Raw genomic sequence first — 115343 nt, 5'->3', positions numbered from 1 at the left:
CGCGGTCGTCGGCAGAAAGCGTAACATCCGGGTCGGCTTTCGCAAGCGGGTCGTACGCCACGCCGTTATCGATAAACGTCAGGCTAGCCGAAAGCACGTCTTCCACGACTTCCAGAACGAGCGTCATCTTCGACGAGCCGGAATAATGCACCACGTTGCTAAAAAGTTCATCGATTGCAACGTTAATCTGCATCTGGGCCTTCATCGAAGGTTCAAACGGTTCAAGTTCCTTCTCCACGAACGCCGTCAGGGCGTCGATGTTCTCAATCTTGGAATCAACAGTTATTTCTTTCTTCAAATTCTGCATAGCCAAATCCTAGCGAGAAAGAATTTAGAAAAATTTACCGGAAAGTCCATGCTAGCGCTTCGCCTTTTCCCTGTACAGCGCCTCGTCGGCACGTTCAAACAGGTCTTTCAGGGTTTCGCCCTTCCCGCAGCCAGAGGCATACCCGATGCTCAGGCACAGGCGGTACGGGAGAGTTTCGTCCCTGAGGGCGATTTCTTCATTGATAGCGTCTTTCAGGGCCTCCGCGGCAGAGGCATCGGGCAGTTCCGCCACCAGGTTGAACTCATCACCGCCAAAGCGCGAAATGAAGCAACCGCGGGGGCCGCAAACCTTCTTGAGCACGTCGGCAACCGTAATCAGCGCGCGGTCGCCTTCGTGATGCCCGAAGTTATCGTTTATGTCCTTGAACTTGTCCACATCGAGCACGAACAGGTACAGCGAGCCCTTCGCCGAATTCTGCCCCATCTTGGAATCAAGAAACACGTTCAGCTGGTTCCTGTTGTTAAGCTTGGTGAGCGGGTCCGTCGAAATCATGCGGGATTGCAGTTCGAGGAATACCCAAAGCACGGCAACCACCATCGAGTATACCGAGAAGGGATGCGTGCCCGTAAAGTACTCGAGAACAAAAAAGAATGCGGGCAACACGCCACACGACGCCAAGGCCAGGTACAAAAGCTTGTCGGAGTAGTAGCGCCTAATGAACACGCGACGGCCCGCAATGAAGCCCGTCCCCAGCATATAGAAGCAGCAAATGGCAATATAGACAAAGTAAGCGTTCCCGCGGATGGCGTGGTTGTCGGGGCTAATGCGGTAAATCCAGCCCTGCGATATGGAGCACGCGATAAGCAAGACGCCCACCATCAAGGGAATCAGTAAATAGAGCAAGGTCCGCTTATGGTGCCAAAAATGGAGCTGCAGGTTGTAGCCCACAAAGCGAAGCCACTGGAACGCGAGGAACAGGTTCAGCGAGAGGAACGCGATGCAGCAGACGTGGTTCACAGCTATGGCGGCCGGGGTAGCGTGCCCCTCGACCATCTCCGACGCGAGGTCGAAGACGAAAAGCATCATAATCATTACGAACACGTGCGTGAGGATGGTCTGGTCGGCAAGCCTGTTCAGGCTCGTGCGGAGCGCCCTGAGCATCACGGCGAGGACCGCAATGCAGAACAGGCTTATTTCGGCATATTCAAGCAAGTACTCGCTCATACCCGATCCACCTTCTTGCGCTTCTTGATTTCATAAAGGGATTCGTCCGCCCTGCGGCCAAGGGATTCCTCGGTTTCGCCCTTCCGGAGCCTTGCGTACCCGATGCTCATCTTGAGTGCGTACGGAAGCCCGATGGACTTCTTTTCCAGCTTTTCCTCGATGGCGGCGCAGAGTTCATTCGCGGCATCGTCGTCCGGGAGGTTCGCGAACACCACGAACTCGTCGCCCCCGTAGCGCGAAATAAAGTGCCCGCGCGGGCCACACACGAGTTTCAGCACCATCGAAACAATCATGAGCGCGTTATCGCCCTCCATGTGGCCGTAGGTATCGTTGATACCCTTGAACTTGTCGAGGTCCATCGCGAATTGGTAAAGCATCTTGCCCGGGATTTCTTGCTTGAACCGCGAACTCAGGTAGATGCTCGCCTGGTTGCGGTTGTTGAGGCGGGTCAACGGGTCGAGCGAAATCATCTCGCGCTGGATTTCGAGGAAAACCACCACGAGGCCGAGGGTCGCACCCACGCAGAAAACCGAAAGTCCGGGGTACTCAATCTGGACAATTTCTGCAAAAAACGGCAAGAAGCCGAGCGCCGAGATGGCATAAAGCTTGTTCTTGTTCACCAGTTCACGCTTGCGCTTGATGGCAAAGACCGCGACAAAGAAGGAATACAGCAGGTACGCGAAGATGAGGCTCACGTGCAAAATGAGGTATTCGCCACGCTGGTAGTGGTTCGTGGCATCCACGGTAAAGAACCACCCTGTCCAGATGGAGGCAATCGCCATGAAGGCAACCACAATCATGGGCAGCATGAACAGCACCCTGTAGAACTTCCACAACTTGAGCCTGTTCCCCGAAAGGAACAGAGAATAGCGGCTCCAGTAATAGCACACGACGCCACTTTGCGCAAAATAGGCGGCGTTTACAATCTTGTTTATCAGCGGGCCGTGGGAAAACGAAGTCCCGTCCAGCACTACCCAGAGAATGTCGAACGAAAAAAGGAGCAGCGAATGGAGGCAGAGGTTAAAAAACGTCTTCTGGTCGGACTCGTGCATCACGCCACGCTTAACCATGAACATGAGGATAATCATGATGACAGCGCAGAGTGTATTGACGGTTATATAGAGCGACATCGAGAAGCCTTTTGTATATGATAAAATAATAAAAAAAACACCCTTTTAGCATTAAATTTATGGCAATATTTCCCCTTATGCGTGACTAGACTCACATATGGTTGCCGATGTAAACACGAAATACACCTAAAAGCGTAAAAATGGCGAAATTTGAATATAGATTAAGAAAAGTGTATGAACGTTTTTACATTGCGCAAGCAGTGTATGGAGGTATTATGAGATTCTCAACGGCGGCATCCCTGGCTCTGGCGGCATCGCTGGCCACAACCGCATTCGCGCAAATCACCCCCACCCGCGTGGGCCCCGTGAGCCAGTACGGCCAGCTAATGACCGGCAAGAACTCGCAGGGCAAGGGGCAAATCTACGGCAGCTGCGAAGGCGTCAAGGACGGCGCCGAAGTGCAGGTGCGCGGAATGAGCCTCTACTGGAGCCTGATGCCCCAGGCTGTTGAATACTGGAGCGAAGAAGGCATCACCACCATGGTGAACGACATGAAGATCCAGATTGTGCGCGCCGCCATGGCTACCGGCAACGAAGACTGGCAGGGCGGCTACAAGGGTTACGCGAGCGACCCCAACACCCAGAAGAACCTGATGAAAACCGTCGTCGAGGCCGCCATCAAGAACGACATCTACGTGATTATCGACTGGCACTCACACGAGGCCCACAAGCAGACCGACGCCGCCAAGAACTTCTTCAAGGAAATGGCAGAAACCTACGGCCAGTACGACAACGTGATTTTCGAAGTCTATAACGAGCCGCAGCAGATTTCCTGGAGCGAAGTGAAGAACTATGCGAACCAGGTCATCCAGGTAATCCGCCAGTATTCCGACAACCTGGTGCTCGTGGGCAACCCCTCCTGGGACCAGAACCCCAGTGACGCCATTGGCAACGAGGTGAACGACAGCAAAAAGAATACGGCCTACACCCTGCACTACTATGCAAATTCCCATAACTGGAGCGGCAACTACGACTGGGGTGGAGAAAGTGAAGGTTCCAAGGGCGAAAAAGCCATGAATGCGGGCCTCTCCGTATTCGTCTCGGAATGGGGAACAGCAGACGCCAGCGGCGGCGGAGACCCCAACCAGAGCCGCAACAAGAGCTGGCAGGACTACGTCAACAAGCACAAGCTCTCCTGGGCGAACTGGTCGGCATCCTATATTTCCGAAGGAACGGCAGCTTTCCAGAACGGCTCCAGCAAGACCTCGCTGCAGTACACAACATCGGGCAACCTGGTGAAGGGCTACCTCGCCACGAACCCCACGAGCTACAAGGCCTGCAAGGCCGAAGAAGAAGTCGGGATCAAGGCCCCCGCAATTGCAGGCGGCTTCAACGTGAGCCTCGAGGGCAAGACCCTGAATATCGCCGGCGGCAACGCGAATGTTGAAATCTACAGCCTGCTGGGCAACAAGTTCATGGCTGTCGATAACGTGAGCGGTGCGCTTTCGCTCGCAAGCCTCCCCTCCGGTTCGTACGTCGTGCGCGTGAACGCGAAGGAAGGCGGCAAGACGATGCGCGTGCAGGTGCGATAAGCAAGAGTTACACCAAAAGAGAGAGAAGTCCCGGGGGCTGCGGCCCTCGGGATTTTTGTATGAGACTAGGGAGGGCGCGAAGCGGGCTTTTTGCGGGATGCGAGGTGCGGGATGCGAGGTGCGAGGTGCGGGGTGCGGGGGCGCGAAGCGGGCTTTTTGCGGGATGCGCGGTGCGGGGTGCACGAGGGATGCAAGGTGCGGGGTGCGGGGGCGCGAAGCGGGCTTGTTGCGGGCTCTTCGAAGGCAATTTGCGAATGATTCGCATTTTTACAGACCAAATAGCCTTCCAAGCGGCATTTGGTCTGCTGATTTTTAGTTTATTCGTACTTTTTCAGGCATTTTTCAGGACTTTTGCCCCCGAAAGCATCCTCAAAAGTTCATTTTCGGGAGCAAACAGCATATTTTTCGCCAAAAAATGTTTAATTTGTACAAAATCCTACAGACCTAACAGCGACAAAAGCCCCATTTAGTCTGCTATTTCACCCAAAAGCAGCATTCGCACCGCCCAAAAGCAACGTTTGCTCCGCCTGACGAACGAGCGGTTCCATGTGAGCCGCAAGCGCCTCGTCTTAACGAGGCGTGGCGGCGAGAGTGAGTGAGTAACCGGAGGTTCCAATCCCTAAACGTCGAACGAGCGGTTATAAAAAGAGAACCCCGCTCGATTGAGCGGGGCTTCTTGTAAAAGTTTCAAGCGGAGGCGCGGAAATCTTGATGCCCGAAGGCGGTTACGTCCGCGCCACTAGCGCTTTGCCGAAATCAATTACTTGGTGATGACGCGGGCCATTTCGCAAACCTTGTTGCTGTAGCCCCATTCGTTATCGTACCAGGCGCAAACCTTCACGAAGGTCGGGTCGAGCTGGATGCCAGCCTTGACGTCGAAGATAGAAGTGCGAGCGTCGTTGCGGAAGTCGGTAGAAACGAGAGCTTCGTCGGTGTAACCGAGGATGCCCTTGAGTTCGCCTTCAGAAGCTTCCTTCATGGCCTTGCAGATTTCTTCGTAGGTAGCCGGCTTTTCGAGTTCGGCAGTGAGGTCAACGAAGGAAACGTCGGAGGTCGGAACGCGGAGGCTCATACCGGTGAGCTTACCGTTGAGCTGCGGGAGAACCTTGCCCACGGCCTTAGCAGCACCCGTAGAAGACGGGATGATGTTTTCGAGGATGCCGCGGCCACCGCGCCAGTCCTTCTTGGACGGGCCGTCGACGGTCTTCTGCGTAGCAGTTGCAGCGTGAACGGTGGTCATGAGGCCACGCTTGATGCCGAACTTGTCGTTGAGGACCTTGGACATCGGGGCGAGGCAGTTGGTGGTGCAGGAAGCGTTGGAGATGATGTCCTGGCCGGCGTAGGTCTGGTGGTTCACACCGTAAACGAACATCGGGGTAGCGTCCTTGGAAGGAGCGGACATGATGACCTTCTTGGCACCGGCCTTGATGTGGGCGCGGGCGAGTTCGTCGGTCAGGAAGAAGCCAGTGGATTCCACAACGACGTCAACACCGAGGGCACCCCAAGTGATGTTGGAGGGATCCTTTTCGGCGAACACCTGAATCTTGTTGCCATCGACGATGAGGAAGTTGCCTTCGAAAGACACGTCGTGCTTGAAAGCGCCGTGCACGGAGTCGTACTTCAGCATGTAAGCGAGGTAGTCAACGTCGAGAAGGTCGTTGATACCGACAACCTGAATGTCCTTGGAGAAGTTTTCCACAGCAGCGCGGAAGACCATACGGCCGATGCGGCCGAAACCATTGATACCGAGTTTGAGAGCCATTATTGGATCCTTTTGTTTATTGTTGAAATTGCTAGCCACCTTTAGGGTGGTGCTTTGCTGGCGTCAAAGATACAAAAAATGGAGGTCTTTGTGTAGTTCTGGAGTAAAAAAAAGACAAAAGACCGATATTTAGTGATTAAGGGAGCACGGACTCCCCCGCTTGCCCCCTCCCCGACCGGCAGGGGCGGTTCGGGACTAGTTCCCGCTGAACCCGAGCGAATCCTCAAGCCACGTATCGGTGCGCTGTACCGAAAGCCTGCTCTGGTAAGCCTTTCTGCCCGCCCGATGCTGCGCCCAGCGCACCGAAAGGGCGGAAAAAGGCCCAAGGTGCCTGAACGCCACGGCAAGCGCGTTCGGCAGGTTACGGCGCAGCACATCGTCTTCGAACGAGGCGTAGTGGCTCACGCTCCCCGGGTCGCCCTGGCGCGCCGAACGGCCGAAAAGTTGGCGGTCAATGCGCGAAGAGGGGTTGCATTCCGTCGCAATAACGTGGAGCCCGCCGATTTTCTTGACCTTGTCCGGAATCTTGATATCGGTACCGCGGCCGGCCATGTTCGTTGCGACCGTAATGGCCCCGAACTTGCCCGCTTCGGCCACAATGGCGGCCTCTTCCTCGCAGCGAACCGCATTGATAATCCGGCAATGCAGGCCCTTCGATTCGATGGCCGAGGCAAGGTATTCGCTTTCGTCAATGTCCTTCGTGCCAATCAGGATGGGGCGGCCCTTCTCGTGCATGCGGATGACCTCCTTCACGATGGCGCGTCGCTTGGCGTCCTTGCTCGCAAAAGTCTTCAGGTGCGATACCTTGCGCTTGCTCTTGCGGTGATTCGGGATGCACACCACGGCAGCACCATAGATTGTCCAGAATTCGGCGGAGGCCTCCTTGCCCGTACCCGTCATGCCCGAGAAATTCCTGTAGAGCCTAAAGAAGCGCTGGAAGCTCATTCGCGCCTCCGTCTCCTTGAGGCCGCTCATTTCGAGCCCTTCCTTGATTTCTATCATCTGGTGCAGCCCGCCGTTCCACGAGCGCATGGGCATCTTGCGGCCTGTCGATTCGTCGACAATCACCACCTTGCCCTCTTCGACAACGTAATGGCGGCCACACTCGAACAGTTCGCGGGCCACAAGCGCCTGCCGCACCAAATCCTTCAAAAAACCGGCGCGGGCAAACGAAATCTCTTCGCCGATATCGTCCAGGCGGGATTCCATATCGACAACAAAGCGTATGGTGCGGTTCTTGTAGTCCACCTCGTAATCCGTACGGCGCTTCAGCTTTTCGGATACCTTGTATGCAAGGCGGCACGCCTCGTTGAACTCGTCGTTCTTCTTTTCGCGCGAAATAATCAGCGGGGTCACGGCCTCGTCAATCAGCACGTTGTCGGCCTCGTCGACTATGGCCGTATAAAGCCCGCGCTGCACCAGGTTCGACTTCAGGCGTTCCATATTCATGGTCGTGGCGCTAACGAGCCGCTTGCCAAAATCCTGAAAATCCCCCATCGCAATCCGGTCGCGCAAAAAATCTGCCAGCACTTCTTTCGCCGTAGAATAAGTCACGTCGGCCGAATAGCCCTCGCGCCGCTCCGCGGGCTTCATCGCACCCGTCACCGCCCCGACGCTCACCCCGCAATACGAATACAGCGGCTTCATGATTTCGGCATCGCGTGCAGCCAGGTAGTCGTTCGCCGTAATCACGTGGCACGGGCGCTTGCTCCAGCCCCGCACGGCGGCACACATGGCGGCCGTAACCGTCTTGCCCTCGCCAGTCGACATTTCGGCGACATACCCGCGGTATAGCGCAAGCGCTCCCGTCAACTGCTCGATATACGGCCGATACCCGAGAGTCCTCGACACGGCCTCCTGCACCAGGGCAAACGACTTCAGGAGAGCGCTCTTCGCGAAGGGGCGCTTGAGTTCGGCCTGCATGTCGGCCATGCGCTTTTTCAGGGAGGCATCGTCGAGCTGCGTAAACGAACGGCTCCACAGGTCGATACTCCGGGCATCTTTCAAAAGCCCGCGCAGCACTCCCCTGCGGCCCTTGAACTTTCCGACCATCCGCGACATCAGGGCATCGAGGCCCGTCGGGATCTTTTTCACTTGCTTGCAAGATGTCAGTCGGTAGTTATCGGTAAGGTTCATATTACATCTTGTAGTACTTCTGCAGGGCCTGGCGCGCCTTGCGGATTCCCTGCAGGGCTAGCGGGGTATCCTTCAAATGGAAACGGATCTTGCCCGAACGGCCGTGCGCCCAGTCAATGCCCGCCAGGGCCGCATCGTCCCTGTTGATTGTCGCACGCACCAGGTAGACGGGTTCCGCAGTACGTTCGCCATACCCATCCCCCGCGTCGCCCGAGGCACGCGTCTCGATTTCGCCACCGCCGAGCCACCCGAGCGCAGCGGAAGGCAAGCGGTCACGCGCCGCAGGAATAGCCGAAACGCTATCGACAGGGATTTCGGTAAAGGCGTCGCCACTGAGCCGCACCGAAACCTTGCGCGGCTTTTCCGTGAACAGGCGAGAGACCTCCTCCTGGCTCACCACCGCCAAAAAGTCGAATGCGGTCGTGTCGAGCACCATCCCCATCGAATCGCCACGCTGCATAAAGCGGCCCACGTACTCGTCCGGGTTCTTCACGTCCCAAATGCCGTCCATCGGGGCCACAAGCGTCAACTTGTCGCGGTAGCGCAGCAGGTCGCCCAGTTCCTGCCTCAGCACGCCCAGCCTCTTTTCGAGCGGCAGCATATTTTCGGGAGCGCGGTCCAGCGCCTGGTAGTACGCCTGCACGGCCTCCCTCACCTGAGCGCGCTTCTCCTCAATCGAAAAATCGAGTTCGCGGTTTTCGAGGACCATCAGCGTATCGCCCTTCTTGACCTTCGCCTTTTCGCCGCGGAACACGTCGGCAACAAGGCCGCCCTCGCCCACCGTCGTGTTTTCGTACCGCGACGCCTCTATAACGCCGGGAGCCTTGAACGTGTCGGGAACGGGCAGGTAGAACAGCAGCGATATGGCACTGCCGAGCACCAGAACCGTCACGAAAACGGCTCGGTTACGCACCAGCGCAAGCCCGGGGCTTGCGAAGATGTACTTGAGGAACTTGCCCACCGGCATAATCACCATCGTCAGGCAAAGGAGGGCCCCCATGATAAACGAAAGTATCAGGTAGTGCTGCGAGATGGTGACGATGAACCCCGTAAATAGGAAAATCCTGTAGATTGACGAAGCGACTCCGTAAACCGAATAAATCACGCGTTCGAGCCAGGTCTCGGCAACCGCCTCGGCATCGCGCTTGAAGAACACGTAACGCTCCAGCAGGTACTTGAGGTGGCGTACCGAATTCTGCTGCAGGTTGGGCATGTCCAGCAAATCGGTCAGGATATAGTAGCCGTCGAATCGCATGAGCGGGTTGATATTGAACAGCACGGTCGAGACCGAAGCCATTATAACAACGTTGTACGCAATGTTCTTGGCGAGTCCACCGCCAAGGTTCGCCCAGACAATCAAGGCGACCGAGGCGATAAAGAATTCCGTGAGCATGCCCGCGGCCCCCACCAGAGCGCGCCTCGACTTCTTGCGGAACGACCAGCTTGCCGTCGCATCCACGTACGGAAGAGGCACGAGCAGCATGAACATCACGCCCAGCGTGTGCACCTCGCCCCCGTAGCGCTTGACGACGCTCGCATGGCCGAATTCGTGCAAGAGCTTCACGAACACGGTACACACGTAGACCCAGCCGATATTCGATGGCGAAAGGAATCCCGAGCTCTGGTCCTTGAGGGCATCGAAGTTCTCGATTCCGTATTTCGCGGCAACGATAACCGTCGCGAGCCACACGAGCGCGAAAGGCTTGCTCAGCAAGAAGCGGATAAGCCAGCGCAGCTTGTTGAGCAGGGCATCGGGGTCGAACAGCGGCACCTTCAAGAAGAAGATGTTCAAGAGCGAGGCCTTGACCTTCTTCTGCTTCTGCTTTCGGTTGCGCTCGAACAGCTTTGCGCCATCGTCCACGCCCGTGTACATGAGCATGTTCGCCTGGTACAGCTGCGCAAGCATCTCGATGACTTCGCCCTGGCCGGGCATCTCGCCTTCGCTACCCTTGAGCATAGCGCTCCACACCTCACCCACCGTCTTGTCGGGCGAAAGGCGCGACACGAAGTCGTATGCCCCGCGAGGCAATCGGTAATACTGGTTCGTAAACGGTTCGTACAGTACGTACCAAAGTACACCGCGGTAGGTCTGCCTGTGGACGCGGACACTCGCCCTGAGGGAGATCTTGCTCCCCGCAAGGCGGTACCACGACTCATGGAATATCTTGCGCTGCTGATCGAGGACCATAGAACAGATTACCGATGAGCAACAGTTGCCATGAGCGAAATGGAGTCTCTAGAAGTGATTCTCAAGACAATCTTGTGTTCACCCACGACAGTTGCCACATCAGGAATGTCGAATTCTGCATAGTTCTGCAAATACACCGTCGGGTCAGTCTGCTGACCATCCCAGGTGACAGACAGCTTATGCCTCGTGTTGTCGGAGCAGTTCAACTGCAGGAATACGTTCGGATGGTAATACTGGTTGCCCTCGTCCCAATCCGTAATCACGATTTCCACAGTCTCGCCGGCAGCGATTTCAACCAAGGTCGAAGTTCCTTCCTGGTCAATCACCACCGTTCCGTCGTCTGGAGCCACAACCGGAGGCGTCGGCGTAGAGGCTTCTCCACTGCCCTCTTGCCCGTCGTCATCGACAATCACGGGTTTCGGCACTACAAGCTGCGCTGTGCTGTCGGAGCCCTGCGACGTGAGGTTCCTGCCTTCGCCAACATCGATGGTATCCTTGCGGTCGTTTTCGTTCGACACGGAAGTATCGATACCCTGGATGAGGTTCTGGTCGAGCCTGCTCTGGAACTGCCACACGTTCGCGTTGTCGTTGTCGAGGTAGTTCTGGTGCTGCGTCGTGTCGATGGTATGCTGGTCGAGCGCAATCTCGGTATTGGGAGTGAACACGCCCAGCGGGTTGTTGTGTTCGAGCACGAGGTTCGCGCTTCCACCGAGGGCGATATCGTCGCCTTCGCCCATCGTAATCGTGTCGGCACCTTCGCCACCCACGGCAACGTCGCGGTCCCTGCCCGTCGTGATCGTATCGTTGGTCGAAATCGAAGTCACCGCATCGTGTTCGATGGCTACAGACTTGGCCTCGATAACGCGGTTCTTGAACTTCGATACATCTGCGACATCGGCATCGTAAGGAACATCCATGTCGAATACGAGTTTCGCGTCGTCGCCATAGACGAGGTCCTTGTCGTGATCGCCGCCGAGGTCCGTTTCGCCGGCATAGCGGCCATCGCCCGATACAACCTGCACCGCCGAAATCATCGGGAGGTTCTTCGGATGCTGACCGGAGCTCGTGTAGATGTTCCTGATGCGGATATCGGCGACATCGCCCGACACGCCGCGGAACACCACGTAGTTGCCCACCAGTTCAAGGCGCGGAGCCGCCGAATCATGGGCCGAATCGTTCAAAGCCATCTGCAGCATGCGTTCGGCTTCGGTCTGCGACGAGCAGGTAGCCTCCTTGTAGTCGCCGTCGAACTTGTGGCCCGTCCAATCGTTCAGGTAACGGTATTGAGACACGCCATTGTGACCCGTAAACTTCACCTGGTACAGGTAGTTGTACGTATCGGTATCGTTGTTGTCGCCACCGAGGTAGATGTAGAGGTCATAGGTCGAGGAAACCGTATTGTTCGAATTGCTCACGAAGCTGTTCATGTTCTTGAGCTTCAGGACAATCTCTTCGCTCTGCTGTGCCGCAAGGTAGGTGTTGAACAGCTTCGAGTTCGAAGTGTCACCATCCAGTTCATCGTAGTTCTCGATTGTGAAGCTTGCGACGGTCTGGCGCTGCCCGTGGTTCTTGCCGTAAAGCTGAACCTCGACACCCTCCTCGACAGCATACGGATTGCTTGCCGTGGGGTTGTTCGAAAGGCTGTTCATCTTGTTGTTGTACTCGGGAGAGGATTCCTGACCGCGCACAGATTCCGATACAATGACGCCACGGTCGTTGCGGTAGAAGTTGTGCCAGTCGGTATCCACCACGACACCTGCCGCCTCACCCTGCGCAATCGCATCCGTAGAATCGGAATGCTCGCGGGTAAAGTTGATGGAGAGGACGTTGATGTCGTCCAGCATCGTGTCGGCGGCCGCAGTCGCCTCGGCATTGATCGTATCCGCCCCGACGCCGCCCACAACGGTATCGTTGCCGTTGCCGGTCTTGATGAGGTCATCGTAAATCGCATCGATGTTCGTGATGGCCACAGATTCCGCGGTCGAGATGGTCGAAGCCGTAGATTCGTCGCTGTCGCGGTCGGTAAGCAGAATCTTCGCGTTGTCGCCGAACACAACGTCGTTGTCGTGGATGCCGTAGCGTTCATCACCGAAGGTGGTGATATCGTCGCTACCGGTACCGCCCACCACGATATCATCGCCGAGGTCGGTACGGATGGTATCGTTACCGCCGAAATCGATATCGGTCGTCGCGGCGACATCCTGCTTGTGGAGCGTGCCCCTGACCTGGATAGCTGCGATACCCGGGAGGTTCTTTCCGTTCTGGGCATTGGGATCCGCCTCCTCGATAACCACGCGAATGCGGTCGGCAATTGCATCGGCAGGCACTTCGAATACCACGTAGTTCGCTTCCATCGCGGAAGCGGCCGTTTCGGCAGTCGAGCGTTCGTAGGAACCATGGAAGTTGTGGCCCGCATTGTCCTTCACATAGAAGGTCTTGATCGGATCTTCCGAATCGTTTGTATACAGGCTCACCTTGCGAACGCTGTTGTCTGCCGCAGAATGAGAATCCGGGATATCGAGATACACAACCACCCTGTAGCTCGTGAAGTACTGGGCAAGGCCGTCCATCTGGACATCGAGTTTATTTTCACACTGGGCATTCGGGGCAGTCGTCATCAGGCCCGAATTCATGAGCTTCGCGTTCTTGTCGTACTGCGCATTCCAGAGGCCAAGGTTGTAGGCCTGCAGGTTGATGCGGTTGTCCGTACTCGTGTTGCGATGGCTCTCGATGCCGCCGTAGCTCACGCTCACGCCGCTTGCGCGCACGCGGGTTTCGTCGGCAGACTTTTCGCCCGTCGCATCGAGGTTATCCATGTTCACGACTTCGCGGTCATCGTTGCCGTATGTACCTGCAAGCGAGCCCGAGATGTTGTTCCAGTTGCTGCTGCGGTAATCGTCGCCGTTTTCCTCGTTGTACGCGCCGACAAAGTCGCCCGCGTTGAGGCCCGTCTGCGAAGCACCCTGGAAGTTGAAGCTGAGGGTCGCCTCTTCGTAGACATCCGGGACGTTCTGGCGGTCGCCCACCTGTTCGAACACCTCGTTCGCGTTGCCGCGGAATGTCGCATAGGCGTTGTCGCCGAACACAACATCCTGCCCATTGCCCGTCGTGATATCGTCAGAATCGAGACCACCAAAGACAACGTTGTCACCATTGCCAGCGATAATCGTATCGGCTCCGGCCGTTCCGTCTTCGCGGACAACGACTTGCTCGTCCTTGTCAAGCGTTTCGATGTTGCGGCCTTCGTTGGTGACATATATCGCATTGAAGTCGCGATCGACCTTCGCGAAGCCACTGGATTTGTAGTTTTTTTAATAGTGGGTTCATGAACAACCATATTCATTACCGGTTAAGTTAAAATATATCCTTTTTTCTTGTTAAGTGGTATACCCTTGTGGTCTAGGCAGCCTGTTTTGACAGCCTATATTCCACCGGTGTCATGTAACCGAGCGAACTATGGAGCCGTTTCCGGTTGTAGAACAGCTCGATGTACCTGAAAACGGCCTCCCGCACGTCTTCGATGTCCTTGAAGTCTCGCCTGTAGGCCATCTCCTTCTTGAAGCTTGCGAAGAAGCTTTCCATGCAGGCGTTGTCGTAGGGGCAGCCCGGGGCGCTCATCGAGGGCGTTATCCCATTCTCCGAGAGCATCGTGCGGTAGCCCATGCTGCTGTACTGCACGCCACGGTCGGAATGGAAGATTAGTCCGTCGTGATGGCCGCGTTGCATGATGGCATTGGACAACGCGCGCTTGACAAGTTCCGTGTCGATGTTCTTGCTCACGGCATAACCCACCGCCTCCTTGTTGCATAGGTCAAGTACCACGGCAAGGTACACCCAGCCAAGCGTAGTCTTGACGTAGGTGATGTCGCCGGCCCAGACGGCGTTCAGACTGTCGGGATCGAACTTCCGCTGCACCAGGTTCTCGCTGTACATGGAGTCACATTTGCCCTTGCGGTAGGGTTTCCATTTCTTGAGCGTGACCGGATAGAGACCGTTCTCGCGCATGATGCGGCGCAGTTTCCACACCTTTACCTCGTCACCCTTGTCATGGAGTGCCGCCTGCATCTTCGGGCAACCGTACACGCGGTGGTTTTCTTCGAAGGTGTCGCGGACCTTCTGGACAAGCCGTTCTTCGCGGGCCTTCTTCTCGGCACGTTTTTCCTGCTGGCGCGACCACTGGTAGTAGGAACACTGCGGTATTCCTAGGGCTCTGCACATCTTCCTGACTGAGTATTTCTTGCGGTTCACGTGTATCGCCTCGCATTTCAGTCGTGTGGTCGCATAAAGATGTGCAGGGATTTTTTAGGATCTCTACCGTCTCCTTCTCGTCCGCAAGCTCCTTTTCACGCTTCTTCAGGAGTTTTTCCAGTTCCCTGTTCTTGGCGGCGAGTTCCTCGACGGACACCTTGCGGATTCGCCGTTCCTCGCGGTAGCTCGGCAGGTTGTGTTCCTTGCGGTACTCGTTTACCCACCGACCGACTGTATTGGGCCCGATTCCGAGTTCCTTGGCTATTTGGTTTGCTGACTTTTCGCCTTTCAGGACCAGCTTGATGACCTGTTCCCTTGTCTCGGAGCTATAGTTGATTTTTGCCATTGTTTTACCTTTTGGGGGTTGCGCAATGAATATAGTAGCTTATGCTACCCTCTTATTAAACTCCTGCATGGTCCAGCAAGCCTCGCGCTCGCGAGCGGGCTCTGCGACAAGTACGGCGCCGAACGCGTGAGCCTCGGCTGGGTCAAGCACGACTACGTTGTACTGAAGGCGCTCAGCCACACCGACCATTTCGAAAAGAAGATGCAGGTGGTGAGCGACCTCGAAGGCATCATGGAAGAGGCCTACGAGCAGGATGCCGCGGTAGTCTACCCCGCTCCCGAAAACAACGTTCTCTCGATACGCGAACACGAGCTCTACAGCGCCGCCTACCACACAAAATACATCCTGACGGTCCCCATCCGGAACGGCGAAGACATCGTGGGCGTAATCTGCTGCGAACGCAATTCCAGGCCGTTCAGCGACCTCGACAGCGAACAGGTGTACCTGACGTCCACGCTCTGCAGCGCACGCCTCCTGGAACTCTACACCAAAAGCAGCTGGTTCGGCCTGCGCATGGCAAGGGCAATACGCAAGGGGCTTTCCAAGGTTTTCGGAATCGAGCACACCTGGGCAAAGCTGCTCGGGCTCATCGCCATCGCGTTCATCCTTTTCGCGACGCTCTTTCCGCTTCCGTACAAAGTAAGCGCGCCGGCAATCCTCAAGACCGACAAGATAATCTACACCACGGCCCCGTTCGACGGCTACATCGACACCGTATTCGTAAAGCCGGGCGACGTGGTATACAGGGGTTCGCCCCTGCTGCGCCTCAACCAGACGGAACTCAGGCTCGAAGAGGCCGACCTCATGGCCCAAGAACAGGACAGCCGCCGCGAAATCCAGAAGGCGCAGGCCGCGCACGAGCTCGCCGAAATGCGCATACACCAGGCGCGCCTCGCCCAGACCCAGGCAAAGCTCAAGACCGTGCGCTACAAGCTCTCGATGGCAACAGTGGTCGTGAACGTCGACAGCGCCATCATCATCGAAGGCGACCTGCAAAAAAGGCTCGGCGCCCCCGTGAAGCAGGGTTCCGAACTGTTCCAGATGTCATCCATCGAGAACATCTACGTCGAAATAAACGTCCCCGAACAGGAACTCCGCAACGTGACCATCGGGAACCAGGGCCTGCTCGCCGTCAAGAGCCGTCCCGACTACGCCTACCGTTTCGAGACCAAGCGCGTAAGCCCCACCGCCGAAGTCAAGGAGCAGGAAAACACGTTCGCCGTGCGCGGCGAGTTCGTGTACGGCACTCCCGCATGGTTCCGCCCCGGCATGACGGGCATCGCGAAGATTTTCGCCGAAAAGCACACGCTCTGGTGGATCCTTTCGCACCAGGCCATCGACTACCTGCGCATAAAGCTCTGGTGGTAAAAAATTTATTTTCCCACTTTTTTGGGGAAAAATCTATATTAAAGGCATGGCTGAATCGTGCGAAAAACAGAATATCACTGCAAAGCTAGTCGAATATTTCGGGAATAAGCCCGAAATCGACTCGGCAATTCTGTTTGGCTCCCTGGCCAAGAACCAGTTCAACGAGCACAGCGACATCGACATCGCCGTCCATTCGCAGAACGCCCTCTCCTACGACAGCCTTGCCAAGATGCAGGTGGAACTCAGCCTGCTGTGCAAAAGGGAAGTCGACATCGCCGACCTCTCAAAGGCGGAAGGACTCTTTTTGCATCAGATCATGACGACAGGCGAACGCATCAAGTTCAACCACGACGTGTTCCACAAGTACATCATGAAGGCGCTGTATTTCTACGAGGACTTCCTGCCCATCCAGCGCGCCTGCCGCGCCGAAAGAATCAAGAGGTTTGTTAATGGATAAGGACCTGCTGCAAAAGAAACTAGAAATGCTAGCCAACTGCATCGAGCGAATCAAGTCACAAAATGTGACTTCTCTCGAAGATTTGGAAGCAAGCCTGGACAAGCAGGAAATCATCATCCTGAACCTGCAACGCGCGGTGCAGATTTGCATCGATATCGGCAACCATATTCTGCTGGACTTTTCTGTCGCCCCCACCACCATGGCCGACACTTTCAGGTTCCTGGCCGAGAAGAACGTCATCTCGAAGGAGAATGCAGACAACCTAGCAAAGGCAGTCGCATTCAGGAACATCGCGGTTCATCAATACGAAATCTTGGACAATAAGGTCATTTTCCAGATAATATCTGGGCACCTAGTCGATTTCACAAGCTTCGCCGCCAGCATTCTTAAATAATTTTTTTCAAACAAAATACCATATTCCACGCGGGAATAAAAAAAACAGGGCGGGAGCAATTCGTTTTTGTATCTTTGCTCTCATGATGATTCCTACGTCTAAAAGATTTACCCGTGTGGCCGGTTTTCGCGGCCGCCCCGCACAGCAGAGTGCGGGCCTGTTTGCGCTGTTCCTTTTCGCATCCCTGGTTTCTTGCGCCGGAAACGGCGACCCGCTGACCAACCCGGAACCGAAGGCCGACGAGAGCGGCGCCCCCGCTACCGTGGCCCAGAACTATTACGATTATAGCGACCAGGGCGCTTCGGCGGGCTCGGGCGCGAACGCAAGCGCGGTGCGCAACCCGGACGGCACCATCAGCAACGCGGGCTTCAGCTTCAAGTTCCCGGGCGGCGACTGGACGGTCATCGGCGGCGAGGACGGAGCCCCCTACGAGTTCTACAACGCAAATTCGGGCAGGCGCGCGGTGCTACGCGAGGTAGCGCTCGACGAAGGCGAGCCCATGAACCTCATGGACCGCGCCCGCATGGAAATGCAGAGCCTGGAATCTAGCGGCAAGAAGGCGACCTTGAGCGAGCTCAATCCCGAAGAGGCGTTCGGGACGACCGGCGCGTTCTTCGACATCGCGGGCAAGCGCTACGAGACCCCGTACGAGGCCGTGGGCATGGTAACGGGCAACGGACGCAGCGTCTACACCCTCACGCTTACCGCAACCGACAACGTACCCGCAAAGGACATGCTCAAGGAGGAATGGAAGGAATTCTTCAAGGGATTCACCCTCAACGAAATCGCCGAGGAACAGGGCCCGGAACTCTCTCCGGAACGTATCCAGAACCACACTTCCGCAGCCCTCGGCTACACCTGGAGCACGAAGGACACGCTTTGGCACTTCTGGAACGGCATCGCGAAGCAGAACAACGACCCCGACCTGGTGCTCACCGACAAGTCCGAGGAAGTCTCGCTATTCGTATATGGCGCAATCCTCCCACCCGACGTCATCGGCCAGCAGGACATGTTCAAGGTGCTCCTCACCCGCCTCGGCGTCGACCCGAACAATCGCACGCTCGATGCCCGCCGCGTGAAGGTCGGCGACCGCTACGCCCAGGAATTCACGCTCACCCACATGGTCGGCAAGTTCGACTTTAGCTACAAGGGACGGTTCTTCTACGAGAACGGACGCGGAATCCTGATTGCGGCCTGGACGCAGGGCGCGACGCAGAAGAAATACGCGAAGGCAATAGACAACGCCATCGAAGGGCTAAAGACCGGAGCCGTGCCCGAAATCAAGGACGACAGGAAGCAGAACAAATTCAACGCCGCCGTGATGAACCAGGTGGGCATCCTCCGCCTTGTGGAAGACCAGCCGCTCGTGGCGCTCAGCTACTTCGAGCGCGCGAACAAGATGGACCCCGAGGAACCGCTCTACCTCGTGAACTGCGGGTTTATCTACCAGATGAAAGAACTCTACGGCCCGGGCATCGCCTACTTTACAAGCCAGATGCCGCTGGTGCGCAAGAACGGGAAACTCCTCTCCATCCTCGGCGAAATGTACGAGGTGCTGTTCGACTACAGCCACGCCCGCGAATGTGCGGAAGCGGCGCTCCAGTTCACGCCGAACAACCCCGAATACGTCATCAACCTCTCCGACGCGCTCTGGGGACTCGGACAGCGCCACCAGTCGCTTGTTGTGGTGCAGCGCCTCTATGACACGCAGCCGAGCAGTCGCCTGGGCGTGTACCTCGCAAAGACCTACATGGGCCTCGACCAGTACGCCGAAGCCGTCGAAATATTATATGGGGTACGAGGCCGGTTCGGGATGAGCAAGGATTTGGGCGAAACCCTCATGGACGCCCTCATGTTCCTGGGCCGCTACGAGGAAGCCCGCGCCATCAGCGAAGAGACTCTCCAGAAGGAAAAGAACGATTACAAGCTGTGGACCATGCACGGTAAAATCCTCTTCTACAGCCACAACTACCGCGACGCCGAAAAAGCGCTCACCAAGGCGCTCTCGCTCAAGGCCGACAACGAAGACGCGAAGAGCTTCCTCAGCGCCACCAAGGCGTTCCTCGGGAAGGCCGACAACCGCACGCTGCAAAAACCTATCACGCCCGTGGAAGAACGTACCGCGAACATCAAGAGCCTGCTGAGCGCAAAAGCCAAGCAGGAAGCCGTCGAGGGCGACTTCCCCGCCGTGGTGCACTACCGCAAGGAATGCCTGAAGGCCGAAAAGAACCAGCCGTGGAGCAGGAGCGAGGAAATGCTCATGGAAATCCTCGACGTGCGAGGTGCCGCCATCTACCGCGAGTTCACCTTCGATTTTCTGCCGGGTTACGACCGCATATTCCTCAACGCGCTCGAAGTGTACGACAGCAACTGGAACCTAAAGCAGAAGGCTAGCCTCAACGGCGCCTACATCACCTACGCGACCGAAATCGGCGGCAAGAACGAAAGCCAGATGGCGCACTTCCCGCTCTCGGAACTCGCGCCGGGCGACTTCATTTATCTGCAGTTCAGCCGCACCGCCATCGAAGCGAAGGGCATGATTCCCTACACCGACTTCGTGAGCAGCAAGGACGTTCCCGTGGGCCAGTCCATATTCCGCGTGTACGCCGACACGAACGCGTTCACCACCGAGGAATACGGACCGCTTGAGCGCGAGAACATCAAGGGCGGGCGCGAATGGAAAATCGAGAGCCCGGTCGTGATGCGCAAGGAACTCTACATGCCCGTGTACCGCGATTTTGGCGCAGGCCTGATGCTCACCGGCAAGCAGCAGTGGAAGGAAGTCGGCGAAGACTACCAGAACCTCATCAAGCACCAGTTCAAACAGGCTGTGAGCGTGCGCGAGAAGGCATTCGAGGTGAAGGGCAACAAGATTGGGAACGAGGCCGTCAAGGCAATCGCGAACTTCGTGCGCCACGATATCCGCTACCGCGATATCCGCTTCGGCGGCCACAGCCTTATCCCGCAGACCGCCGAAGTGACGCTCAAGGAGCGTCGTGGCGACTGCAAGGACATGGCTCTATTGCTTAAAGAAATGCTCGCGACCATCGGCGTCAAGAGCTACCTCACCGCAATCCACCTCACGGAAGAGGGCTTCTCTCAGCTGCCGACCATCCAGCAGTTCAACCACATGATTCTCTACGTGCCCAAGCAGGACCGCATAAGCGAGATGTGGATCGACGCGACCGACAAGACGGGCAACGACCGCCCCGTCCCGCTCGACATGGAAGGGAAAGTCGCCCTCATCATCGACGGCGAGAACAGCCGCGTGACGCAGACGCCGATACTCGAAGACAACCAGGAACACAAGATTGCGATTGACCACAGGCTCTTTATCGGGAACGACGGCACCTGCGAGTTCCGCGATTCCGTGACGCTGGAAGGCAAGTTCGCAAGCGCCATCCGCAACAAGTTCTACGGGCGCGAAGTCAAGGAGCAGGAAAAGCTCATGGAAGACTTCATGGCGCAGGGCGTACCCGACGTGAACATCTCGAAGGTCGAAATCAAGAACCTCGACGAGTTCAACAAGCCTCTCGTTCTCGTTACCACCTACGGGTCCAAGGCGTACTTCGGGCAGGGCAGCGAAATGAAGGGGCGGTTCCCCAACGTTTGGGAGCGCAGCCTGTTCAAGATGCCCAAGGTCGCAAAGCGCCACCACCCCATCCGCATGCCGCACGAGACGCAGTTCCACTACAGCCTCACCGTAAAGGCTGCCGACGGCAAGAGCGTGAACGTGGTCGGCCCGAAGGCACTCGCCCGCGACGCTGACTACGTGAGCTTCGAGAAGGGAGTAAACGCCGGGGCGCAATCTTCCATCAAGTGGACGACGTTCGCGCTGTACGCCGACCCGAGCGAATACAACAAGATTCGCGAGGAATGGGACTACCTGCTGAGCGAAACGAGCCCGATGGTGCTTGTGAAATAGATGGCGGGAAGCCCGCAGAAAGCGCATTTAGGGAAAAATACAGACCAAACGGGTTTCCACGAGCCTTTTGGTCTGCTTTTTTAGAACAAATTAAGCACATTTTCATGTTCGGGAGGGCTATTTGGAGAAATTTCACCCTCTATTTTACAAGAAATTGCGATTTTTAGGATGTTTTACTACATATAAATTAACAAACAGCAGACTAAACAGGCGATCCAACAGCATTTAGTCTGCTTTTTATGCAAAAAGCAACATTATGGAATCAAAGTGTCCAGGATAACAATTAGGAGGGGTAATAGATGGTCAGAACGTCGGGACCGAGCATTGCCGACTCGCGGGCAACGGCACCCGAGGGAACTCCGGGAAATGCAACCGCAGTAAGCGCGGGCTTGCCATCCCCGCCTTCAAGAACTTCCTCGACACGCGGGTCCGTGGAGTGCCACAGGTCGAGGCGGTTCCAAAGGGGGGGATTTTCGGGCGCATCGCCAGCAACCCCATCAAAAAGGAGATGCGCAAGCGTCGCGCCGGGTTCGACCATCAGGCGGTGCATCCCGCGGCGGGAAAGTTCCGCAAGCATCTCGCGCCAGCAGGCAGCAAAGTCACCCGCGCCCAGGTGCACGACCTCAACATGCGGGAGCGATGCAACTGCAGGCTGTTCCACAAGGGAAAATACGAGTGTACGTTTATCGCCCGCGGCGCAATCAGCCGCATTGAAGAACTTCAACGCGCGAACATCCTCATCGCCAAAAACGCGGTGCCCCGCCCAGAGGACCTTCACAGGATTGTTCCCGCGGGCATACCTCACATCAAGCGAGGGATTGTCCGCAAGGAGCGTCCCGGCACCCACGAGAACCGCATCGCTCATCGCGCGCAGTTCATGGTTCCAGCAGTTCGCACCCTGGCCCGTTATGCAAAGCGGGGCATGCGAGCCATCGGGCCGTGCGACCCCCATGAATCCCGATTCCGACACGGCGCACTTTACTTCGACAAACGTCATCTTGTTGCGCACAAAGTAATCATACGCCTCGAAGTAGCGCTCGATTTCTGCAAATACGCTACGCCCCTCGATTTCTGCTTCTGAAGGCGCGCGCATCCCGCCACCCGAGATAGCCCCAACCCTCCCGGCACCGGAGATTGACCCAGCATACCCGACACCCGAAATAGAACCAACATTCCCAGCACCCGAAATAGGCACGGGATTGCCGGCAGCACGCCCGGAAGCATCGTACCCGAACACGCGGCAACCGCTCCCGCAATCGCCTTCATCCGCCTCCTCGAAAGAAGCGGCAATGCAGGCTTCAACACCCTCGAAAACGCGGACTCCCGCCTCCTCGAGAACCTTGCGGCTGTTGCCGCGCACAACCGGATTCGGGTCGGCGTGCGCGAAATAAACTTCCTCGATTCCGGCATCAATGATTGCCTTGGTGCAGGGGGGCGTGCGGCCATAATGGCAACAGGGCTCGAGCGTCACGTATATGGCCGCGCCGCGGGCGAGTTCGCCCGCGTCACGCAGCGCCATCACTTCGGCATGGGCGCTCCCGGGGCGCTGCGTACGCCCCTTCCCCACCACAATCCCGTCTTTAACGACAACAGCCCCCACAGCAGGATTAGGACGGCTAACCCCGATGGAGAAAAACGATTCTTCAAGTGCGAGCTGTAGGTAGTTCACTGTATTGCAAGACTGGATTTTCGACGCAGTTTACCCTGAGCCTGTCGAAGGGCTCAGGATGACAACTGACTAGTTCTTCGGGAAGGCCATGAAGCCGCCGACCACGTTGAACACGCGCTCGTACCCGTTCTGGATAAGGAAGTTCGAAACAGCCATGCTGCGCTTGCCGCTACGGCAGAAGATAAGCAGGTCCTTGTCCTTCGGGAACTCGCCCAGGCGCTGTTCGGCTTCCTGGAGCGGAATGTTGATGGAACCCGGGGCAGTACCCTCGGCAACCTCGCCCGGAGTGCGCACGTCAATCAGCACGCCACCGGCCTTCTGCATTTCGAGAGCCTTCGCCCAGTCGATGTTCGTAATCTGCGCCTTCGGGGCTTCCGGAGCCGGAGCAGGTTCTGCAGGCTTGGGCGCCGCGACCGCAGCCGCGGGCTGTGCGGCGGGGGCTCCCTTCGCAGTTGCTGACTTCTCGGCATTCGCTTCGTTGCAGGCACAAAGCATAAACGCAGAACAAATCACAAGACCGAATAACTTTTTCACAATATCTCCTTTTGATTAAACGTTTTCTTCGTCTTCTACAAAGTCGCTCTTGTCAAGCATTATGTACACGCCCAAAACGGAATGGAGCACATTGTCCTTCGACTTGAGCGGAACCGCGTTGAACATGAGCAGGCTGTTTTCCTTCATGAAGCCGCCCTTCCAGGCAACGCTCCTTCCGGTATCGAACACTTCCGAGAATATTTTCGACACGTACGGCAGGATTCTGCTCGTAAGGACCGTATCCAGGTTCTTCCCGTAGATATCTTTCGGGTTCACAATCTGGAAGTCGGTCGCAAAGGCCTGGTTGCAGCCCTGGATGGTAAAGTTCCTGTCGATCCACAGCACGCGCACATCGGGGAACGAGAGCGCCGCCGAAAGCATGGCTTCCTTGTCGTCATCGTCCGAAACAGGGTTGTCGAGTACCATATCCATGCGGCGTGCCGAGCCCTGCAGCACAAGGCGGTTGTCCTCGTCGTTTACGAGCCTGCAGCGGAAGCAGTACCACACCATAGCCCTGTCGGCACCATACAGACGCAGCTTGATTGTCTCGAACGGATCGCCCCTGGAACCGTAGGTATGGAAATCCTTGACGCGTGCATTCACCACGGAATCGAGAAGGTTGTAGTCGGATTCCGGCATCATCTTGCGGATATCCACATAACCCGTCGACTGCGGGATAACACGGTGTTCCTCGTCCATCAGCGGCGTGAGGAGCCTGAACCTTCGGTCATCGACCTCGAAATTCCAGAGGAAGTCGCCGGTATTCTGCAACAGGTTATCGAGCCGCACCTGGATGCGCTCGCGTTCCTTCCTGTTCTCGTTTTCGCGGGTAAAGTTCTTGATAAAGCAGATGTAGCGGTATTCCTGCACGGATACATAATCGAGCACCGTCTTCATTTCGTACCACTGCACACGGCTCTGGTCGGAGTTCGCATTTGTCGGGTCTATTTCCACGGAAAATACAAACGACATGTTCTGGTGTTTTTCCACCTCATCAAAGTACAGCTTCATTCGGGACCAGTCCTTCGAGCGAAGCAAGTCCTGGAAAATATTGCCCGAAGAGAGCCTCGCAAACAGCGGGTCGGACGTGTACATCGGAAGCCCGTACAGGAACTCGAGCCTGCGCGACAGCACAACAATAAACTCGTTGACACTGCCCTGGAACTTGTCGTAAAGCCTCTGCTTGTGAATGCCCTCGCGCAGCAGGAACACGAAAATGCAGCACGCCACCAAAAGGATGACGCACGTAAAGGCTAGCACAATGACCCAGTTTATTCCGAGTCCGGCAACGGAAATCGCAGAATCCATACCTACAAGATAAACAAAATATCGCGCCGGGAACATCTATTCCTGTAATTAAGTTCACTTTTTTAGCGATTTGGACACCCAGAGCCCTTCCCACGGGCCAAGAGCGCCGCTCGTACCATATTTTGCCCCGATTCCATACCCGGAAAAGGCGAACGAAATCCCGAACGCAAGCGAAAAGCCCGGAAAACTGTACGAGGTTTCGATACTCCCCCACGCAAAGCGGAGGCTTGTGCCGACGAAAACAGCCTGCATGTCCGTCGCGACATAGGCACGGAAGGATTGCGAGGCGTCCCAGAACACGCCCGCACGCGGGTACTCCCGCCATTCGTCAGTAAAGCCCTGCCACCAGGAAGCAAGCGTGAAGCCCCTCGCCTGCGCGGAGATTCCAAACTTGAGCCTGTAGCGGAGCCAAGCGGCATCGCCCGGAACCCACTGCGTTATACCGCCGAACCCGAGACCCGCCACAAGGAACCAGCGGGAAAAAGACGCCTCGATGGAAGCACTCGACTCTCGGAACAGGGAATCGAGCGCGTAGTAGCCGTAGAGAAACGCGACTCGGTAATGCGGGTTGCCCCACTCCCCCGCGGCAGAGAGCACCCATTCATCGGGAGAATCCGAACGCATGTACCCCGAGATGCCGAACGCGGGAACGGACTTGCGCGCAGGAGTGGAGTTCCAGCCCGGGAGACCCTCGGGAGCGCAACCGAAATCGCCCACAAAGGCGACAGGAGCATCGAAGCAGAAGGCCTGCGAGATGAAACCCGAAAGAAAGCCAGCAAGGAAGATGATGGCGGCAAGGCGACGCAGTTCAAGACAGGAGTTTTGACAGCACGGGATCAAGCCGCGCGCGATTAAACGGCCCTGAACTAAATGGCCCGCGATTTTAGACAAACTAAGGACGCAATACAATTCCCACCACCTTTTCATAATCGCCCTGCCTCGCCGCCACGTAGTTCACGCCGCGGCTCCCCAGGCTTTGCACGGGTACGTCCATCCACTGCGGGGAACCCGCCTGCGCAACGGCGTTCCACACCTCCCTGCTAGCCGAATCGAGCAGGCGAAGCTTCACCTCGCCCTCCCCCTCGACCCGAACCCGCAGGGGCACGCCGCGCGCACGCACCACCCGGCTGGAAAGCGTCAGCGTGAACGGGGCCTCGGTCTTTTTGCCCGCCTTGCGCACAAACCCGGGCGAATCGTCGGTAGCACCCGAAAGCGGGCTGAAACCTGCAGGGCAGACCGCAGTCCCCTTGCCCCAGCTAACCGAGTCTATAACCTGCCCTCCGTAACACAGGGCGACCGACCCGCCGGTGTTGTTCAGGTACCCGAGCGCCACCTGCACTATCCGCACGTCGGGGAACCCGACCTGCCTCCTCAACTCGAGCGAATCGCGCGTCACGAGAAGCGCCTGCAGGGGGTATAGGGAATCCCCGCTACCGCCCAGCACGCCGCCCCTGCCGCAGAAACCCACCTGCGACAGCGGCACCGCCGAACGCGACGCGTTGAACACCTCCACCCACTCGGGAACGGGCTCCTGCGGGCAGTGGTGCACCTCCGATATCACCAGCGGGGCCTTGCCCGGTACCACGAGAAGCGTATCGATTTTGTCATTCAGCGGGTACTCGTCTTCCGGGAGCGAGACCTGCAGCAGCACGCTCCCTCGGGCGGTAAACCCGAATCCGAACCGGCCCGAAACGGCGAGCGTATCGAGCCGTCCGGATTGCGGCGCACCCGCCATCAGGTCGAGCCAGCCCGCATGAACCTGCGCGCTGTCGCAACCATCAAGAACGCCCTCCACCCGGAAGTCAAACACGCCCGCGGAAACCTCCCCGGGCACGACCCGCAGTGCGCCAATCCCGCAGTCTGCAATCCCCTGCTCGTAACCTGCATTCGCGAAACCCGGCGTGGCGGCGGTAAACTCCCAGTCGTCGGTCTCGCTCCGCCGCTGGTATGCCTTCCCCGCCTTCGAGGCCGGCACCAGCACGGAATCCGTGCACGTGCCCGCCTCGAGTTTCCACAGACTTTCCCGCGAATTCGGGAGCGATTCCTTGAATACCGCGCAGGCGACATTCTCCCGCACGGGGCAAAACGCGCTGTCGTGTACCAGCACCAGGCGGTTCCCCTCCGGATACGGCACCCGGACAGCCGCCTTCCCGTCCATGAGCAGCGTTAACGTGTCCGCCCGGAACGTAGCATCCAGGCGCACCTCGACAAACTCCCCGTCCTGGTCAGGTACGTCCGTCGGGTCCGGAAACACCTCCACAAGCAATGGGCATGCGGGAATGGTTACCGCAAGCCAGGGCAATAATTTCATGTAGTCCCCCGAAGGGGTTTATCCCGCCCGCCGTCCCGAAGGAACGCCACCTAACTGGAGCAAGCCAGGATATCAGTCGACCGAGTAGTCGCCTGGAAGAATATAGGCAACGGGGTTTACAGGACGGTCGCCGACCCAGACCTCGTAGTGGAGGTGCGAGCCGGTAGACATGCCGGTAGAACCCATATAGCCGATGATCTCGTAGCGGTGGACCAGCTGTCCAGGCTTGACGAGGAGCATCTGCATGTGACCATAACGGGTACGAATCCCGTTTCCGTGGCTTATCGCCACAAAGTTACCGAACGACGGATTGTACATGGCGTTTTCCACCACGCCGTCCGCCGTCGCAAAAATCGGGGTCCAGCGCTCGTTCGCAATATCCACACCCTGGTGCATGCGGCCGACTTCGCCGGTTACCGGGTGGACGCGCGGGCCGAACCCGGAACCGAGCCTGCCTCGCGTGGGAGCGATAGAAGGTATGTAACGCCAGCGGGACTGCTGCTGCCCCACGTATTCGGAGAGCGAGGAGAACGCGGCGTTGTTCATGTCGAGCTTGTTCTGGATGCGCGCTGCATTCTCGCGGAGGAGCGCCATGCGTTCAAATACCGGGGAGGTTCCGCGCACCAGGAGCGACTCGGGGCCGATAAAGCCACCGGTTCCCAGTTCACGGGCCTGAGCATCGGGCGGGGTAAGCGCGAACTTGGAATGCACGCGCTGTTCGTCCTTGAAAAATACGCCGGAAGTCCCGTCCAGATAGTCGAGCGTACCCTCGATCTGCACCATCTGGCGGTCAAGGTACTGGCGCGACTTGATGACATGCTTCAGCACGGCATCGTGCACGAAGGTAGCGGAAAACTGGACTACGAGAAGGAGGAGGCCAACGACGACGAAGGCGCGGACCGCCCAGTGCCCGCGGAAAAGGAATTCCGGCAAGTTGAGGGTCACCGACTTCGATGAATTCTGGTAATGGATGTTGGCCTTTACGAATTTCACGGGCAAGAAGATAGAAAAACACCCCTAAAAAGAAAAGTAAAAACCTCTATTATATTGTAAATTCCGCATTTTTGCTCAAATTTCGCAAAAAACGGCATCAAAATAAGAAAAAAGTAAGAGGCCGCCACGCGGGCGGCACTGTTCACTAGACCGGGTTGTCAATATCCACGAACTTGGCGGGTATCTTGAGGTCGTTCTCGATTTTCCGGGCAAGGGCGCGCACGGCAAAAATCTCGGTGCGGTGGTGCCCCGCAGAAACCAGGTTGAACCCGAGTTCCTCCACGGCGATGGGCACGGCCTCCTTGATTTCGCCGGTAATAAACGTGTCGCAACCGAGGGACTTGGCCTCCTCGATGCCGCTTGCGCCGGAACCGCTGCAGATGGCGACCTTCCGGACAGTCTCGCTACCGTAAAGGAGGCTGTGCTGAACCCCGTGCTCGAAAACTCCGCAGGCAAGGTCCACAAAGCCCTCGCGCGAAACAGGCTCGGCAAACTCCCCCACGACGCCCACGGTGCGTTCGCCCTCACGCATAAACCCATCAATCTTCTCGAGGCCAAACGCTCGGGCAATCTGCACGTTGTTCCCGATTTCCATGTGGCCGTCGAGCGGCAGGTGGTAGCCGTACAGCGAGATGCCGTTTTGCATCAGGCGGCGCATGCGCTCGCCGAACTTGCCCACGAGCACGCGGTTCTCGCCCTGCCAGAACCCGTTCGGGTGGTGCACGATAATGCAGTCCGCATGCTCCTCGATGGCGGCATCGATAAGCCTGTCGCGGAAAGATACTCCCGTCACGATGCGGGTCACCTTGTCGGAAGCCTCAACGCAGAGACCATCCACACAGTAGTCCTTGAACATCTGCGGTTCAAGAAGGTCGTTCAGCCAGCCGGAAAAATCAGAAATTCGCATGATACCCTGCTAATCGTCCTTGTAAGCATCCACGACACACCGGACGGAGGCCTGAGCCGCGGGAGAAAATTTCTGGCCCAAGTCAATACAGCAGCCATCACCTAAATGATACATACCGACAGCACCATCTGTCAACGTGGAACTCCAGAAATAGGCCCCCGCACCCTTATCCTTGTACACGCCTTCCTCGTTCATGTAGCCTGCGGGCTTCGCCGCAAAGCGGAAAAAGTCATCGCGCGCGGAACTGGAATTTGACCAGAGGGAATCCCTGGAGCGGAGCCAGGATGCAACATAGCTTGAGTTTTCCTTGAGCTTTTCAAGATAATCGCGCATGGAGTTCCATTCATCAGAAGACGGCAGGTGCGTCCCTGGCGGGCAGACCGACTGAGCCGCCTCCCAGTCATAGAGTTTCCCGTAGATTTCACAATTCTCTGTACTGTCTCCGTAGCAGGAACTCTTGCCTACCTCGGGCTCAATATCGACATTGCGGGCAAGCCAGAACTGCGGCCCTACTGCAGTCACCCTGTATTCGGACGAATCACGCGGATCGACCAGTTTTGCGGCATTCTCGTCAAAATCGCTATAAGCGGAAGAATCCAGAGAATAGACTCTCCCCGGTTCCACGTCGCGCACGCAACGCAGGGAGTAACCGTTGTACTTGTCTTCGTAAAGGAGATTGACAACATCGTACTCGTAGAAGCGTACCGCATTTGCATACTCGAAATGCCTTTCGCTGGATGTCCAAAAATAGGTTTCGGACCCCTTGTCGAAATAATCCCACTTTATGTAGCCGTTAGGGTCGTCAGTATCGTCAAAGACCCTGCGCTGGATCCAGACTCCCGCAGGCATCACGGAGAATCCGTACAGGTTTGTCCCTTTGTCCCAGGAACGGATATCCTTGAAACTATTGCTAACCCCTTCGTAATCCATATATTCGCTATAGTTCGTCTTTACCTGGCTTGCGTAAAGTCCGAGCAGGCGCTGCCACTCTTCACGCGAGGGAACATGCCAGTGTTCCGGACAGATTCCCCGGAACGTCGTATGGACAAAGCAGAGAGTCCCCATGCCGCACTGGTAGCAACGGCGGTTCGCCGCACAGTTGAAGCACTCCGGGTCATCGCTGTCGCAGGTGACCCCGGTGGTATCCATGACGGCGCCCCAGGTGTAGAGGCGACCGTACTTCTTGCAGTTCTTCGGGTCATCGTCGTAACAGAAACTCCCTCCCTTAGGCGGGATATAGCGGAGGTTCTCTGCCATCCATTCCTGGTCACCTATAACGACGGTTGCATAGAATTCCCCGTCACGGTTATCGACAAAGGATCCAAATTCAACCCCTTCCGGCACACTTCCCGGAAGGTTATCGCGTACAACGGAATTGTCGTCACCACAGGCTGTAACAATCAACCCCGATGAAACCAATGCGGTAAGCGCAAAAATTCGAAAAAACATGAGTTACCCCAGACCTATTCAAAAAGGTAACAAAATAGACTCCCCAACAACGTCAAAAAAGGCCCTTTTGCACAAAAGGCCGATAAACCGCCAAAAATAATTCTAGAGATGACGACAAATTGAACCTCACCCGCCCGTCCGGAGTTGTCAAACCTTATGCGTTTTTGTACATTTATGCATAAAAAATGAACACGTTTTTTCAGCGCTTGGGAATGCTCAAAAATGCGACATTCTTTTCGGTGCTGGAAGCACAAAGGAGCCATAATGGCACATTATCTTTTTACCTCTGAATCTGTGTCCAAGGGACACCCGGACAAGGTCGCCGACCAGATTTCCGACTCCATCCTCGACGCCTGCCTCGCGCAGGACCCGAAGAGCCGCGTGGCCTGCGAAACGCTCGTGAACACGGGCCTCGTCGTGATTTCCGGCGAAATCACCACCAAGGCGAACGTCGATTTCCAGGAAGTCGCCCGCAACACCATCAAGAATATCGGCTACGTGAACCCCGACCTGCAGTTCGACTACAAGGGCTGCGCCGTGCTCGTCGCGATGGACAAGCAGTCCCCCGACATCGCGCAGGGCGTGGATGCCAAGGCTGCAGACGGCAAGAAGGATGACAAGCAGGGTGCCGGTGACCAGGGCATGATGTTCGGCTACGCCGTGAACGAGACGCCGGAACTGATGCCCCTCCCGATCAGCCTCGCCCACAAGCTCATGGAAAAGATTCAGGAACTCCGCGAAGAAGGCACCATCAAGTGGCTCCGTCCGGATGCCAAGTCCCAGGTGACGGTGGAATACGACGAGAACGACAAGCCCGTACGCGTGGACACTGTCGTGATTTCTACCCAGCACGACGAATTCGTGAAGGGCAAGGAACTCAAGCACGCCGTGATCGAAAAGGAAATCATCGAGAAACTCATCAAGAAGGTCATCCCGGCCAAACTCTTGGACAAGAATACCCGCTACCTCGTGAACCCGACCGGCAAGTTCGTCGTGGGCGGCCCGCACGGCGACTGCGGCCTCACCGGACGCAAGATTATCGTGGACACCTACGGCGGCATGGGCCGTCACGGTGGTGGCGCGTTCAGCGGAAAGGACCCTTCCAAGGTGGACCGCAGTGCAGCATACGCTGCCCGCTACGTAGCCAAGAACATCGTGGCTGCAGGCCTCGCCTACCGTTGCGAAGTCCAGCTCGCCTACGCCATCGGTTACAGCAAGCCCGTGTCCGTGCTCGTGAACACCTTCGGTACCGGCAAGATCGACGACCGCAAGATTGAAGAAATCGTCGCGAAGAACTTCGACCTCTCCCCGGCAGGCATCGAGAAGATGCTCGACCTGCGTAAGCCGGGCTACGTGGCTACCGCCGCGCTCGGCCATTTTGGCCGCACGGGTGCTCGCTTCACGTGGGAAAAGACGGACAAGGCCGCAGCGTTGAAGAAAGCCGCTAAGGTGTAAAGACTGCTCGTTTTAAACGGCGCAAGCCAAGCGCAAGATATGAAAACGGCCCCGAGATTTCGGGGCTATTTCTTTTACATACTGAAGCAACTCGCGTCTATTTCACTGCGGTAAAGTAGCTCCTGCTTGCGCCCGGTGCGGTAACGCGAACCAGGTACACACCTGCGGGGAGACCTGCGGTCAGTTCACGCGTGTTGCGGAGCGTCGCCTGGGGAACATTTTCCTCCTTGCGGATAAACCTGCCGTCGGTCGCATAGACGCTCACGCTGTATACACCCTGCTGGAGCGACAAGCCCGAAAGCACAGGGATGCCCGTCTTGGACGTATCGCCCGAGCTCGTGTCGCCGACAGCCGTATCCTTCTTCGAGGTATCCGGCGCGGCAATTTCCTTCACGAGCGTCACATCGAACTGGTCGATGTTCGGGCCGTCCTTGCCATCAAGCGTCGCAAACTTCACGCCGTTCTCGCCCGCCGTAAGCTTGAGCGAGACTTCCTGCGTTTTCCAGGTGCTCCACGCGCCCGTCTTCTCGAACACGCTTGTTGCCGTGTCTATTGCAGAAGAAATCACCAGGCTGCGGTCCTCGCTAGAACCGTTAGCGAAATCGATTTCGAACTTGTATTCGCCCGCCACGTCGACCTTCACGGGCACGACCACGCTTCCGCCCTTGTCAAAGTTCACGTAGGCATCGCCATGGTAACCCGCATTCGTAGTCTCGATAAAGCTGTTGGTCGCCGTGCCCTTGTCCGCCTGGTACTGCCTGTCAGGAGTCGGGGGTGGCGGCTCCACATAGTTTGCGTCGCATTCCGTGGGGCTCTTAAGTGTCGCACCCACATTCGCCTTCACGGCGGCCTCCACCTCGCTTGCCGGCAGCATGAATCCCGTGTAGTCGTAGAGCGGCGTAAACGACGTTCCCGTGCCCTTCGTGTTGCCCGAGCAGTTCGTAAAGATGTTGTCGATTACCTCGTTCACGCCGGTGCCGTTCGCGTTGCCGGTGTAAATCGGGTTAGCCTCGTTGATGAATACGTTACGCTCGGTACGCACCGTGCACATGTGGCCCGCCGAAACACCCAGCACGTCTGTACCACCCGTGACGCTTGCATCGCCAGTGAGGAGGTTATTCACCACATGCACGTTGCCGTAACGGCAGCGCGGCTTTCGCTGGTTCGCCGCCTTCCACCAGTTGAACATGTAGGTCACGTTCAGCTTGCCCTCGCTCACGGGCTCGTTGTCGGAACTGCCGATGAGGTTCGAGAGGTTATGCGTGCTCTTTTTCTTGTAGCCGAAGATGCACCACGTAAACGTTACGTTGTCTGCACCCTTCACCACGTCGGCGTTGCCGTCCTGGCCGTCCCAGAATTCGCAGTGGTCAATCCAGATGTTCTTGGAGCCGTCGTTTTCGATGGTGAGGTTGTCCCACGCCTGGTCGGCATTGCTGCCCGGGCCCTGGATGACGATGTTGCGGATAATGATGTTCGAGGCCTTGCTGATATGGATAGGAGCCTTGAGTACCGTTCCCGGCTTGAGGCCGATAATCGTCTTGTTCGAGGCCGTGATGTTCAGACGGTCGCCGGTCGTGCCACTCCAACCGTTGCCGAGCGTGCCGTCGATGTAGATGACCCGCGGCGAGGAATCCTTGGCGTACTTCTGCAGGTCGGCGAAAGTCGTTACCGTAATGGGGGTCGCGTTACCGCCACCCGTCACCTCGAAGGGGGTCGACGTACGGCCCGAACGGGTCGCCCAGCCGATGGGCTTGCACTGGTCCACCGCGGCGGACGCAAAAACCGCGAGCCCGCACAAGACGGCTATAACTTTGGAAGGAACTTCAAACATCCCGCATACTCCTTGCGTAACCAACTTTTTTATAAATCTATCCTTTTTTCGCGCAAAAAGGGCGTTTAATGCACAAAAAAGCTTTTACAAGTTGTCCATAGACAACGGCAAAGACGGCGCAAGGAGCCGCAAAACTAGCGCTGTTCGACGGTAAAGCCCTTGTCGCGCAGGAGCTTGAGGACGTTATCGCCCTTCCCCGCCATGTGGGCTGCACCCACGACGACAAAAACCTTCCGGTCCTGCGTAAGGAAAGATGCAACGGAATCCGCCATCGTCCTGTTACGGGCAATGTAGACGAGTTCCTCGATTTGCGCATCCAGCAGGGAATCCGTAGCGCTACCTTCAGGTTCCATGTACATAGCTTCGCGGAATAGCGAATCTTCGCCCTTTACCCAGGCGCCCATCATCAGCGTGATGGAGGAATCCATCACCTGCAATTGGCTTAACGTGCTCTTGAGGTAGTAAACGCCGAGCGAATCCGGGAGGCCCTCCCCCACAAGCACCGCAATCTGGTCTTCTGCAGACTCAAGAGAAACAACCTTCTTCCTGGATTCCTGCGCACTACGCAAGAAGTGGAAATCTATCCCGAGATTCGGGTCGAAACCGAGCCTCATGATGGCGACGGAACTGAGCGTCATTGCGGCAGACCAGGGCTTGTAGCCGTAGAGGAGCTCCGGAGCAAGAGACCACGAAGCGCAGACGCTATCGAGCTGCTTCTTGACATCCTTGGGCAAGACCTGCGCCAAAGATTGCCCCGCCGGCAGTTTGCCCCGCAGTTCCGACTGACGGGCAATCTCCATAAACACTGCAGTATCGGTCATGTCGAGTTCCACTGCAAGTTCATCGGAACGGTCGAACGCATTCGTAATCGCCGTATCTAGCGGGTAGAACGTGGAATCCGCAAAATGGACGCTCCCCAGCAGGTATACGCTGGAATTGGAATCCGAAACCTGCCATAGCATGTGCCTTGCGCGCTGGTATCTCGTCAAAAGCTCTTCTTCGGAAACTGCATCCTCAGAAACAGCATTCTCGTTCACTCCTTCCGCAGACGCATCCTTTTTAGAATGAGCCTTCTCGGATGAGGCACAACCCGCAAGCATAGCCAGCAAGGGCAAGCAAACCAGCGTAATCCTAGACAACATAGCAACCCCCTTTAAAGAACATACAAGGCAAGGAACACCGTAAACGCCGCAAAGAAGAGCACCACGGGAACCAGGAACCAGAAGCAATAAAAACCGATTTTCAAATCGTAGAAGAACATTTTCCACCATCCACGACGCGTCTTGCTTATTTCGGCGCGACACTCGGGGCAGATATTGCCCACCTTGTTGCGCACGCGGATAGCCATATTGCTCTGCAAGGGGGTCATACCCACCTTGTCGTTGAATTCCTTATTGCATTTAGAACAAATTGCCTGCATGCCTGTGAATATAGTAATTAGTTGGCAGTAGGCAGTGGGCAGAGGGCAAAAGGCCAGTTATTTCCGCTTGGCGGCGATAAGCACGGTGGACCCGAGAATCAGGAGAATGCCCGCAATGAGCCTGCCCGTAAGGATTTCCCCAAAGACAAGCACGCCTATCGTTACCGCAGTCACGGGTTCAAGCGCCCCGAGAATCGCCGTAGGCGTAGACCCGATAATCTTGACCGCCTTCACCATGAATATGAGCGAAAGCACCGTCGGCACGAGCCCGAGCATGAATCCCCACCCCCACGAACTTGCCTGCGTAAACACCGGCGGGAGGCCCGAACCGAGCGTCACCGCATAGAGCAGCAGGAAAACGAGGCAGAAGCAGATGGCGTAGAACGTCATCTTCACGGAGCCCATCTGCAACTTGATGCGGTTCGCCATCACCATGTATATCGCATAGGCAATCGACGAGGCGAAAACAAGCACAAGGCCCATGGTACTGAGCGGCACGCCATCGCCACCGCGATAGAGGAGAGCCACGCCAGCCATAGAGACCGCAATCGAAACGATGGTCCAGGTCTTGATTTTCTCCTTGAAGAACACCGCCATGAGCACCGAGACTTCTAGCGGATAAAGGAACAATAGCGTTGAAGCAAGCCCCGCGTCCATGTACTTGAACGAAGCATAATATGTAAGCGAACTCACCGCAAAGAGGAATCCGAACGCGACAAGCGCTCCGAATTCGCGGAATGAAATTTTAAAGTGCGAGCCCTTCGCAAGAATCACCACAAAAAGGAGAAGTGCTGCCGTGAAGAAACGGTAAAAGAGAACCGTCTCCGGCGAGTAATTTTGAGCGTACAAATGCAATGCGCCCAGCGGGTTCGTGCCATAGCAAATGGCAGAAAGGGCGGCGAAGGCAAAGCCTTTGAAAGCGAAGATCCCCGCCTTCGCGGGGATGACTGGACGAGGTGTACGAGGCATATTAAATCGCAAATTTGGTCGCATCAGCCAACTGCACGCTGGCGATGCGGGAAATACCCTTGATTTCCTGCGTCACGCCGTAGAGCATGTCGGCTTCGGCCATGGTACGCTTGTTGTGCGTCACCACGATGAACAAGGTCTGCTTGCTGAATTCGCGGAGCAGCGCCATGAAGCGGCCCACGTTAGCGTCATCCAACGGGCCGTCGACTTCGTCCAGCACGCAGTACGGCGAGGGTTTTTCCATGTAGATAGCAAACAGCAGAGCCGTTGCGGTCAGGGCATGTTCACCGCCGGAGAGCGCCTTGATACCGCGCATCTTCTTACCCGTGGGGCGCACGTTGATTTCGATATCCGCATCGAGGATATCGAGCGGCTTGCCGTTCTCGTCGAGCTTTTCCACGAGGCTCATCTTGGTTTCGCCATTCAGGAACAGCTTGCTGAACACGAACTGGAAATTCTTCTGGATGCGCTCGAACGTCTCGAGGTAGCGTTTGCGGGCAATATCGTCAAGCTTGGTGATGGTACGGTCGAGCGATGCGCGGGCGCGGTCCAGGTCGTCGAACTGCTTCTCGACTTCTTCCAGGCGCTTTTTCTCGTCCTCGTAATCTTCCATCACGTTCACGTTGATGGGGCCAAGTTCCTTGATTTTCACGCGCAGTTCACGGATTTCACGGTCCGCTTCGGGCTGGGAGTATTCCACACGTTCAATATCGCCGGGTTCTTCCAGGTTCACTTCCCAGTCGGTAAGGATACGTTCCTTGAGCCTGTCGACATTCGCCTGCAGGGCCTCGCGACGACGCACGATATCGTTCAGGTCGTGCATCTTCTCGATCATATCGTCACGGAGGCTGTTGACCTCCTTCTGCCATTCATCGATATCGCCCGAAACAAGCTCGTACTTTTCGCGGGCAAGGTCTCGCCTGCTCTCGATTTCACGCAGGGCGGAATCCTTCGCCTGAACCTGGTCGGCAATCCCTTCGGAATCGCTACGGAGCTTGTCCATCGCTTCTGCATTCTTCGCGATTTCGTCCTTGCGGTTGACAATCGTATTCCCGAGGAAGTCCATCTGGTCGGCAATGTCCTTGAGGCGGCTCGTGTTCTGCGCGAGTTTCGCATTCTTGTCGAGGACGCTCCTTTCAAGTTCGCGAACTTCCTCGTCCTTGTCGCGGAACAACTGTTCCTGCTCGCCGAGTTCATCGTTCACGCGGTCGTACTCGCCTTCGGCACGTTCCGCAGCCTGCGCGGCCTCGGCAAGTTCCGCATCGGAATTCTTGCGCTGAGCGGCTTCATCGATGCGGGCACGCGCGCTGTTGCAGTTGGCATCGAGCGTCGCCATGCGGGATTCGCAAGAGGCAACCGTATTCTTCTGGATTGCAATGGCGGCATCGCCCCCGTGGAGCGAGTTCTGCTTCTCGCGGATGTCATCCACCAGCGATTCGAGCATCTGGGTTTCCTCGGCGAGGGTATCCTGTACCCGCTCCTCGTCAGAAAGTTTCTGCGAGAGCTCGCCCTGCACGCAGGCAAGCGCCTGCTGGGCACTTTCAATCTCGTTCTTGCGGCTCAATGTACCCGCGGTCGGCGTTCCCGTAGAAACGAGCCCCGCCGTGCGAACTGTCGCATCCGGGGACACAAAACAGAGGTCGTCGTTACCGTAACGTTCGGCAAGTTCCAGCGCCGCATCGAGCGATTCCACTAGGATGTAGCGCGAAAGAATCCCGCGGAGCCATGCCATTGTGGGTTCATCCGCCGTCACGAAATTCGCCATCGGGCCAATCACGCCGTTACCCTCGATGTTGCCCGCAAAGGCAGGGCGCGGCTTTGCCGTGAGCGCCATCAGAGCCTGGCCCACGTTCTCGTTCTTGAGGGAGGCGACAATCTCGCCCAGGCTACCCGCATTGTCGACAATCACGGAATCAAGGATATCGCCCAGTGCGGTTTCTACCAGGTGGGCATATTCAGGTGTCGCGCTAATGCGTTCAGAAAGCAGGCCCTGCGTGAGGTTCGACTTGTTTTCGGCAAGCCAGCGGCTCGCATCGGAGCCCTCGCTAGCAACGCTCTCGAGCACGTCGATACGGGACTGCAGGCGAGCCTCCTCGTTCCTCAGTTCCGCAATGCGGGCAGTAAGTTCGGACTGTTCCGACCGAAGCGATTCAATGCGTTCCTCGCGAACGGATTTCTGCTCCTCGAGATTTTCAATTTCAGTGCGGGCCGTATCCATGCCCTGCTGGATATCTTCCACAGCACGCAAGGCTTCATCGCGCTGCGTACGGAGTGTTTCCAGTTCGCTATTCCAGCCGTCAAGGTTCGACTGGAGCATATCCGTTTCGGCATCGGCACGTTCAAAGCGGGAACGGAGCGCGTTCAGCGCATTCGCCGCCTGCAGGCGCTCGTTCGAGAGTTCCCTCGACCGGGTGCGCAGGTCATCGAGCTTGTCGCGCATCACCTGCAGGGTTTCGCGTTCGCGTTCCAGGATGGCACTCATCTCGTCCATCTCGGAATCGTTACCGAGCGCCTCGTTTTCCTTCTCGAGGCGTTCCTTCTCGGCAGTAAGCTCGCCCACCTTCTGCTCGCTGCGTTCAATCTCGTCCTGGGCCTTCGCGCTTGCCGCCTCGGTCGCAGAGATAGAATCCTTCAGGCGCACGATGTCGTTGTTCAGGTTGTTGAGTTCGATGGTCGCCGCCTGGACTTCGCGTTCCAGTTCACGATAGGCGTTTTCGTCCTCGCTGATATCGAGCTTCTTTTCCTCAATCTTGGTCTGCAGTTCGGTCGCACGCGTCTTTGCGGTCTCGACCTCGTGCTCCATGCGGCGGGACGACGTATCGAGCGTATTGAGCCCTTCCTTGTGGTCCTCGAACTTGTCGATACTCACGGAAAGGTCCAGTTCGCGCAGGCGCTTCGTCAGTTTCTTGTATTCATCGACCTTCTCCGCCTGGGTCTCGTACTGGCGTACGGAACGGCGGGTCGCACGCAGGTTGTCTTCCACGCGTGCCATGTCCATCTGCACGCGTTCCATCTGGCGTACGGCTTCCTTGCGCTGCTGGCGGTACTTGCTCACGCCGGCAGCCTCTTCAAACAATACACGACGGTCGTCCGCCTTGTCGCTCAACACCGCCTTGATCATGTCGGCGTTCATCTGCGAGTAGGTACTGGAACCCAGGCCCGAGTCAAAGAGCAGGGCATGCACGTCGCGCAACCTGCATTCCTGGTTATTTATCAGATATTCGCCCGAGCCGTCGCGATGGACGCGACGGGTAACAATCACTTCAGAATATTCAGAGGCAAGCGTACCATCGCTGTTATCGATAACGATGGAAACTTCGGCAAGGCTCATGGCGGCACGTTCCTCGGTACCGCTGAAAATCACGTCCTGCATCTTGCTCATGCGCAGGAGGGCGGCCTTCTGCTCACCAAGCACCCAACGGATAGCGTCAGTAATGTTCGACTTTCCGCACCCGTTCGGGCCCACCACGGCGGTAAGACCCTTCGTGGGGAAATTGATTTCTGTCCTTTGCGCAAAGGACTTGAATCCGAAAATCTTTAACTTTGTAATCTGCACTGAATATTAATGTAGTAAAAAAGTATCTACTTGAACTCGTAACGCAGTCCGTGACCTTCCTTGCTATCGGTGATGACCACGTACTCGCTACCGCCCTCAAATTTCACATCGCGGGCAATCAAGGCATCGGAACGGAGCACCGGGCAAACGCAAGATGCATACATCCCGTCCGGGACGTTATCGCATGCACAGCCAATCGTCGTCTTTTCGACAATCCTGAACCGGACATTGAACGTTCCGACCCAGTCCTCCTCGTAGACGCGGCTCTTTTCACCCGGGCGTATCGTATCCTGGATCCACGGCACATACTCGGAACCGTCCTCCGAAACGATATCGATGCCGACAATCGTCTTGCTCGACTTGTTCTCTACCTGGAGGCGCGTCGAAGAATCAATACACCAGTGGCTAAGGCAACCCGAAAGTACCGCACAGCAGGCAAGCAGGGCACACAGTACAGACAAACTCTTAAAAGTCTTCATTACTTGCCTCCTTCACTGCCCGATTTCTCGTAGCGGATGCCCTTCGCGGTTATCGTCTTCGGAGCGTTCGCCCCCTGGGAATTCTTCGAGTCAAGCGGAATCAGTTCGGATTTCTTTTCCGGCGTATTCTTCCTCTTGATTTCCTGCGTCTGGAGCGGAGTGGACTTGCGTCCGTTCTTGGCAAACAGGGCATCGCCGAGGGAACCCATGTTGAACTGGAGTTCCACGAACCAGGTTCCCTTCGCATGGAACAGGTGGTCGTACTCGTAGGCGGAATTGTAGCCCACGCGCACAAGCGGCATCTCGAATGCCCAGCCAAACATCAGGTCGTCCCAGTTGTCTGCCACGGCACGGCGGCGCAGGCAGGTAAACTCGACAGAAAATAGGCGCGAGGGTTCCGGGTAGAACTTCAGCGCGGCAGAATGGAAACCGTCATCCGGGAAATCGAACGAGACTTCCGCATAGAGCATCTGGTTGAACAGGTTCTGTTCCCAATTCACGCGGACAAAATCCTCGTCAAAGCCTTCCAGTTCACGCTTGTAGATGGTGGCATCGATGTTGGGCATGTACGTCCAGAGCCCGGAGGATGCCCCGCCGAACACTTCGCGATCCTCGAGATCGAGCGAAAGCCTGAGCATGCGGAAATGCGTACGGTGGAACTGCGTCTGGGCGCTGATGCGGCCAAAGCGCAGGTTCGCCCAGGTGTACAGGAGCGAATCGTTCTCTGCGGGGAAAACATCACCCACGAATTCAACGTTCTGGTGCTGCATACCGGCAGCAATCGAGTAGTCTACCGTCGTGTTGGTGTAGCCAAGGCCCCACGTAGTCACGGAGCGGATAAGCCCGAAATCCGTGTATTTCGGGAAGAACAGGAAGTCCTCGCCGTCCCAACCGGAACGTTCGAAGAACAGGAGCGCAGACAGGTAGTTATTCTGCGAAACCTGGTGCGACGCCATCAGGGATAAATGATGGCGCACGGCAAAACCCTCGTGCTCGCCGAACTTGCTCTTCAGCGGAATCTGGGTCGGGAGCGGAGCGTAGTTCATGCCGATATCGACAAACGACATCTTTCCGTACAGGAGCAGGTCGCCAATGTCGCGCAACTGCTCGTCGCGGGTCCAGTAGCCACCCGAAGCAACCGCTTCCACGTCAACAGCATCGGCCAGGGCCGACGTGAGCATAAGCGGAATCGCAACCAGGGCAATCTTTATGGAACGGAATAGGCTCATGGTTTTAAATATATAAAAGACAACCTAGAAAACAACCAGGTCGTTCTTGTGGATAAGTTCGTCGGGCACGTTTTCGCCGAGAATCTCGTGAACCTGCGCCGTTTTCTTGCGCAAGACAAGCTTCAGGGTTTCGCTGTCGAAACCCGCAACCCCGCGGGCCACCGGATTCTTCTGTTCGTCGAGCACCTCGATGAGGTCGCCCTTGTCGAAATGCTTGTGCACGGCGATTACCCCAACGGGCAACAGGCTCGAGTGCTTTTTCCGGAGGGCGTTCGCGCCACCCTCATCCACGACGACGCTCCCGCGCGGCGTGGTAATGAAGCTCAGCCAGCGCTGGCGACTGTTCAACTTCTTCTTGGAGCCCGCAAAAAGCGTGCCGTTCGCATTCTCGAAAATCACCTGGTGCGGCAAGACCTTCATGCCGTTTGCGAGGAAGGCGTTCGCCCCGCTCTTCGTGACGTTCCGGATGGCCTCGAGCTTGCTGCGCATCCCACCGGTACTTACCGCAGAACCCGCCTCGCCGGGCTTCCCCGCAAGCGCGAGCACCGCGGGCGTAATCTCGGGCACAAAGCGCAACAGGCGAGCATTGGGGTTCTTCTTCGGGTTGTCATCGAACAGGCCGTCCTCATCCGTGAAAATCAACAGCAGGTCGGCATCCAGGAAGAGCGCCACGTCGCTCGAAAGCTTATCGTTGTCGCCCACCTTGATTTCTGCAACCGCAAGCGAGTCGTTCTCGTTGATGATGGGGACAATCTTACGCGCGAGCATCGCCTTGATAGTGTTCTGCAAGTTCTTGTAGCGGGCGCGGTCACGGAAGTCGTCTGCCGAAAGGAGAATCTGGCCCACCGAGAGCTGCACCCAGCGGAACATCTCGCGGTAGGTGTACATGAGGTCGATCTGGCCCACGGCAGCGCAGGCCTGCTTCTCGGCAATCACGGTAGGCTTCTGCTTGTAGCCGAGTTCCGCCATGCCCGTACCCACGGCACCGCTTGTCACAATCACGACTTCCTTCCCCGCTTCCATGAGGCGGGCAACGGAGTCGGCGAGTTTCTGGATATAGCGGGTACGCACGCCGCCCTTGTCGGAATCCACCAAAATGCGCGAGCCAATCTTTACCACAATGCGGCGCGCTTCGTCTAGGATGTTCTTACGTAATTCACTCATATTCTTTTTTCATCAGCATGTGTCATTCTGAGCGAAGAACCGAAGGTTCGTAGTCGAAGAATCTACAAGCAAGGAGATCCTTCGACTTCGGGCTACGCCCTCCGCTCAGGATGACATTTTAATTCATTTCAAAACCACAACGTTCACCTTTACGATCTCTACCTGCAAACAAGCAGCCTGATTGCATCGAGGCGGAGCTGCGGGTTCGCGACAATCTTCTTGCGCTCGGCAACGTTCTTGCGGAGCTGTGCCAGTTCCGCATTGTTACCCGCCTTCCCACGCATGGTGAGCAGGTGGTTCATGCGCTGGTATTCCTGCTCGGAACGCGCCTCCACCGCAGCGGCGGCCTTGTCGGCGTATTCCTTCGCGACTCCAGAAACATTGCGCTTCGCAATGGCAAGCCCTTCCTTCGCGAAATAGCGCAAGGTGGCATCGACAGCCTTGTTGCCCTGCGGTACGTTCACGTCGCGGAGTTCCGCCTTCTCGACAGCCTTCAGGTGTTCGGAGAGGTCCTGTCCCGAGGCATCCACGAGCGTACACACGTAGCGCGGGCCAACGATATCGGACACGCCCCATTCCTCGGGCACGGGCAGTTCCACCACGAAGTTGTACTGCATAACAAGCCCGCGGAGTCCGGAACCGTTCCAGATACTGCAGGCGACAGTCCCGTGGTTCACACCCGTCTCGAAATCTATGGTTCCCTGTGCCAGCGGGTGCTCGAGGCTCAGGAAGTCCACCTCGTCATGGAGCATCGCTACCCCACGTTCGAACGTCGCCGTGAGGCAGATATTGTCGGTTCCCTGCTCGTCTTCCTCGCTCTGGGCGGCAATCATCCCGCGGGTCGGCATTCCGGCAACGGAACCTTCCTCGATCTGCGGGCCCTGCGTAATCACGCAGCAACCCTCGATGGCACTGTTGTCCACATCAAGCCCGCGAGCATGCAGCGATTCGAGAAGCAAATCCTTCAGTTCGTGCTGGGCATCGATACGCAGAATCTCGTCGGTAATCTCCTTCGCCTTCTCGGGGTTGCGGGAGTTGTATTCGAGCAGGCGGTCGCGCCCCTTCTCGATATTCTTGCGCATCGCCTCGCAGTCCTTTTTCACCTGCGGGATAACGTTCTTCACGAATTCGTCCAGGCAGCCGCGCGGGTTCGCAAGCGCCTCGATCAGGCTATCCGTATACTTGAGGAAGAGTTCACCACCGCTCATAAGGGGCGCGCCAAACGCGTTCAGGCCATCGTTGTACCAGCGGAACATCACTTCCTGGCCGGATCCCTTCACGTAGGGAACATGCACGATGATATCCTGCGTCTGGCCAATGCGGTCCAGTCGCCCGATGCGCTGTTCCACGAGGGCCGCATCGAGCGGCAGGTCGAACAGGATAAGGTGGTGCGAGAACTGGAAGTTACGGCCCTCGGACCCGATTTCGGATGCGATAAGCAGGTTCGCGCCGTTCTCCTTGCTGAAGTTCGCGGCGGCCTTGTCGCGCGCCATGATGGACATGTCCTCATGGAACATCGAGAAGGCTCCCTCGCCCAGGTAATCCGTGAGGATTGTCTCGAGCGCGAGCACAACCTCGATCGATTCGCAAATGAGGAGAATCTTGTCGTTCTTGTGCTCCTTGAGGAACTTCTTGAGCCAAACGATACGCTCGTCGAGTTCCCAACCGTCGGAATAGCGGGTGCAAAGCAGGCCATTTTCCTGAATGTCAGTCGAGGCATCCAGATCCTTCTCGGCGGCAAGTTCCACCATCTCGCGGTAACGCGGGTTCGGTTCCAGGCAAATTTCGTCGAGCTTACGCTTGGGGAAACCGCCCACGCCCTTGCGGGTATTGCGGAACACCACGGAGCCCGTTCCCATCGCATCCACGATGCGGCGCATCCATTCGCCTGCGGTCATGGACTTCGAGTTTTCCTGCTCGAGCCACGGGCGAATCTTCGAATTCTTGGGGACGCATTCGTAAAGGTCGTCCCAGCTCATGTGGTGGTTCGGGTCGGTCGGGAGTTTCGCAAGGTCGTTCACCAGCTTGCGGTATTCCTCCTGGTCCTTGATGAACGCGCCGTAGTCGGCAAAACGGGCCGGGTCAAGCATCTTGAGGCGGTTGAACTGGCTTTCGGGGTGCAGCTGCAAGGGAGTACCCGTCAACAGGAGAACGCCCTTCGAGCGGGCAAGCACCGCATTTGCGAGCATGTACTCGTGGCTCGTGAAGCCGTCCTCGCACACCAGGTGGTGAGCCTCGTCGATAATCGTCATATCCCACTGCGTCTTGAGCAGGTCCTCGATAAGCGCAGGCTGGCTCATCAAGAAGTCAATCGCCACGATGATGTTGTTGCTCTGCAAGAAGGGGTTCGGCTTCGGTGCGCCCTTCTCGACGCCAATAAACAATCCGCGGATATAGCCCTCGTCCACCAGCGTAAAGAGCTGGTTGAACCTGCGCTTCATCTCGATCATCCACTGGTGCTTGAGCGTCTCGGGAACAATGATGAGCGTACGGTTTACGCGGCCACGCGCATTCAGGGCATGCCAAATCATGCCCGCCTCGATAGTCTTGCCGAGGCCCACCTCGTCACTCAGCATGAGGCGCGGGAGCGTAGAAGAACTGCAGGCACGATGGCAAAGGTAGTACTGGTGCGGAATCATGTCGAGCCGCGGGCCAATCATGCCGCGAACCGGCGAAGATTTCCACATGCACGAAAGTTCCATCGCACGGCGGCGACGTTCAAAGGCCTTCGAGGAAACATCTTCCGAAAGAATGTCGGACTTGGACCCCGCACCGATTTTCGTAAGCGAACGGAAAAGGTCGCTCGGGCGCGCCATCTGCTTCGCCGTAAGGTCGGCTTCCTTGATTTCGCGACCACCACGGCCTACGTAAACGACAAGGTCGCCATCCTCGCGGACGCTCTCGACAGAGAACGAAAGCCCCTTCTCGTTTTTCGCCGTTTCACCCGGCTGCAAAATAAAGCGCTCCACAGGAGCATTGTCAACACGATAAAGACGAACCTGACCCACTAACGGGAACACAAACTTGACGGTACGGCCCTGAACCTCGGAGACGACCCCAAGACCCAATTCCGGTTCCGACTGGCTAACGTAACGTTGCCCCGGCTTAAACATTTTCATGCCTCCAAATTTAGTAATAATTGAGTTTTTCGACCAAATTTTTCTATCTTTTACCGCGTATGAAGTGGTATTTTATTGACGAAAGCATTACCGATGGCGAACGCCGGCAAGGCCCTTATTCTATCGATGAAATCCACGAATTTGTAAACCAGGGAAAAATAAGCGACAACACGCTCGTGTGGCACAGCGGCGAGAGCGACTGGAAAACATGGAAAGAGGCCTCGCAGGCGCTTAAGGAAGACCTGCCGCCCGTCCCGCCCACAGACGAGGAAATGCTCAAGGACACTATCGAGGCTCTCGAGCAGATTGTCAAGGAAAATAAGTTCAGGTCGCGCAAGTTCGCCGGGTTCTTCGTGCGGGCATTCGCATGCGTTGTCGACAACCTCATTCTCGGCTTCTTCGGCGGCATTACGCTGCTCGTACTTTCGAGCGCGGGGGTTCTCGACTTTGAAACCGTCCAGCAAGCGACAAGCGCCTACATAAACGACCCGATATCTGCCGAAAGCACGAACAAACTATTGAGCACGCCGGGCATAAGCACGTTTATTACCATCTGGAGCGTGGCGCAGGCCATATACTTCATCGCGTTCCAGGCCATCTTCTCGGCTACCCCCGGGAAGATGCTCGCCCGCATCCACATCGAAACCACAGACGGCGAGCGCCTCTCCTGGATTACCTCGGCAGCCCGCTACCTGGGCAGCATCCTCACGCAATTTACACTCGCCATATACGGCCTCGGCTACCTGATTGTATGCATTGACCCGAAGCGCAGGGCGCTCCACGACTGGATAGCAAGGACATACGTCGTTCACGACATGCCCAAGGGCAAGGACGACAACGCCAAGAAAAGCGAAGGCGACAAGGAGATTCAGTAATGTACCGTTTTGAAGTCCACCAGGTAAAGAAACCCCTCGAAGGCGAAGTCCAGATTTCGGGAGCGAAGAACGCAGTGCTCGCCGTGATGGCGGCGGCCCTCCTTGCCGAGGGTGTTTCCGAAATCACGAACGTGCCCCACCTGAAGGACATGAAGACGATGAGCGACGTGCTGCGCATTATCGGCTGCCGCATCAGCGGCGAAGCGCACCAGCTCAAGATAGACACCCGCGGGGCAGACCACCTGGAAGCACCCTACGAGCTGGTGAAGACCATGCGCGCAAGCTTCTACGTGCTGGGCCCGCTGGTAGCGCGTTTCGGACGTTGCCGCGTGTCGCTCCCCGGCGGTTGCGCCTGGGGCCCGCGCCCGGTCGACCTTCACCTGAAGGGGCTCGAGGCGCTCGGTGCAAAGATTAACCTTACCCGCGGCTACGTGGAGGCCACCTGCGAAGGCAGGCTCCCGGGCGGCACGTTCAACTTCCCGATATCCAGCGTGGGGGCAACGGTGAACGTGCTCATGGCGGCAACGCTTGCGAAGGGCACGAGCGTGCTGCAGAATGCGGCACTCGAACCCGAAATCGACAACCTCGTGGATTACCTCGTCTCGATGGGTGCAAAAATCCAGGGACGCGGGACACGCACACTTACCGTGCAGGGTGTCGAAAGCCTCCGCCCCGGCAAGGGCTACACCATTCCTGACCGTATCGAGGCGGGCACGTACCTCTGCGGCGCGGCAATTACCCGCGGCTGCGTGAAGGTCACGAAGATTATTCCCGAACACATCGCCTCTACCCTCGACGCCTTCCGCGAAATGGGCTGCAAGGTAGATGTCGGGAACGACTGGGCGCAGGTCGATGCCCGTGGCATGGAACTCAAGCCCATCAGCATTTCGACCCTCCCCTTCCCGGGATTCCCGACCGACATGCAGGCGCCCCTCATGGCGACGCTCGTCTCGGTGCCGGGCAACAGCCTCATCCAGGACACCGTCTATAACGACCGCTTCAAGCATGTCGCCGAATTGCAGCGCATGGGGGCGAACATCCAGGTGAACGGCAATACCGCGACTATCAAGGGCGGCACTAAACTCGAAGGCACCGAAATCATGGGTAGCGACCTGCGTGCAACCGCCGCTCTCGTGCTTGCGGCCCTCGTGGCCGAGGGCGAAAGCACCGTGAGCCGCGTTTACCACCTGGACCGCGGTTACGAGGACTTCGAAAACAAGATGGCAAAGATCGGCGGTGTCGTCATCCGTCACAGCGATGACGAAGACGACGATGCATTTTAAGAAATAAACTTCGGCAAACAACGTTTGCCTTGCGCTTACGCAAGCGTAAGCGTTTTAAGACGCGGGTTCACTTCGCCATTCTGGTGAGACTAGGGAGGGGGTCCACCCCCTCCCTAAGACCCTCCCGGCACTCGAAACAAGTTTCTTCGTGGGCGCCTTACGGCATAATAACGACAAGGGAGGGGGTCCACCCCCTCCCTAAGACCCTCCCGGCACTCGAAACAAGTTTCTTCGTGGGCGCCTTACGGCGCATAGACTCTAACATAAGCGGGTATAAAATGCTTCGGGTTTATGTGCCTCGGGTATAGAATACATAAAGCCCGCGCAGTGCGCGGGCTTCAACATTTACCAAAGAGTGTGCTTTTAACTAGTCCTTCTTGGCAGAAGGAATCTTCTTCTTTTTCGCGGGTTTCTTTTCGGCAGCCGGAGCTTCGGCCTTTTCAGCAGGCTTCGCTTCTGCAGCCGGGGCCTCTGCGGCGGGTGCTACGGGTGCTTCCGCAGCGGGTGCGGCCGGCGCGGTTTCAGTTGCCGGCGCTGCCGTCGAATCCGAAACAGGTTGCGGTTCCACGGCGTTCCCTTCCAGCAGTTCCTGCAGGATTTCTGCCGCCTGTTCAAACTCGCCAGATGTCGCGCAAGTCTTGCTCGAGAGAATCTTCTGCAGGTACTGCTTCTGCATATCGACATTCCCTTCGGCAGCATATATCGCCGAGAGCTTGAACATCGTCGTGCAAAGTTTCTGCCCTTCGGGGAAACTCTGTGCAAGCGCCTCGAACACCTTCTTGGCCTTTTCCACCTGGTTTACGTCCATAAGGCAAAGCCCCATCCAGTACAGGGAATTCTCGCCGAGTTCCCCCTCCTTCATTTGTTCGTAAACCTGCTTGAAGCCGGTGTAGGCAAGCTTGTATTCGCCGCGGTGGTAGTCAGAACGGGCCGTATTGAACATCGCTTCCGCTTCCACGAGGCGTTCGGCCTCGCGTTCTACGCTGTCCATTGAAACCTGCTGCTGCGGGGCTCCGCTCACCACGACCTTCTTCGCCAGAATCTTGTCACTCTTGCCGAGCAACATGTCGAGGCGGTAGATGATCTCTTCCTGGCGCGAATCGTTCCTTTCGGATTCATCGCTCATGCGGCGCGAAAGCATGGTCAGTTCGGCCATCATGCGCTTCTGCAGCAAGGCAGAGGCCTCCTGCTGGGCAAGGAGTTCCGCCTTCAGGGAGTCGACGCGCTTGCGGAGGTTCTTGTTATCGGCCCTAAGCTTATGCATGGCGGAATCGAGATTGCTGAGGACAGCAACCTGCACGTCCGTACCGACATTGCGCATTTCCTCGGTACGGAGCACCGTCATCTGGGAGCATCCGACTAGGGCGAATGCAATCGAGACAATACCTAAAGCAATTTTTTTCATTTTCTACGCTAGTTATTAGTTTAATTCAATTCGAGTCTAGATCCTTCGCCACGATGCCTCGCGGCATCTTGCTCGGGATTACGCATAAAAATTACTGTTGGATGTTCACGCGGAAGTTGGCACGGCGGTTCTGGGAGTAAGCCTCTTCGGTTTCACCCTGAGCCTTCGGGGCTTCCTTACCGTAACTCACGGATTCCATGCGCTTGCCTTCGATACCATAGGCGTTCAGGAATTCCTTCACCTTCATGGCGCGCTTTGCACCGAGAGTGAAGTTGTAGTCTTCGGTACCACGGGCGTCGGTGTGGCCCTCGATGGTAAGCGTGAAGCGGGTTTCCTTCAGGAGGAGTTCACCCACCTGTGCGAGCAGTTCCTTCGCCTTCTCGGTGAGTTCCGAACGGTCGAAATCGAAGTACACGTCTTCGCTCATAATCTGGTTGATGAGCGCTTCGAGGCGGGCGCGTTCCGCTTCAAGGCGTTCGGCCTCGAGGCGCGCGCGTTCGGCGGCAAGGGAATCCTCGTTCACCGCGGGTGCGGGTGCAGCCGCGGGCTGTGCTGCCGGTGCGGGTGCAGGTGCGGCAGCCGGGGCCGGGGCCGGCGCGGGCTGCGTCTGCGGGGGTTCGTTCTTCGCGCAGCCTACAATGGCGAGGCATGCGGCAAAAGTAAGAATGGAAAGTTTAGCGATGTTTTTCATTTAGCACCTTCTTTGGTTTTTTGTTGTTCACTATCTTCGTAGAACCAGGACCACGTAGGCGATGTGTTCTCGCCGCCCTGGGTAATGCGGGTCACGTTCGCGCCGTCAAACCGCATAATGTAAATCTGGTAAGTCCCGCTACGGTTGCTCGAAAAAGCAATCAGCTTGCCATCGGGCGACCAGGTCGGGTGTTCGTTGTTGCCCGCGTTGTTCGTGAGCTGCACGATGTCGCTCCCGTCGAGCGCGCAGGTATAGATGTTCATCTTGCCGTTGTCCATCGAGGTATAGACAATGCGGTCGCCGTTCGGGGACCAGCTCGCACGCTCGTTGTAACGGCCCATGAATGTCACGCGGCGCAGGTCAGAGCCGTCCTTCCCCATCACAAAAATCTGCGGGCCACCGCCACGGTCACTCGTGAACAGCACCTCGGTCGCATACGGGCTCCACGCCGGGCTCGTCTGGTTGCTCTTCAGGTAGGCGAACTTGCGCGCCTTACCTGTCTCCATGTTGCCGAGGAACAGGTCCGTCTTCCCGTCGACCGTCGAAGAGAAAAGGAGTTCGCCCGTACGCGGGTTTACCGCGGGGCTGTACGTCTGGTCGAACTGCGGGAAAATCACGCGTTCCGGCCCGCCGAAGTTCTTGGCATAAAGGTGCGGGCGGTTCGTCTTGAAGTTCACGTACACGAGCCCAGCATTCCCGCGCGTCCACACGGGCATCATGCTTATCGTAGAATCGCGGGTCACCTGGCTACGGTGAAAACCGTCGTAGTCAGATACCACCACCTGCTTCACGCCCTCGATTTTCGAGACATACGCAAGCTTGGTGCTCGCCACGCCGCGCTCGCCGGTAATGCGTTTCGTCACCTTGTCAAAGAACGCGTGTATCGCGCGGCGCAAGTCCTTCTGCTTCAGGGTGTACGATTCTCCGAGCAGCAGGTCCTTCGACTTCGAAACATACAGGAAGCATTCCACCTTCAGGGCGCCGTCCTTCTGGGGCGATACCTTCCCCGTCACGTAGTATTCCGCATGGCTACGGCTGAAAAGCGCAAGGTTGAACTTTTCGGAGGCAACCACGTCGAACCGGCCCGAAAGGTTCGCATCGCGGGTAACAATCTGGTGCGGGCGTTCCTCCATCCATTCGATACCAGGCTTCTCCTCGAACGGGACAACACCAAGCGGAATGGTCTTGAACACGGAAATACCCACGTCGACTGCAATCGTATCGATAGAGGCAAACGCATTCGGTACGGCAAGCATCAACAGGGCAAGAAACGCGATAATCTTCTTCATAAACATTCAACCTAGTTCGGCGTAAAGTTAAAGTGCAACACGAGGCTCGGGGCGCGGTAGTTCGGCGGTAGTTCGGGCACCTTCGAAATCTGGATGGCGCGCACGGACAGGTGGTCCCACGCCTTGTTGCCCGACGACTTCTTGAGTATCACGGCGGTAATCCCGCCGAAGCGGTCCACCTGGAACTGCACCGTAGTCTTCGCGTCGCGGCCCACCTTCAGGTCCTTGGGCGGCTTGAAGTTGCTCATGATAATCTTCTTCAACTGCTCGAGGTACACCTGCATCAGCGGGTCCATATCCACGGAACCCACCGGGTTCAGGCTCGGGGCCTCCACCGCAACAGGCAAGTCGAGGTCGTCGACCGGGAAATCCTCCTGCGGTTCCGGTTCGGGCTCCGGCTCCGGTTCCGGCGGAACCTCCTCGTGCACCTCCTCGGGCTTCTGCTCCGGCTCGGGCTTAATCTCCGGCGGCAATTCCTTGTTCACTTTGGGCTTGGGCGGCTCCTTGGGCTTAGGCGGCTCAGGAGGCTTAGGCTGTACCGGCTTGGGGGGCGGAGGCGGCTGGGCCACCTGCACCATCTCGAACACGGGAATCGGCTCCGGGTCCGGCTTCAGGTTCACGTAATGCAGCCCGATGAAGAACACGGCAACGGCAAAATGGAAGACGACCGCGACTACGATTATCTTCACGAGCGTGGAATCCACGTCCGAGCCGAAGTACTTTATCCTTTCTGCTTCCTTGCTCATTTACCCGGTTTTTCTTTAGGATTCATCGTAAGGAACCCGAGTTTTGTCACGCCCAATTTTTGTACCTGCGTAACGACCTTCATCACGAGCCCGTAATGGACATTCTCGTCGGAATTGATGACGACCGCCATCTCGCCGTTCCAGAGGGACTTGAACACGTTGTTGAAACTGCTGAAATCCACCTGCATGTCGGCGATGTAGATTTCCTCGTCCTTGGTGATGGACACCTTCAAAAGCTTTTCCTGCTCCATCGTCGGGGCTTCGGCCTTCGGGAGGTCGACCTTCACGCCCTGGCTCATGAGCGGCGCAGAAATGATGAACACGATAAGAATCGAGAACACGATGTCGATCATGTTCGTGAGGTTCATCTCCTGCTTGAGTTCTTTTCCGCGGCTACGCTTCACCTAGGCCTCCTAGCCGGCAACTTCTTCGAGGGCGAGCAGGTCGCCGCGCTTGAAGAGGCTCAACACCTGCGAACCGAAGTTGAAGTAAGAGATTTCATTCTGGCCGTTGCAGCTGGTGAAGTAGTTGTAGCCCGCAGAGGCGGGGATAGCGACCACGAGGCCGCCCACCGTGGTAATCAAGGCCATGGCGATACCCGGAGCGACAACGGAGAGGTCGGCGGAACCGTGCTGGCCAATCTGGAAGAACGCAATCATGATGCCCCACACCGTGCCCAAAAGGCCGAAGAACGGAGCCAGGTTCGAACTTGTGGCAAGGAAGCTCAGGTAGCGGTCTTCGGTAAGGCGCAGGCCCTCGATGGAGCGCTGGATGGTGTCTTCCAGGAGCGATGCGCGGTGCTGGATGGAGTCGTAACTCACGAAGTTACTGAACTTGGAGGCTTCCTTCAGCACCTCGGCCGTAAGGCGGCGGAGCGCACTGTCCTCGGCGGTCTCGCAAAGGCCCTGCAACTGCACGAACTGCGTAACCGTACTGAACTTGCGGAAGAACTCAGCATTCGCGTGCTTGCTCCTGCGGTAGGCAAAGAACTTCACGATGATAATGCCCCAGGAACCCAGCGACATGATGGCAAGGATGCAGAGGACCACGATGGTCGCGATATCGGACTGCAGCACCATTTGTACAAGAGGGATGGAATTGTTCAAAAGAACCTCCTCGAATAAATTCCGGGCGAAAACATACGCCCCGTGCACAATGTAGCAAAAAGATATGATTCAGACCAAGCAAAAGAAACTTTATTCGGGAAAAAAAGCGAACTTCAGAATCATACAGACCTAACACAAAAAAAAGCAGCATTTAGTCTGTAAAAATTGAAAATAGGCCCTACACAAGGCCTTCAAGTTCCTTGACGTGAAAGCTCCTGCGGTGCACCGGAGTAAACCCGAATTTACGAATGGCGGAGAGATGCACCGGCGAGGGGTAGCCCGCGTTCTTCTCGAATCCGTAAGCCGGATACTTTTCTGCTAGTTTGTCCATATAGCGGTCACGGAAGACCTTCGCAAGGATGGAGGCCGCAGAGATGCTCGCGATGCGCCCGTCGCCCTTCACGACAGGCATCTGCATCTCGGCAGGGACCCCGCGAATCTTGAGGTTGCCGTCAACCGCGATGAAAATATGCGGCACCCGCTTGTCACCCTGGAGGGAGTCCGCAGGACGACCTATAGGGTCCACCTCCGCGAAACTCCCCTTCACCTCCACGGGAATCTCGGGTGCGGGAGCGTCGAGCCCCTGCATTCCCAAAGCCTGCAGCGCTCGCCGCATCGCAAGGAAGTCGGCCTCGAGAATGTTCATCTCGTCGATTTCCTTCTCGCTCGCACTTGCAATCGCATAGCAGGCGCACGCGTCCTTCACCGCATCGAACATGGCCTCGCGCTTCTTTCGGGAAAGCTTCTTCGAGTCGTTCAGTTCGGGCATAATGTCGGGTGCCTTCAGCACGGCGGCGCAAGCCACCACGGGGCCGGCAAGCGGGCCGCGACCGACCTCGTCAATACCCACAACAATAACGCTCTTGCCCTCGCCCGCCGCGGCCGACGCAAACAGGTCGAGCGAACCGTCAACGCCGGCCCCGCCGACAGATGCCGGATCCGCGACAAACTTCCGCATGAGGGTTTCCCCCTCTACCGGAGTCTCGACGTTTTCGAGGAATGCGGGCAACTTAAACTTCATAGCTGGGCTGCGTAATCCCTAATGGTCTTCCAGTACAGGTTATGTTCCTGTTCGAGCACGCGGGCGGCGAGCACCTCCGGCGTATCGCCTTCCAGCACGGGCACCTTCACCTGCGCGAGAATCTTCCCCTGGTCGATTTCCTCGCTCACCAGGTGCACCGTCGGGCCCGATTCCTTCTCGTGCGCGGCAATTACGGCCTCGTGCACGTGAATACCCCAGAAGCCCTTGCCACCATACTTGGGCAAGAGCGACGGGTGAATGTTCAATATGCGATTTTCCATGCGCCGCACGATGCACACCGGCAGGGCCTTCATGTAACCCGCAAGAATCAGCAAATCCACGTCGTACTTGTCAAGAACCTCAAGCAACGCGGCCTCGTACGCCGCCTGCTCCGGATGCGTCTTTCCCGAAATGTGGTAAACCGGGATGCCGTATTCCTTCGCATGCTCCACGGCACCGCACGTTCCGTTGTTCGTAATTAAAAACTTGCACTGCGCCTCGAGGTCACCCTCGCCAATGCGCTCAATAATAGCCTTAAAGTTGCTCCCGCCACCGGAAGCCATCACGCCAATTTTAAACATGGCGCCAAATATAGAAAAGAGCCGCTTACTTGTGGTCGATTCCAGGGGGCGTGCGCAGGTAATAGATAACGCAGGGCACCACGACGCAGAGTACGGTAACCGCGACCGTCAGGTACACGAACCATTCCTGGACCGTCACCGTAGGCGGCAGGAAGAACGTCTTGACAATCGCGAAGACTGCAATGAGGAAAACGCCAGGCAGCAGGTAAGACATCAACTTGTTCATGACAAGAAAAATAGTATAAAAAATGTCGGCATTTCATTCGGCCCCGTTCTGTCATCCTCGCGAAGGCGGGGATCTATACCTTTTTCAAACTGAGTTCCGTTTTGTAAACACTTTTTTGTTTTTCGGCGAGTCCTTTCCTCCCATAATTTGTAACTTTTACCACGAAAATAAACCTTAATTCATGGAACCTACTATGAGCATCAAAGATTACCTCGCCGGCGCAAAACAGGCCGGTTCCGTCCAGAAGCTGATGACCCCGGGCCTCGCCGTGGAATTTATCCAGCCCTGGTACACCCCGCTTTCTACGACCCCTTCTACCACGGGTATTGCTGTCGGCGGTATCGGCTCCACATTCACCGCAACGCCTGCTGGCACCACCCCCGTGATGAACGTGATGCCGGGCGTGCAGGTCCGCACCGAAAAGCCCTCCGACCTCCGCTTCAACAACTTCTTCTTCCGCGAATCCGTCATTGACGCGAAGGCAGCACTTGAAATCGTCGACTTTGCCGGTTTCACGCAGATGCTCGCCAAGTACCCGCTCGTGGACGCGAAGGGCGAAGCCCTCTTTACCGCCGCTGAACTTGCCAACCAGAAGAAGGCCGAGGCCAAACTGAACAAGGCCATCGCCGAAAAGGATTTCTTTAAGAACAACAAGGCCGCGTTTGAACGCTGGCACATCGAATGGAGCGACCGCACCGCCGCCCTCCTCAAGAAGGCCGGAGCCGAACTCAACCGCAGTGCCGTCATCGACTTCTTCAACGGTGTCGTTGGGGAAAAGGCCGTACGCCAGGGCGCCCTCACCGCCGCCTGGGCAAACGACTCCGAGTTCCTCGGCCAGCCGGGTTATGACGCCGCCAAAATGAAGTACACCGCTCTCTATCCGGTGAGCGAAACCAAGTACGAAGGCAAGGGCGTGCAGATTACCAAGACCCAGTCCAGCTACGTGACTCCGGGTGACGAACGCCTCTCCAGCCTCCCCGTGAACGCCACCGTGTTCACTCTCGAAAATACCACCAAGGAAACCCGCGAAGTCACGATTGTGCAGGTGCAGGACTGCATCGCCGGTTACATGGCCAAGAAGGACCGCCAGGGCGTTCAGGACTCGAGCTTTGTGCTCGTGCCCGCCGCACGTTTCCCGAAGGGCGTCAAGTTCAGCAAGCAGGCCAAGGACGGTCGCGAAGTCCGCGGTCTCGAATTCTACAACGAAAAGCCGCTCGCCGAAAGCGACTTCAACGGCTGCATGGGCGTGTCTGTCGCCTGGAACAAGAAGGACAACCTGAACGTTTCCGTGAAGCCGATGTTCTACCAAGATGACGCCGCCTCTGTTTTGAAGGGCGCTCTCCGCAGCGGTCGCGTTTGCGAAGCCTGGGTCAAGAACGTTTACAGTGGCCGTGAAACGATGGCCGGTGCCGTTGCCGTGACTGCCGTCCTCAAGCCGAAGCAGAAGGTCAGCTTCCAGTTCAACCTGGTGCTCGACTTCCCCGAAATCAAGCTGAACAAGCTCACTTCCGCCAAGAAGTACACCGCATTCTTCCCCGAAGCCTATGGCCGCGTGGGCGCCATCCTTGACGAAGCGCTCGCCGCCGACAAGAACTTCGACGCCCGCCTCAAGGCTTTCGAAGCCCTCGTTCCGAAGAAGGCCGTGGCCAAGCTTTACAAGACTGCCGCCAAGCAGGACGAATTCAAGAGCCTCGCCCTCAACACGCTCAGCTTCCTCGCCGAAGCCACCGTGTGGGACAAGGATGACCGCTTCCTCGTCCGCGAATGCGCCGACTATCCGTTCTTCAACTCCCTCGACGTTTACTTCTACGGCAGCTTCAGCCTGATGGCCCTGATGCCGCGCCTCGACGGCGTGGTGATGAAGCGCTTCGGGGATGCGATTCTCGCCGTGAACGACAACCGTCGCCGTCACCACGAATACGTGAACCACCCGTTCGCCGACCTGCCCGACCCGAAGCTGGAAGGCCCCCGCGCCGTGCGTGGCGCCGTGATTCACGACCTCGGAAGCCCCTTCGATGCCGAACCCGATGCCTACGACTGGCACAACGTGAAGGAATGGAAGGATCTCGCTCCGAAGTATGTGCTGATGGTTCTCCGTCATTACGTGAAGACGCAGGACAAGCAGAACCTGCAGGATTGCAAGGAAGCCGTTTACGCCGCCATGCAGTACCTCGAAAAGATGGTGAACGAAGGCGAAAACTTCCCGCTCACCCACGGTACCGACGACACGTTCGACAACCTCTCCAGCCACGGCATTTCCGTGTACTGCGGTAGCCTCTGGATTGCAGGCCTCCGCGCCGCCGCCAAGATTGCCGAAATCCTCGGCGACAAGCAGCAGGCCGACACCTGGAACGCCAAGGCCGACGCCGCCAACAAGGAATTCGACGAAGCCTTGTGGGACGAAGCCGAAGGCTACTACCACTTCTTCGTGACCCCGATGGAAGCGAAGGACGTTGTGGCAGACAAGCTCCCGCAACTCGCCGACGCCATCAAGGACACGCTCGTCATCGACGGTTCCAACGTGAAGGCCGCCCTCAAGACCATCAATGAATGGCTGAACTCCGGCGCAATCCCGAGCGACGTGGAACTTTCGAAGAACGAACTCCGCGGACTCAAGAAGGCTTGGCTCACCGCCCAGTGCAAGGATGCCTTTACCGCCAGCTGGAACGCAAAGATTGCTAACGACTGCGATGACGTATTCGCCGACACGATGCTCGCCGACACTTACCTCCGCCTGCTCGGCCTCAAGCCCATCAGCGACGAGAAGAAGGCAAAGGCGAACCTGTTGCGCGTTTTCAACACGAACTACAAGGCCAACAGCCCGCTCATCGGCGCCGCCAACCTTGTGCGTAAGGACGGCTCCCCGCTCGACGAATTCAACTTCCAGGCTCACGACGTGTGGATCGGCATCCAGTACAGCATCATGTGCGCCATGATGCACCACGGCCTCGAAAAGCAGGCAGCCGACATGGGCGATTCCATGATCCGCAACCTCTACGAGGAAGCCCGCATCCCGTTCGCCGCACCGGAAGGATTCAACGGTTCTTGCCGCCTGCACCCGGAAGCGCTCGTGAAGGCATTCGGCCTGAGCGCCACCGCTGCCGACAAGATGCATAAGGAACTCCTGAAGAAGGGCGCCCTGCTTGCAGACTCCCGCATCAGCCCGAAGCTCCCCCGCAACCTGCCCGCCTTCACCAAGGCATTCGGCAGCATCGCGAAGGCGAACAAGGTTGAAGCAAGCGCGCTGTTCATGCTGCTCCACAGCACGGCACTCAAGTACACCGCCGGTAAGTACTTCCGCCCCGGCATGATCTTTGCGCTGTTGTACTAATAAGCTCCGTTTTTTCGGATATAAGAAAAAGAGGTGTCCCAAGCGGGGCACCTCTTTTTTGTCATTCCAAGGAGATTCTTTCGGGCTAGTTCGCCGGCGTGACGAGCCTTTGCTTCACAATTTGCATCACGTTGCTCGGATTGGTGTTCCAGCCGTAGTCGAACACGAGGATCGTCGCATTCCTAAAGGCCTCCTCCGCTTCGATATAGAAGTCGAGTTGCGTCGAGCAAATGCAATTGGCTTGCGGGGCAGATTCGTCAATGTTCGGCTTCACATAGAGGGTATCGCCCCCAACGGAAACATCGATGTTTTCAATTTGCACGGCACAATTCATCTCGACCGTCTCGATGACAATCTCCGCCTTGTTTCCCAATTCATACATGTAGGCTACCGGAGGCAGAGCCATGTCGCCGGCGCGGCCCCCATCATTTGAACCGCCGTCCACCAGCGGGTCATCCCCGTTGTTCGAGTCGCGGCACTGGGCCGTCGCATCCTCGACAATCTGGCGCGGGCGATCCTTTGCCGCATCAATAACTTGCACCGGACCGTTGTTGTCAAAGGCGGTATAACCGAAACCGACATATTGCGCGTCAAACAAGAACTCCACTCGGGCATTGCACCCGCACGTGTAATCCTCGCCCTTAGTGCGGTCGACGTTCACGTAGAGAGTGTCATCAACAAGGTTCGCGCCGTAACGAGAAATGGCGAACTTGGCTTCTTTCACCGCAGCGTTCACAACAGCGCTGTCGCCGCTGCAAGGCAAATCCAAGCGCGCATTGATGATGGTGAGTTTCGCGAGCCCGTCAAGCCTAGCGATGGAACTCATGTAGGGGTAAGGTTCCGCCTCGCACTGGGCCGAGTTCCCATCAAAATCATGGTTCGGCAAGCATTCAAGCGAGATATTGGTCACCGGCACCGCGACATTCCTACCAGCAACCGACGAGGAACTCGGCGACGTCACGCTGGACGACGAAGAGGCTACATAGGATTCCTTGTCGATGGTCGAGCGAATGACCCCTTCCACGACTATAAAGGTGGCGTTCGTAAAGGCGGGCTCATCCTTCATCACGAAATGGAATTCAGCCACGCACTTGGAGTCATCCTCCGCCTTGGCCTCGTCCACAACCTGCTTCACGTAGAGCGTATCACCCACCGCCATGACATCAACACTGTCGAGAAGCGCCGGATTCACAATCATCCCGGCAAACCCGCTAATCTTGTAAGCCGGCATCATCACATGGTCCACGGCAACAATCACCTTGTCGGAACCATCTTCCTGCCCCATGAGGGCGTGCGGCGGGAGCGCGAGGCCGTCTCCTCCCGGAATATCGGAACGCCCCGTGGATTGCATGCACGTGCCAAAAACCTTCACCTTCTGCACCGGGTTACCCGCAATGGACGAAGACGAATTATCGGAGCCCGAGGATGCAGGCTGCGAACCGGAAGACGAAGGCTGCGAGCCGGACGATTCCACGCCCGCGCTCGACGTCGGGTCTTCGGCACCCGAAGAAATCTCCGTCGCGGAGGAGCTTTCGTCCCCGCCAGTAACGGGAGCCGTAGACGACGAATCATCGCCGCAAGCCACCAGGGTAAACGAGAGCGCCATCGCTGCCGCAGCAGAGGCGGCCGTCGCAAAAATCGAATTCTTTTTCATGGATTCCTCCTTTTCATTTATTCTTACGCTCCTAAATATAAATCTAAAATTTTCAAAAATCAATAGTTTTATGCAACAAAAATTATACTTTTAGAGATTTTTTAGCATTTCCAATAAATTTTATCATAAATCACATCTATATGCAACACATTGTTCTATATACGAAAGGCCGGGAGCACAAAAGGCCAGCCAGCCTGAACAGGCAGGGCACCAACCTCCCCTTTATATATACCGTTTATTTCAACCGAATAGCACGGACCGCCGAAACGCCCGCGCCCGACACGCGTACAACACGCGCGCCATGCCCGAGGCGGGTCAGGTCAAGTTCCGCAGATTCACCCGCAAGGCGGTCCTGGAGAAGCAGGTTCCCCTGCAGGTCGAACACCTGGAGCAACTTCTCGCCCGCTACAAGCGCATCGACATGCAGGCGCGAACCCGCAACCCGCAGGCGGAACGTTCCAGCACCGTGCACAGGCGATGCAACCATCGTCGCAGAACTCGATTCGACAAGCTCGCTGCTGCTGGACACACTTGTCTCGCTGCTGCTCGACTGCGGTGTGACACTGGAAGAGGAATTCGCGGAGCTGCTGCTCGATTCTGCACTGCTGCTGGATTCCGCGCCGTAAGTGCAGTTGTCTACCCGCACGCCGCTCCGCGTCGCGAAGCAGACCACAGAATCCTTCTCGGTAATAGAGAACAGCCCGAAAGACACGGAGTTCTTCCACGTGGGGAACCGTTCCAGCTTGGTCACGTTCTGCGAGCCCGGGAACGGGTCGTCGACAAAGTTCTTCGCCCTGAATCCGCCGCGGACCACCCGGAGACATTCGTCTTCGATGGACTTTTCCATCTCGGGAGTAAATTCCGGTGGGAGGCAGGGCGAAAGGAGCCGCATGCCCAGAGGGCCGAAATCCTTGATTTCGCCGTTAGCATCCATGGATTTCATCAAGAGGTAGAGCAGGGTATCGTTCCTGACCAAGTGATTGAACGCACAGACACAGGTTTCTTTCGACTGTTTCGTTCCCAGCAGGCTATCCGCTTCGGCGGTGCACCTTTCCATAAAAGTAGGACCAAAACTTTCGTCGCTCAGGAGCATCTGGATAAGCATCCGCTCGGTAGAGGATATGGAAACGTTCCCGGAACTACCCTGGGGCGGTGCGGCAAAAACGCTTACCGCAAGGCTCAACAAAAACAAAAAGGGAACGGCAAATTTCATGAATTACCCTAAAATCACGTCAACAAGTGGCAAATTTAGATATTTCGGGCACATCTTTCATTACAAATACGTAAAAAACTCGTTTGTTTCAAAAATGCTTGACAAATCTGTTTTTTTTCTTATATTCCAAAACATCAATTTATTCAAGGAGAATCACCATGAAAAAGAGTCTCTACGCCGGCATTTCCGTCGTTTCCACTGCCCTCCTGATGAGCCTTGTTGCCTGCGGCGACGACAGCTCCAGCGGCTCTGACAGCAAGACCGCCACACCCGACTTCGAAGTCCAGACCTTCGAAGATTTAGGCACTTGCACGAAAACTGCAGAAGGGAACATCGGCTACGTGAAGGATGACAAGGCCAACTACACCTGCGAATCGGGCGAATGGGTCAAAGAAGGCGGAAAAGATTCCGGCAAGTCCGGCAATTCCGAAGATCCCTCCGGCGACAAAGACGGTAAGACCCCGTCCGGTGACGACATAGGTTCTTCGAATTCCTCCAGCGACGAAGGTGGTAAGACACCATCGGATAACGATGAAGGTTCTTCCAATTCCTCCAGTGACAACGGCGACGGGACACCATTCTCGTTTGGACCTGCCGGTGCCAGTCCCAGCTCTGAAATGTTTGAAAGCCTATCAGGCACGGCATGGGCAGATAATGAAGGTTCTATTCACGACAAATGGACGTTCTCGTCATTAAGCGATGGAAAAATTACCATCACGGCAACAATAATTAACGATGACGGAACCCCTTACGATGACACTTCGCTTGACTATAGTCTTGATGTAGAGCGAGGCGTTTTGATCGACGCTTTTGGCGACGACGAAGAATATATAATCTATGCAGATGGCCTACTTCTTAAAGTCTATCTTTTTGAAAGATTTGAAAGAGATGGTTTTTCAGAGGGTCTTGTAGGAAAATGGGTAACCGAAGATGGCGACTTTATAAATATAAGTGCCGACGGAAAACGGTCCATTAACAATGGTGTGACTTCCACTTCCATAGAAAAAATGTCAAACGGTGTTCTGTACTGTAAATTAGGCAACGTGCAGGAAAATCTTTATTACGACGGGACTTACCTTTACGAAGTAAACGAAGTGTATTACCCAGTAGAATAATCGTTTACTAGGATTACTTCTAACGATTCCTTACGAAATTACATTCAGCGTGTCCGTGACTACGGGCACGCTTTGTTCGTTTTAGGCAGCCAACCCCCTAGCCTTTTCCTATATTTGGACTCACTATGAGCTTAAAATTTGATACTCCCATTACCGAAGTTCCGCTGTTCCACCAGGGCAAGGTACGCGACATGTACGACCTGGGCGACAGCTTCCTGATGGTCGCTAGCGACCGTCTTTCCGCTTTTGACGTGGTGCTCCCCACCCCGATCCCTGGTAAGGGCAAAATCCTCAACCAGCTTTCGCTGTTCTGGTTCAAGCACCTCGGCATGAAGAACCACCTCATCACCGCCGACGTGAACGAATACCCGGAAGTGCTCAAGAAGCACGCCGACTACCTCCGCGGCCGTTCCATGATCGTGAAGAAGGCCCACCGCCATTCCGTGGAATGCATCGTGCGTGGTTACATCGTGGGTTCCGGCTGGAAGGACTACCAGAAGACCGGTAAGATTTGCGGTCATGTTCTCCCGGAAGGACTGCAGCTCTGCCAGAAGCTCGAAAAGCCGCTCTACACGCCGAGCACCAAGCCCGACGTTGGCCACGACGAAAACATCAGCTTCGAACAGACTTTCGATATCGTTGGCGAAAAGGTTGCCACCACACTCCGTGACATGTCACTGGACATCTACACGAAGGCTCGCGACTACGCCGCAAGCAAGGGCATCATCCTCGCCGACACCAAGTTCGAATTCGGTGAAATCGATGGCGAAACCATCCTGATTGACGAAGTGCTGACTCCGGACTCCAGCCGTTACTGGCCGGCAGACAAGTACCAGGTGGGCAAGAACCAGGAAAGCTTCGACAAGCAGTACGTTCGCGACTGGCTTGAAACTCTCGACTGGGGCAAGACCTATCCGGGTCCGGAAATTCCGCCTGAAGTCGTGAAGAACACGCTAGCCAAGTACGAAGAAATCTTCGTGCGCCTCACCGGCAAGCAGCCCGAACTGTAATGAGACCGTTCGCATGAACGATTTCCGTGAGCGACAAGCGCCTGGTATTAACTAGGCGCGGTCGCGAGAGCGAGGGCCAGCCCTAAACTTGTTGTTTAGCTTCTAGCCCGAGCGGTCGCTATTTGGTCGTCGGCTCCAGGGCCTGCGACCTTTTTAAAAGAACTTTCATCCGAAGGATATGAAAATGAAATCTGTACCTATTACGCTGCTCACCGGTTACCTCGGAGCCGGAAAGACGACCCTCCTGAACTTTGTCCTCAACAACCAGCAGGGTTACCACGTCGCCGTCATCGTGAACGACATCGGCGAAGTGAACATCGACCAGACGCTCATCGAGAAGGGCGGGAACATCACGAAGGAAGATTCCGGAAAGGTGGTGCCGCTTTCCAACGGATGCATCTGCTGCAGCCTCAAGACCGACCTCCTGGAACAGATTGCCGAACTCCTCGAGATGAACAAGTTCGACTACATCCTCATCGAAGCAAGCGGTATCTGCGAACCCGTGCCTATCGCGCAGACCATCTGCATGGCGGGCAGCCAGCTGCAGAGCCGCGACGGGCGCCCCCTCGCCTGCCACCTCGACAACATCGTATCGGTGGTAGACGTCGCACGCCTCGCCGACGAATTCGCGGGCGGCCAGAAGTTGCTTTCGAACGACCTCGAAGAAGAAGACATCGCGAACCTCCTTATCCAACAGATTGAGTTCTGCAACACCATCGTGATGAACAAGGTCGATTCCATCAGCAAGAACGACCTCGAGCACGTGAAGGCGGTTGTCCGCGCGCTCCAGCCCGAAGCCAAGATGATCGAGACGAACTACGGCAAGGTCGAGATGAAGGACATCCTCGACACCAAGCAGTTCGACTTCGAGAAGGTCGGGAATTCCGCTGCCTGGGCGAAGGAGCTCATGAAGGAGACGAAGCCCGAAGACGACGATGATGACCACGACGAACACGAGCATCACCACCATCACGATGATGATGACCACGACGAGCACGAGCATCACCACCATCACGACCATGACGATGAGCACGAACACGAAGACCATAGCGAATGCGACCACGAGCACGGCGTGTGCCATTGCGGCCACCACCACGACAAGGACCATCCGCACGGCGACGAGTACGGCATCAGCACGTTCGTGTACGAACACCGCCGTCCGCTTGTCCGCGACAAGTTCGAGACGTTCCTCGACAACTACCCCACGAGTATCATCCGCACCAAGGGCCTCGTGTGGTTCGAGGACGAACGCAACAACAGCTACCTGTTCGAGCAGGCCGGCAAGCAGGCTTCCGCACAGAATTTCGGTCCCTGGTTCGCCAGCGAGAGCGAAGAAGAACAGAAGCGCCTGCTGCGCGAGAACCCGGACCTCGTAAAGGTGTGGGACGAAAAGTACGGTGACCGCATCATCCGCCTCGTCTTCATCGGCCAGCACATGGACAAGAAGAAGATTATCGCCGCGATGGACAACTGCCTCGGAGAGTAAAAGGACAGTTCGGCCATCATTTTTTTATTTTTGTCTTCGTAAAATTCAGGCCTTTTCTCAAGGAGATCTATATGGGCGGCTTTTGTGGTGTTGTTTCTAAGGAAGATTGCGTAAGCGACCTCTTTTTCGGGACAGACTACCATTCACATCTAGGTACACACCGCGGCGGTATGGCTGTCTTGAACGGCAGTGGCAAGTTCCACCGTTCCATCCACAACATCCAGAACACGCCGTTCCGCAGCAAGTTCGAGCACGACCTCGCCGCGTTCTCCGGCAAGGTGGGCATCGGCGTCATTTCTGACACCGACCCGCAGCCGCTCGTCATGACCTCCAAGCTCGGGACATTCGCGATTGTCACCGTGGGCCTCCTCACCAACATCGAGGAACTGAAGGACGAACTCTTCAAGAACAACTGCATGCAGCTCCAGTACTCCACGACGAGCGGCATGGTTGGCCCGACCGAAGTCGTATCCGCGCTCATCGCGACCCGCGACTCGATTGTCGACGGCCTCAAGTACGTTCACGAGAAGGTGAAGGGCAGCTGCTCCATCTTGCTCATGGACAGCGACGGCAGGTTCTTCGCGAGCCGCGACCGCTGGGGACGCACGCCCATCGTTCTCGGTAAAAAAGAAGGCTCGATGATTGCCGTGCAAGAAAGCTGCGCGCTCCACAACCTCGGGTACGAACACGTCCGTGACATCGGCCCGGGCGAAATCGTGGAGCTCACGCCCGATGGCGACATCACGCTCGTTAAGCCCGGGAAGAAGATGGCAATCTGCTCGTTCCTCTGGGTCTACTACGGCTACCCCGCCTCGAGCTACGAAGGCCGCAACGTGGAAATGACGCGCTACCGCTGTGGCTCCGCGCTCGCAAAGCGTACCCCCACCGAAGCCGATGCCGCCTGCGGTATCCCGGATTCCGGCACGTCGCACGCCCTCGGTTACGCGCACGAGGCTGGCATCAAGTTCGCGCGCCCCTTCGTGAAGTACACGCCCACCTGGGCCCGCTCCTTCATGCCGCAAGACCAGAAGCAGCGCGAACGCGTCGCCTCCATGAAGCTCATTCCCATCCCGGGCCTCATCAAGGACCGCCGTCTCGTGTTCTGCGACGACTCCATCGTGCGCGGCACGCAGCTCGGCAAGCAGGCCTTGAAGCTTTATTCACTTGGTTGTAAAGAAACGCACATGCGTATCGCGTGCCCGCCGCTCGTTTACCCCTGCAAGTTCATCAACTTCTCGCGCTCCAAGAACGAGTACGACCTGATTACGCGCCGCTACATCCGTGACCAGGAAGGCGAGAATGCAGAAATCGAGAAGTACACCGATCCGGATGGCCAGCCCTACAAGGACATGGTCGAATACATCCGCAAGAAGCTGAACCTCACGACGCTTGCCTTCCAGCGCATCGACGACGTGATTCACGCCATCGGGCTCCCCGAAGACCAGCTCTGCACCTACTGCTGGAGCGGCAAGGACTACGCAGAAACTGGCGACTGCTATCACTGCCCCTGCGAGGAATGCGCCAGCAAGCGCGAAAAGAAAGACTAGTAACAGGTCTCAAAGCATTTAAAAGCACCCTGTCGTTTGACAGGGTGCTTTTTGCAAAAGAGATCCCCGCCTTCGCGGGGATGACAAAGCGTCCTACGATACCAACATCATGGAGAACACCATGACGAACAGTGCAACGGTTTCGCCGACGCCGAGCACCATCAGGTAGTTCACCAGGCCCTTGCCGGTTTCGCCGAGGGCGTTGCAGGCGTCCGCAGCGGACTTGCCCACGTACCAGGCGCTGGCCATCATGCCGATGCCACCGAAGATGCCCACACCCAGGTATGCAGCCCAGTTGGCCGGAGCCGCCTGGGACTTGTTCAGGATGTACATCATCAGCAACATGCCGTAGATTGTCTGCGCGATCGGCGCGCCCACGAAGATGAGCAGCGTAAACAGCGCGTTCTTACCCTTGAGATACGCCTTCTTCCAGGCCCCGATGGCCGCCATGCCGGCAGTCCCGCAGCCCAGCGCAGAACCCACCGCGGCAAGGCCCAGGGCCGCCACCGCGCCGAGTTTCGCGAGCGTTAAAAGTTGAGCTTGATCCATACGTGTTACCTCGCTGGATTAGAGCACCATCATGGAGAACACGAGAACGAACAGGGCCACGGTTTCCACGATACCGAGCACCATCAGGTAGTTCACCATGCCCTTGCCGGTTTCACCGAGAGCGTCGCAAGCCACAGCAGCGGACTTGCCCTGGTACCAGGCAGAAGCCATCATGCCAAGACCGCCGAAGATACCGGCACCGAGGCAGCCGCCCCAGTTGGTAAAGCCGTTTTCAGCAGCCTTGCTCAAGATGAAGTTCATGAGCAACATGCCATAAATCGTCTGGGAAATCGGGGCACCCACGAACACCAAGAGCGTGAAGAGGGCGGACTTGCCCTGGGCATAAGCCTTCTTCCACATCGTGATGGCGGACATACCGGCCGTTCCGCAACCAAGGGCAGAGCCCATAGCCGCAATGCCGAGAGCGGCAGCAGCACCCCTATAATGACCGAACAACCTTCGGTTGTTCTCTCGCCAGCACGACTCGCTCCCGCTGAGTCGCTTTCTGGCTCACGGTAGCGAGAGTAACCATTGTATTCGGTTCCATCGTCTTCTTTTGGGCGTTCCCCACACTATCGTGTGGGTCGGGCTATATTGCAAGGCCCCCGTGCGCACCTGCGGCACGCCCGCGCGGCTCTTGCAACGGCGCCACAGCGCCGCCCCAAGGGGTCACTATCCCTAACGCAAATGCGGCAGGAACCGCCTTTCATTCATATTTACAGAGATTCGAGCAACTTCTTGAAAAGTCGCTCGCCAATATGCCGGCCGCTGGAACGCAGGATTTCCACTGCCTCACGGATTTCATCGGCAGAAAGGAACCCTTCTTTGTAGGCAGCACTAAAAATGCCAATCGTTCCCATTATGTTGAAACCGATGGACTTTGCGACATGTCTCGCGCGTATTTCGTCCACGAGCAACAGGTCGGCTTTCAACCTGTCGGTAAGGACTAGCGCCTCGCTCTCGCCAAGGTCAAGCCCAGTTGTTCTCCTAAAAAGGGACACTTCTTGTGGGTTGACATCCTGAATCCTGATGAATTCGCATTCCTGGATTTCGGACGCCTCTTCCGCAAAATCAGGGTTGGCAGTCAGTTCGTCGAAAACGCCCTGCGGAATATGGACAGCCCCAAAAAGGCTTTCCAGCAAATCAAGGCGTCGAATTTTTAGGAGGGAAATTAGCGGCGTGGTATCGGAGACGACAATCATACCTGTGCGGCCTCTTTGGCTTTCAGGCGTTCATAAGTCGCCACATCCTCTTCCACCTCGCTCCAATCCATGTCGAAATAGGCAAAACCCTCTTTGGCGTAAAGTTCGATAAGTTGCCACTTCGTGATACCGAGGATTTCTGCGGCACGACCATGCGAAATGGTCTCGTTCTTCACGAACGGATGCAACAACAAGGCCAACTGGACAAGTTCGCCATCTGGCTTCGTAGCAATATACGGTTCCATAGCCACGGGAACCTTAAGCTGCACTGTTGTCATTTCCATAGGGGCCTCTACCATCAATATATAATTTTTTTACGGGAAAGGCAAGCCTAACTCATGGCACCTTGGCTATTGCAAAAAGTTTTATTTTGAATAAATACTTAATAAGAAATATTATTTCTGCTAAATAATTTCAGCATTTCAACCATGCTGTTAGAATGGTCTTTTGAGTATTAAACCTGGAATAACCGCAGAAAACCCCAAAATGTGGATTTGTAGTTTTTTTAATAGTGGGTTCATGAACAACCATATTCATTACCGGTTAAGTTAAAATATATCCTTTTTTCTTGTTAAGTGGTATACCCTTGTGGTCTAGGCAGCCTGTTTTGACAGCCTATATTCCACCGGTGTCATGTAACCGAGCGAACTATGGAGCCGTTTCCGGTTGTAGAACAGCTCGATGTACCTGAAAACGGCCTCCCGCACGTCTTCGATGTCCTTGAAGTCTCGCCTGTAGGCCATCTCCTTCTTGAAGCTTGCGAAGAAGCTTTCCATGCAGGCGTTGTCGTAGGGGCAGCCCGGGGCGCTCATCGAGGGCGTTATCCCATTCTCCGAGAGCATCGTGCGGTAGCCCATGCTGCTGTACTGCACGCCACGGTCGGAATGGAAGATTAGTCCGTCGTGATGGCCGCGTTGCATGATGGCATTGGACAACGCGCGCTTGACAAGTTCCGTGTCGATGTTCTTGCTCACGGCATAACCCACCGCCTCCTTGTTGCATAGGTCAAGTACCACGGCAAGGTACACCCAGCCAAGCGTAGTCTTGACGTAGGTGATGTCGCCGGCCCAGACGGCGTTCAGACTGTCGGGATCGAACTTCCGCTGCACCAGGTTCTCGCTGTACATGGAGTCACATTTGCCCTTGCGGTAGGGTTTCCATTTCTTGAGCGTGACCGGATAGAGACCGTTCTCGCGCATGATGCGGCGCAGTTTCCACACCTTTACCTCGTCACCCTTGTCATGGAGTGCCGCCTGCATCTTCGGGCAACCGTACACGCGGTGGTTTTCTTCGAAGGTGTCGCGGACCTTCTGGACAAGCCGTTCTTCGCGGGCCTTCTTCTCGGCACGTTTTTCCTGCTGGCGCGACCACTGGTAGTAGGAACACTGCGGTATTCCTAGGGCTCTGCACATCTTCCTGACTGAGTATTTCTTGCGGTTCACGTGTATCGCCTCGCATTTCAGTCGTGTGGTCGCATAAAGATGTGCAGGGATTTTTTTAGGATCTCTACCGTCTCCTTCTCGTCCGCAAGCTCCTTTTCACGCTTCTTCAGGAGTTTTTCCAGTTCCCTGTTCTTGGCGGCGAGTTCCTCGACGGACACCTTGCGGATTCGCCGTTCCTCGCGGTAGCTCGGCAGGTTGTGTTCCTTGCGGTACTCGTTTACCCACCGACCGACTGTATTGGGCCCGATTCCGAGTTCCTTGGCTATTTGGTTTGCTGACTTTTCGCCTTTCAGGACCAGCTTGATGACCTGTTCCCTTGTCTCGGAGCTATAGTTGATTTTTGCCATTGTTTTACCTTTTGGGGGTTGCGCAATGAATATAGTAGCTTATGCTACCCTCTTATTAAACTCCTGCATGGTCCAAGATGTATATTATCTAAGAAATGGACAAGAAACTGATCAGATATACCGTTGCATGCGTCAACGAGTTCGCCGCAAACAAGAGCCTCACCGAAAAGCAGGCTTTTGATTATCTATGCAATCACGGAGCGATGGATTTCCTTGTCGAATTCTACGATGTGGAGCATACGCTTTCATTTGAAGACGCCATCAACGACCTGACGCTAGTCAGCCAGCAGAACGGAGGGAAGATACAGTGATTCTCTTCCACTCAGAAAAAGCGATTGCGCTGTTGAAAAAGAAGGAGTCGGCCCATGTCTAAGCCAAAAATGCTTGCTGAACTCATAACGGGAGACATCATCTCGTATGTGATGGAAGACCAGAAACTCTCTCTCATCGAGGCTATGCGTAGGTTCTACGCTTCTGAAACATTCGCCAAGTTGGTTGACCTGGAAACCGGACTTTACCTTGAAAGTTCTCCCTATGTCTACGACATATTCAAGGCGGAACAGGAAAACGGGAAACTGACTCAACTCGAAGTCTAGCCTAAGCCGGCTCCTTACGCGGCCAGCCTTTTCAACCTATACTCTACCGGGCTCAGGTACCCGAGCGTGCTATCCGACATCTTTTCCGACATTCTTTCCGAAATTGCCCTGGCGAACAATGACGAATTCGCAGAGATTATCTCCAAGATGGCTTAACCTCCCATATCAACAAGTATCTGCACCAAGACCTTATAGTCCAGATACTGGATTCCATCTTTCCCTTGATGGATTTTGTCAGCCAGTTCGCTGTTATAATACATATCCATCGCCTGTTCTAGCGAACAGTTCTTCACCTGCGCAAGATGCGCAATAATGCGCTCTTCCAGGCGTTCCTGATAGACTTTTTCCAGAACATCTTCGTCTACCATTTTACACCTCTTCGCAACCCTTGTATTTCAGGACCGCATCAATAGCCTTTTGCGTGATAAAGGCGATCTGGTCGTAAGTCGGATAAGCCTTTATTTCCTTCAATGCCCGCGACATATCCCAGATACCGGAGTGATACATATCCACAACACGGAAAACCTTGTCATTTGCGACCTTGCCCATAATTACATCGTATTGGGCATATTCCAAGGAACCATCGCGGCATTTGCACACGAAATCAATCCATTCCTCTAAATCATCGGGGAACGTCTTAACGGAGAGTGCGGCAGGGACATCGTCCATGTCATAGACATTCAATATCGGCTTCAGGTTCCCATCCTTTAGAATATCGATTTTCCTGTGCGCCCAACGGACAGCCTGTTCACGCACCGTCGTGACATAGAATCCCTTTCCGAAATCAAGCGGTCGAAAAGAATGCTCAACATCCGGCTTGTCAACAACAACGTTCGAACCATGATAGACGATCATATGGCCACCTTACGGACGTTCAGATATTCTTCAATATCGCTGACGACGAAATCAGTGCTCTGCGTATGCAAAATTTCGTAATTGGGAACAAGGAATTTCTGAATACAGCCTGATTCAGCCAGCTTTCGATACACAAAAGACGGCAAACGATTCCACTTGGTTGCGCAAGCGTGAATCATATACACGACAAATTCAAAAGATTCCTGAACCATGGTCTAATCCTAATTGTTTTTCGCAGTCCAATTATAAAAAAAGGGTGCGGGGCATAGCCCCGCTATTCTTGAAAAGGAGATGCCCGCCTGAGCGGGCATGACACTTTACGCTACGACACGAGCATCATCGAGAACACCATGACGAACAGTGCGACGGTTTCGCCGACGCCGAGCACCATCAGGTAGTTCACGAGGCCCTTGCCGGTTTCACCGAGGGCGTTGCAGGCGTCCGCAGCGGACTTGCCCACGTACCATGCAGATGCCATCATGCCAATGCCACCGAAGATGCCCACACCCAGGTATGCAGCCCAGTTGGCCGGAGCCGCCTGGGACTTGTTCAGGATGTACATCATCAGCAACATGCCGTAGATTGTCTGCGCAATCGGCGCGCCCACGAAAATGAGCAGCGTAAACAGCGCGTTCTTACCCTTGAGATACGCCTTCTTCCAGGCCCCGATGGCCGCCATGCCGGCAGTCCCGCAGCCCAGCGCAGAACCCACCGCGGCAAGGCCCAGGGCCGCCACCGCGCCAAGTTTCGCGAGCGTTAAAAGTTGAGCTTGATCCATACGTGTTACCTCGCTGGATTAAAGCACCATCATGGAGAACACGAGAACGAACAGTGCCACGGTTTCCACGATACCGAGCACCATCAGGTAGTTCACCATGCCCTTGCCGGTTTCACCGAGGGCGTCGCAGGCCACGGCCGCGGACTTGCCCTGGTACCAGGCAGAAGCCATCATGCCGAGACCGCCGAAGATACCGGCGCCGAGGCAGCCGCCCCAGTTGGTAAAGCCGCTTTCGGCAGCCTTGCTCAAGATGAAGTTCATGAGCAACATGCCGTAAATCGTCTGGGAAATCGGGGCACCCACAAACACCAGCAAGGTGAAGAGGGCCGACTTGCCCTGGGCATAAGCCTTCTTCCACATGGTGATGGCGGACATACCGGCCGTTCCGCAACCAAGGGCGGAGCCCATTGCCGCAATGCCGAGAGCGGCTGCAGCACCCCTATAATGACCGAACAACCTTTGGTTGTTCTCTCGCCAGCACGACTCGCTTACGCTGAGTCGCTTTCTGGCTCACGGTAGCGAGAGTAACCATTGTATTCGGTTCCATTGTTTTTTCCTCATTAAGTAGCGGGAATCATCCCTTGGTTTAATTTTTTTGCTTGGCGAAGGGGGCGAAGGCAAATCCGCTCCATTCCTGGCCAAGTCCATTTGAAAATTCGAGTGTGTTAAGACGTACGGCGTGGACGGCGACGCCCATGACCGCAAGCGCGATGTTCAGGCCGTGCACAAAGAGCAGCAGGAAGGCAGCCCCGGCGATACCGACAGCGGAGCCGAACAGCGGCGAGAGCATGTCGTTGAACGCCTCGGCGATAGCCGCACCGGACATGCCCACGGCAAACAGACGGATGTAACTGATCACGTCGGTAAAGCTGTTCACCACGTCAAGCACAAGCATCGGGATGCTGATGAAGTCCTGTTTGAGGCGCTTCGGCGGAACGGTAAAGAGCACCAGGAGAACGGCTTCCACGATGAACATCGGGATGACGAACTTCGGCATGTCGATACCGAGCACCATCTGGCAGGCCAGGAAGAACATCACCCAGCAGCCGATGAGCCAGCCCACCTGCGCCATGAACGTGGAGTCCTTGCGCTTGATGCGCACGCAGACGTTCCACACGTGAGCGATACTCAGGTGGACCACGGCGATGCAGAAGCAGAACAGCTGGATATGCTGCATCTGGGAGGCACCCGCCGTCTTCGGCACGAAGCTATCGGGCAAGATAGTGATCGACTGGGCGAAGGCCTTGTAGGCTTCGAACTTCGCCGGGTCAGTCGGGGCGCTCGTGCGGATCCAGAGCATCGCGTTCTTCAGCGGTTCAGGCAACCAGCCGTAGTTGGTGATGTCCAGGTAATACGTCTTCTTTATTTGGGCGTTCCCCACACTATCGTGTGGGTCGGGCTATATTCTGGGGGCAATCGGCTTCGCTTACGCTTGCCGCTCACCTCCCAGAACCAAGCCCCGCTGCGCGGGTCTTGTCCCCAAGGGGTCACTATCCCTAACGCGAATGCAACAGTCAACAGCATATTTAAAGAAATGATATGAAAAACTTACCAAATGCATTGACAATATGTTAAAATATTGCTACCTTGACGCATCCTTGAAAACAACAAGAGGAAAACTTGAAACAGCTACATTTTTATATTTTTGCCATTCTTTGTCTATTAGGGCTAGATAGCGCTTTTGCTCTTAATTTCCCGTATTCTGAATGGAGTCTTGCAAATTACGAAGGGGCGTATGCGACCTTTAACGAGGGCTTTGTTTCTGTTGCCGATGGTGGCTCTGATTACTGGCATGTTCAACTGACCCGCAGCAATATTGAATTACAGGCTGGTAAGACATACGAAGTCAAGTTTTACCTACAGGGTGTTAGCGCTCGCCGCTATGTAGAGGTTCGAATCGGGCGCGACGGCTTCCCTTACGATGCCTTTGCCGAATTTGGTGAAGTTGCAGCGACCGTAAACGGGCGAACTGTAACAAAGACTTTCACGATGCAGTCGGGCAATGTAAGCAACGCCCGGTTTGAATTTAACCTTGGTAAAAATTCTGGGACGGTTTATCTTTCTGATGTCAGTCTGAATTGCCTTGACTGCGGCTCTAGCCAAAATGTAGGCGGAAACAATTCTTATGCTACATCGGCAAGCGATTGGGGTTATGTGGTTGTTGCCGACATGGTCGATTTCCGTGACAATTCCATGTCCTTGGGCGATGTATTCGGTCAAAATCTTGAACTTGGGGTGGATTCCAAAATTTACGGTAATGTCGATGCTTCGAACCATTGTTTCTTGCGTGAACGTGCGAACATCAGTGGTGATTTGCATTATATCAATCAGTGTGAGGAACAAAACGGTGTCGTAGCCAAGACAAAGAGTGCGGCAACTCTATCAAAGCCTGTTGTCGGAATTCCGAATATAGTTGCAGGGATAACTCCAATTTCTGTTGGACTTGACCAGAATGTTACGGTATCGCCGAGTAATTACGGAGCGTTCTATGCCAATGCAAGATCCAAGGTCCATTTGTCATCGGGTTCTTATACATTTCAAAATATCTTTACGGAACCTGATGCCGAGTTTGCATTTGACTTGACTTCCGGCCCGATTACAATTAATGTCTTGGGAAATGTCCGCTTTGGCGACCGCAACACGTTCTCCATTACGGGCGGAAACCCCAGTGAAATCTTGTGGAATGTCGCCGGTGAGAATGTCGATATGGGAACGGACGGTTTGTATTTTGGAAAGTTTGTCGCTCCGTCCGCATTCGTTCGCATTCCGTCGCGTTCGCACCTTGTCGGTGCCGTGTATGCCAACAGATTCCAGATAGAGCCGCAATCTACGGTTTCTCAGGAACCTCGGGCAACCGAAATCTCCCACAGCGAAGAACATTTCGGTCCCTTCTTCGAACCTGGAGTCTTCCGCTATGTTTCACAGTTGCCGCTTTCCGCGTCTGCTATCGAAATGTTTGTCTATGCGGATAACGCCCAATTCAAGGTGAACGGCGAAACATCGACAACGGTCGAACTTCCGTCTTCTAATATAACCGCAAACATATCGCTTACCAGGAACATGATTTCGGGGTTCCCCGCCGAAGCGTTCAGCAGCAGTTATGTATTCAGCTTTACCAAGAGTGCAAACTACCGCATCTACTGGAATCCGCAAACCCAGTGCAAGCAGGGCTGCGACGGTACTACTGCGGCGACGGCCGTGGGTGACTTTGCGACCGTTCTCGAAACAGCCAAGGCGACAGGTCGCGAAATCAACATGGCGGGTGGCGTTTGGAATGTGACCGACAACTTTACTGACGGAGTAGTTCCCTGGAAAGTCGGTTTTGAACTGGTCGGATACAAGGGTGACATTTGGGATTTGAATTCTGAAAAAGATCTCCCGCTTTTGAACTTGGGTGGAAATACTCATGTGGAAATCGAAGGTCGTTCTCCACGCAGCATTATCGGCCTACGCCTTGAAAATGGATTCAATGCCGAAAATGGTGGAACAATCCATTCCGACAACCAGAAACTGCTTTTGAAAAACATTGTTATCGCAAAGTCAATGTCAAACAAAGATGGTGGAGCCCTTGCAACAAAAGACACTTTGAATCTCGAAACAGTGCATTTTAAACAGAACACATCGAAAGGAAACGGCGGCGCGATTTCTGCTCAAGGTGAAATCAGTATGCTTAATGTAATTTATTTGAGCAATACGACTGCTCTTAACGGTGGAGCCGTAAATCTTTTAGGTGGCAACACCTACATCGGCAATGCAATTTTCTATGACAACCATGCTGCGGACAATGGCGGTGCAATCAACAATGATGGCGCAACCCTGAATATTTGGAATGCGACATTCTTCGCAAATGTCGCTACGACAAAAAATGGAGCAATATCAGGCAAGGCTAAAGGCTCTATAGGCAACAGCATTTTCTGGAAGAATACAACGGCAACATGCACAGGAGAGTGTGCAGAAGAAGTTGTCGTCGGCTATAGCGCAACAAATTCATCTTTCTCGAAAAACTACATAGGAACAAATATTTACATCGGCGACCCCAAACTCGCAAACGAAAATAATCCAGCCGGCGAAAACGAATATATGAATTACGATGCAGGAATCAATCTTGATCAAAAGTCAAACCTATTGAAAGCTGGCGTAAAGAACAATTTCGCTCCACAATACGACATTGTGGATATGGAACGTGAAGATGACGCAATTGCTTTGGGCCCTTATGCAAACGCAATGCCGTCAAAGAACGCGACATTTGGTGTATTGGACGAAGAAGGAAACGTGGTGGCGAAAAAGCCTGCTATACCTTTGATTAGTGCCGTAATGGGAGCCTATCATAGAAATTATCTTAGGCATTCACCTTATGCTAGGGTATGGAAAGCAACAATTGACAGGAATAAGAAAACAAAGAAATTAAAAAAAGCACATGTTAAATTATGGGTAAAAGACAAGGATGGAAACAAACGAACCAAAGACCCCATTGTAGAATTTGATGTTTTCCGCAATGGTGATGAAAACGGTCAATGTGTTTTCCAAACAATGACAAAAAATGAAGGGAAACCAATTCTATTCTCGAATCGCCTTAAGGATGCTGGTAATTATGATGAAGCCATCGTGATTTACATGGGGGATGTTACGGATTACTTCTTTTATGAAGCAACGAAGTAGGGTACGTATATGATTAAGATTTTTATTAAAATTGTTTTAATGTCACTGTGTATTTACGTTTTACTTGCCTGTGATGATGAAAAATCGAGTGAAAACGCTCATCCAAGTTCAACGACTCTTGATTGCACTGAAAATCCAACCAACAATCCAAATTGTTATGTTGTTAAAAATCGGGAGTTACCCCCAATTAACGAAGTTTTCCCTTCGGGATCATATGGGTATGGCGATGTCGTAATGTTTAATTGGATGGAAACAGTCGCATGGTTCCTGCGTTCAGACAATCACAAATATGGTTATGATATGGATCCGTATGCAATTTTTTCTGAAAAAGATGACGAAGCTGCCCAACGAGGCCGAGACGTATATGTCTCTGTGAAGGAAAAAGAGAATGCCTTTGTGCTAGTAAAAATAGACCCTGAAATTAAAAATGATTTCCATTTGTATAAAGTAGAAAATGGAACTGTTGATAAAACTGATCTTGTTGATGCGAAGGAAGCATGCTCTAAAAATAAATGCGTTGATGAAGTTAATTTATCAGAAGGTGACTATGTGGTGTATTATGGCAATGAGAAAAAGGAACGATATTTACATGTAATATCCTATCCGTTACAATCAGAAAAAGTTATATTTGTTCCGTTTGGAGATGTTAACGCATCTGGATGCAATAAGGATGGTAAAAACGGCTGCTACACAAAAGACAAGGTTCAACCTGTTGTTGAAAAAATTTTTTCGCAAGCTGTCATGAAAATTACGCTTGATGAGAAAAAACCTGAAGAAATTGGTCTTGATAAGCATTTAACCGTTGAACTTTCTGAACCCAGCCCTTCATCAGCTGTTTTGGACAAGATTCATAATACGGAAACGTATGGTTACCTAAAGGAATTGGAAGATTATTACAATAGTGATGACGCAACACAATCTTATGCACTAGAAACAGTAAAAACAAAGTATAACAGAATTAAGCACAACAAAATTGTGCTTGCCATTAATCAAATGCGAATTCAGTGGCAATTCAACAAAGAGAGCTCTGACGAATTTAACAACTATTCTGCTTTGGAACAGGCTATTGAGAAAAATGGTGGCAAAAACCTATCCATGAAAATGAAGAGTTCTTGCGGTGGCGGTGAAGTAACCGTAACATTTAGCGGGAAAAATCCCAAAGAAGATGGATCGTTCACACCAGTTGGATTACCCTCTATAAAAAACGGATGTACATATACTCTTTATGCAGATGTTGTTCCTTTTATTCCTGAACAACCAAAAGGAGCTCAGATAACTCATAATTACAACGAGGAATTATTTTGCGAGTCGGATGAAACTCTAGATGAGTGCAAAGAAAGAACCAAACATTTGCCTTCACCTGGAGGTATTGTTTGGGGGAGCCACCAAGAAGGCGAAGCTTCGTTGAATACGTTAGCTCACGAAATAGGGCATAGCTTTGGATTGACTGACATATATATTGCTGCTGATGATCCAACATACGCACCACACTACGCTCGATACTTTGCGGTTGATGAAAGTAATTTAATGGGGTGGCAGCTTCCAACAGGGATGCGCCTTCGTTACAGGCCGTTGTTTATCGCATCAACACTATATGGCAATCTGATAGATGATCCTGATGGAGGATACGCAATTGAAAAGCAATGGGAATGCGTTCGCTCGTACAAAAAATGTAGTTCATTAAAAGAGAGTCTTAAATAGGAGTTTTTTATATGAAAAGAATGCACAAAGTGGTTTTGTCTTATTTGATTCTTTTTTCGACATTGTCAATGGCAGAATCCCTATATGATATGAATGGTTCAAAGATTGGTCTCCATAATAAAACTAATGGTCCTAAAGCATTGGTAAAAACAGAAGGTACCGTAAAGAATGAACATTCGAGTTCGGTTGTTATTAGATCGCCACAAGATACCTTTTTTATATCTAAGGGTTCTTCCGAACAGTGGCTTGAAATGGAGAAAAATATGAATTACTCCATCTGTATTCAAAATGACGATGAGAATGGCTTTTGGAAGGGAAAGAACTTTTCTTATGAAAAAACAGGCACCTGTGTCAAAATAAATTCTGGCAAGTATATAAAATCTGGACAACTTCAGTACGTAACATCATTGGGTCATATGTACACGCTCAATTTACTAGTAGGAATGAAGTATATTGACCTTTCGAAAGAAAAACATCTGCTAGGAGGGTATAGTGGTTCTGCGGATATATCACCTATTAACCGTTCCTCGATGGTCTATAAACTATCTGATCCTGTAAGATTTGATTCAATAAAAGAAATTCTTGTGGTGGACAAGTATAAAGTGACTGAATGCGAATTTATTCATGCATTGTGGGATTCAATTCCTGTGCAAACTAGTGAAAACTTGTATGACAACAATAATTACTGGATTAAAAAAAAGAAATCTATGGTAAAAAATGGTTTATGCGACACCCATGATTCTGCTGCCGTTCGAATATATCTATACCAAGCTTTAGTTTACGCAAATAATCGTAGTTTACAAGATGGTTTCAAACCTGTTTATATCCTTGAAGAAACTAAAGAAAAAAATCTTTCCTTTAATGCGTATAATGATGGTAGTTTTAACATAGTAGGCTTTAGATTTTTCCCAGACTCAGCTGATGGAAAAAAATATTATCATGTAAAGATAGATAAAGATGCTGATGGTTATCGCCTACCCTATTATGACGAATGGACTGCTTTAGCCCGTGGTGGCAAGGGCTACGAAAGTTTGATTAATTTTTGGGAACGTTCAACGGATTCATTAGAGGCCACTAAATATGCTTGGTTTGGTCAAAAGGATCCCGAAGATAAATATTTGAAAATGGATGAAAAGGATGGCATAGAAGGAGGCTGGTTGAGGCATTCTTGTGGAGAGTGGTCTCAAAAATCACGACCTGTTGGAATGCTAAAACCCAACGCGTATGGTCTCTATGATATACAGGGACTTGTATGCGAAAATGTTCTGATGCCAGGAAAAAGTCTTTTTGGAAATGAAGTATATTCCTGTAGAGGGGGATTCTTGACAACTTCCTTTAAAGATTTAAAGATTGCTAACCATTGTGACGATTATAAGAGGTTTTCCAGAACATATCAAGGACTACGACTTGTTCGTCAAATTAAGTAGTTCTAGAAAGGCTACAACAATTCAAAAATAGTTTTCCCTAAATTTCAAAAGTTCCGCAGTTCTTGACAAAACTGCGGAACTTTTGTTTTCTAACAAACCCTACCGATTCCCTTTGGCTCTGTTGTGCGATTTGCAGAGGGTAACGTATATTTTCTTTCGCAAATTCCTCTAAGGGGATAAAAAAATAGGATGTTCCAATTTTTAGATTTGAAATAACCACAAGGGGATGCGGACAATAATTTAGACAGATTGTTTGTCCAAATATAGTTTCCGGTAATCCGCTGGGCTCATTCCGTTGAGCCCGACCTTTATCCGTTTCGTGCAAAACCATTCCAGATATTTTTCAAGCTCGGCCTTGAACTCTTCCTTGTCGACTTTTCTCCAATTTCTGCTGTAGAAGAACTCGTTCTTGAGTATACCGAAAAAGCCCTCGCAGGCGGCATTGTCGGGAGTGTAGCCCTTCCTTGACATGGAGCGAGTCAAGCCGTACTTCTTCATCCTCTCGATCCATCCAGGCCATCTGTAATGGCTCCCTCGGTCTGTATGGATAATCGGGGCTTCGCCCTCGTGGAGTGTCGCGACGGCCTTGTCCAGCATCTCGTCGACAAGGGTCGCATTAGGGGACTCCCCGATTGTCCAGCACACTGGTGCCCCGTCGAAGCAGTCGATAATCGGTGATAGGTACACTTTGCCGTCGTGTAGAGGAAATTCCGTTATGTCCGTCAGCCATTTTTGATTGGGTGCATCGGCGTGAAAATTGCGATTGAGAATATTGGGAACGGCGGGTGTGATCTCGCCTTTATACGAACTATATTTCAGTTTTTTGGGTTTGTAGACGATGAGGTTGCCGAGTTTCATTGCGCGTCTGACAACCTTCTCGGAAACTTTCTTTCCGGTTTTTGAAAGTTCGCTGTGGATTCTTCTGTAGCCGTAAGTTTTGTTGGACTCGTCGAATATTGGGACAAGTTCTTTTAGCAACTGAAGGTCCTTATTGTTCCGGTCATTCAGGTGTTTTACGTTGTAGTAATAGACGCTTCGGGACATTCCCAATGCAAGTAGGATATCCCTTAATTTGTAGCGGTTGCGTAAGGCGTTGACAAGCTGTGTTTTTTCCCTGTTGCGAAGGGCAGACAAGTCAACGCCTGGGTCTTTTTTTATTATGTTCAGCGTCTCCTTCAAGAATTTGTCCCTTTTTTAGTTGAAAATCCAGGTCTCCAACTGGTGTAAATCTAGGCTATTAGCGCTTCATTGTCAAGTAATTTCATGCTCTTTTCCCGAAGTTTTTCGACAAGTTCGGGGATTTCCGCATAGCCGTCCAACCGTCTCCAGTTCTTTTCGCGGTGGAGGACCTCAGCGGCCATCCAGCGTTTGAACATTCCAATGTCCCTGTAGCGCTTCACGTTCTTCTCGATGGCGTCGAGACCGTTGAAGGTGGACTCGATTATGTTGGTCGTTATGAGCGACTTGCGCAGGAGCGCGGGGATGCCCAGCCGGTGGACCGTAAGCAGCCTCTCGCCGCCCTCGGAAAGCGATTTGGCGGCACTCGTGTTTATGCCTTCGAGCCACTCGTGGACCTTGAGAAGTTCCCTTCTCGCGTCCTCGTAGCCCACCATCCCGATGGCGTTGTTGTAGCGCCTGTCGAACTCGGCCCGGTACATCTCGGGCAGATGGGACTCGACGTTGCGCCTCTTGTGGATCACGCAGCGCTGGTGCTTGAGGTCCTTGCCGAAGCGGTCCTTGAGGGCGCGGTTGAGGCCCGTCCCGCCGTCGGTCACGAAGATGATGTCGGGGTGCAGGGCGAGGCCCCTGCTCTCCATGTCGGAAAGGAACGAACGGCACATTTCGGTGTTTTCCGAACTGCCCTGCCAGAGGCCAAGCACGCGCTTGTAGCCTTCCGCGTCAACGCCTATGGCGGCCATCACGACCTCGCCGCAGCGATGCATTGCGTCCATGAAGACGGCAACCGCCTCGAAGTCCTCCAGCCTGCGCTCGTTCAGTTCCTTCAGTTTCCTTGTGCATGCGGCAACGACCTTGCGCGACACCGACGACTTGCTTACGCCGAACGCCTCCCCGGCAGTCGAGAACACATCCTCGTAACGCCTCCCGGACAGGCCTGAGAGGCATGCGTGCAGCAGGTGCTCGGAGAACGCGTCGGGGTCTTTCAGACGGGCGTAGATACGCGATTTGACCTCGCCGTTTTCGTCCCTGAGCCTGGGTACGCGCACCTTCGCCTTGCCACCCGCGATGTACACGGAACCACCCTGGCTGGACCACTTCTTGAAGCCCTTCCTGGGGTGGTATGCTGCACCGCCGAGCTGTTCCCTTTCGGCCAGGAGTATCGCCTCCACGAGCCTTGCGCCCATCTCCCTCGACAGCGCGTCAAGGCAGCTTTTCCCCTGTTCGGCAAGGTCGGCCAGAACCACCCCGACACTGGTCGAAATGTCGATTTCTTCGCGGCGGACGATTGACAGTTTGGGGGTTCTTTTTGTACTTTTCATCATGGTGGTTATCCTCTTGCTTGGTGTTTTTTTGCTGAACCAAATTTACAAGTTGGAGACCACCTTTTTCTTTTTGGTTGCAGAAATTTCAACTAACTTTGGGGCATCTTCCTCCTTCAATATGTCAACTTCTAGCTGGAGACTTCGGATTTTCTCGTTCAGCGCCTTCGCGTCTTCGGAAGAAAGATCCTTTTCCTTCTCCGGTTTCCGCTTCGTTGGTCTTGGTTTGTTCTGCAGTCCCATAAGTCCGTATTTTTTATAGTCCTGATACCAATAATAGATACTTGCGTACGTATATCCAATATCTTTGGCGACAGAAATCATAGGTTCGCCCATTTCGTAGCATCTGCGGATGGCCTCTAGCTTAACATTGAAAGGAGCGTGTGGCGGATGTTCTGGAGTGTTTATAATCCTATGGTGTTTTCTTTCCTGATGCGGTTGGCCTTCCTTTTTTATCCACTTGTACAACTGTTTTGTCGATGGATATCCGAGTTTTCGAACGACCTTTGTTGCCGACTTTAAATCATGAAATGTTTCCAAAGCCTTGGCGATTTGATCTTCGGTAAAATGCATGATGCGTCCTCTAGTTGTGTCCAACTATTCGTCCGCATCCCCCAAATCAACCTAAAAGAAGAGCATCCTATGGATAACAATATAATCAAAATTGACGAGGAAAATCTCAAGAACGACCTGAAAGGAGTCATTAGAAAGACCATCGAGGAAACCCTCAACACGATGCTGGACGAGGAAGCCGCGGAGCTGTGCAACGCGGAAAGGCATGAGCGGACAGACGAGCGCAGGAACTACCGCAGCGGTCATTACCACCGCAAGCTTCTGACTTCCGCCGGAGAGGTCGACCTGTCCGTACCCAAGCTGCGCCTGGCCCCGTTCGAGACCGCCATCATCGAGCGCTACAGGCGCAGGGAATCGTCCGTGGAGGAGTCTCTCATCGAGATGTACCTGGCGGGAGTATCCGTGCGCCGCGTGGAAGACGTCACGGAGCTCCTGTGGGGCTCTCGCGTGAGTGCTTCGACGGTGAGCAACCTGAACCAGAAGGTATACGGCAAGATCGAGGAATGGCGAAACAGGGCCATAGGCGGGGAATACCCCTACGTGTTCGTTGACGGCATCTACCTGAAGCGCAGCTGGGGCGGCGAAATGACCAGCGTCTCGGTACTTGTCGCGATAGGGGTGTCCGAAGACGGCTACCGGGAGATACTCGGAGCATGCGAGGGCGCAAGCGAAAGCAAGGAATGCTGGCGCAGCTTCCTCGTAAGCCTCAGGGAACGTGGCCTGAATGGCGTCCGGCTGTTCACATCGGACAAACACCTGGGCTTCTTGGAATCGGCCTCGGAAGTGTTCCCGGATGCGAAATGGCAACGCTGCACGGTGCATTTTTTCAGGAACCTGATGACAAAGATCCCTCGCAACAAGCTCGCTTCGGCCATGCCCCTGCTGAAGGCTACGTACGCCCAGGAAGACAAGGAGGCTACACTGAAAAAGGTTGCCGACGTAGAACAGAAACTGCGCGATATGGGGCTAAAATCCGCCGCAGACCTTTACCGCAAGGGCGTGATGGAGACGCTTACCTACCTCGACTTCCCGCACGAACACTGGCGCAGCATAAGGACGAACAACATCCTAGAACGCCTGAACCGGGAGATACGAAGATGCCCCAAAGTTAGTTGAAATTTCTGCAACCAAAAAGAAAAAGGTGGTCTCCAACTTGTAAATTTGGTTCAGCAAAAAAACACCAAGCAAGAGGATAACCACCATGATGAAAAGTACAAAAAGAACCCCCAAACTGTCAATCGTCCGCCGCGAAGAAATCGACATTTCGACCAGTGTCGGGGTGGTTCTGGCCGACCTTGCCGAACAGGGGAAAAGCTGCCTTGACGCGCTGTCGAGGGAGATGGGCGCAAGGCTCGTGGAGGCGATACTCCTGGCCGAAAGGGAACAGCTCGGCGGTGCAGCATACCACCCCAGGAAGGGCTTCAAGAAGTGGTCCAGCCAGGGTGGTTCCGTGTACATCGCGGGTGGCAAGGCGAAGGTGCGCGTACCCAGGCTCAGGGACGAAAACGGCGAGGTCAAATCGCGTATCTACGCCCGTCTGAAAGACCCCGACGCGTTCTCCGAGCACCTGCTGCACGCATGCCTCTCAGGCCTGTCCGGGAGGCGTTACGAGGATGTGTTCTCGACTGCCGGGGAGGCGTTCGGCGTAAGCAAGTCGTCGGTGTCGCGCAAGGTCGTTGCCGCATGCACAAGGAAACTGAAGGAACTGAACGAGCGCAGGCTGGAGGACTTCGAGGCGGTTGCCGTCTTCATGGACGCAATGCATCGCTGCGGCGAGGTCGTGATGGCCGCCATAGGCGTTGACGCGGAAGGCTACAAGCGCGTGCTTGGCCTCTGGCAGGGCAGTTCGGAAAACACCGAAATGTGCCGTTCGTTCCTTTCCGACATGGAGAGCAGGGGCCTCGCCCTGCACCCCGACATCATCTTCGTGACCGACGGCGGGACGGGCCTCAACCGCGCCCTCAAGGACCGCTTCGGCAAGGACCTCAAGCACCAGCGCTGCGTGATCCACAAGAGGCGCAACGTCGAGTCCCATCTGCCCGAGATGTACCGGGCCGAGTTCGACAGGCGCTACAACAACGCCATCGGGATGGTGGGCTACGAGGACGCGAGAAGGGAACTTCTCAAGGTCCACGAGTGGCTCGAAGGCATAAACACGAGTGCCGCCAAATCGCTTTCCGAGGGCGGCGAGAGGCTGCTTACGGTCCACCGGCTGGGCATCCCCGCGCTCCTGCGCAAGTCGCTCATAACGACCAACATAATCGAGTCCACCTTCAACGGTCTCGACGCCATCGAGAAGAACGTGAAGCGCTACAGGGACATTGGAATGTTCAAACGCTGGATGGCCGCTGAGGTCCTCCACCGCGAAAAGAACTGGAGACGGTTGGACGGCTATGCGGAAATCCCCGAACTTGTCGAAAAACTTCGGGAAAAGAGCATGAAATTACTTGACAATGAAGCGCTAATAGCCTAGATTTACACCAGTTGGAGACCTGGATTTTCAACTAAAAAAGGGACAAATTCGGGAGATACGCAGAAGGACTCGGGTTGTGGGTTGCTTCCCGGACGGGGAATCTGCCCTGATGCTTGTGTGCGCTAGGCTAAGGCATATCGCCACGAAGGAATGGGGTACCAAGAGATACCTGAACATGAAGCATCTTTACGAGATGGAAAAGGAGAACGAGCTGAAACGGGAACAGGAAAAGGACGGAAATGTAGCCTAGATCTGATGTTGGGACAAACTATTTTTGCGAAAAACCCTTGACACTACCTTGCAGAGCATTTCGCAGTTGGCACGGTCGATTGCGCCACCCTTGCTCCATGCGGTTACGTGGTCGGCGTCCATTTCGGCGAGTTTCCAGATCGCCTCCCAGAACCAAGGGGTCACTATCCCTAACGCTGCGGGGGTTCCCCCCGCTCCCCCTCGCAACACAGGGCACGGCCTAATCGGCCACGCCCTGTAAAACAAAAAACTCCTGCCTGATTTTTTATCAGGCAGGAGCAATGTTATTCAAGTTATGTCGTTTACAGCTATGCGGCATTTTCCTCTTCCTTCGTTTCGGTGGGGAAATCTACCACGGTCGTCTCGGGAGACTCGGTCGTATTCTTCCCTTTTCCCTTGCGAAGTTTCAGGTGCACCTTCTTCTGGTCGATGTGGCTGTTCACGGCGTTGATGAACTGGATGCAGCCTTCGTCCTTGTCGAGGGTGGCCTTGCCGATAGCAAGCGTCGTCACGATTCCGAATCCATCGAGGCAGCGTTCGCGATACACCTTGTTGGCGTCGGCCACCTTCGAAGCGATTTCCTTGTTGCGGTTCTGCACCGCCGTCAGGTATTCGTTGTGCTTGCTTTCGAGGTTTTCGAGCCAGGGCTTGAATCCGCAGGCGCTCAACTTGTCATCACCAATTTCCTTGAGGGTATTGATGAGGTTCGTGAAAGTACCCGTGGACTGGTCCTGATTCAGCCTCGTGGGGTCGGCATTTTCGGCAAAGATCTTGCGGAGACGTTCTCCCGTGGCAACCACGCCGCTGTCGGCAAGCGACTTGAGGCTCTTCGCAAAGTTCCTGCAAGAGGAGTAGGCGGCATTGCGTTCGGAATCAAGGCGGCTGACGGCCCTTGCGGCAGATTCGTCGACAGACACTTCAATGAGGTTAGCGTATTCGGTTACAGAGGTGCGGTAGGCTTCGATGGACTTGCGAATCTCTTCGCTGGTGATGCTTGCAGTCTGCTCAACGAAGTACTTGTGGAGTCCCAGGAATTCTTCGTTGCGGAGTGTTCTGTAGTTGAGAGCGTGAATCTTCATCATGATTCTATCCTCGTTCTTGAAGGTTGTCGGTTTTTGTCTCAGGAACTCTTGCGTTCCCTTGTCTTCAAAGATACCGCCAAAATTTCAAAAGCGTATCACCCAAAATGCCCGTTTCCGACGAAAAAACAAAAATTAAGGACAAAGTGTAATTGAGTACAAACTAACTAAAAACTTTGTCTGGGTTGCATTATTTTTTGTAAAAGTTGTGTCACGGCGATGTGTAGATTCTACACAGTCCTACACGCCGTTCCCACTGAAGCCGAGAGAATCTTCCAGCCAGGTGTCTGTCCGCTGCACCGAAAGGCGACTTTTCATCGCTTTTCTGCCCGCCGAATACTGCGCCCACCTCACGGCGAGCGCAGAGAGCCGTCCGAGATGCCGCATAAGGGTCCACAGCGGTCCCGGCAGGTTCCGGCGCAGCACATCATCCTCAAAACTTGCGTAGTGGCTTGCGCTGCCGGGGTCGCCCTGCCTTGCGGCGCGCCCGAACAACTGCCGGTCGATTCTAGACGACGGGTTACATTCCGTGGCAATCACGTGCAGTCCGCCAAGTTTCTTTACCTTGTCAGGTATCTTGATATCCGTGCCGCGCCCGGCCATGTTTGTAGCGACAGTTATCGCGCCCAGGCGTCCGGCACGCTCGATAATCGCGGCCTCGTCGTCGCTACGCACGGCATTTATCACGCGGCATTCAAGCCCGAGAGCCGTAATCATTTCGGCCAGCGTTTCGCTTTCGTCTATATCCTTCGTCCCAATAAGCACGGGGCGGCCCGTCGCATGGACATTCATCACTTCACGGACTATGGCGACCCGCTTGCTTTCCTTTGTAGAGAAAATCCTGAGCATGGAAATCTTGCGAAGACAACGACGATGGTTCGGGACGCAGAGGACCGGGGACCCGTAAATAGTCCAGAATTCACCGAGGGCCTCCTTACCGGTCCCCGTCATACCCGAGAAATTCTTGTAGAGCCTAAAGAATCGCTGGAAACTCATTCGGGCCTCAGTTTCCTTGAGCCCCGAAAGTTCCAGCCCTTCCTTCAGTTCTATCATCTGGTGAAGCCCGCCGTTCCAGGAACGCATGGGCATCTTGCGGCCCGTGGACTCGTCCACGATTACGACCTTCCCCTCTTCCACGACATACTGGCGACCGGCTACAAAAAGGTACCGCGCCGTCAGGGCCTGACGAATCAGGTCCTTCAGGAATGCAGCCTTGGAAAAGCCGCTCGACGCGGGGCCTTCGAGCCATTCGTCCATGTCCGTCAAGAAATGGATTGTGCGCAACTTGCCATCGACAAGGAAGTCGATTCCTTCCTGCAACTTTCCCGAAAGTTCGTAGGCCTGCCTACAGCTTTCGTTAAAGCCCTCGTTCTTGTTCTCCCTAGAAATAATCAGCGGCGTCACGGCCTCGTCAATCAGCACGTTATCAGCCTCATCGACAATGGCGGTGCATAGCCCCCGCTGCACCACGCCCCTGCCGAACTCCCCGCCCTGCAAGCTAAAACGGTCCAGAAGCCGCTTCGAAAAATTCTGCATCTTCCCCATGGCGATACGGTCCCGCAAGAAGTCGGCCAGCACTTCCTTCGCCGTAGAGTAGGTAATCGCGGCGGCATAGCCCGCCCTCCGTTCTTCCGGCTTCATCGCCCCGGTCACGGCTCCCACGGTAAGGCCACAATAGTCAAACAGCGGCTTCATTATCTGCGCGTCGCGGCTTGCCAGGTAATCATTGGCGGTTATCACATGGCACGGCATACCCGACAAGCCGCGCACCGCGGCACACATGGCGGCCGTAATCGTCTTGCCCTCGCCGGTGGACATCTCGGCGATATAGCCACGATAAAGGCAAAGGGCTCCCGCAATCTGCTCCACATAGGGCCTATACCCCATCGTCCGGAAAGCGGCCTCCTGCATCAACGCGAATGCCTCGCAAAGGGTCGAGTCCTTGACGGGGCGCTTGAGCAGGGCGGCAAGCCCTTCTATCCGCCCTTTCAACTCGGCGTCAGACTTTTCCGAAAGACTGCGGCCAAGGCTGTCTATTTTCCGTGCGGTCCGCAGAATACGCCTGATAACGGAACGACGACTCTTGAAACGGCCGACCAGCCTGAAAACAAAGGCGTCGATACCCACGGGAATCTTCTCCACGCGTTTCAACGAAGTAAGCCTATAGTCGCCAGTCAAGTCCATCACATCTTATAATACTTTTGCAACGCCTGCCGTACCTTGCGTATCCCCTGGACGGCCAAGGGAGCATAGCCAAGCTGAATACGAATCTTGCCCGTCCTTCCGTGCAGGCGGCGAACATCCATCGAATCGGGCATCTCGGCCCTTACAAGGTAAACGGGTTCCGCCGTCTGTTCCGAATACCCGTCGCTCTTCGTCTCGACTTCCCCACCCCCGAGCCAACCCAGCGCATTCGAGGGCAAGCGGTCTTGCGCACTGGGGATAGCCATGGCAGAGACAACCTTCAATTCCTTAAATACATCGCCGTGCAGGCGCACCGACGCGCGAACGGGCTTGTCCGTAAACAACCTTGCGCCATCTTCCTGGTTTACCACTGCCAAAAAATCGAACGCGGTCGTATCCAGCAAGATGCCCAGCGAATCGCCCTTGCCTACCCAGCGCCCCTGATAGTCCTCGATGCCGGGCGCACTCCAGATACCGTCCATCCCGGCAACCAGGGCAAGTTCCTTCTCGCTCTTTTCGAGTTCTTCAAGTTCCTGCTTCAATACCGAAAGTCGCTTTTCGAGCGGGTGCATATCCTCGGGGGCCTCGTTCAGTGCACGGTAATACATCTGCCGCGCTTCCTGTATTTCGGAGCGCTTGGCCTCGGCGGCATACTTGATTTCCAGATTTTCCAGGAGCACGAGCGTGTCGCCCTTCCTTACCGCACTGTAGCTTTCGCGGTATAGCCTGGTGGCAAAGCCGCCCTCGTTCGCTATGGTGTTCTCGTAATGACGGGCTTCCAGTACGCCCGGGGCCGTAAACGTATCGGGAACAGGCAAGTAGAACAGCGCCGCAAACAGCAGGGCAAAAAAGGCTACCGTCAAGACTGCCGCACGGTTACGGACCTGCGAAAGCCCCGGCCCCCAGAAAACATACCTGAAAAACTTGCCTACCGGAATAACCACCATGGTAAGGCAAAGGAGCACGCCCATGACAAACGAGAGAATCAGGTAGTGGGCCGATATGGCGACAATGAACCCCGCAAAAAGGAAGAACCTGTAGACAGCGCTGGATATCCCGTAAACCGTGTATATCAGCTTCTCGCTCGCCCTGAAGGCGACCGGTTCCGCGTCGCGCTTACGGAAGGCATATCGTTCCAGAAGGTACTGCAGGTGCCGTACGGAATGCTGTTGCAGGTTCGGCATGTCCAGCAGGTCGGTCAATATGTAGTAGCCGTCAAAGCGCATGAGCGGGTTCACGTTGAACAGCACCGTAGAGACCGAGCAGATGATGAACACGTTGTAGCAGAGCGCGCGGGCCGTGCCGCCGCCCAGGTTCGCCCAGAGTATGAGCGCCACCGAGGCTATAAAGAACTCGAAGAGCATTCCCGCGGCCCCCACAAAGGCGCGGTGACGCTTCTTGCGGAAAGACCAGCTCGCCGTGGCATCTACATACGGCAGCGGCGCAAGGAGCATGAACATCACGCCCAGCGTGTGGACCTCGCCGCCATATTTCTTGACGACGCTCGCATGCCCGAACTCGTGGAACAGCTTCACGAACACGGTACACACGTACACCCAGCCAATGTTCGACGGGGCGAGGAACCCCGCGCTCTGGTCCTTGAGTGCGTCGAAGTTCTCGACACCGTACTTGACGGCGACAATGACCGTCGCAAGCCACACCAGCATCATCGGCGTACTGAGCAGGATGCGGATTAGCCACCGCAAACGGTTTAGGAGCGGGTCGGGGTCGAATACCGGTATTCGCAGGAAAAAGATATTGAGCAAGGTGGACTTGACCTTCTTGCGGGTCTTTTTCTTGTCGCGGTCGAAAAGTTTCGTGCCATCTTCCACGCCGTCATAAAGCAGCATGTTGGCCTGGTAAAGCTGCGCGAGCATCTCGATGACTTCGCCCTGGCCCGGGATGTCGCCCTCGCCGCTTTCCAGCATGCTGTTCCAAATCTCGCCCACGGTCCTACTCACGGAAAGGCGAGAAACAAAGGAATAGGCCCCCTGCGGCAGGCGGAAATACTGGTTGGTGAACGGCTCGTAGAGCACATACCACAACACGCCACGATACATCTGGCGGTGAATGCGGACGCTCGAACGGAGAGCTATACGGCTCCCCGCGAGACGGTACCACGACTCGTGGAAAATCTTGCGCTGTTTATCGAGAGGCATAGTTTTCCCGTGCCAGACGCTACTGCGCGATGGATACTACCACTACGGTGTCTTCTTCCGCTCTGAAATAGATCTCGAAACAACCGTTTTCGCCATTCGGCTGGTCCGGCACATCCACCGAGTACCACCACGTGCTCGGAATATCCAGGTGCAGCGGTCCGGTAGCAGTTTCAAGGTCAGCATCGATAGCCGGGAACCGGCCCTGACTACCGATAAAGATAAGTTTCAGGTTGGGGACATAGTTTGTGTCACGGTAGAACTCGTGGAAAACGACCTTCACAGTTTCACCGGCAGTAAGGAACAGCGGAGTTTGCATGTCGTACGACTCTATGGTCGTTATGCTAGGTTCATCGCCCTGTCCGTTGCCGGTTTCGCCGTCCCCGGTTTCACTGCCTTGCCCGTTGCCGGTTTCACCGTTCCCGGTTTCGCCATCCAGGGGCTGATTATTGTTGTCGTCGGGCTCCGTCTGGTTATTGCCATCGTCCGGTGCCGTTTCAGAACCGGCAAATTCGATGTCCGGGACTTCGAATCCAGTTGCAGTCAGATTTCCGTTGAACACGAGGTTCTTGGACGATTCGTCATACACGTGGTCGCCCGTGTCGCCAGCAGTCTCAAGGGCTATGCCCTCGATACGCCCCTGCCTTACCTGGTCTTGCATCTCGTTTACGCTCATACCGGTGTCGCCATCGACGAAACGCCGCCTCTGTGCCTTGGTATAGTCGTTGTCCTCAAGGACAATCTCAACATTCTGGCTGAACACGCCGACAGGATTGTTGTGCTCCACCTTAAGCGATGCCCTGTCACCAATAACCACGTCGTCACCAGCACCGGAATAGACTTCGTCAATTCCTTCACCACCTACGACGACATCGCGGTCCTTGCCAGTCACAATCGTATCGCCAGCTCCCTTCACTACATTGCCGTCAGTCATTGCAACCGATTCCGATGTAATTACCCTGTTCCTGTAGTCGGCTACGTTCTCGTCACCCGCGAACGGGATATCCAAATCAAAGAGCAACCTAGCCTCGTCACCAAAAACAAGGTCCTTGTCGTGGTCGCCACCAACTTCGATAGCCTCGGTCGGCAGAGAGCTCTTCACAATCTGCACACCGCTAAATACGGGAATATTGTTCCACTTCGCATCTCCCATGGTGGAATCATAACGGCTGATGCTTACCGTAAGCGAACTAGCCTTCACATTGCGGAACACAACATAGTTGCCAATCATCGTAACATTCGGTGTTATGCCAGATGCAAGAGCCCCCTTCTGATAGCTGGTACAGGTGACCTGCTTGTATTCCCCATCGAAACAGTCGCCCATCCAGTCGTTAAGGAAGTAGGTCTGGCCGTTGCTACCCGTAATCTTGAAAATATAGTCGTAACCGTCGCGCTCGTTGTCAATTCCGCTTATGTAAACATAGACATCGCGTGGATCGCTCTCGCTTGCGGGTATGTTGGAGAGTTCAAGCGTAAGCGTGTCATGGGCCTGACCGCAGACATAGGTCTTGAACATTTTATTGTTGCCGGTGTCAGCATCCATGGACGCGTTAACCTTTTCTGTCGGGGCGTCGTTATTGCCGTTGATATGGTAACGGAAATGCACATCCGTCGGGTCCTGTCCGAATTCCCTCTGCTGCGAGCCGGCCTGGTAAACATTGTGCCAGTTCGAATCGACAACGACACCGGCAGACTCGCCCTGCCGCATAAGCAGGCTTTCCGGCGTGGAGATATCCACGAAGTTGAGCGACACGACATCAACCCCATCAAGGGTCCCATCAGCGGTGGGAGTCGCAGAAGCATCAATCTTGTCGACACCGAGGCCGCCCACCACCGTATCATCACCGTCGCCAGTCAAAATGGTGTCGTCATAGGTGGCAGACATGTCAGTCGAAATGACGGATTCCGCGGTCGTTATCGTGGATGCCGTAGTGGCGGCGTCATCGCGGTCGGTGAACAGCATCTTGGCATTGTCGCCAAACACCACGTCGTTGTCATTAATGCCATAATGTTCGTCGCCATAAGTATTGATTTGGTCATTGCCTGTCCCGCCCACGACGATATCGTCGCCACCGGATGTCCTGACGGTATCGTTTCCGCCATAGGCGATATCAGTCGATGCTGCCACGTCCTGCTTGTGGTGGCGACCGCGCACCTGTATGCCCGCAATGCCAGCACGGTCCTTGCCGTTCTGGCCGTTGCTGGGGTCGCCATCAGTAATCTCGACATGGAACCGGTCTCCACTGATACCCTTGAATATGACGCAATTGGCATATACCGGATTACCCGCGGTATCCCTTGCATTCCTGGCCTGTTCGGCAGTCGTAGCCGTTGGATTTGTAGTTTTTTTAATAGTGGGTTCATGAACAACCATATTCATTACCGGTTAAGTTAAAATATATCCTTTTTTCTTGTTAAGTGGTATACCCTTGTGGTCTAGGCAGCCTGTTTTGACAGCCTATATTCCACCGGTGTCATGTAACCGAGCGAACTATGGAGCCGTTTCCGGTTGTAGAACAGCTCGATGTACCTGAAAACGGCCTCCCGCACGTCTTCGATGTCCTTGAAGTCTCGCCTGTAGGCCATCTCCTTCTTGAAGCTTGCGAAGAAGCTTTCCATGCAGGCGTTGTCGTAGGGGCAGCCCGGGGCGCTCATCGAGGGCGTTATCCCATTCTCCGAGAGCATCGTGCGGTAGCCCATGCTGCTGTACTGCACGCCACGGTCGGAATGGAAGATTAGTCCGTCGTGATGGCCGCGTTGCATGATGGCATTGGACAACGCGCGCTTGACAAGTTCCGTGTCGATGTTCTTGCTCACGGCATAACCCACCGCCTCCTTGTTGCATAGGTCAAGTACCACGGCAAGGTACACCCAGCCAAGCGTAGTCTTGACGTAGGTGATGTCGCCGGCCCAGACGGCGTTCAGACTGTCGGGATCGAACTTCCGCTGCACCAGGTTCTCGCTGTACATGGAGTCACATTTGCCCTTGCGGTAGGGTTTCCATTTCTTGAGCGTGACCGGATAGAGACCGTTCTCGCGCATGATGCGGCGCAGTTTCCACACCTTTACCTCGACACCCTTGTCTTGGAGTGCCGCCAGCATCTTCGGGCAACCGTACACGCGGTGGTTTTCTTCGAAGGTGTCGCGGACCTTCTGGACAAGCCGTTCTTCACGGGCCTTGCGTTCGGCCCTTGCCGTTTCCTGTTTTGACCACTGGTAGTAGGAACACTGCGGTATTCCTAGAGCTCTGCACATCTTCCTGACTGAGTATTTCTTGCGGTTCACGTGTATCGCCTCGCATTTCAGTCGTGTGGTCGCATAAAGATGTGCAGGGATTTTTTTAGGATCTCTACCGTCTCCTTCTCGTCCGCGAGTTCCTTTTCGCGTTTCTTCAGGAGCTTCTCCAGTTCCCTGTTCTTGGCGGCGAGTTCCTCGACGGACACCTTGCGGATGCGCCGTTCCTCGCGATAGCTCGGCAGGTTGTGTTCCTTGCGGTACTCGTTTACCCACCTACCGACCGTATTTGGCCCTATTCCGAGTTCCTTGGCTATCTGATTTGCGGACTTTTCGCCTTTCAGGACCAGTTTGATGACTTGTTCCCTTGTCTCGGAGTTGTAGTTGACTTTTGCCATTGTTTTACCTTTTTGGGGTTGCGCAATGAATATAGTAGCTTATGCTACCCTCTTATTAAACTCCTGCATGGTCCATGTGGTCTTTACCTGCATAATCAATCGTTATAGTCGTCCCGACGAGGTAAGTTTCAATCTTTTGCACAACTTCAAGCAATGTCGTACTTGAAGAAATATTACCCAAATCAACACGAATCGACGACCCATTCTTTGGAGCAATTACAAAATCTTCTGAATCCGAACTCACAGCCGTAGAATCTTTTTTGATACTCAACGTATTGGCAGAAGTAAATACGAGATTCGTCCCATCAAAACTTAAGGAGATGTCCGTTCCTGTAATTGAAGATTTAACTTTCTGATACACACTCGCAACGGTATTGCACTCCGAGACATCAATTTCCAGTGAATCAATCGTAATTTTGTCAACATCTTTTTCTGCATCAAAGGTACCAGACACACGCATATCCTGCACCATACAAGTGCATCCATCCACCGAGCAGGATTCCAGGCTATACGGCGACGTATTCTTCATCTTCTTTGCATCACAGCCAAAGCGTATCTCGTATTCCCCAGCGGTAGACGAGTCCCTTACATAAACGACATATATTCCGTAGGTACTCTCCTTAGAAGTACCATTATTTTCATTTTGAAACGTCGTCTTTCTCAAGAACAATTCCAAGGCACGCTGTAAATCCTGGCTTGTAACGCCTGATACACTCAGGTCACAAATGTCCTTAAGGACAATTTCCACCGAGTGCATTGTTCCGGTCTTTTCTTTGAAATCTAATTTTAACTTGTTCGTTGCCGAACTAACATTTACTAGGCAAGTTGCCTGCACATCGTTTCCGCTTAGGTTCAAATCATAAAGACTCTTTTCTGCAGAACCAACCTTGGAGCTTTTTACGGCAAAACCAGAATCACCGTAAATATACAGTCGGTTATCTATAAAATCATAGTTCAGTGTTTTGTCAGAATTGTCCTTAAATTCAAACGCTGTCGAAGCATCATAAGTATCTTTTGCTATCTTGACGGTATAATAATTCTCGTTTACCGCAGTGGTCACACCCGAGAAAGCATCTGCAAATACGGTTTCACTGTCCTCAAGCGTTTCTCGCTTAAACTGAACATCCATGTCAAAAACCAATTGAACACCTGCCTCAAAACTAGCATTGCCACTGGTTTTCACATTGGCAAAGGACCCTTCGCCAAGCATGGCGCCAAGAGAAAGGTCTATATCCCTTTTGAAGTTTACATCCATATTAAAGAGGAAATTGATCCTCCTTATTTGATTGACACTTCCGCTTGCAACATTGGATCCGGAGACTACATTGTCCAATTCATCATACAAAGTCATGGTAATCAAATTCGTAGGCGTCGCAGCATCCCCGAATATTGAAGTCCATTTATTGTTCAGTTTTTCAACAAACTCATCCAGGTTTTCAAATGCTCCCTTGTAGAAAGTTTCGTTCTTGTCAAGTAACTCAGATTCAAAGTTCTCTAGCATTTCGGCATAGTCAATTATTGAACCTAAGGAATCCTTGGCAATAGATCCAAGCGTTTCAGCAGAAGTCCCTTTTGTAATTTGATTCCGCAGTTGGAACAAAAGAGTTTGAATGGCCATTTCAAGTCTATTGACAAGGTTGCTGCCGGTAATGTTTGTATAATCCTTTAATGCGTCGGGGTATTCCCATTCACCCGTCGCGATGTCATACTTGAAGGATTCCGCACTCCCCGAACTCGTATTATCATATTCAAAAATTCCAACTGCACTGGCCGAGTTTCCCGACTTAAGGGTCACCTTGTCGAAGCCTAAACTAATATTCGATGATGGTCCAATCTTGTAATCAGAGCCATCGGCAACAATCTCGACAAATGCGTTAAAGTTGGCGTTTTCAAGATCCACATAGAACAAGCCCGTATTCACCGCCATGGAAGACGTCGCGGAGACGTTCAACTTAACGCTTTCGACACTGGGGTTATCCTTGTTGCTCAAATCCATAGTAAGTACCAAGTCGCCAGCAACATTGCTTACCTTAAACAGACCCATATCCAAATCAGAAGACATAGATTGCTGCAACTTGAATTCCAGTTTTGTCCCATTGAGTGTAATACCAGAAGTAACCCCAATGAACTTGTTTACCATATTGCTAAATAAGTCCGCATCGACAGCCACAGCAGGGTCTGTCGATGCAGCCAAATGGTACATAGCGCAGGCCTTGGCTATATTTCCCTTCAGGGAATCGAGGTTCGAAAGCGAAAGATTTCCCGGCAGTTTGACCGTATTTATCTTTTGAATGACGGAATCCAGGTCGAATACAGATGAATTGAAGGAAACATCCGGGAACGTTACGTTCGGATTCTGGATACTGGATACCTTGAGGTGCGAACTAGAATCGACCGAGAAAAGGGACGACGGAAGATTGGTTATACCGAATTCCAGGTCCACATCGACTTTGTTGCCGTTGGTCTTGTCAACCGACACCATAAGGTCATTTTTATCGTCAAGGTCCTTTTCCTGAATGCCGATTCCCATGAAAGTCGCTGCAGCGCCTAGATTTTCAACGCTCACACCGGCTTTATTCAAGGACGCAGTCAGATCACCATTAGTATCAACCGCCAAATCAAGTTTTACCGAAGCATCTGCAGAAACCTGATTCGGGATTACCAAGCCCGGCACGCCAGAAATGTTCATATTTCTTGTCGAGGAGAATTCAAGAATTCCCGATGTATAACCCACATTTATTTCTGAGCCCTGGATTTTATCACTAACAAATTCACCAACAGCATCTTGAAGGCTCTGCCCTTCCGCCTGTGTAAAGGAGCTCCAATCTATTGAATTAATCGCCGCATTGACAAGCGCCTTATAATCATTAAAATCACCCACAATCTGCTGTTTGAGTCCATCAACCTCGTCTTCAGCCGGATTTGCCGTAACACTATCAAAAGATTCAATAGCATCGATGGCCCCAGTCAATATATCACTATGGGCGGCCATAAGCAGGCGCGGTTCAAGGGGTTCAATATTGAAATTTCTCTGCGAGTTTTTTTTGGAAGTTTTCTTGGACATGTTGATTATCTTGGATATTTTTGTCATTGATGTAAAATTTATTTCAACTTAACGCAACGAACAGAAAGAGCATTAAGCTTAGAATCGCCTGAAATTCCTGCCCCATCTGTATAGCGCCCAATATTTTGACTACAACCCACAGTTTCGCCATATATTTCTCTTGGATAGAACATAAAGAAGGCTTCGTCTATATATTCATATCCTTCTTGGTAGAAATACCTGCCAGACCCGGTAAGAGAAAGTCCGCTCTTATTGCTGCCAGAAAAAATATAACCGGAACGAAGGCCGTTCGCGTGATCATCGGTACTTGTCAGAGCTATTTGAAAATCATTAATATTCATTATTCGCCAGCCTTTTGGGCAAATTCCCTGATGATTTTCTTGAATCAAATGGGCACAACTCCTTGTATTACAACTATCATTGAAGCCCATCATTTCTGCCCACTGGTAAAGGCCGCCGTAACGGTCGCACTTGGTGGTGTCATCATTATAGCAATAGCGCTCAATTTTCGTGTCGTCGGTCATGTTTTCACCGCCCTTCAAGGTGACATCGGCAATATTCAAATTCTGCGCCATAACTTGTATGGAATCCTTGACATAGTTCGTATCACGGCCGACAATCGTCAAGTAATAATAAACACGGCCATTGCGCGAGTCAATAAATGTCTTGTAGCGCTCTTCCTCAAACTTTTTCAAAGGCAGAGTTTGGTCGAACGGTTCATAGGGCCCAGAACTGGAACTTTCTTCGGGCACCCAGACCTTGTACTTATAATCTTCACCACATACATAGCGAATTCCTGTTCGTCCATCGCGATAGGTGGACCCTATGGTTTCACATTCCACACCAGTATAATCAGTGATTTTACTGGAAGAAGACTTGACGCTAGAGCTGCTGGATTGAGTCGCACTGGATCCCTTTTCTTCGCTTTTGCCTTCGACGCTCGAAGATGATTCGACATCGTCCGCTTCGCTAGAAACTTCCGGTTCAGGCTTTACAGGACTAGAGCTGTCATCGTCGCAAGCCGAGAACGCAAGCATTGCAAAAGCAACAGCGCTCACCAAGCCAATTTTCTTAATCGTTTTCATTTCATACTCCTATTATTAAACTTTTGTGTTGCCCTTGCCGCCCAGATTATCCGGGTCTATGGCAAGCAAGGCTTGAATGTCCGCAGCGCTCAGCGGCACGGACTGTTGTATTTCAAAATTTTTCTGTGGGTTTATTATCAAGTCCTTGTTTACGGACTTGACTAGTTCGCCGGAATTTTCTGCCACATAAAGCCCAGTCTCGGGGTTGCGGACAAATTCCGTATTGGCAAGCTGCTTGATGCTCGCCCTGGTCAAGAAGTCGGCGTCGTTTGGGGTCACATTGACGGGCTGTTCTATCTCGCCAATCACCGCCGGGGCCTCGATAACGGCTTCGGGTTGTTCAATGCCACCCGGCAGCACAATGTCGCCCGGTGCGCCATCCATCATCTGTCGCCGTTCCAGCGACTCGATTATAAACTGATTTTCCTTGTCCGTGGGCACTTGAATCTATCCTAAAAGGTGGTAGAAAATCTCGTCAACTCAGCATCTTTGGCTTTCAAAGTTCCAACATCAATACAATCAAGTATGGCTGGAGCGTTCTTCAGTTTTTCATACTTGACTTTCTTCTTATTTCTACTAAAGAAATGTTTGACCATTAGCGCTAATTTTTCGCTAGGTTTCTTTATGGATTCAATGTTTTTACCCCGCACAAGCGAATGTTGCGACAACGGGAAAACATCTTTTCGCTCGTAGCCTTCTTTTTCCGCCCAAAGTTCCAAGGAATGTAAGTCCTTCAAAATCCAGGCTTCCATTTCTTGAACCATAAAATAAATATTGTTGCGTCGATCATCAGGAATCGTTATATGGTCATTCAAGCTCAATTTTTCAAACCACTTTGGGATATCCCGTGCAACGCAATCGGAATCAAGATACATAACTAGGGAGTCATCGGATTTTTTCAAGAATTCTTTGCACACATTCTTGTAACCGGCTTTCATTTCAACAACTATCTGAACCCCATCCCTTTTCCCTATTGTTTCTGAAAAGATTCGATTAAGAGATTGCCGTAAAGAGGCGCTATTATCCATAGTAGCCGCATCTACACCGCCCGAATCAACGGCTCCACCTTCCGCAAATACTGTTACCGTTACCAACGTTTGCCTCCAATTTGACCACGTAGCCACATTTGACCGGGAAGCATCGGTCCGTCATTTTCGGGGAAATCATCTTCCGTTGTCTTACGGATTGTTACAGCATTACTTTCGTTCTTTTCGAAAATAATGATATCATCCAGCTCAAATTGATTCAACAGCAAAGGCGAGTGTGTAGCGACAATCAATTGAGATTCTTTTGCTGCAAACTTAAGCATATCGCCAACAGACTTTATCATATCAGGATGTAAGCCACGTTCCGGTTCGTCAAGGGCAACGATTTTTCCACGATTTTTATTGTAAAAAATCGACAGAAGCAGCAAATACTGTATTGTTCCTTCAGAAAGGAAATTTATCCCAATCGGATGTTTAATATTCCGTTCTTTCAACGACAAATAGAGCTGCGACGCATAAGGTTCAAAATAAAGTTCCTTATAATTGGGATTGACATTGTGCAAACTGTCTTCCAATTTCTTATACATTTCATCATCTCTTCGAATCTGAACCAACAGATACGGAAGATTAGTTCCATCATGAGTCAATCTCTTTTCAGGACTATAGAATGGAGGGACTTTTAATATTCCCGTATCAAAATAATTATAGATAGCCATCTGGAAAACAATTTGTCTGAACATATATATAGGCAAATACCTTTTCCTGTCCAGTGCCTGACTTGCAATCAGTTCTTTGTCTTTCAAATCGCCGCTATAATTTTCCAACTGAATACAAGCGTTTCGATTCTGGGGTTTTCCATCACGCACAGAGATGCGGCCTTTCCCATCCTTGTTTATCAAATACGAGAAGGGTTTTTGCGCCTGCTTTTTGGGAATACTTTCGAGAGTTTCTTCAACAGAATAGTCTTGCATTCCCTTTGAATGAATGACTATTTCGTATTTCAAATCGGTTTCAAATCGGGAATTCTGAATTCTTCTCTTTACCATTTCAGCAGAGAAAACAAACTGCAACTTAAAGAAGTCCTTTCGATTCTCGCCGTTATTCGCATTGACAATATTGTCAAAACCGCCCCAAGTAACATTGATAAGCTTATTCAAGCCATCACCAACTATCCCCTCACTCAACAAGCGAAGAGCATTTATAAAAGCAGTTTTTCCGCTGCCGTTGATACCCAATAGAAGGTTGACTCCAGGATTCAACTCAATCGTTGTTCTTTCCTGGAACGCAAAGAAATTTTCCAGAGTGACACTTTTCAGCATATAAAATTCCCTTAAGAAATTTGCTCCTCCCCCTCCCCCAAAGAGGTCGGACCTTGGGGGGCGGTTGGAGCGGGCGTTACTTGGCCGACTTGCCGGTGGCCTTGGCGGCCGCGGGAGCGGCAGGGGCTGCCGCCGGGGCGGTATTCACGCCGATGTCGAGCGGGCCGTACTTCTTTTCGTAGGCGCGCACGGTGGCGCTGAGCATAAAGGCGAGGCGCTTTGCCGTGTAGGGGTTCATCACGATTCGGTCGGAGATGGCGACATCGACCTTTTCCTGGTTCATCTGCCATGCGCGATTCACGCCGAGAATCATCATCACCTCTTCGCGCCCGGCCACTACGTTGGTCGCGTTCACGTAGGTGGTGCGCATGTCCTTGTCGTTCCATTCGATTTGCGGCTGCTTGTTTTCTGCCATTTTGCAATTCCTTTGTTTTTAAGGTTAATGTCTTTTGGATATTTAGTAAAATGGAGGGGCTTTTACTAGATTTCCGAGGCATATCAAGGGGTTTTATGAACCTAGTTAAACTTTGTACATCCTTTGTCACGGCGTTCGCCGTGGCGGCTCTCGTTTCGGGCTGTTCCGTGTCCGATTCCGAGGACGACGAATACTCCAAGTGGACCTTCTCGGGCAGTGTCGTAAGCGGCTCCACCGGGCTTGGCCTCGAAGGGGCCACCATAGACTACATGGACGGTTCCGGCAAGCAGAAGACGGCCTCTACCGACGAGTCGGGGGCATTCTTCATAGACGGCCTGCCCTACGGCCAGCACACCTTCACCTTCAGCCACTACACGGTTGACAAGAAGGACACGCTTTACTACGCCCCCAAGATTATCACGGTGGCATCCACGGGCGAATCGAGCTACATGGAAGGCGTGGTGGCGAGCGGGTCGCGCGTCGTGCGGCTTTCGCCGTTGAACGCGGGTATCGCAGGCGAACTCTATGTGCAAGAAGAAGCCACGGGCGTAAAGTCACCCGCCCCCAAGGTAAAGCTGCGCCTCGCGCACCAGGACACGGCCTTCGTGAACATCGCCCCCGAAACATTCTCCGCCGCGACGGATTCGCTCGGCCGCTTCACATTCAAGAAACTCCCCGCCGATTCCGGCCTCACGCTCTCGGCGGAACCCTTCACCTACAAGGGCAAGACCTACCGCTTTTCGAACACGGCGCTCCCCCGCCTGCGTTCCGACGCCGTGCATGACATGGGCAGGATTTTCCTTGTCCGCGACACCCTCAAGGAGAGCGCCCCCGTCATCGTATCTTCAAACGTAATGGACAACAACCGCATGGGCTACAAGAACCTCTCGCCGCTCATCACGCCCTACTACGTGTTCAGCGAGGCGCTCAGCAAGGAGAACATTTCCGTAAGCCTCGCGGGCGATTCCGCGACGGTCATCACGCCCGAAATCAAGGGCGACACGCTGTACCTGCGGCACACGGCCCCCCTTGCCGCCGAGAAGTCCTACTCCGTGAGCATCGTGGGCTACACCAAGAAAGGCGAAAGGCTGACCGTAGACCTTTCGGGCGACGCGGCCTTTACCACGAACCGCGGGCTTTATGCCGTCACGAGCAACGCCTGGGCGGCAAGCAGCCGCTACAAGGCGACATTCTCGGTAAACGACACGCTCTGGGTCAAGTTCTCCGACTCGCTCGCCACGGTCCAATGGAGCAAGGCTGCAAAGGTCAAGAAGTCCATCTATGCCGACAACGAGTCCCCCAATGCCGACGCCTGGATCAAGGCCGACACGCTGTTCGTCAAGATGTTCGAGACATTCGACGACTCCCTTGCGACGGGCGACACCGTGGGCATGAACATCACCGCCCACGCGAAGAACGGGCTCTACTTGCAGGGGCTGACGGTGCTCACCGAGCTTTCCAAGGCCCCCGTGTCCAGTTCGTCCGAGGCTTCCAGCTCTTCCGAAGCTTCGAGTTCGTCGGCAGGGTCCAGTTCCTCGGTTGAATCCAGCCCGTCTTCCAGTTCTTCTAGCGCGGCGGCAGACTGATGCTCGGCAAGGCCCTATTTACAACCCTCGCCCTCGCGGCATCTGCACTTGCGCAGCAGGGGTTCGACGGAGTCACGGAACCCATCAACCAGGCCCGCGTCGGGTTTACCGTGTCCGGGAAGATTGACAGCATCTGGGTCAAGGAAGGCGCGTTCGTGCGCAAGGGCGACACGCTCATGAACCTCGTGAACCGCGAGGAACGGCTACGCGTCCGCATCACGGGTATCACGGCAAACGACTCCTCGGCTGTACTCTCGGCCAGGGCGAAGCTCCAGGCCTACAAGAAGGACCTGGACGCGACCCGCAACCTTTTCGAGAACAGCAACTCCGTAAGCGCGGAACAGGTCTGGGAAAAGCAGATGAACCACGACGTGGCGGCTGCCGAACTCACATCGGCCGAGGTTGAAAGGGAACGCGCGAAACTTGAACACGATGTCGCCCGGGCAGAGCTCGAAAAGCGCGTTCTCACCGCCCCCTTCGACGGCGAAATCGTTTCCATATCCAAGAACAAGGGCGAAAGCGTCGAGGGCCTGGAACCCGTCATCGAAATCGCGGACGTGCGCACCTGCCGCATGGTCGCCTACGTGGTGGCGAACAGGGCGGGCAAGCTAAGGCCCGGCCAACAGGTAAGCCTTTCGCTCGACGGGCGCAAGCAGGTTCGCCGCAAGAAGGGCAAAATCGAGTTCGTGTCGCCCGTGGTGGACAAGTCCAGCATGCTGCGCACCGTGAAGGTCATATTCGACAACACGGACCTGGCCGTAGAACCGGGTGTCACGGGGAAAATCCTGCTTAAATGAGTTTCCGCGCCGTAAACATCATCGCCACCCTGGCTGTAGTTGCCGCCCTTGCCGCCGAAGAAAAGGGCGACTCGCTGTACCTGGATTTCGGGACGGCCCTACAGGCCGTGCTCACGAACAACGCCGACGTGACGGAAGCGAAGTTCGCATGGCTCTCGGAATCCGAAGCGGCCACGGGGGCCTACGGCAAGTTCGAGCCGAGGCTCGTGGGTCGCGCGTTCAAGGAGGCCGCCGAGCGGCCCGGCGCACTGTTTACGGAGACAAAGGAAGAATACAAGATTGGCGTGCAGGGGGCGCTCCCCACCGGCACCGAATATAACGTGGGGTTCAACCAGGCCACCTACACGCACAGCGACTACACCTCGGAACTCTACTTCGGCGGTGAACTGCGTCAGCACCTGCTGAAGGACGGCCCGCTGTTCTTCTCGGCCACGAACGAGCTGGAACAGGCAAGGCTCCGCAGGGAACTCGCCTACCAGAAATACCGCGACGCCCTGAACGATGTCCTGGAAAAGTTCTGCGACGCCTACTGGAACTACTACTACGCCGACCGCTTCCTGGCCTCGGCGACGGAATCGGCCCGCGTGGCAAAGGACATCGTGGAAGATGCGGGCAAGCGGCTCAAGCAGGGTCTGCTTTCGCCCCTTGACTATAGCAAGGCCGTGGCGGAGTATTCCGACCGCGAGTCGGCAAGGCTTGACGCACTCGACAAGCTGCGCGGGGCAAGGCTTACGCTGTTGCTCACGCTGTCGTCCGGCGAATACATCCACGACCCCCGCCCCATCGCCATGCACCCGGACCTCGCCCCCGATTCGGCGGCAAGGCTGGATTCGCTCACATTCCTGGATTCCATGTCGCTCATGCATCCGGGCTACCTCTCGCAAGGGGCCGAGGTCATGCTCCGCGAATCGGAACTTTCGGCAAGGCGGGCAGACTGGCTCCCTACCGTGGACCTTATCGGCAACTACGGAATCCGCAGCCGTAACGACAAGGCCCGCGAGGCCGTGAGGAACTTCAAGACCGAGGGCAAGCGCCAGACCGTGCTTGCGGGCGGCATAGAGATAAACATACCGCTGTTCGGCGGCGTTGCCGAAAGGCACCGCATATCAGCCCAGAAATACAGCGTAAGGGCCGCCCGCACAAGGCTTATGCTGTTGCAGGCGCAAATCTTCGAGGAATACAGGATTCTGCAGAACAGGGCGCAAGAAATCCGCGAACAGTGGCGCTACGGGCAGATTGCGGTGGAATACCACCAGAAGGAACTCGAAGAGGAATTCAAGAAACTCACCATGGGCAAGAGCAACTACCGCGAGATATTCGAGATGGAAGAGGACCTGCGCGAAGCGGAGCGCCGACAGCTCGAAAACATGCGCACTCTCCGAATCATAGACGTGCGGCTGATGCGGGCCACGGGCAAACTGCTACTGCAGAACGGCCTGGAAACCTGGAAAAACGAAAAACTCGTGCTGCGCGAAGACCTGACCGCAGAATAGGGCTAGCCGATTCCTTAGGCTATAAGCCCCATATCACGGGCCTTCACATCGTTTATCACCTTAACCCAACCCGATTTATTCGGGCTCCAAATCTTTTTCAATTTATTCAACAAGGGATAAGCGTTAAACATGTTGTGTAAAGCAGGCAACTGATCTTTGGGCATTCCCTTAAGAACCACATAGTAGTTAATCGAAAGCTGTTCCCAATTTCTTCCTTTTAACGGATCTAGCAATGAATCCCTTTCAGAAAGAATTTTCATATAGTCACTAGCAACAAGGTGTAATGTGTCGGAAAGTTTTTCCGCTATAGAAGGAAGAAAAATGTTATTAATGTCGTCACTGCTTTGCGGAATGGAACTCTTTGCTTCTAAAAAGATGGCCTTTTTTCCACGAAACAAGACGAATTCAACACTTTTACTAACAAGGTGCTTCTTTTGGGAAAATTTTTCTGCAGCAAAGACATCCTTATTTTCGAAGGGACCAAACTGCATTCCCGATTCTTCAAAAGTTACCGTACTCACAGGTCAATCTCTTCTTCGTAAAGGCGAATCGATTCGGCTATAATCTGGTTGTCTTCTGGGATGCCATCCAGCAAATCATCTACCCTATAGCCCCCATCAAGGGAAATAATAGGAATTGACTGACGATTTTTCTGGGCAAGCAGGTATAGTTTTTTTACGACAAAATAGGAATGCGAAGAAATAATGAACTGCACCCCGCATGCAGAAAGTTCATAGACAATATCCAAAAACTTGGAGATTGCCGTAGGGTGCAGGGACGATTCAAGTTCGTCAATAAAAACAACGGAGGACTTTGTCAAGAATCTGTTCCCAAGCAGGGTGTCAAGAATACCGATTTTCTTGATGCCGTCGGATGCAAGTTCTATGGGGAATGTATGTCCATCCTTCTTAAGGAACCAGCGGTTTTCCTTGGCGTCAAAACTGACCACGCCACCGGTAATATCTTTCAACATCTTTCGGCTATTGGCAAAACCGCCCGGATTCTTGCCCTTTGTCGTTGGCGAGTTCAGCGCCATCGCCAAATCGTAATAGGTTTCGTCAAAGCCAAACTCCATATCCAAATCATGGGTCTTGATGACAAGTTTTTGGAGAGAGAGAATTTCCTTGGCGGGGAGAAAAACAGAATTGACCGGAGTCGGTTTCACCTTATTAAAGAACGGCGAACACACCGGGGCCTCTTTCTTCTTGGCAATGCTAAAATTCACCTCGGCCTTATCCGCCTTGAACTGCACATTGGCCGACAGCGAGGCATCTCTCTTTATCAGCGACTGGAGCGAATCCACCTGAAAAGTCCACCGAAGCTTCTTGTGCAAAAGCCTCTGGTAACTTTCATCGTTCTTTCCGCGCTGGAAAAGTTCGGCAGAACGCTTGGCCGCATACAGGACCTTGAGCAAGGTCGATTTTCCGCAAGAATTCGGGCCGACAATCAAGTTAATGCCTTTCAGGTTTTCAACCCTGATCGAGTCGATACAGCCAAAATTTTGAACTTGAAATTCTTTAATCATCTTGGTCCTTTATTTAGTTGCCAAAATTAGTAAAAACTACCCGATAGAAATGACGGCGGTGCCTGCGGTGAGTGCAGTCACGCGGATTTCGTAGCGGTTATCGCCATTGGGTGTGTCGGGTATATCTACGGTGAAGTAATAGCCCGATTGCGTGGTAGCCGTCATGGTAGTGCCGTTCACGTCCCATTCCCATGCAAGGGCGGGGACGCTATGGCCCTGACCATCAGAAATCAACACGATGTTCGGGTTCCACCACGGATTGTCCTTGCCGGGCCAGGTGTCGCTTACCAGCAGCACCGTTTCGCCCTCGGCAAAGGTAATCACCTGCGCACTGGAAACGTCCACAATGCGTGAAATCTTGCCAGGGGTCGCCTCCTGCTGCAGGACCCAATCCTTGTTCGTGACATCCGCGTAAAAATCGGTATCCCCATTCGCAGATGTTTCCGGGGTGACACCAGGCACTCCCCCGTTCTCGAACTTGTCTTGGATATCCCCGGCATCGGTATCGTTGTTGCCCAGGAACACCTCGGGCGTCGATGTCGTCACCGTGTGCTGTTCCAGCATGATTTCCACGCTGGGGGCGAACACGCCCACGGGGTTGTTGTGTTCGAGGATTATCGAGGCGTTGTCGCCAAGGGCCACATCGTCGCCATCGCCCATGGTAATCGTATCGCCGAAGTCGCCGCCGACAATCACGTCGCGGTCCTTGCCCGTCAAGATGGTGTCGCCCGTCTCGACAGGTTCGTTGTTCTCGTCCAGCGGGATTTCCACGGCCGCGCCGTCATAATGTATGCTCTCGGCCTCGATGGCTCGGTTCGCGTAGTCGGCCAGGTTCTCGTTGCGGGCGAACGGAGCGTCGATATCGAATGTCACGCGGGCGTCGTCACCAAAGACCAGGTCCTTGTCGTGGTCGCCGCCCACGGCGATATCCTCTTCGCGGTTCGTGCCCGCCACCACCTGCACGGCGGTTATCACGGGCAGGTTCAGCGGCCACTGGTTCGTGTCAGTGAACAGGTTCCTGATTCGCACCTCGAAGGTAGCGGAGCTTACGCCGCGGAACACCACGTAGTTTCCAACCAGGCTCATGTCGGGCGCAACCTGCGAGAGCAGTTCATCGGCAGTCGGGGCGGTCGCGCATTCCACAAGGCGGTAGTCGCCGTCGAAATGGCTACCCGTCCAGTCGTTCAGATAGTAGTGCTGGTCGGGCGTAGCACCGCCCACCTGGTGACCCCATACATCGAACAGGTAGTTGTAGATGTCCGTGTTCTGCTGGTCGCCGCCGAGGTACACATACACGTCGCAGGGTGCACCGTCCGCGAAGGAATCAAGGTTCGTAAGCGTGAGCTTGATTTCCTGCTGCTGTTGGGCAGCATAGTAGGCGTTGAACAGCTTGGAATTCGAGGTGTCGCCGTCAAGCTGGGCGTCGTCCTTCGGCATCAGGCTCGAGTTCTGCGTCCCGTTGCCCACGGCAGTATCGTAGGCAACCAGCGAAATGCCAATGCCATCGTGCGTCACGGGGTCGTTGGTGTAGTTCTCGCCAACGACATGCAGGCCGTTGTTCTTTATGTAGAGGTTCGTCCAGTCGTTATCCGCGACAACACCCGCCGTCTCCCCAACCATCTCGCTTGCGGTCGCGTTCTCGCGGGTAAAGTTGAACGAAGCAACCTGGATTCCGTCGAGCATCGCTTCGGCGGCGGCTGTCGCGCCGGATTCGATGTGGTCGGCCCCCTGGCCGCCTACCACGACATCGTTGCCGTTACCCGTGTATATATGGTCGTTGTAGTCGCCCGCCACCGTGCGTGAATCAAGCGACTCGGCAAGCGAGAGCGTAGAGGCCGTGGCCTCCGAACTGTCGCGGTCGGTAAGCACCATCTTGGCGTTGTCGCCGAACACAACATCGTTGTCGTAGATGCCGTAGCGCTCGTCGCCGTAGGTCGTCAAGGTGTCGCCACCCGTGCCGCCCACCACGATGTCATCGCCACCGGAAGTGTAAACCGTGTCGGCTCCGCCATGGGCAATGTCGGTAGAGGCGGCCACATCCTGCGCGTGGAGGGTTCCCTTCACCTGGATGGCGGCTATGCCCGGAATGTCCTTGCCGTTGATGTTGTCGAGCGTGTAGCCGTCCTCGATAATCACGCGGAAGCTGTCCGCGGCAACACCCGCAGGAACCTCGAACACCACGTAGTTGCCCGTGGTGTCTATCAGCACGGCATCATCGCCAGTCAATTCTCCAGAGAGAACCGCCGCATTGTGCGCGAGGTCCGCCAGGATGTCCTCGGCGCTGGTATATTCGGAACGCCTGTAGGTGCCGTTGAAGTTGGAACCGGCGCAGTCGTTCACGTAGTAGCTTGCGTACGCCGTGGCCGAACTGCCTATGTAGAGGCTCACCTTGCGGATGCTCTGGCCTTCCCAGGAGTTCGCGTCGGGCATGTCAAGGTAAACGGCCACGTGATAGTCGGTAAAGTACTGCGCAAGGCCATCCACGGCGACTTCGAGCTTGTTGTCGCACTGGTTGCCCGGGGCGGTAGTCATGTAGCCGCTGTTCATGAGCGCCGCATCGGCATCGGTAGAGGCGTTCGAGAGGTTATGGCCGTAGGCCTGCAGGTTGATGCGGTTGTCGGTGCTCGTATTGCGGTGGCTCTCGATGCCGCCGTAGCTCACGCTCACGGCGCTTGCGCGGGTGTTGTCGTCAAAGCGCACAATCTCGCGGTCATCATTGCCGTAAGTCCCGGCAAGGCTCCCGCCCACATTGTTCCAGTTCGCCTTCGCGAAATCTGCCGCACCCGCAACATCTTCCGACGAAAGCCCCGTCTGCGATGCACCCATGAAGTTGAACGAGAGCGTCGCCTCGGTGCGGGTCTCGGGAATGCTCTGCGTATCGGTCACCTGTTCTTCCGCTTCAGCGGCGTTGCCCCTGAAGGTCGCAAAGCCATTGTCGCCGAACACGACATCCTTCCCTGTCCCGGTACGGATATCGTCACCATCAAGGCCGCCGAACACCACATTGTCACCGTTGCCAGCGTCAATGTCATCGGCACCGGCCGTTCCCAGGTCGGTTCCAACATTGTAACCCTCGTTGGAGACCATCAGCGCATTGCGGTCGGTGTCCATAATGACCTTGCCACCATCGCCAACAATGGCATCGTTACCCGCACCCGTGCGGATTACGTCATCGTCGGTTCCACCGATGACGGCATTCTTGCCGTCACCCGTGCTGATAAAGTCCTGACCACCATGCTGTTCGCTCTTGCTTTCGGCATACAGACGAGTTTCCTCGATTGTATAGCGGCCGCCGTCGCCGATAGCCACATTGTCTGCCCCCGTGATGCGGATAGAATCACCCTCGGCACCACCCATGGCAACATTCTTGTCGCCCGCAATAACGATGTTATCTACCCCGCCAATACTGTCGTTGGTCGTTTCGACAATATGCATGCCGAGGCCAAGCTTGTCGCCATAAACGGCTTCGTCATTTCCGGCGTTATTGTATTTCACGCGGCCATTGTCGCCCAGGGCAACGTTCTTGTCGCCACCGATAACTATTACATCATTCTCAGCACCGCCGACAACGACACTATTCGTGCCACCGACCTTAATCATGTCGGTGCCACCATTTTCGGCATCTACCGACTGAATCCTGTAGGCATCGCGGTTCACGCCGTCCGTCTGCAGACGGTGCACGGGATTTCCCTTCTCGTCGGCCGTGCGTCCCGGAGTCTTGCCGATTCCAGTAGTATAGTCGTCAATGAACGCGGGATTTTCGGTATCAATGTTGTTAACCGTAGAGCCGAGCACCGTATCACCAACATCTACGCCGTTCACCTGGCCATTATCGTAAAGTACCTGGCCACGATCGCCGAAAGCTATACCGCCCTTGTTCATGGTAATGTGGTCATCACCGAGGCCGCCAAATGCGACCATATCGTTGCGGGTCACATCCGTACTCGAAGCGTCAATCCTGTCGTGGCCCGACTGCGCGTTGATGACCAGCTGGCCGTCGCCCTCGTAGCCATAGGCGAACTTGAGCGATACAATCGAAATTCCCGCTGTCAAGGTAAAGTCCCGTGAAATCGAGAACGAACTACTGGTCAGTTCAGAAACGGCACGGCGCTGAACGCTGCCGTCGCTCAGCGTGGCATCCACGAACATGGTGAACTCGTAGCCGTTCGGCGCATCCTTGTGGATGTTGTCGGCTGTAGCCTTGTGCGAATCAAACGCATCCTTCCGAGACACGAACAAACTCGAATCATCCGAATCTATTATATAGCTGTATGTAACAACACCCTGGTTCAGCTCAGGCTGCTGTGAAGAAATTGTCCCGGAACAAATCAAGCTTCCTGTATGGTCCGCCTGGTAGCTATTCACCTTGATATCGTCATCGAACTCCGCCTGATAGAAACGGAAACCGTCTATATATTCACCTTCGGCAAGGATAAAATCATATTCGATATCGAAACCATACTGGTTCGAGAACGAGCCCTTTACCTCGCGACGCTGGGTAACAAAATTATCGGCTTCAGCAGGGGGAACATCTTGCTTCTTGATTATCGCTTCGACATAGTAAACTTTGGTGTCAGATTCTTCGCGAACAACATTAACACCATTGTTTGCAATAGGCGTTAAGCCGTAATGGTAAACGCCATCATTGAACGAAGCACCGTTAGCGGCATTTTCAGCAGCGATTTCCGCATCACCAAGATGAGCCCCAAACCCGGCAGTCGAATCTTCTGCAACATTACCCGTATTCACTACCGTGTATGTCCTGTAAGCATCTTCTCGGTAGAGCGTCTTGTTGATATCAACAGTATCCTTGCCCTTACCCAGATTGTATTCGGCATATTCCATCTGCGCCGCAGTGATGCCGCTCTGCATCATCAAAGGATCATCATTTTCGGCAAGTTGCTTTTCGGGGAACGCTTCAAGTTCCGTATGGGTAAAGCGAACAGCATGCGAGTCATAGGCATCAACATTCTTTTCGGCTTCATTCCTATTGTTATTCACAAACCCAGTAAGCGATGCACGGGCATCAACACTATCCTGCTGGTTATTTACAAACAAGCGGTCCACAGACGCCATCTCGTCAACAAACAGGGAATCCCTATTGCCCGAAATCAGGGCAAAGTTAACACCACCAGTAGGCAAAACAACAGGCTCGTTCAAGACAAGGGTTAATATATGCGAACTTGAATCGTAAGAAGCATTCTCAATTCTAAACCACTTGTCTGCAACCGTGGACTCAATTTGATTAACGGGCTCCTTAGTTGTTCCGACATTCTTTGTCGTCTGGTTGACCCACTTGAAAGTCTTGTGGTAGAACAGGGACAATATCTGCGAATCAGACAAGTTTTCATTCCATTCTGTCTCAATGACACTATTCAAGACAGCGGCCTGTTCTTCGGATAACGAAGAGAAGTCTATCTTTGCAACGCCATCGACAACCTGGAGACTGAACAACTTACCTTCGTCAAAATTGTTCAGTTCATTAAAGTTCGAGGCCTGCTGCATGCCGCTTTGCCCCTCAACAACATGCTTGTAATTAAGCATGGCCGGGTTGCCGGTATCAAGCATCATGCTCTTGCCGTAACCATAAGCGTATACGGCACCATCAATATCATTGATTTTTTTGTCTTTTTCACCCACTTTGGTGACTCCATAATCATCCAAAGCGTTATCGGGAACTGCAGTTACGGTAATGGAACGACTCTTATTCTCACTATCGAAACTTACAATAATGGAGCCATCAGCCTGGGAACTAAAGCCGGAACATGAAACGACCAGACGCTTGCTTTCCGCAATGGCTTCCGAATTTGCCAACAGCTGGGTCGGAGTAATTTTTACATATACGGTTTGACCATCAGACAACTGGCCTTTGTATTCAACATTGTAAGAAGTGCTTGTAAAATCACTCCTTCCAGATTCGGACAATACAGAATTGTGCTCAAAAATATTCAGCAAGTCGCTCGACAAACTAGACGCATTCGGGGTTGTTTGTTCAAAGTTTTCCCAATCGTAGCTATTCGGCAAACTCGCATTCACAATCACTGCATCATGAACTGTCATCGGTTGTCTTGTAATGCCGTTGTAGAACGTTGGATTTGTAGTTTTTTTAATAGTGGGTTCATGAACAACCATATTCATTACCGGTTAAGTTAAAATATATCCTTTTTTCTTGTTAAGTGGTATACCCTTGTGGTCTAGGCAGCCTGTTTTGACAGCCTATATTCCACCGGTGTCATGTAACCGAGCGAACTATGGAGCCGTTTCCGGTTGTAGAACAGCTCGATGTACCTGAAAACGGCCTCCCGCACGTCTTCGATGTCCTTGAAGTCTCGCCTGTAGGCCATCTCCTTCTTGAAGCTTGCGAAGAAGCTTTCCATGCAGGCGTTGTCGTAGGGGCAGCCCGGGGCGCTCATCGAGGGCGTTATCCCATTCTCCGAGAGCATCGTGCGGTAGCCCATGCTGCTGTACTGCACGCCACGGTCGGAATGGAAGATTAGTCCGTCGTGATGGCCGCGTTGCATGATGGCATTGGACAACGCGCGCTTGACAAGTTCCGTGTCGATGTTCTTGCTCACGGCATAACCCACCGCCTCCTTGTTGCATAGGTCAAGTACCACGGCAAGGTACACCCAGCCAAGCGTAGTCTTGACGTAGGTGATGTCGCCGGCCCAGACGGCGTTCAGACTGTCGGGATCGAACTTCCGCTGCACCAGGTTCTCGCTGTACATGGAGTCACATTTGCCCTTGCGGTAGGGTTTCCATTTCTTGAGCGTGACCGGATAGAGACCGTTCTCGCGCATGATGCGGCGCAGTTTCCACACCTTTACCTCGTCACCCTTGTCATGGAGTGCCGCCTGCATCTTCGGGCAACCGTACACGCGGTGGTTTTCTTCGAAGGTGTCGCGGACCTTCTGGACAAGCCGTTCTTCGCGGGCCTTCTTCTCGGCACGTTTTTCCTGCTGGCGCGACCACTGGTAGTAGGAACACTGCGGTATTCCTAGGGCTCTGCACATCTTCCTGACTGAGTATTTCTTGCGGTTCACGTGTATCGCCTCGCATTTCAGTCGTGTGGTCGCATAAAGATGTGCAGGGATTTTTTTAGGATCTCTACCGTCTCCTTCTCGTCCGCAAGCTCCTTTTCACGCTTCTTCAGGAGTTTTTCCAGTTCCCTGTTCTTGGCGGCGAGTTCCTCGACGGACACCTTGCGGATTCGCCGTTCCTCGCGGTAGCTCGGCAGGTTGTGTTCCTTGCGGTACTCGTTTACCCACCGACCGACTGTATTGGGCCCGATTCCGAGTTCCTTGGCTATTTGGTTTGCTGACTTTTCGCCTTTCAGGACCAGCTTGATGACCTGTTCCCTTGTCTCGGAGCTATAGTTGATTTTTGCCATTGTTTTACCTTTTGGGGGTTGCGCAATGAATATAGTAGCTTATGCTACCCTCTTATTAAACTCCTGCATGGTCCACGTAATTACATTACCATTGAGTTCATAGTATCTATCACAACCTTCTGTATATTCACAAACAGTTTTTTTGCCGATTGTAATCGAATCTATATCCATGTCCTCGTAAGCAAGGTACACCTTGGAATCGTCAACACGGAGAACATTTGAACGCACACATATTGTAAGTGTTTTTTCCGCTTGTAAAAGATTCGGGTTGATCGTTACTACATTGCCGGATAAATTATAATCACTAGTTGACCAATTTTGCTTTACTCCGTCCACATAGAAAGAAAGGACCTGGTTTGCAGCAGCTTCATTTGAATCGGGCTGTGGCACATAGATGGAATTCACCTTGAACTCGTTGCTTGCACCAATAATGAATTCTTCGGTACGGACTAGCGGTCTTCCCGCGACAACATCGCCGTCTCTGTTTTCTCCAGCAAATACAAGTCCCACGGAAGTCACGGATTTCGTCAAGACATTCTTGGCGGAACCATTGTTCCATGTACTCGAAATTGCGATAGCCTTACGAACGCCTTCTTCGATTAAATCATCTTGAAGAGCCTTTACAAAGACTTCTACAGGGGTATTATTTGTCGGATGGACCGTTATGGTCTCTCCCCACTCAATGCCACCTCCCGCATTTTTCCTATATCCTACAAGGAAGCCCCTGTCTCCACGATTGGAGTCCACCGTTGAGGGAACAGGCGCGCTTATCGTCACATCAAGAGTTTGGTTATTTTGAAGTCCGGCACACCCAACAAAGAAGGACACCGGAGCAGCATTTTCACTTGAAAGAAACACTTCATAGGATTCTTGTATTTCAAAGTCAGGTTGGTTTTGAGTTCCTTTGTTTTCAACGATGAAAACGGCAGGCGCACTATCGGAATCAACGACAGTAAAACTTTCCGTCAAGGATTCCTTGCTCGTATCGGCTACACCATTTGCATCAACGAATTCATACTTGACATCAACAGTCTGACCGTCAGTATTGGCGCTTCGGAGTGTGTATTCCTTGTCGAGACCGCCCATGCTAAAGGTATCGTTGCCCTTACCGCCATTAAGTTCTGTCACATCGGTAGACTTGTTGCCCACGACATAGAACATATCGTCACCGGCAGCGGCATCGAACTGAGTACTTTCGACACCGGCAGCCTTGATGGCAACAAGGTCACTCAGCATGCCCTCCTTAGTCACGACGAATACATCCTCGGCATCGGTTCCACGAACATTCAGCGTATCCGTATCTTTTCCGCCGTCAATGGTCATTGCACCACGG

Annotated in this window: 92 protein-coding genes and 4 pseudogenes (2 of these 96 running past the window's edge); 24 read left to right on the top strand and 72 right to left on the bottom strand. The window is 54.2% G+C overall.

The genetic code is table 11. From position 1 onward, the window contains the following. The 3 genes in view from CRO08_RS05675 to CRO08_RS05665 are tightly spaced (at most 51 nt apart) and all read right to left on the bottom strand, a layout consistent with a single transcriptional unit that may run on beyond the window. A protein-coding gene (locus CRO08_RS05675; RefSeq protein ID WP_072811961.1) for an ATP-binding protein crosses the window boundary here: on the bottom strand, positions 1 to 307 show its 5' portion. It extends 107 nt beyond the left edge of the window; the window shows 307 of its 414 coding nt (coding positions 1-307); it begins with the start codon at positions 305 to 307; its stop codon lies off the left edge, out of view. Between the two features lie 51 nt (positions 308 to 358). Continuing rightward, positions 359 to 1492 (bottom strand): diguanylate cyclase, encoded by a 1134-nt coding sequence (locus CRO08_RS05670; protein WP_097035384.1) that lies wholly within the window; start codon positions 1490 to 1492, stop codon positions 359 to 361. Continuing rightward, entirely contained in the window at positions 1489 to 2622 is a 1134-nt protein-coding gene (locus CRO08_RS05665) for a GGDEF domain-containing protein (RefSeq protein WP_097035383.1), read from the bottom strand. Before CRO08_RS05665 ends, CRO08_RS05670 begins: the two co-directional genes overlap by 4 nt. Positions 2623 to 2837: 215 nt before the next feature. Between CRO08_RS05665 and CRO08_RS05660 the strand changes: the two genes are divergently transcribed. Then, a complete protein-coding gene (locus CRO08_RS05660; RefSeq protein WP_176495072.1) occupies positions 2838 to 4154 on the top strand; it encodes a cellulase family glycosylhydrolase in 1317 nt (438 codons plus the stop codon). Between the two features lie 760 nt (positions 4155 to 4914). Here CRO08_RS05660 and gap read toward each other — a convergent pair. The 7 genes and pseudogenes from gap to CRO08_RS17290 form a co-directional block, all read right to left on the bottom strand. Next, positions 4915 to 5916 (bottom strand): type I glyceraldehyde-3-phosphate dehydrogenase, encoded by a 1002-nt coding sequence (gene gap, locus CRO08_RS05650; RefSeq protein ID WP_072811949.1) that lies wholly within the window; start codon positions 5914 to 5916, stop codon positions 4915 to 4917. Positions 5917 to 6111: 195 nt separating this feature from the next. Further along, positions 6112 to 8010, bottom strand: a complete 1899-nt coding sequence (locus CRO08_RS05645; RefSeq protein ID WP_176495071.1) for a hypothetical protein — start codon at positions 8008 to 8010, stop codon at positions 6112 to 6114. Between the two features lie 43 nt (positions 8011 to 8053). Beyond that, positions 8054 to 10240: a hypothetical protein gene (locus tag CRO08_RS05640; protein ID WP_097035379.1), complete on the bottom strand. Its 2187-nt coding sequence runs from the start codon at positions 10238 to 10240 to the stop codon at positions 8054 to 8056. Positions 10241 to 10248: 8 nt separating this feature from the next. Continuing rightward, positions 10249 to 13326, bottom strand: a complete 3078-nt coding sequence (locus tag CRO08_RS05635) for a hypothetical protein (RefSeq protein ID WP_097035378.1) — start codon at positions 13324 to 13326, stop codon at positions 10249 to 10251. Positions 13327 to 13335: 9 nt separating this feature from the next. Then, positions 13336 to 13473: pseudogene (locus CRO08_RS17570) on the bottom strand (hypothetical protein); the annotation flags it as partial. Between the two features lie 166 nt (positions 13474 to 13639). Then, positions 13640 to 14488: an IS3 family transposase gene (locus CRO08_RS05630; RefSeq protein ID WP_176495013.1), complete on the bottom strand. Its 849-nt coding sequence runs from the start codon at positions 14486 to 14488 to the stop codon at positions 13640 to 13642. A 118-nt stretch (positions 14489 to 14606) separates the two neighbouring features. Further along, positions 14607 to 14834, bottom strand: a pseudogene (locus tag CRO08_RS17290) (transposase); the annotation flags it as partial. A gap of 18 nt (positions 14835 to 14852) precedes the next feature. Between CRO08_RS17290 and CRO08_RS05620 the strand changes: the two are divergent. The 4 genes from CRO08_RS05620 (at position 14853) to CRO08_RS05605 (ending at position 20978) form a co-directional block, all read left to right on the top strand. Continuing rightward, positions 14853 to 16202 carry an efflux RND transporter periplasmic adaptor subunit gene (locus tag CRO08_RS05620; RefSeq protein WP_097035376.1) on the top strand — a complete coding sequence of 450 codons (1350 nt, stop codon included), beginning with the start codon at positions 14853 to 14855 and terminating at the stop codon, positions 16200 to 16202. Positions 16203 to 16248: 46 nt separating this feature from the next. Next, a complete protein-coding gene (locus CRO08_RS05615; protein WP_097035375.1) occupies positions 16249 to 16659 on the top strand; it encodes a nucleotidyltransferase domain-containing protein in 411 nt (136 codons plus the stop codon). Then, positions 16652 to 17053 (top strand): DUF86 domain-containing protein, encoded by a 402-nt coding sequence (locus CRO08_RS05610; protein ID WP_097035374.1) that lies wholly within the window; start codon positions 16652 to 16654, stop codon positions 17051 to 17053. Before CRO08_RS05615 ends, CRO08_RS05610 begins: the two co-directional genes overlap by 8 nt. 82 nt (positions 17054 to 17135) lie before the next feature. Next, positions 17136 to 20978 (top strand): transglutaminase domain-containing protein, encoded by a 3843-nt coding sequence (locus CRO08_RS05605; RefSeq protein WP_255252247.1) that lies wholly within the window; start codon positions 17136 to 17138, stop codon positions 20976 to 20978. 283 nt (positions 20979 to 21261) lie between these two features. Here the strand turns inward: CRO08_RS05605 and CRO08_RS17285 are convergent, their stop codons facing one another. The 8 genes from CRO08_RS17285 to CRO08_RS05560 form a co-directional block, all read right to left on the bottom strand. Then, on the bottom strand, positions 21262 to 22647 hold the full coding sequence (locus CRO08_RS17285) for a dihydrofolate reductase family protein (RefSeq protein WP_255252246.1): 1386 nt from the start codon (positions 22645 to 22647) through the stop codon (positions 21262 to 21264). A 69-nt stretch (positions 22648 to 22716) separates the two neighbouring features. After that, on the bottom strand, positions 22717 to 23181 hold the full coding sequence (locus CRO08_RS05590) for a rhodanese-like domain-containing protein (RefSeq protein WP_255252245.1): 465 nt from the start codon (positions 23179 to 23181) through the stop codon (positions 22717 to 22719). A gap of 15 nt (positions 23182 to 23196) precedes the next feature. Next, on the bottom strand, positions 23197 to 24489 hold the full coding sequence (locus CRO08_RS05585; RefSeq protein WP_097035372.1) for a hypothetical protein: 1293 nt from the start codon (positions 24487 to 24489) through the stop codon (positions 23197 to 23199). A 54-nt stretch (positions 24490 to 24543) separates the two neighbouring features. After that, positions 24544 to 25380 (bottom strand): hypothetical protein, encoded by an 837-nt coding sequence (locus CRO08_RS05580; protein WP_141398255.1) that lies wholly within the window; start codon positions 25378 to 25380, stop codon positions 24544 to 24546. Between the two features lies 1 nt (position 25381). Next, complete coding sequence (locus CRO08_RS05575) at positions 25382 to 26800, bottom strand: lamin tail domain-containing protein (protein ID WP_141398254.1); 1419 nt, start codon at positions 26798 to 26800, stop codon at positions 25382 to 25384. Between the two features lie 72 nt (positions 26801 to 26872). Then, the gene (locus tag CRO08_RS05570; protein WP_072812183.1) at positions 26873 to 27793 is read right to left on the bottom strand and encodes a M23 family metallopeptidase; all 921 of its coding nucleotides are present in this window, start codon (positions 27791 to 27793) and stop codon (positions 26873 to 26875) included. A 145-nt stretch (positions 27794 to 27938) separates the two neighbouring features. Continuing rightward, a complete protein-coding gene (locus tag CRO08_RS05565; protein WP_097035369.1) occupies positions 27939 to 28700 on the bottom strand; it encodes a Nif3-like dinuclear metal center hexameric protein in 762 nt (253 codons plus the stop codon). A 9-nt stretch (positions 28701 to 28709) separates the two neighbouring features. Then, positions 28710 to 30149, bottom strand: a complete 1440-nt coding sequence (locus tag CRO08_RS05560) for an FISUMP domain-containing protein (RefSeq protein ID WP_097035368.1) — start codon at positions 30147 to 30149, stop codon at positions 28710 to 28712. 264 nt (positions 30150 to 30413) lie between these two features. Here CRO08_RS05560 and metK point away from each other — a divergent pair, with 264 nt between their 5' ends. After that, a complete protein-coding gene (gene metK, locus CRO08_RS05555; RefSeq protein WP_097035367.1) occupies positions 30414 to 31604 on the top strand; it encodes a methionine adenosyltransferase in 1191 nt (396 codons plus the stop codon). A gap of 97 nt (positions 31605 to 31701) precedes the next feature. Here the strand turns inward: metK and CRO08_RS05550 are convergent, their stop codons facing one another. The 9 genes from CRO08_RS05550 to rapA form a co-directional block, all read right to left on the bottom strand. Next, a complete protein-coding gene (locus CRO08_RS05550) occupies positions 31702 to 33435 on the bottom strand; it encodes a CBM35 domain-containing protein (RefSeq protein ID WP_097035366.1) in 1734 nt (577 codons plus the stop codon). Positions 33436 to 33569: 134 nt separating this feature from the next. Beyond that, the gene (locus CRO08_RS05545; protein WP_176495070.1) at positions 33570 to 34577 is read right to left on the bottom strand and encodes a TraB/GumN family protein; all 1008 of its coding nucleotides are present in this window, start codon (positions 34575 to 34577) and stop codon (positions 33570 to 33572) included. A gap of 11 nt (positions 34578 to 34588) precedes the next feature. Then, positions 34589 to 34855, bottom strand: a complete 267-nt coding sequence (locus CRO08_RS16680; protein ID WP_141398253.1) for a hypothetical protein — start codon at positions 34853 to 34855, stop codon at positions 34589 to 34591. 57 nt (positions 34856 to 34912) lie between these two features. Further along, positions 34913 to 35824, bottom strand: a complete 912-nt coding sequence (locus CRO08_RS05540) for a DMT family transporter (protein WP_097035364.1) — start codon at positions 35822 to 35824, stop codon at positions 34913 to 34915. Between the two features lies 1 nt (position 35825). Continuing rightward, entirely contained in the window at positions 35826 to 39380 is a 3555-nt protein-coding gene (gene smc, locus CRO08_RS05535; RefSeq protein ID WP_097035363.1) for a chromosome segregation protein SMC, read from the bottom strand. Between the two features lie 26 nt (positions 39381 to 39406). Beyond that, positions 39407 to 39859 carry a hypothetical protein gene (locus CRO08_RS05530; protein ID WP_141398252.1) on the bottom strand — a complete coding sequence of 151 codons (453 nt, stop codon included), beginning with the start codon at positions 39857 to 39859 and terminating at the stop codon, positions 39407 to 39409. Continuing rightward, positions 39859 to 41088 (bottom strand): hypothetical protein, encoded by a 1230-nt coding sequence (locus tag CRO08_RS05525; RefSeq protein WP_097035361.1) that lies wholly within the window; start codon positions 41086 to 41088, stop codon positions 39859 to 39861. The genes CRO08_RS05530 and CRO08_RS05525 overlap by 1 nt, the downstream gene beginning before the upstream one ends. Before the next feature lie 24 nt (positions 41089 to 41112). Next, on the bottom strand, positions 41113 to 42252 hold the full coding sequence (gene proB / locus CRO08_RS05520) for a glutamate 5-kinase (protein ID WP_072812712.1): 1140 nt from the start codon (positions 42250 to 42252) through the stop codon (positions 41113 to 41115). 158 nt (positions 42253 to 42410) lie between these two features. Continuing rightward, positions 42411 to 45371 (bottom strand): RNA polymerase-associated protein RapA, encoded by a 2961-nt coding sequence (gene rapA / locus CRO08_RS05515; RefSeq protein ID WP_097035360.1) that lies wholly within the window; start codon positions 45369 to 45371, stop codon positions 42411 to 42413. Positions 45372 to 45430: 59 nt separating this feature from the next. Between rapA and CRO08_RS05510 the strand changes: the two genes are divergently transcribed. Then, positions 45431 to 46246, top strand: coding sequence for an RDD family protein (locus tag CRO08_RS05510; protein ID WP_097035359.1), 816 nt, complete (start codon positions 45431 to 45433; stop codon positions 46244 to 46246). After that, positions 46246 to 47529: a UDP-N-acetylglucosamine 1-carboxyvinyltransferase gene (gene murA / locus CRO08_RS05505; RefSeq protein ID WP_097035358.1), complete on the top strand. Its 1284-nt coding sequence runs from the start codon at positions 46246 to 46248 to the stop codon at positions 47527 to 47529. The genes CRO08_RS05510 and murA overlap by 1 nt, the downstream gene beginning before the upstream one ends. A 367-nt stretch (positions 47530 to 47896) precedes the next feature. Here murA and CRO08_RS05500 read toward each other — a convergent pair whose 3' ends face one another. The 9 genes from CRO08_RS05500 to CRO08_RS05460 form a co-directional block, all read right to left on the bottom strand. Then, positions 47897 to 48934 (bottom strand): tol-pal system YbgF family protein, encoded by a 1038-nt coding sequence (locus tag CRO08_RS05500; RefSeq protein ID WP_101956413.1) that lies wholly within the window; start codon positions 48932 to 48934, stop codon positions 47897 to 47899. Between the two features lie 91 nt (positions 48935 to 49025). Further along, positions 49026 to 49625: an OmpA family protein gene (locus tag CRO08_RS05495; protein WP_097035357.1), complete on the bottom strand. Its 600-nt coding sequence runs from the start codon at positions 49623 to 49625 to the stop codon at positions 49026 to 49028. Beyond that, complete coding sequence (locus tag CRO08_RS05490) at positions 49622 to 50914, bottom strand: PD40 domain-containing protein (protein ID WP_097035729.1); 1293 nt, start codon at positions 50912 to 50914, stop codon at positions 49622 to 49624. The genes CRO08_RS05495 and CRO08_RS05490 overlap by 4 nt, the downstream gene beginning before the upstream one ends. A gap of 11 nt (positions 50915 to 50925) precedes the next feature. Beyond that, a complete protein-coding gene (locus CRO08_RS05485) occupies positions 50926 to 51660 on the bottom strand; it encodes an energy transducer TonB (RefSeq protein ID WP_097035356.1) in 735 nt (244 codons plus the stop codon). Then, on the bottom strand, positions 51657 to 52064 hold the full coding sequence (locus tag CRO08_RS05480; protein ID WP_072812502.1) for a biopolymer transporter ExbD: 408 nt from the start codon (positions 52062 to 52064) through the stop codon (positions 51657 to 51659). The genes CRO08_RS05485 and CRO08_RS05480 overlap by 4 nt, the downstream gene beginning before the upstream one ends. A 9-nt stretch (positions 52065 to 52073) precedes the next feature. Next, positions 52074 to 52766, bottom strand: coding sequence for a MotA/TolQ/ExbB proton channel family protein (locus tag CRO08_RS05475; protein WP_217990565.1), 693 nt, complete (start codon positions 52764 to 52766; stop codon positions 52074 to 52076). A 178-nt stretch (positions 52767 to 52944) separates the two neighbouring features. Then, the gene (locus tag CRO08_RS05470; RefSeq protein ID WP_097035354.1) at positions 52945 to 53787 is read right to left on the bottom strand and encodes a ribonuclease HII; all 843 of its coding nucleotides are present in this window, start codon (positions 53785 to 53787) and stop codon (positions 52945 to 52947) included. Beyond that, complete coding sequence (gene purN, locus CRO08_RS05465; RefSeq protein ID WP_097035353.1) at positions 53784 to 54368, bottom strand: phosphoribosylglycinamide formyltransferase; 585 nt, start codon at positions 54366 to 54368, stop codon at positions 53784 to 53786. The genes CRO08_RS05470 and purN overlap by 4 nt, the downstream gene beginning before the upstream one ends. A gap of 25 nt (positions 54369 to 54393) precedes the next feature. After that, on the bottom strand, positions 54394 to 54594 hold the full coding sequence (locus tag CRO08_RS05460) for a hypothetical protein (protein ID WP_097035352.1): 201 nt from the start codon (positions 54592 to 54594) through the stop codon (positions 54394 to 54396). A 193-nt stretch (positions 54595 to 54787) separates the two neighbouring features. On the opposite strand from CRO08_RS05460, the gene CRO08_RS05455 reads away from it, so the two are divergent. Next, positions 54788 to 57925 (top strand): GH116 family glycosyl hydrolase, encoded by a 3138-nt coding sequence (locus tag CRO08_RS05455; RefSeq protein ID WP_097035728.1) that lies wholly within the window; start codon positions 54788 to 54790, stop codon positions 57923 to 57925. An 85-nt stretch (positions 57926 to 58010) separates the two neighbouring features. Here CRO08_RS05455 and CRO08_RS05450 read toward each other — a convergent pair whose 3' ends face one another. Together CRO08_RS05450 and CRO08_RS05445 are read right to left on the bottom strand one after the other, a co-directional pair. Next, entirely contained in the window at positions 58011 to 59579 is a 1569-nt protein-coding gene (locus tag CRO08_RS05450; protein WP_097035351.1) for a hypothetical protein, read from the bottom strand. Between the two features lie 235 nt (positions 59580 to 59814). After that, positions 59815 to 60792: a hypothetical protein gene (locus tag CRO08_RS05445; RefSeq protein ID WP_097035350.1), complete on the bottom strand. Its 978-nt coding sequence runs from the start codon at positions 60790 to 60792 to the stop codon at positions 59815 to 59817. Positions 60793 to 60950: 158 nt separating this feature from the next. On the opposite strand from CRO08_RS05445, the gene CRO08_RS05440 reads away from it, so the two are divergent. The 4 genes from CRO08_RS05440 to CRO08_RS05425 all read left to right on the top strand — a co-directional run bounded on the left by CRO08_RS05440 (position 60951) and on the right by CRO08_RS05425 (position 65950). Then, entirely contained in the window at positions 60951 to 61907 is a 957-nt protein-coding gene (locus CRO08_RS05440; RefSeq protein WP_097035349.1) for a hypothetical protein, read from the top strand. 125 nt (positions 61908 to 62032) lie between these two features. Beyond that, positions 62033 to 62917: a phosphoribosylaminoimidazolesuccinocarboxamide synthase gene (locus CRO08_RS05435; RefSeq protein ID WP_097035348.1), complete on the top strand. Its 885-nt coding sequence runs from the start codon at positions 62033 to 62035 to the stop codon at positions 62915 to 62917. Between the two features lie 184 nt (positions 62918 to 63101). Beyond that, the gene (locus tag CRO08_RS05430; RefSeq protein WP_097035727.1) at positions 63102 to 64403 is read left to right on the top strand and encodes a GTP-binding protein; all 1302 of its coding nucleotides are present in this window, start codon (positions 63102 to 63104) and stop codon (positions 64401 to 64403) included. A 71-nt stretch (positions 64404 to 64474) separates the two neighbouring features. Beyond that, positions 64475 to 65950 carry an amidophosphoribosyltransferase gene (locus tag CRO08_RS05425; RefSeq protein WP_097035347.1) on the top strand — a complete coding sequence of 492 codons (1476 nt, stop codon included), beginning with the start codon at positions 64475 to 64477 and terminating at the stop codon, positions 65948 to 65950. 93 nt (positions 65951 to 66043) lie between these two features. Here CRO08_RS05425 and CRO08_RS05420 read toward each other — a convergent pair whose 3' ends face one another. The 6 genes from CRO08_RS05420 to CRO08_RS05395 form a co-directional block, all read right to left on the bottom strand. Then, entirely contained in the window at positions 66044 to 66499 is a 456-nt protein-coding gene (locus CRO08_RS05420; RefSeq protein WP_072799628.1) for a V-type ATP synthase subunit K, read from the bottom strand. Positions 66500 to 66517: 18 nt separating this feature from the next. Then, entirely contained in the window at positions 66518 to 66955 is a 438-nt protein-coding gene (locus CRO08_RS05415; protein WP_097035346.1) for a V-type ATP synthase subunit K, read from the bottom strand. 260 nt (positions 66956 to 67215) lie between these two features. Further along, on the bottom strand, positions 67216 to 67701 hold the full coding sequence (locus CRO08_RS05410) for a DUF3368 domain-containing protein (RefSeq protein ID WP_073192207.1): 486 nt from the start codon (positions 67699 to 67701) through the stop codon (positions 67216 to 67218). Next, positions 67698 to 67985, bottom strand: a complete 288-nt coding sequence (locus tag CRO08_RS05405; RefSeq protein ID WP_073192209.1) for a UPF0175 family protein — start codon at positions 67983 to 67985, stop codon at positions 67698 to 67700. Before CRO08_RS05405 ends, CRO08_RS05410 begins: the two co-directional genes overlap by 4 nt. 309 nt (positions 67986 to 68294) lie before the next feature. Then, positions 68295 to 69143: an IS3 family transposase gene (locus CRO08_RS05400; protein WP_176495013.1), complete on the bottom strand. Its 849-nt coding sequence runs from the start codon at positions 69141 to 69143 to the stop codon at positions 68295 to 68297. Between the two features lie 17 nt (positions 69144 to 69160). Then, the gene (locus CRO08_RS05395; protein WP_097034692.1) at positions 69161 to 69490 is read right to left on the bottom strand and encodes a transposase; all 330 of its coding nucleotides are present in this window, start codon (positions 69488 to 69490) and stop codon (positions 69161 to 69163) included. A 95-nt stretch (positions 69491 to 69585) separates the two neighbouring features. On the opposite strand from CRO08_RS05395, the gene CRO08_RS05390 reads away from it, so the two are divergent. Next, entirely contained in the window at positions 69586 to 69801 is a 216-nt protein-coding gene (locus CRO08_RS05390) for a DUF3791 domain-containing protein (protein ID WP_072801212.1), read from the top strand. A gap of 54 nt (positions 69802 to 69855) precedes the next feature. Continuing rightward, entirely contained in the window at positions 69856 to 70086 is a 231-nt protein-coding gene (locus CRO08_RS05385) for a hypothetical protein (protein ID WP_073192083.1), read from the top strand. Positions 70087 to 70238: 152 nt separating this feature from the next. Here the strand turns inward: CRO08_RS05385 and CRO08_RS05380 are convergent, their stop codons facing one another. The 6 genes from CRO08_RS05380 to CRO08_RS05355 all read right to left on the bottom strand — a co-directional run bounded on the left by CRO08_RS05380 (position 70239) and on the right by CRO08_RS05355 (position 73100). Then, the gene (locus tag CRO08_RS05380; RefSeq protein WP_073054022.1) at positions 70239 to 70454 is read right to left on the bottom strand and encodes a hypothetical protein; all 216 of its coding nucleotides are present in this window, start codon (positions 70452 to 70454) and stop codon (positions 70239 to 70241) included. A 1-nt stretch (position 70455) separates the two neighbouring features. Then, positions 70456 to 70941, bottom strand: coding sequence for a DUF3990 domain-containing protein (locus CRO08_RS05375; RefSeq protein ID WP_073192085.1), 486 nt, complete (start codon positions 70939 to 70941; stop codon positions 70456 to 70458). Further along, positions 70938 to 71153: a DUF3791 domain-containing protein gene (locus CRO08_RS05370; RefSeq protein WP_097035345.1), complete on the bottom strand. Its 216-nt coding sequence runs from the start codon at positions 71151 to 71153 to the stop codon at positions 70938 to 70940. Before CRO08_RS05370 ends, CRO08_RS05375 begins: the two co-directional genes overlap by 4 nt. Before the next feature lie 110 nt (positions 71154 to 71263). Then, the gene (locus CRO08_RS05365) at positions 71264 to 71719 is read right to left on the bottom strand and encodes a V-type ATP synthase subunit K (RefSeq protein WP_072799628.1); all 456 of its coding nucleotides are present in this window, start codon (positions 71717 to 71719) and stop codon (positions 71264 to 71266) included. An 18-nt stretch (positions 71720 to 71737) separates the two neighbouring features. Beyond that, complete coding sequence (locus tag CRO08_RS05360) at positions 71738 to 72175, bottom strand: V-type ATP synthase subunit K (protein WP_072801246.1); 438 nt, start codon at positions 72173 to 72175, stop codon at positions 71738 to 71740. A 130-nt stretch (positions 72176 to 72305) separates the two neighbouring features. Further along, entirely contained in the window at positions 72306 to 73100 is a 795-nt protein-coding gene (locus CRO08_RS05355) for a hypothetical protein (RefSeq protein WP_255252243.1), read from the bottom strand. Between the two features lie 239 nt (positions 73101 to 73339). On the opposite strand from CRO08_RS05355, the gene CRO08_RS05350 reads away from it, so the two are divergent. Genes CRO08_RS05350 through CRO08_RS05340 form a run of 3 tightly spaced genes read left to right on the top strand, consistent with a single transcriptional unit; the run spans position 73340 to position 79506 of the window. Further along, on the top strand, positions 73340 to 76378 hold the full coding sequence (locus CRO08_RS05350; RefSeq protein WP_097035344.1) for a carbohydrate binding domain-containing protein: 3039 nt from the start codon (positions 73340 to 73342) through the stop codon (positions 76376 to 76378). Positions 76379 to 76387: 9 nt separating this feature from the next. Further along, positions 76388 to 78079, top strand: coding sequence for a hypothetical protein (locus CRO08_RS05345; protein WP_141398251.1), 1692 nt, complete (start codon positions 76388 to 76390; stop codon positions 78077 to 78079). Positions 78080 to 78090: 11 nt separating this feature from the next. Beyond that, entirely contained in the window at positions 78091 to 79506 is a 1416-nt protein-coding gene (locus tag CRO08_RS05340; RefSeq protein WP_097035342.1) for an SUMF1/EgtB/PvdO family nonheme iron enzyme, read from the top strand. Between the two features lie 240 nt (positions 79507 to 79746). On the opposite strand, the gene CRO08_RS05335 is transcribed toward CRO08_RS05340, so the two are convergent. The 3 genes from CRO08_RS05335 to CRO08_RS16675 are packed head-to-tail and all read right to left on the bottom strand — an operon-like array spanning position 79747 to position 82577. Then, complete coding sequence (locus CRO08_RS05335; protein WP_097035341.1) at positions 79747 to 80685, bottom strand: IS3 family transposase; 939 nt, start codon at positions 80683 to 80685, stop codon at positions 79747 to 79749. Between the two features lie 50 nt (positions 80686 to 80735). Then, positions 80736 to 82007 carry an IS256 family transposase gene (locus tag CRO08_RS05330; protein WP_097034567.1) on the bottom strand — a complete coding sequence of 424 codons (1272 nt, stop codon included), beginning with the start codon at positions 82005 to 82007 and terminating at the stop codon, positions 80736 to 80738. A gap of 42 nt (positions 82008 to 82049) precedes the next feature. After that, positions 82050 to 82577 carry a transposase gene (locus tag CRO08_RS16675; RefSeq protein WP_141398250.1) on the bottom strand — a complete coding sequence of 176 codons (528 nt, stop codon included), beginning with the start codon at positions 82575 to 82577 and terminating at the stop codon, positions 82050 to 82052. A gap of 69 nt (positions 82578 to 82646) precedes the next feature. On the opposite strand from CRO08_RS16675, the gene CRO08_RS05320 reads away from it, so the two are divergent. From CRO08_RS05320 to CRO08_RS05310, 3 genes and pseudogenes are all read left to right on the top strand, one after another. Beyond that, entirely contained in the window at positions 82647 to 83693 is a 1047-nt protein-coding gene (locus CRO08_RS05320; protein WP_176495069.1) for an IS256 family transposase, read from the top strand. A gap of 85 nt (positions 83694 to 83778) precedes the next feature. Continuing rightward, positions 83779 to 85050 (top strand): IS256 family transposase, encoded by a 1272-nt coding sequence (locus CRO08_RS05315; protein ID WP_097034567.1) that lies wholly within the window; start codon positions 83779 to 83781, stop codon positions 85048 to 85050. A gap of 49 nt (positions 85051 to 85099) precedes the next feature. Next, positions 85100 to 85300: pseudogene (locus CRO08_RS05310) on the top strand (hypothetical protein); the annotation flags it as partial. On the opposite strand, the pseudogene CRO08_RS17565 reads toward CRO08_RS05310, so the two are convergent. From CRO08_RS17565 to CRO08_RS05245, 13 genes and pseudogenes are all read right to left on the bottom strand, one after another. Next, a pseudogene (locus tag CRO08_RS17565) lies at positions 85297 to 85440 on the bottom strand (HNH endonuclease); the annotation flags it as partial. The pseudogenes CRO08_RS05310 and CRO08_RS17565 overlap by 4 nt on opposite strands. 167 nt (positions 85441 to 85607) lie before the next feature. After that, positions 85608 to 86381, bottom strand: coding sequence for a DUF6261 family protein (locus CRO08_RS16945; RefSeq protein WP_097035337.1), 774 nt, complete (start codon positions 86379 to 86381; stop codon positions 85608 to 85610). 237 nt (positions 86382 to 86618) lie between these two features. Then, positions 86619 to 88562, bottom strand: coding sequence for a hypothetical protein (locus CRO08_RS05295; protein ID WP_097035336.1), 1944 nt, complete (start codon positions 88560 to 88562; stop codon positions 86619 to 86621). Further along, entirely contained in the window at positions 88562 to 90721 is a 2160-nt protein-coding gene (locus tag CRO08_RS05290; RefSeq protein ID WP_097035335.1) for a hypothetical protein, read from the bottom strand. Before CRO08_RS05290 ends, CRO08_RS05295 begins: the two co-directional genes overlap by 1 nt. A 19-nt stretch (positions 90722 to 90740) precedes the next feature. Continuing rightward, on the bottom strand, positions 90741 to 93098 hold the full coding sequence (locus CRO08_RS05285; protein WP_097035334.1) for a hypothetical protein: 2358 nt from the start codon (positions 93096 to 93098) through the stop codon (positions 90741 to 90743). A 56-nt stretch (positions 93099 to 93154) separates the two neighbouring features. Then, positions 93155 to 94003: an IS3 family transposase gene (locus CRO08_RS05280; RefSeq protein ID WP_176495016.1), complete on the bottom strand. Its 849-nt coding sequence runs from the start codon at positions 94001 to 94003 to the stop codon at positions 93155 to 93157. Between the two features lie 17 nt (positions 94004 to 94020). Then, positions 94021 to 94350 (bottom strand): transposase, encoded by a 330-nt coding sequence (locus tag CRO08_RS05275; protein WP_073321178.1) that lies wholly within the window; start codon positions 94348 to 94350, stop codon positions 94021 to 94023. 55 nt (positions 94351 to 94405) lie between these two features. Next, the gene (locus tag CRO08_RS05270; RefSeq protein WP_097035333.1) at positions 94406 to 97441 is read right to left on the bottom strand and encodes a hypothetical protein; all 3036 of its coding nucleotides are present in this window, start codon (positions 97439 to 97441) and stop codon (positions 94406 to 94408) included. 11 nt (positions 97442 to 97452) lie between these two features. Then, on the bottom strand, positions 97453 to 98499 hold the full coding sequence (locus CRO08_RS05265; RefSeq protein WP_097035332.1) for an FISUMP domain-containing protein: 1047 nt from the start codon (positions 98497 to 98499) through the stop codon (positions 97453 to 97455). Between the two features lie 15 nt (positions 98500 to 98514). Then, positions 98515 to 98940: a hypothetical protein gene (locus CRO08_RS05260; RefSeq protein WP_097035331.1), complete on the bottom strand. Its 426-nt coding sequence runs from the start codon at positions 98938 to 98940 to the stop codon at positions 98515 to 98517. 11 nt (positions 98941 to 98951) lie between these two features. Further along, entirely contained in the window at positions 98952 to 99593 is a 642-nt protein-coding gene (locus CRO08_RS05255; RefSeq protein WP_141398247.1) for a DUF4276 family protein, read from the bottom strand. Next, positions 99587 to 100804 carry an AAA family ATPase gene (locus CRO08_RS05250; RefSeq protein ID WP_097035329.1) on the bottom strand — a complete coding sequence of 406 codons (1218 nt, stop codon included), beginning with the start codon at positions 100802 to 100804 and terminating at the stop codon, positions 99587 to 99589. Before CRO08_RS05250 ends, CRO08_RS05255 begins: the two co-directional genes overlap by 7 nt. A gap of 76 nt (positions 100805 to 100880) precedes the next feature. Next, entirely contained in the window at positions 100881 to 101219 is a 339-nt protein-coding gene (locus tag CRO08_RS05245) for a DUF3467 domain-containing protein (RefSeq protein WP_097035328.1), read from the bottom strand. A gap of 95 nt (positions 101220 to 101314) precedes the next feature. On the opposite strand from CRO08_RS05245, the gene CRO08_RS16940 reads away from it, so the two are divergent. The 3 genes from CRO08_RS16940 to CRO08_RS05230 are packed head-to-tail and all read left to right on the top strand — an operon-like array spanning position 101315 to position 105095. After that, a complete protein-coding gene (locus CRO08_RS16940) occupies positions 101315 to 102805 on the top strand; it encodes a hypothetical protein (protein ID WP_097035327.1) in 1491 nt (496 codons plus the stop codon). Continuing rightward, positions 102805 to 103602 (top strand): efflux RND transporter periplasmic adaptor subunit, encoded by a 798-nt coding sequence (locus tag CRO08_RS05235; protein WP_097035326.1) that lies wholly within the window; start codon positions 102805 to 102807, stop codon positions 103600 to 103602. The genes CRO08_RS16940 and CRO08_RS05235 overlap by 1 nt, the downstream gene beginning before the upstream one ends. Beyond that, complete coding sequence (locus CRO08_RS05230) at positions 103599 to 105095, top strand: TolC family protein (RefSeq protein WP_097035325.1); 1497 nt, start codon at positions 103599 to 103601, stop codon at positions 105093 to 105095. The genes CRO08_RS05235 and CRO08_RS05230 overlap by 4 nt, the downstream gene beginning before the upstream one ends. Before the next feature lie 14 nt (positions 105096 to 105109). Here the strand turns inward: CRO08_RS05230 and CRO08_RS05225 are convergent, their stop codons facing one another. The 6 genes in view from CRO08_RS05225 to CRO08_RS05200 are tightly spaced (at most 56 nt apart) and all read right to left on the bottom strand, a layout consistent with a single transcriptional unit that may run on beyond the window. After that, complete coding sequence (locus CRO08_RS05225) at positions 105110 to 105616, bottom strand: hypothetical protein (RefSeq protein ID WP_141398246.1); 507 nt, start codon at positions 105614 to 105616, stop codon at positions 105110 to 105112. Continuing rightward, the gene (locus tag CRO08_RS05220; protein ID WP_073323736.1) at positions 105613 to 106620 is read right to left on the bottom strand and encodes an ATP-binding protein; all 1008 of its coding nucleotides are present in this window, start codon (positions 106618 to 106620) and stop codon (positions 105613 to 105615) included. The genes CRO08_RS05225 and CRO08_RS05220 overlap by 4 nt, the downstream gene beginning before the upstream one ends. A gap of 36 nt (positions 106621 to 106656) precedes the next feature. Next, positions 106657 to 112758 carry a calcium-binding protein gene (locus CRO08_RS05215; protein ID WP_176495068.1) on the bottom strand — a complete coding sequence of 2034 codons (6102 nt, stop codon included), beginning with the start codon at positions 112756 to 112758 and terminating at the stop codon, positions 106657 to 106659. Positions 112759 to 112814: 56 nt separating this feature from the next. Next, on the bottom strand, positions 112815 to 113663 hold the full coding sequence (locus tag CRO08_RS05210; protein WP_176495013.1) for an IS3 family transposase: 849 nt from the start codon (positions 113661 to 113663) through the stop codon (positions 112815 to 112817). Between the two features lie 17 nt (positions 113664 to 113680). Further along, positions 113681 to 114010 carry a transposase gene (locus CRO08_RS05205; protein ID WP_097034692.1) on the bottom strand — a complete coding sequence of 110 codons (330 nt, stop codon included), beginning with the start codon at positions 114008 to 114010 and terminating at the stop codon, positions 113681 to 113683. 39 nt (positions 114011 to 114049) lie between these two features. Next, positions 114050 to 115343: the end of a calcium-binding protein gene (locus tag CRO08_RS05200; protein ID WP_097035322.1), read on the bottom strand. Its footprint extends 1865 nt past the window's final position; 1294 of the gene's 3159 nt are visible here — the last part of the coding sequence; its start codon lies beyond the right edge, outside the window; its stop codon occupies positions 114050 to 114052.

The sequence above is a fragment of the Fibrobacter sp. UWT3 genome, from assembly GCF_900230125.1.
Classification (GTDB): domain Bacteria; phylum Fibrobacterota; class Fibrobacteria; order Fibrobacterales; family Fibrobacteraceae; genus Fibrobacter.
Note: the sequence above shows the minus strand (reverse complement) of the source record. Positions and strands in the feature narration are given on the sequence as shown.

Excerpts from the sequence above, each read along its gene's own strand:
- CRO08_RS05245 (WP_097035328.1), bottom strand. The coding sequence starts at position 101,219 with ATGGCAGAAAACAAGCAGCCGCAAATCGAATGGAACGACAAGGACATG.
- CRO08_RS05230 (WP_097035325.1), top strand. The coding sequence starts at position 103,599 with ATGAGTTTCCGCGCCGTAAACATCATCGCCACCCTGGCTGTAGTTGCC.
- CRO08_RS05265 (WP_097035332.1), bottom strand. The coding sequence starts at position 98,499 with ATGAAAACGATTAAGAAAATTGGCTTGGTGAGCGCTGTTGCTTTTGCA.
- CRO08_RS05500 (WP_101956413.1), bottom strand. The coding sequence starts at position 48,934 with ATGAAAAAAATTGCTTTAGGTATTGTCTCGATTGCATTCGCCCTAGTC.
- CRO08_RS05295 (WP_097035336.1), bottom strand. The coding sequence starts at position 88,562 with ATGGACTTGACTGGCGACTATAGGCTTACTTCGTTGAAACGCGTGGAG.
- CRO08_RS05495 (WP_097035357.1), bottom strand. The coding sequence starts at position 49,625 with ATGAAAAACATCGCTAAACTTTCCATTCTTACTTTTGCCGCATGCCTC.
- CRO08_RS05435 (WP_097035348.1), top strand. The coding sequence starts at position 62,033 with ATGAGCTTAAAATTTGATACTCCCATTACCGAAGTTCCGCTGTTCCAC.
- CRO08_RS05445 (WP_097035350.1), bottom strand. The coding sequence starts at position 60,792 with ATGAAATTTGCCGTTCCCTTTTTGTTTTTGTTGAGCCTTGCGGTAAGC.
- rapA (WP_097035360.1), bottom strand. The coding sequence starts at position 45,371 with ATGAAAATGTTTAAGCCGGGGCAACGTTACGTTAGCCAGTCGGAACCG.
- murA (WP_097035358.1), top strand. The coding sequence starts at position 46,246 with ATGTACCGTTTTGAAGTCCACCAGGTAAAGAAACCCCTCGAAGGCGAA.
- CRO08_RS05235 (WP_097035326.1), top strand. The coding sequence starts at position 102,805 with ATGCTCGGCAAGGCCCTATTTACAACCCTCGCCCTCGCGGCATCTGCA.
- CRO08_RS16675 (WP_141398250.1), bottom strand. The coding sequence starts at position 82,577 with ATGCATTTTACCGAAGATCAAATCGCCAAGGCTTTGGAAACATTTCAT.
- CRO08_RS05440 (WP_097035349.1), top strand. The coding sequence starts at position 60,951 with ATGAAAAAGAGTCTCTACGCCGGCATTTCCGTCGTTTCCACTGCCCTC.
- CRO08_RS05450 (WP_097035351.1), bottom strand. The coding sequence starts at position 59,579 with ATGAAAAAGAATTCGATTTTTGCGACGGCCGCCTCTGCTGCGGCAGCG.
- purN (WP_097035353.1), bottom strand. The coding sequence starts at position 54,368 with ATGTTTAAAATTGGCGTGATGGCTTCCGGTGGCGGGAGCAACTTTAAG.
- CRO08_RS05565 (WP_097035369.1), bottom strand. The coding sequence starts at position 28,700 with ATGCGAATTTCTGATTTTTCCGGCTGGCTGAACGACCTTCTTGAACCG.
- CRO08_RS05215 (WP_176495068.1), bottom strand. The coding sequence starts at position 112,758 with ATGAATATGGTTGTTCATGAACCCACTATTAAAAAAACTACAAATCCA.
- CRO08_RS05250 (WP_097035329.1), bottom strand. The coding sequence starts at position 100,804 with ATGCTGAAAAGTGTCACTCTGGAAAATTTCTTTGCGTTCCAGGAAAGA.
- CRO08_RS05470 (WP_097035354.1), bottom strand. The coding sequence starts at position 53,787 with ATGAAGTTTAAGTTGCCCGCATTCCTCGAAAACGTCGAGACTCCGGTA.
- CRO08_RS05585 (WP_097035372.1), bottom strand. The coding sequence starts at position 24,489 with ATGGATTCTGCGATTTCCGTTGCCGGACTCGGAATAAACTGGGTCATT.
- CRO08_RS05370 (WP_097035345.1), bottom strand. The coding sequence starts at position 71,153 with ATGGTTCAGGAATCTTTTGAATTTGTCGTGTATATGATTCACGCTTGC.
- CRO08_RS05390 (WP_072801212.1), top strand. The coding sequence starts at position 69,586 with ATGGACAAGAAACTGATCAGATATACCGTTGCATGCGTCAACGAGTTC.
- CRO08_RS05610 (WP_097035374.1), top strand. The coding sequence starts at position 16,652 with ATGGATAAGGACCTGCTGCAAAAGAAACTAGAAATGCTAGCCAACTGC.
- CRO08_RS05560 (WP_097035368.1), bottom strand. The coding sequence starts at position 30,149 with ATGTTTTTTCGAATTTTTGCGCTTACCGCATTGGTTTCATCGGGGTTG.
- CRO08_RS05525 (WP_097035361.1), bottom strand. The coding sequence starts at position 41,088 with ATGAGCCTATTCCGTTCCATAAAGATTGCCCTGGTTGCGATTCCGCTT.
- CRO08_RS05660 (WP_176495072.1), top strand. The coding sequence starts at position 2,838 with ATGAGATTCTCAACGGCGGCATCCCTGGCTCTGGCGGCATCGCTGGCC.
- CRO08_RS05375 (WP_073192085.1), bottom strand. The coding sequence starts at position 70,941 with ATGATCGTCTATCATGGTTCGAACGTTGTTGTTGACAAGCCGGATGTT.
- CRO08_RS05315 (WP_097034567.1), top strand. The coding sequence starts at position 83,779 with ATGATGAAAAGTACAAAAAGAACCCCCAAACTGTCAATCGTCCGCCGC.
- CRO08_RS16945 (WP_097035337.1), bottom strand. The coding sequence starts at position 86,381 with ATGATGAAGATTCACGCTCTCAACTACAGAACACTCCGCAACGAAGAA.
- CRO08_RS05490 (WP_097035729.1), bottom strand. The coding sequence starts at position 50,914 with ATGAAGAAGATTATCGCGTTTCTTGCCCTGTTGATGCTTGCCGTACCG.
- CRO08_RS05455 (WP_097035728.1), top strand. The coding sequence starts at position 54,788 with ATGAGCATCAAAGATTACCTCGCCGGCGCAAAACAGGCCGGTTCCGTC.
- CRO08_RS05460 (WP_097035352.1), bottom strand. The coding sequence starts at position 54,594 with ATGAACAAGTTGATGTCTTACCTGCTGCCTGGCGTTTTCCTCATTGCA.
- CRO08_RS05380 (WP_073054022.1), bottom strand. The coding sequence starts at position 70,454 with ATGGTAGACGAAGATGTTCTGGAAAAAGTCTATCAGGAACGCCTGGAA.
- CRO08_RS16940 (WP_097035327.1), top strand. The coding sequence starts at position 101,315 with ATGAACCTAGTTAAACTTTGTACATCCTTTGTCACGGCGTTCGCCGTG.
- CRO08_RS05510 (WP_097035359.1), top strand. The coding sequence starts at position 45,431 with ATGAAGTGGTATTTTATTGACGAAAGCATTACCGATGGCGAACGCCGG.
- CRO08_RS05275 (WP_073321178.1), bottom strand. The coding sequence starts at position 94,350 with ATGGCAAAAGTCAACTACAACTCCGAGACAAGGGAACAAGTCATCAAA.
- CRO08_RS05330 (WP_097034567.1), bottom strand. The coding sequence starts at position 82,007 with ATGATGAAAAGTACAAAAAGAACCCCCAAACTGTCAATCGTCCGCCGC.
- CRO08_RS05430 (WP_097035727.1), top strand. The coding sequence starts at position 63,102 with ATGAAATCTGTACCTATTACGCTGCTCACCGGTTACCTCGGAGCCGGA.
- CRO08_RS05545 (WP_176495070.1), bottom strand. The coding sequence starts at position 34,577 with ATGTTGTCTAGGATTACGCTGGTTTGCTTGCCCTTGCTGGCTATGCTT.
- CRO08_RS05205 (WP_097034692.1), bottom strand. The coding sequence starts at position 114,010 with ATGGCAAAAATCAACTATAGCTCCGAGACAAGGGAACAGGTCATCAAG.
- CRO08_RS05345 (WP_141398251.1), top strand. The coding sequence starts at position 76,388 with ATGATTAAGATTTTTATTAAAATTGTTTTAATGTCACTGTGTATTTAC.
- CRO08_RS05285 (WP_097035334.1), bottom strand. The coding sequence starts at position 93,098 with ATGAATATGGTTGTTCATGAACCCACTATTAAAAAAACTACAAATCCA.
- CRO08_RS05605 (WP_255252247.1), top strand. The coding sequence starts at position 17,136 with ATGATGATTCCTACGTCTAAAAGATTTACCCGTGTGGCCGGTTTTCGC.
- CRO08_RS05395 (WP_097034692.1), bottom strand. The coding sequence starts at position 69,490 with ATGGCAAAAATCAACTATAGCTCCGAGACAAGGGAACAGGTCATCAAG.
- gap (WP_072811949.1), bottom strand. The coding sequence starts at position 5,916 with ATGGCTCTCAAACTCGGTATCAATGGTTTCGGCCGCATCGGCCGTATG.
- CRO08_RS05290 (WP_097035335.1), bottom strand. The coding sequence starts at position 90,721 with ATGCCTCTCGATAAACAGCGCAAGATTTTCCACGAGTCGTGGTACCGT.
- CRO08_RS05320 (WP_176495069.1), top strand. The coding sequence starts at position 82,647 with ATGGATAACAATATAATCAAAATTGACGAGGAAAATCTCAAGAACGAC.
- CRO08_RS05615 (WP_097035375.1), top strand. The coding sequence starts at position 16,249 with ATGGCTGAATCGTGCGAAAAACAGAATATCACTGCAAAGCTAGTCGAA.
- CRO08_RS05540 (WP_097035364.1), bottom strand. The coding sequence starts at position 35,824 with ATGCCTCGTACACCTCGTCCAGTCATCCCCGCGAAGGCGGGGATCTTC.
- CRO08_RS05385 (WP_073192083.1), top strand. The coding sequence starts at position 69,856 with ATGTCTAAGCCAAAAATGCTTGCTGAACTCATAACGGGAGACATCATC.
- CRO08_RS05550 (WP_097035366.1), bottom strand. The coding sequence starts at position 33,435 with ATGTTTGAAGTTCCTTCCAAAGTTATAGCCGTCTTGTGCGGGCTCGCG.
- CRO08_RS05220 (WP_073323736.1), bottom strand. The coding sequence starts at position 106,620 with ATGATTAAAGAATTTCAAGTTCAAAATTTTGGCTGTATCGACTCGATC.
- CRO08_RS05485 (WP_097035356.1), bottom strand. The coding sequence starts at position 51,660 with ATGAGCAAGGAAGCAGAAAGGATAAAGTACTTCGGCTCGGACGTGGAT.
- proB (WP_072812712.1), bottom strand. The coding sequence starts at position 42,252 with ATGAGTGAATTACGTAAGAACATCCTAGACGAAGCGCGCCGCATTGTG.
- CRO08_RS05640 (WP_097035379.1), bottom strand. The coding sequence starts at position 10,240 with ATGGTCCTCGATCAGCAGCGCAAGATATTCCATGAGTCGTGGTACCGC.
- CRO08_RS05420 (WP_072799628.1), bottom strand. The coding sequence starts at position 66,499 with ATGGATCAAGCTCAACTTTTAACGCTCGCGAAACTCGGCGCGGTGGCG.
- CRO08_RS05270 (WP_097035333.1), bottom strand. The coding sequence starts at position 97,441 with ATGACAAAAATATCCAAGATAATCAACATGTCCAAGAAAACTTCCAAA.
- CRO08_RS05410 (WP_073192207.1), bottom strand. The coding sequence starts at position 67,701 with ATGATTGTCGTCTCCGATACCACGCCGCTAATTTCCCTCCTAAAAATT.
- CRO08_RS05425 (WP_097035347.1), top strand. The coding sequence starts at position 64,475 with ATGGGCGGCTTTTGTGGTGTTGTTTCTAAGGAAGATTGCGTAAGCGAC.
- CRO08_RS05405 (WP_073192209.1), bottom strand. The coding sequence starts at position 67,985 with ATGGAAATGACAACAGTGCAGCTTAAGGTTCCCGTGGCTATGGAACCG.
- CRO08_RS05575 (WP_141398254.1), bottom strand. The coding sequence starts at position 26,800 with ATGAAATTATTGCCCTGGCTTGCGGTAACCATTCCCGCATGCCCATTG.
- CRO08_RS16680 (WP_141398253.1), bottom strand. The coding sequence starts at position 34,855 with ATGCAGGCAATTTGTTCTAAATGCAATAAGGAATTCAACGACAAGGTG.
- CRO08_RS05670 (WP_097035384.1), bottom strand. The coding sequence starts at position 1,492 with ATGAGCGAGTACTTGCTTGAATATGCCGAAATAAGCCTGTTCTGCATT.
- metK (WP_097035367.1), top strand. The coding sequence starts at position 30,414 with ATGGCACATTATCTTTTTACCTCTGAATCTGTGTCCAAGGGACACCCG.
- CRO08_RS05365 (WP_072799628.1), bottom strand. The coding sequence starts at position 71,719 with ATGGATCAAGCTCAACTTTTAACGCTCGCGAAACTTGGCGCGGTGGCG.
- CRO08_RS05530 (WP_141398252.1), bottom strand. The coding sequence starts at position 39,859 with ATGAAGACTTTTAAGAGTTTGTCTGTACTGTGTGCCCTGCTTGCCTGC.
- CRO08_RS05340 (WP_097035342.1), top strand. The coding sequence starts at position 78,091 with ATGAAAAGAATGCACAAAGTGGTTTTGTCTTATTTGATTCTTTTTTCG.
- CRO08_RS05665 (WP_097035383.1), bottom strand. The coding sequence starts at position 2,622 with ATGTCGCTCTATATAACCGTCAATACACTCTGCGCTGTCATCATGATT.